The sequence below is a fragment of the Bacteroides cutis genome (assembly GCF_900241005.1).
GTDB lineage: Bacteria > Bacteroidota > Bacteroidia > Bacteroidales > Bacteroidaceae > Bacteroides > Bacteroides cutis.
Genome location: NZ_OEST01000004.1, coordinates 230,686 through 346,028, shown reverse-complemented (window position 1 = coordinate 346,028; position 115,343 = coordinate 230,686). Strand labels below are relative to the sequence as shown.

The 115,343-nt window shown below is 41.9% G+C and carries 83 protein-coding genes and 1 tRNA gene (2 of these 84 only partly in view); 37 read left to right on the top strand and 47 right to left on the bottom strand.

Annotation, left to right across the window (positions count from 1 at the left end; translation table 11 throughout):
* On the top strand, positions 1-718 hold the 3' portion of the coding sequence (locus tag C1A09_RS11020; RefSeq protein WP_101544039.1) for an outer membrane protein assembly factor BamD. The gene continues 113 nt to the left of window position 1, outside the view; only the last 718 of its 831 coding nucleotides appear in the window; its start codon lies beyond the left edge, outside the window; the stop codon is at positions 716-718.
* A 131-nt stretch (positions 719-849) separates the two neighbouring features.
* Here the strand turns inward: C1A09_RS11020 and C1A09_RS11015 are convergent, their stop codons facing one another.
* The gene (locus C1A09_RS11015) at positions 850-2,484 is read right to left on the bottom strand and encodes a M64 family metallopeptidase (RefSeq protein WP_101544257.1); all 1,635 of its coding nucleotides are present in this window, start codon (positions 2,482-2,484) and stop codon (positions 850-852) included.
* A gap of 198 nt (positions 2,485-2,682) precedes the next feature.
* Entirely contained in the window at positions 2,683-3,084 is a 402-nt protein-coding gene (locus C1A09_RS11010; protein WP_101544037.1) for a response regulator, read from the bottom strand.
* Between the two features lie 89 nt (positions 3,085-3,173).
* Here C1A09_RS11010 and C1A09_RS11005 point away from each other — a divergent pair, with 89 nt between their 5' ends.
* The 6 genes from C1A09_RS11005 (at position 3,174) to C1A09_RS10980 (ending at position 12,516) form a co-directional block, all read left to right on the top strand.
* Positions 3,174-4,808: an ABC-F family ATP-binding cassette domain-containing protein gene (locus C1A09_RS11005; RefSeq protein WP_101544034.1), complete on the top strand. Its 1,635-nt coding sequence runs from the start codon at positions 3,174-3,176 to the stop codon at positions 4,806-4,808.
* Between the two features lie 77 nt (positions 4,809-4,885).
* A complete protein-coding gene (locus C1A09_RS11000) occupies positions 4,886-6,265 on the top strand; it encodes an FAD-dependent oxidoreductase (RefSeq protein WP_101544032.1) in 1,380 nt (459 codons plus the stop codon).
* 62 nt (positions 6,266-6,327) lie between these two features.
* Positions 6,328-6,735 carry a DUF6769 family protein gene (locus C1A09_RS10995; protein WP_101544030.1) on the top strand — a complete coding sequence of 136 codons (408 nt, stop codon included), beginning with the start codon at positions 6,328-6,330 and terminating at the stop codon, positions 6,733-6,735.
* A 122-nt stretch (positions 6,736-6,857) separates the two neighbouring features.
* Entirely contained in the window at positions 6,858-8,075 is a 1,218-nt protein-coding gene (locus C1A09_RS10990) for an efflux RND transporter periplasmic adaptor subunit (RefSeq protein ID WP_101544028.1), read from the top strand.
* A 110-nt stretch (positions 8,076-8,185) separates the two neighbouring features.
* Positions 8,186-11,305 carry an efflux RND transporter permease subunit gene (locus C1A09_RS10985; RefSeq protein ID WP_101544025.1) on the top strand — a complete coding sequence of 1,040 codons (3,120 nt, stop codon included), beginning with the start codon at positions 8,186-8,188 and terminating at the stop codon, positions 11,303-11,305.
* 11 nt (positions 11,306-11,316) lie between these two features.
* Positions 11,317-12,516: a TolC family protein gene (locus tag C1A09_RS10980; RefSeq protein ID WP_101544254.1), complete on the top strand. Its 1,200-nt coding sequence runs from the start codon at positions 11,317-11,319 to the stop codon at positions 12,514-12,516.
* Between the two features lie 12 nt (positions 12,517-12,528).
* Here C1A09_RS10980 and C1A09_RS10975 read toward each other — a convergent pair whose 3' ends face one another.
* The gene (locus C1A09_RS10975; RefSeq protein WP_101544023.1) at positions 12,529-13,986 is read right to left on the bottom strand and encodes a methyltransferase RsmF C-terminal domain-like protein; all 1,458 of its coding nucleotides are present in this window, start codon (positions 13,984-13,986) and stop codon (positions 12,529-12,531) included.
* A 114-nt stretch (positions 13,987-14,100) separates the two neighbouring features.
* On the opposite strand from C1A09_RS10975, the gene C1A09_RS10970 reads away from it, so the two are divergent.
* The 6 genes from C1A09_RS10970 to C1A09_RS10945 all read left to right on the top strand — a co-directional run bounded on the left by C1A09_RS10970 (position 14,101) and on the right by C1A09_RS10945 (position 18,401).
* Positions 14,101-14,745 (top strand): DUF6249 domain-containing protein, encoded by a 645-nt coding sequence (locus C1A09_RS10970; protein ID WP_180949212.1) that lies wholly within the window; start codon positions 14,101-14,103, stop codon positions 14,743-14,745.
* Positions 14,742-15,287: an RNA polymerase sigma factor gene (locus C1A09_RS10965; RefSeq protein ID WP_101544019.1), complete on the top strand. Its 546-nt coding sequence runs from the start codon at positions 14,742-14,744 to the stop codon at positions 15,285-15,287. The genes C1A09_RS10970 and C1A09_RS10965 overlap by 4 nt, the downstream gene beginning before the upstream one ends.
* Positions 15,274-15,600 carry a DUF5056 domain-containing protein gene (locus tag C1A09_RS10960; protein WP_101544016.1) on the top strand — a complete coding sequence of 109 codons (327 nt, stop codon included), beginning with the start codon at positions 15,274-15,276 and terminating at the stop codon, positions 15,598-15,600. Before C1A09_RS10965 ends, C1A09_RS10960 begins: the two co-directional genes overlap by 14 nt.
* 187 nt (positions 15,601-15,787) lie before the next feature.
* Positions 15,788-16,996 (top strand): cardiolipin synthase, encoded by a 1,209-nt coding sequence (gene cls, locus C1A09_RS10955; RefSeq protein ID WP_255419791.1) that lies wholly within the window; start codon positions 15,788-15,790, stop codon positions 16,994-16,996.
* 95 nt (positions 16,997-17,091) lie between these two features.
* The gene (locus C1A09_RS10950; protein ID WP_101544012.1) at positions 17,092-17,886 is read left to right on the top strand and encodes a thymidylate synthase; all 795 of its coding nucleotides are present in this window, start codon (positions 17,092-17,094) and stop codon (positions 17,884-17,886) included.
* Between the two features lie 26 nt (positions 17,887-17,912).
* Positions 17,913-18,401: a dihydrofolate reductase gene (locus C1A09_RS10945; protein WP_101544009.1), complete on the top strand. Its 489-nt coding sequence runs from the start codon at positions 17,913-17,915 to the stop codon at positions 18,399-18,401.
* Between the two features lie 3 nt (positions 18,402-18,404).
* On the opposite strand, the gene C1A09_RS10940 is transcribed toward C1A09_RS10945, so the two are convergent.
* Positions 18,405-18,881: an Lrp/AsnC family transcriptional regulator gene (locus C1A09_RS10940; RefSeq protein ID WP_101544006.1), complete on the bottom strand. Its 477-nt coding sequence runs from the start codon at positions 18,879-18,881 to the stop codon at positions 18,405-18,407.
* Positions 18,882-19,023: 142 nt separating this feature from the next.
* Between C1A09_RS10940 and C1A09_RS10935 the strand changes: the two genes are divergently transcribed.
* Together C1A09_RS10935 and C1A09_RS10930 are read left to right on the top strand one after the other, a co-directional pair.
* On the top strand, positions 19,024-20,301 hold the full coding sequence (locus C1A09_RS10935; RefSeq protein WP_101544248.1) for an IgA Peptidase M64: 1,278 nt from the start codon (positions 19,024-19,026) through the stop codon (positions 20,299-20,301).
* Positions 20,302-20,352: 51 nt separating this feature from the next.
* The gene (locus C1A09_RS10930) at positions 20,353-20,886 is read left to right on the top strand and encodes a GNAT family N-acetyltransferase (RefSeq protein ID WP_101544004.1); all 534 of its coding nucleotides are present in this window, start codon (positions 20,353-20,355) and stop codon (positions 20,884-20,886) included.
* Positions 20,887-20,999: 113 nt separating this feature from the next.
* Here the strand turns inward: C1A09_RS10930 and C1A09_RS10925 are convergent, their stop codons facing one another.
* The 9 genes from C1A09_RS10925 to C1A09_RS10885 form a co-directional block, all read right to left on the bottom strand.
* Complete coding sequence (locus C1A09_RS10925) at positions 21,000-21,464, bottom strand: ExbD/TolR family protein (protein WP_005657168.1); 465 nt, start codon at positions 21,462-21,464, stop codon at positions 21,000-21,002.
* A complete protein-coding gene (locus C1A09_RS10920; protein WP_101544002.1) occupies positions 21,464-22,057 on the bottom strand; it encodes an ExbD/TolR family protein in 594 nt (197 codons plus the stop codon). The genes C1A09_RS10925 and C1A09_RS10920 overlap by 1 nt, the downstream gene beginning before the upstream one ends.
* A 35-nt stretch (positions 22,058-22,092) precedes the next feature.
* Positions 22,093-22,578, bottom strand: a complete 486-nt coding sequence (locus C1A09_RS10915; RefSeq protein WP_101544000.1) for a hypothetical protein — start codon at positions 22,576-22,578, stop codon at positions 22,093-22,095.
* A 5-nt stretch (positions 22,579-22,583) separates the two neighbouring features.
* Positions 22,584-23,393 (bottom strand): MotA/TolQ/ExbB proton channel family protein, encoded by an 810-nt coding sequence (locus C1A09_RS10910; RefSeq protein WP_101543998.1) that lies wholly within the window; start codon positions 23,391-23,393, stop codon positions 22,584-22,586.
* Positions 23,394-23,471: 78 nt separating this feature from the next.
* Positions 23,472-23,559 (bottom strand) — tRNA-Ser (locus tag C1A09_RS10905).
* Positions 23,560-23,721: 162 nt separating this feature from the next.
* Positions 23,722-24,501, bottom strand: a complete 780-nt coding sequence (locus tag C1A09_RS10900) for a TatD family hydrolase (RefSeq protein WP_101543996.1) — start codon at positions 24,499-24,501, stop codon at positions 23,722-23,724.
* The gene (locus C1A09_RS10895; RefSeq protein ID WP_101543995.1) at positions 24,498-25,211 is read right to left on the bottom strand and encodes a hypothetical protein; all 714 of its coding nucleotides are present in this window, start codon (positions 25,209-25,211) and stop codon (positions 24,498-24,500) included. The genes C1A09_RS10900 and C1A09_RS10895 overlap by 4 nt, the downstream gene beginning before the upstream one ends.
* Before the next feature lie 20 nt (positions 25,212-25,231).
* Entirely contained in the window at positions 25,232-26,206 is a 975-nt protein-coding gene (locus tag C1A09_RS10890; RefSeq protein ID WP_101543993.1) for a polyprenyl synthetase family protein, read from the bottom strand.
* Between the two features lie 78 nt (positions 26,207-26,284).
* Positions 26,285-26,971, bottom strand: coding sequence for an energy transducer TonB (locus C1A09_RS10885; protein ID WP_101543991.1), 687 nt, complete (start codon positions 26,969-26,971; stop codon positions 26,285-26,287).
* Between the two features lie 266 nt (positions 26,972-27,237).
* On the opposite strand from C1A09_RS10885, the gene cmk reads away from it, so the two are divergent.
* From cmk to pfkA, 3 genes are all read left to right on the top strand, one after another.
* Positions 27,238-27,927, top strand: a complete 690-nt coding sequence (gene cmk / locus C1A09_RS10880; protein ID WP_101543989.1) for a (d)CMP kinase — start codon at positions 27,238-27,240, stop codon at positions 27,925-27,927.
* A gap of 64 nt (positions 27,928-27,991) precedes the next feature.
* On the top strand, positions 27,992-28,855 hold the full coding sequence (locus C1A09_RS10875) for a 4-hydroxy-3-methylbut-2-enyl diphosphate reductase (protein ID WP_101543988.1): 864 nt from the start codon (positions 27,992-27,994) through the stop codon (positions 28,853-28,855).
* Positions 28,856-28,959: 104 nt separating this feature from the next.
* A complete protein-coding gene (pfkA, locus tag C1A09_RS10870) occupies positions 28,960-29,940 on the top strand; it encodes a 6-phosphofructokinase (protein WP_101543974.1) in 981 nt (326 codons plus the stop codon).
* Positions 29,941-30,021: 81 nt separating this feature from the next.
* Here pfkA and C1A09_RS10865 read toward each other — a convergent pair whose 3' ends face one another.
* The 6 genes from C1A09_RS10865 to C1A09_RS10840 form a co-directional block, all read right to left on the bottom strand.
* Positions 30,022-30,861 carry an SDR family oxidoreductase gene (locus tag C1A09_RS10865; protein WP_101543971.1) on the bottom strand — a complete coding sequence of 280 codons (840 nt, stop codon included), beginning with the start codon at positions 30,859-30,861 and terminating at the stop codon, positions 30,022-30,024.
* A 36-nt stretch (positions 30,862-30,897) separates the two neighbouring features.
* Positions 30,898-32,124, bottom strand: a complete 1,227-nt coding sequence (locus C1A09_RS10860) for an NADH:flavin oxidoreductase (RefSeq protein ID WP_101543969.1) — start codon at positions 32,122-32,124, stop codon at positions 30,898-30,900.
* Positions 32,125-32,137: 13 nt separating this feature from the next.
* Positions 32,138-32,908, bottom strand: coding sequence for a DUF1295 domain-containing protein (locus tag C1A09_RS10855; protein WP_101543967.1), 771 nt, complete (start codon positions 32,906-32,908; stop codon positions 32,138-32,140).
* 179 nt (positions 32,909-33,087) lie between these two features.
* A complete protein-coding gene (locus tag C1A09_RS10850; RefSeq protein ID WP_101543965.1) occupies positions 33,088-34,431 on the bottom strand; it encodes a citrate/2-methylcitrate synthase in 1,344 nt (447 codons plus the stop codon).
* Positions 34,432-34,467: 36 nt separating this feature from the next.
* Positions 34,468-35,625, bottom strand: a complete 1,158-nt coding sequence (gene icd / locus C1A09_RS10845) for an NADP-dependent isocitrate dehydrogenase (RefSeq protein WP_101543963.1) — start codon at positions 35,623-35,625, stop codon at positions 34,468-34,470.
* Between the two features lie 3 nt (positions 35,626-35,628).
* Positions 35,629-37,872 carry an aconitate hydratase gene (locus C1A09_RS10840; RefSeq protein WP_101543961.1) on the bottom strand — a complete coding sequence of 748 codons (2,244 nt, stop codon included), beginning with the start codon at positions 37,870-37,872 and terminating at the stop codon, positions 35,629-35,631.
* Between the two features lie 194 nt (positions 37,873-38,066).
* Between C1A09_RS10840 and C1A09_RS10835 the strand changes: the two genes are divergently transcribed.
* Positions 38,067-39,956: an AAA domain-containing protein gene (locus C1A09_RS10835; protein ID WP_233519892.1), complete on the top strand. Its 1,890-nt coding sequence runs from the start codon at positions 38,067-38,069 to the stop codon at positions 39,954-39,956.
* Between the two features lie 51 nt (positions 39,957-40,007).
* Here the strand turns inward: C1A09_RS10835 and ilvC are convergent, their stop codons facing one another.
* The 5 genes from ilvC to ilvD form a co-directional block, all read right to left on the bottom strand.
* Positions 40,008-41,051, bottom strand: coding sequence for a ketol-acid reductoisomerase (gene ilvC, locus C1A09_RS10830; protein WP_101543959.1), 1,044 nt, complete (start codon positions 41,049-41,051; stop codon positions 40,008-40,010).
* 51 nt (positions 41,052-41,102) lie between these two features.
* Entirely contained in the window at positions 41,103-41,852 is a 750-nt protein-coding gene (locus C1A09_RS10825; protein WP_101543958.1) for an acyl-[acyl-carrier-protein] thioesterase, read from the bottom strand.
* Complete coding sequence (ilvN, locus tag C1A09_RS10820; protein ID WP_101543955.1) at positions 41,852-42,412, bottom strand: acetolactate synthase small subunit; 561 nt, start codon at positions 42,410-42,412, stop codon at positions 41,852-41,854. The genes C1A09_RS10825 and ilvN overlap by 1 nt, the downstream gene beginning before the upstream one ends.
* A gap of 103 nt (positions 42,413-42,515) precedes the next feature.
* A complete protein-coding gene (gene ilvB / locus C1A09_RS10815) occupies positions 42,516-44,210 on the bottom strand; it encodes a biosynthetic-type acetolactate synthase large subunit (RefSeq protein WP_101543953.1) in 1,695 nt (564 codons plus the stop codon).
* A gap of 53 nt (positions 44,211-44,263) precedes the next feature.
* Positions 44,264-46,066, bottom strand: a complete 1,803-nt coding sequence (ilvD, locus tag C1A09_RS10810; protein ID WP_101543950.1) for a dihydroxy-acid dehydratase — start codon at positions 46,064-46,066, stop codon at positions 44,264-44,266.
* Positions 46,067-46,620: 554 nt separating this feature from the next.
* Here ilvD and C1A09_RS10805 point away from each other — a divergent pair.
* Positions 46,621-47,199 (top strand): FKBP-type peptidyl-prolyl cis-trans isomerase, encoded by a 579-nt coding sequence (locus C1A09_RS10805; protein ID WP_101544243.1) that lies wholly within the window; start codon positions 46,621-46,623, stop codon positions 47,197-47,199.
* A gap of 90 nt (positions 47,200-47,289) precedes the next feature.
* Here C1A09_RS10805 and C1A09_RS10800 read toward each other — a convergent pair whose 3' ends face one another.
* On the bottom strand, positions 47,290-48,573 hold the full coding sequence (locus C1A09_RS10800; RefSeq protein WP_101543947.1) for an L-cysteine desulfidase family protein: 1,284 nt from the start codon (positions 48,571-48,573) through the stop codon (positions 47,290-47,292).
* 154 nt (positions 48,574-48,727) lie between these two features.
* Between C1A09_RS10800 and C1A09_RS10795 the strand changes: the two genes are divergently transcribed.
* Together C1A09_RS10795 and C1A09_RS10790 are read left to right on the top strand one after the other, a co-directional pair.
* On the top strand, positions 48,728-49,831 hold the full coding sequence (locus C1A09_RS10795; protein ID WP_101543946.1) for a PCMD domain-containing protein: 1,104 nt from the start codon (positions 48,728-48,730) through the stop codon (positions 49,829-49,831).
* 2 nt (positions 49,832-49,833) lie between these two features.
* Complete coding sequence (locus C1A09_RS10790) at positions 49,834-50,616, top strand: porin family protein (protein ID WP_101543944.1); 783 nt, start codon at positions 49,834-49,836, stop codon at positions 50,614-50,616.
* A gap of 178 nt (positions 50,617-50,794) precedes the next feature.
* Here C1A09_RS10790 and C1A09_RS10785 read toward each other — a convergent pair whose 3' ends face one another.
* Complete coding sequence (locus tag C1A09_RS10785) at positions 50,795-52,675, bottom strand: PCMD domain-containing protein (RefSeq protein ID WP_101543941.1); 1,881 nt, start codon at positions 52,673-52,675, stop codon at positions 50,795-50,797.
* Between the two features lie 517 nt (positions 52,676-53,192).
* Between C1A09_RS10785 and aroC the strand changes: the two genes are divergently transcribed.
* The 3 genes from aroC to C1A09_RS10770 are packed head-to-tail and all read left to right on the top strand — an operon-like array spanning position 53,193 to position 56,202.
* Positions 53,193-54,269, top strand: coding sequence for a chorismate synthase (gene aroC, locus C1A09_RS10780; RefSeq protein ID WP_101543938.1), 1,077 nt, complete (start codon positions 53,193-53,195; stop codon positions 54,267-54,269).
* A gap of 4 nt (positions 54,270-54,273) precedes the next feature.
* Positions 54,274-55,626: a dipeptidase gene (locus tag C1A09_RS10775; protein ID WP_101543935.1), complete on the top strand. Its 1,353-nt coding sequence runs from the start codon at positions 54,274-54,276 to the stop codon at positions 55,624-55,626.
* A gap of 18 nt (positions 55,627-55,644) precedes the next feature.
* The gene (locus C1A09_RS10770; RefSeq protein ID WP_101543932.1) at positions 55,645-56,202 is read left to right on the top strand and encodes an NUDIX hydrolase; all 558 of its coding nucleotides are present in this window, start codon (positions 55,645-55,647) and stop codon (positions 56,200-56,202) included.
* Here C1A09_RS10770 and C1A09_RS10765 read toward each other — a convergent pair.
* Positions 56,181-58,361 (bottom strand): DNA topoisomerase 3, encoded by a 2,181-nt coding sequence (locus tag C1A09_RS10765; protein WP_101543929.1) that lies wholly within the window; start codon positions 58,359-58,361, stop codon positions 56,181-56,183. The genes C1A09_RS10770 and C1A09_RS10765 overlap by 22 nt on opposite strands.
* Before the next feature lie 160 nt (positions 58,362-58,521).
* Between C1A09_RS10765 and C1A09_RS10760 the strand changes: the two genes are divergently transcribed.
* From C1A09_RS10760 to C1A09_RS10740, 5 genes are all read left to right on the top strand, one after another.
* Positions 58,522-59,898 carry a sulfatase family protein gene (locus C1A09_RS10760; RefSeq protein ID WP_101544240.1) on the top strand — a complete coding sequence of 459 codons (1,377 nt, stop codon included), beginning with the start codon at positions 58,522-58,524 and terminating at the stop codon, positions 59,896-59,898.
* A gap of 276 nt (positions 59,899-60,174) precedes the next feature.
* Entirely contained in the window at positions 60,175-60,321 is a 147-nt protein-coding gene (locus C1A09_RS16350) for a hypothetical protein (RefSeq protein ID WP_158557825.1), read from the top strand.
* Between the two features lie 217 nt (positions 60,322-60,538).
* Entirely contained in the window at positions 60,539-60,868 is a 330-nt protein-coding gene (locus C1A09_RS10750) for a hypothetical protein (protein ID WP_245875010.1), read from the top strand.
* 57 nt (positions 60,869-60,925) lie between these two features.
* On the top strand, positions 60,926-64,966 hold the full coding sequence (locus tag C1A09_RS10745; protein WP_101543923.1) for a hybrid sensor histidine kinase/response regulator transcription factor: 4,041 nt from the start codon (positions 60,926-60,928) through the stop codon (positions 64,964-64,966).
* A gap of 172 nt (positions 64,967-65,138) precedes the next feature.
* Positions 65,139-67,592: a DUF4962 domain-containing protein gene (locus tag C1A09_RS10740; RefSeq protein WP_101543921.1), complete on the top strand. Its 2,454-nt coding sequence runs from the start codon at positions 65,139-65,141 to the stop codon at positions 67,590-67,592.
* Between the two features lie 72 nt (positions 67,593-67,664).
* Here C1A09_RS10740 and C1A09_RS10735 read toward each other — a convergent pair whose 3' ends face one another.
* Positions 67,665-68,546 carry a hypothetical protein gene (locus C1A09_RS10735; protein WP_101543918.1) on the bottom strand — a complete coding sequence of 294 codons (882 nt, stop codon included), beginning with the start codon at positions 68,544-68,546 and terminating at the stop codon, positions 67,665-67,667.
* A 133-nt stretch (positions 68,547-68,679) separates the two neighbouring features.
* A complete protein-coding gene (locus C1A09_RS10730; protein ID WP_101543916.1) occupies positions 68,680-71,262 on the bottom strand; it encodes a DUF4962 domain-containing protein in 2,583 nt (860 codons plus the stop codon).
* A gap of 327 nt (positions 71,263-71,589) precedes the next feature.
* On the opposite strand from C1A09_RS10730, the gene C1A09_RS10725 reads away from it, so the two are divergent.
* Together C1A09_RS10725 and C1A09_RS10720 are read left to right on the top strand one after the other, a co-directional pair.
* Entirely contained in the window at positions 71,590-74,067 is a 2,478-nt protein-coding gene (locus tag C1A09_RS10725; RefSeq protein WP_101543914.1) for a DUF4962 domain-containing protein, read from the top strand.
* A gap of 48 nt (positions 74,068-74,115) precedes the next feature.
* Positions 74,116-74,802: a DUF6250 domain-containing protein gene (locus C1A09_RS10720; protein WP_101543912.1), complete on the top strand. Its 687-nt coding sequence runs from the start codon at positions 74,116-74,118 to the stop codon at positions 74,800-74,802.
* Between the two features lie 358 nt (positions 74,803-75,160).
* On the opposite strand, the gene scpA is transcribed toward C1A09_RS10720, so the two are convergent.
* Together scpA and mutA are read right to left on the bottom strand one after the other, a co-directional pair.
* Complete coding sequence (scpA, locus tag C1A09_RS10715; protein ID WP_101543910.1) at positions 75,161-77,308, bottom strand: methylmalonyl-CoA mutase; 2,148 nt, start codon at positions 77,306-77,308, stop codon at positions 75,161-75,163.
* Between the two features lie 82 nt (positions 77,309-77,390).
* A complete protein-coding gene (gene mutA / locus C1A09_RS10710) occupies positions 77,391-79,289 on the bottom strand; it encodes a methylmalonyl-CoA mutase small subunit (protein ID WP_101543908.1) in 1,899 nt (632 codons plus the stop codon).
* A gap of 268 nt (positions 79,290-79,557) precedes the next feature.
* Here mutA and C1A09_RS10705 point away from each other — a divergent pair, with 268 nt between their 5' ends.
* Positions 79,558-81,222 carry a putative transporter gene (locus C1A09_RS10705; RefSeq protein ID WP_101543906.1) on the top strand — a complete coding sequence of 555 codons (1,665 nt, stop codon included), beginning with the start codon at positions 79,558-79,560 and terminating at the stop codon, positions 81,220-81,222.
* A 250-nt stretch (positions 81,223-81,472) separates the two neighbouring features.
* Here C1A09_RS10705 and C1A09_RS10700 read toward each other — a convergent pair whose 3' ends face one another.
* The 15 genes from C1A09_RS10700 to C1A09_RS10630 form a co-directional block, all read right to left on the bottom strand.
* The gene (locus C1A09_RS10700) at positions 81,473-81,721 is read right to left on the bottom strand and encodes a hypothetical protein (RefSeq protein WP_101543904.1); all 249 of its coding nucleotides are present in this window, start codon (positions 81,719-81,721) and stop codon (positions 81,473-81,475) included.
* A 190-nt stretch (positions 81,722-81,911) separates the two neighbouring features.
* A complete protein-coding gene (locus C1A09_RS10695; protein ID WP_101543901.1) occupies positions 81,912-82,541 on the bottom strand; it encodes a cytidylate kinase-like family protein in 630 nt (209 codons plus the stop codon).
* A 42-nt stretch (positions 82,542-82,583) separates the two neighbouring features.
* Positions 82,584-85,190, bottom strand: coding sequence for a DUF4962 domain-containing protein (locus C1A09_RS10690; RefSeq protein ID WP_101543899.1), 2,607 nt, complete (start codon positions 85,188-85,190; stop codon positions 82,584-82,586).
* A gap of 43 nt (positions 85,191-85,233) precedes the next feature.
* Positions 85,234-86,511 carry a sugar MFS transporter gene (locus C1A09_RS10685; RefSeq protein WP_101543897.1) on the bottom strand — a complete coding sequence of 426 codons (1,278 nt, stop codon included), beginning with the start codon at positions 86,509-86,511 and terminating at the stop codon, positions 85,234-85,236.
* A gap of 12 nt (positions 86,512-86,523) precedes the next feature.
* Positions 86,524-87,453, bottom strand: coding sequence for an ROK family protein (locus tag C1A09_RS10680; protein WP_101543896.1), 930 nt, complete (start codon positions 87,451-87,453; stop codon positions 86,524-86,526).
* Positions 87,454-87,477: 24 nt separating this feature from the next.
* Positions 87,478-89,106 carry a CehA/McbA family metallohydrolase domain-containing protein gene (locus C1A09_RS10675; RefSeq protein ID WP_180949211.1) on the bottom strand — a complete coding sequence of 543 codons (1,629 nt, stop codon included), beginning with the start codon at positions 89,104-89,106 and terminating at the stop codon, positions 87,478-87,480.
* Between the two features lie 13 nt (positions 89,107-89,119).
* On the bottom strand, positions 89,120-90,751 hold the full coding sequence (locus C1A09_RS10670) for a sulfatase family protein (RefSeq protein WP_101544235.1): 1,632 nt from the start codon (positions 90,749-90,751) through the stop codon (positions 89,120-89,122).
* A 15-nt stretch (positions 90,752-90,766) separates the two neighbouring features.
* Complete coding sequence (gene hepC, locus C1A09_RS10665; RefSeq protein WP_101543893.1) at positions 90,767-92,764, bottom strand: heparin-sulfate lyase HepC; 1,998 nt, start codon at positions 92,762-92,764, stop codon at positions 90,767-90,769.
* Positions 92,765-92,780: 16 nt separating this feature from the next.
* Complete coding sequence (locus tag C1A09_RS10660) at positions 92,781-94,070, bottom strand: DUF4995 domain-containing protein (protein WP_101543891.1); 1,290 nt, start codon at positions 94,068-94,070, stop codon at positions 92,781-92,783.
* A gap of 238 nt (positions 94,071-94,308) precedes the next feature.
* Positions 94,309-95,997: a RagB/SusD family nutrient uptake outer membrane protein gene (locus C1A09_RS10655; RefSeq protein ID WP_101543889.1), complete on the bottom strand. Its 1,689-nt coding sequence runs from the start codon at positions 95,995-95,997 to the stop codon at positions 94,309-94,311.
* Between the two features lie 23 nt (positions 95,998-96,020).
* Positions 96,021-99,233 (bottom strand): SusC/RagA family TonB-linked outer membrane protein, encoded by a 3,213-nt coding sequence (locus C1A09_RS10650; RefSeq protein WP_101543887.1) that lies wholly within the window; start codon positions 99,231-99,233, stop codon positions 96,021-96,023.
* Between the two features lie 371 nt (positions 99,234-99,604).
* Complete coding sequence (locus C1A09_RS10645) at positions 99,605-100,060, bottom strand: cupin domain-containing protein (protein ID WP_101543884.1); 456 nt, start codon at positions 100,058-100,060, stop codon at positions 99,605-99,607.
* Positions 100,061-100,074: 14 nt separating this feature from the next.
* Positions 100,075-101,214, bottom strand: a complete 1,140-nt coding sequence (locus C1A09_RS10640; RefSeq protein ID WP_101544232.1) for an aldose epimerase family protein — start codon at positions 101,212-101,214, stop codon at positions 100,075-100,077.
* Between the two features lie 13 nt (positions 101,215-101,227).
* The gene (locus C1A09_RS10635; RefSeq protein ID WP_101543882.1) at positions 101,228-105,274 is read right to left on the bottom strand and encodes a hybrid sensor histidine kinase/response regulator transcription factor; all 4,047 of its coding nucleotides are present in this window, start codon (positions 105,272-105,274) and stop codon (positions 101,228-101,230) included.
* 37 nt (positions 105,275-105,311) lie between these two features.
* On the bottom strand, positions 105,312-107,210 hold the full coding sequence (locus tag C1A09_RS10630; protein ID WP_101543880.1) for an ulvan lysase-like protein: 1,899 nt from the start codon (positions 107,208-107,210) through the stop codon (positions 105,312-105,314).
* A 243-nt stretch (positions 107,211-107,453) separates the two neighbouring features.
* On the opposite strand from C1A09_RS10630, the gene C1A09_RS10625 reads away from it, so the two are divergent.
* Positions 107,454-109,412: a sulfatase family protein gene (locus tag C1A09_RS10625; protein WP_101543878.1), complete on the top strand. Its 1,959-nt coding sequence runs from the start codon at positions 107,454-107,456 to the stop codon at positions 109,410-109,412.
* A gap of 145 nt (positions 109,413-109,557) precedes the next feature.
* Positions 109,558-110,715: a heparin lyase I family protein gene (locus C1A09_RS10620; protein ID WP_101543876.1), complete on the top strand. Its 1,158-nt coding sequence runs from the start codon at positions 109,558-109,560 to the stop codon at positions 110,713-110,715.
* On the opposite strand, the gene C1A09_RS10615 is transcribed toward C1A09_RS10620, so the two are convergent.
* Positions 110,712-112,061, bottom strand: coding sequence for an MATE family efflux transporter (locus C1A09_RS10615; protein WP_101544230.1), 1,350 nt, complete (start codon positions 112,059-112,061; stop codon positions 110,712-110,714). The genes C1A09_RS10620 and C1A09_RS10615 overlap by 4 nt on opposite strands.
* 464 nt (positions 112,062-112,525) lie before the next feature.
* On the opposite strand from C1A09_RS10615, the gene lysS reads away from it, so the two are divergent.
* Complete coding sequence (gene lysS / locus C1A09_RS10610; protein ID WP_101543873.1) at positions 112,526-114,256, top strand: lysine--tRNA ligase; 1,731 nt, start codon at positions 112,526-112,528, stop codon at positions 114,254-114,256.
* Between the two features lie 96 nt (positions 114,257-114,352).
* Positions 114,353-115,343 carry the 5' portion of an NAD(P)H-dependent glycerol-3-phosphate dehydrogenase gene (locus C1A09_RS10605; protein ID WP_101543870.1) on the top strand. Its footprint extends 5 nt past the window's final position, so only the first 991 of its 996 coding nucleotides appear in the window; its start codon is at positions 114,353-114,355; the stop codon falls past the right edge of the window.

The following is a 115,343-nucleotide window of genomic DNA, read 5'->3' as shown; positions in this document are numbered from 1 at the left end:
CGATTATAGTGAAGCAAAGATACAAATTGACAGTATAAAAATCCTTTATCCCAAAGCTTTCAAAACCCGCCATGAAGGGATAGGCCTTATGCAACAGGTAGAACTGAAAGAACAAGAGAATAGTTTGGTTTATCTTGACAGCATGCTCCGTGAAAAACAAAAGGAACTGGATGACATCAAAGATAACTTTATTTTCGAAAAAGATGTCGAATATCAGAAAGTAGGTAATTACCTACATCCTTCCCAAGTGATAGAGAAGAACCTACATCGTTCTTTCCTTCGTTTCCTAGTAGATGAAAATGGTAGGATGAGTATGACTTCTATTTATTGTGGTCCCCATAACATCCATCATGTGGCAGTAAAAGTAACTACCCCCGATGGCAGTTTTGCCGAAACACCTGCCTCTAAAGACAGTTATGAAACCACAGATCTCGGAGAAAAGATTGAAAAAGCCGATTACAAATTAGGCGAAGATGGCAATGTCATCGGGTTTATCTGTCTGAATAAAGATAAAAATATCCGAGTCAACTATTTGGGCGAACGTTCCTATGCCACTACCCTTACCCCTAACGACCGCAAAGCCGCTGCCGATGTTTACGAATTGGCAAAGATACTTTCTTCTATCACAGAAATAAAGAAGAATATAGACGAAGCTAACCTGAAGATTGAATTCGTAAAACGGAAAATGCAGGAAAGAGAGAATAAGAAAGAAAAATAGAAATATAAAACTACGGCTATATAACCCAAACGTCTTGCCACCATATTGGCACAACTTTGCCACCATATTGGCAAAGTTGTGCCAATATGGTGGCAAGATTGTGCCAATGCAGTGGCAATGCAAGTTTTCTTTTACTCAGAAAGTGCCCTACCAACAAAATACGGATGTGCAAACGGTTTATCCGGAATCAAAGTAGAGACGGAACGTGTCTGCGTCCTATGCTGCAAATCGTAAATAACGAATTCCTCATAAGTCGCTTCCTTTCCCATACCGACTTTCATGACTCTATCATATATAGATTTACGGGAGGGTGCATTAAAACCTTGGATATTGCTACGCATCATGCTTTCTTCGGTTGAACGATAAACACCTTTTATAAAGGTACATGCTCCCTCGAAGATACCCAAATTATCTGACACATAGCGTTCATCCGCCAGGAATTTACTCCAAAGTACCTCAGTACGATTCTCTGTAAAATCTACATTCTGTGCCCATCCTAAAACTTGTAATCGCTGGATATCCTTTACTTTATTTTCTGAAATCGCACCTTGTTCTTTATAGCCATATTCATCTTCCAGTTTAGCGAATCCATGCCCTACAGCTTCATGCACAAGTACTTGTCTGAACTTCTCACTCTCCAGATTTTCTATAACCGGGCAATAGGCTATCGCAAACTCAACCACTTTATTGGTGTTATCCACATATCCGAAATAAGTAGTACCAGCATAAACCAGAGTATTAAGAATGACAACGACCAAGGTTTCCTGTAAATCCACTCCTTCTACACATCGTGCATATTTCATTATTTTATGTTCATCACCATCATAAATTTCGGTAGTACCCCCACCTCTCAATTTACAACCAAAAGCGGTTTCATATCCGTTTCCAAAGTTATTATTCTTTGAAACTGCCGTTACGGTATATACATTGAAATAATCCCGGAGTGACCTGATCGGTTCTTCCGTAAAAATATTTTCAAGCGTCTTTTCCATAACCTTGCTATAGGTACCATCAGCAATCTCCTTATCAATAAAACCGTCCCCCATAAGGACAATAGGAATACCATTCCCTTTAGTAGCCGTCTGCAAAACACGGACTGTTTTATCAGCAGAATAATCGACAGATTGTTCCGAGGACACTCCCTTTTGGTTTATAGTGGCAATAGCTAATATTTTTTTACCCGCATCTGTCTCCTTTACAAAATAAATATAAGCAGTACGGGAAGCAACTTCCATATTCGGTAGAACTTTCAATCTTATCATCAATAAGGAAGCAGTACGGGTTTCTCCCCTTTGCACCAACCAATCGTCCCTCTTATTAGTATAAACCGCAAATTCATCTGCAGCTACATTCGTTGAAAAGCGAATGTCCAAAGCACCTCCCTCTGCCTCCAGATTATAAGTGCTTTGCTCAAGCGTTACGGCATTACTTTGTTGTAAAGTTATATTTTGGGTCAAACTTCCTGAAGTGAGAGTGATGGTTGCCGTACGAGGTTCAGTAGTAATGTTTTCGGTCTTGGCGGTGACTACTAAATCAAAAGTTCCACCTTCCCCCGCAGAAGGAGATATCGTAAACCAGTCTTCGGCAGAGTTTGCCTGCCACTCACGTGAACTCGTAAAATGAATGGTAGCTTGCGATTTTGCCTCATAAGCTATTGTTATATCTTTGGTAGTTTGTATTAAGAAGTTGGGTTCTATCTGATTATCGGAGCAAGACGCCATGAAAAACAAGCCTAAGAAAAACAAAAGGAAGGTGTTTGTCTTCATATCGAACAAAATATTATATTAGAAGGTATTACATTAAATAGTACAAAGATAAAACTAATAAAGCTCTATCCCCAAAATATATTCGATAAACTGATATAAGGACGGGCGAAGATAGCTTATCAATGCTTATATATAAACCAACGGGGCAGTTCTTCATATTGAGAGCCACCCCGTTGGCCTATTTCTACACGAAGTGAATTACCACTTTATTTCCGGCAAATATTTACTGAGACAATTACGTAAAGCACTTAGAGTGATAGGTTTCACCAGCACCTCCGAAGCACCGCATTGTATCGCATTTTCACGATCGGAAGCAAATGCGTATGCAGTCTGCATTATAATAGGAAGCTCCTTATCTTCTTCACGTATTATTAAAGTAGCGTCCAGACCATTCATTATAGGCATCTTTATATCCATAAGAATAGCAGCCGCTTTCTCACGATTTTCTCGAAACAGTTTTACCATATCTTCGCCATTCATAGCCCACAATATATCGCACCTCTTACCGATAATAGCTTTTATTAATTTAAAATTACTATCATCATCTTCCGCAACCAAAATGAGCGGACGGTAATCTTCTGATTGTTTTTCGATTTCCATGAGACTTATTTGTTATTGTTTGTACGAGACAAAGATATAAAAAATAATATTATTATATTATCTTTGCATCTTATTTTAAAATATATATAATGATTTCAGTAGACGGACTCGCCGTTGAATTTGGCGGCACCACCTTATTTAGTGATATATCCTTTGTTATCAACGAAAAAGACCGCATCGCCCTGATGGGGAAAAATGGTGCAGGAAAAAGTACTTTATTGAAAATTCTTGCAGGTGTAAGGCAACCCACCCGTGGTAAAATATCGGTTCCCAAAGAAAGTGTCATTGCTTACCTGCCACAACATCTAATGACAGAAGACGGACGAACTGTTTTTCAGGAAACTGCACAGGCCTTTGCCCACCTGCACGAAATGGAAGCAGAAATAAACCGCCTTAACAAAGAACTGGAAACTCGTACGGATTATGAGAGTGACAGTTACATGGAACTAATTGAAAATGTTTCGGCACTCAGTGAAAAATTCTATGCCATTGACTCCACCAACTATGAGGAAGATGTTGAAAAAGCATTACTCGGACTCGGGTTTAACCGTGAGGACTTTAATCGCCAGACCAGTGATTTCAGCGGTGGATGGCGCATGCGTATCGAGCTTGCCAAGTTGCTGCTACAGAAACCGGATGTCCTGTTGCTGGATGAACCGACCAACCATCTTGACATCGAATCTATCCAATGGCTGGAGGATTTCCTTATCAATAACGGAAAAGCAGTTATTGTCATCAGCCATGACCGCAAATTCGTAGACAATATTACAACCCGTACCATTGAAGTAACCATGGGACGGATTTATGACTACAAGGTAAACTACTCCAAATATCTGGAACTGCGTAAAGAACGGCGTGAACAACAAAAAAAAGCTTACGACGAACAACAAAAGTTCATTGCTGACACCAAAGAGTTCATTGAACGTTTCAAAGGTACTTACTCCAAAACCTTGCAGGTGCAAAGCCGCGTAAAAATGCTGGAGAAACTGGAACTGCTGGAGGTGGATGAGGAAGATACTTCGGCTTTACGTCTGAAATTTCCACCGTCACCACGTTCAGGCAACTATCCCGTTATCATGGATGGCGTCGGAAAAATGTATGGCGATCATGTTGTGTTCAAGAACGCTTCCCTAACCATAGAAAGGGGCGATAAAGTGGCTTTTGTAGGGAAAAACGGTGAGGGTAAATCGACTTTGGTAAAATGTATCATGAAAGAAATAGAACATGACGGGACGCTTACCATCGGGCATAACGTACAGATAGGTTATTTCGCCCAAAACCAGGCTTCACTATTGGACGAGAACCTTACTGTATTCCAAACGATTGATGACGTTGCCAAAGGAGAAATACGAAACAAGATACGCGATTTACTGGGCGCTTTCATGTTTGGCGGTCCCGAAGAATCCATGAAGAAAGTGAAAGTACTTTCGGGTGGAGAACGCACACGACTCGCCATGATAAAGTTGTTGTTGGAACCGGTAAACCTGCTGATTTTGGATGAACCCACCAATCACCTTGACATGAAGACCAAAGATATCCTGAAACAAGCGTTACTGGATTTTGACGGAACATTGATCGTAGTGAGCCATGACCGTGACTTTTTGGACGGATTGGTAACAAAGGTTTATGAATTCGGTAATAAACGAGTAACCGAACATCTGTGTGGAATCTATGAATTTCTCGAAAAGAAGAAAATGGATTCACTTAGAGAGTTAGAACGGTAAACGTTCATTAACTCTCCCTACGCAACAAATGTTTCATTCTCATTGTTTCATTTTCTAATCTTTTAATTATAAAGGAAATGAAACAATACGATGCAATTATCATAGGATTTGGCAAAGGCGGTAAACTGCTAGCTGCCGAACTCGCCGGACGCAATTGGAAAGTGGCCATCATTGAACGTTCTCCGAAAATGTACGGAGGAACCTGTGTAAATGTGGGGTGTATTCCTACCAAAACCCTGATACACGAAGCCAGGCATACCGAACGACTGTATCAGAACGACTTTGAAAATCAGTCCAAGCAATATAAACTTGCCGTAAGGCGAAAAGACAAACTCGTCTCTTATCTGCGTGAGATGAACTTCGTCAGTGTAAAGACCAATTCCAACATCACACTATACAATGGTACAGCTACTTTTGTATCGGACAATGTCGTGAAAATCGTTTCACCGCAAGAAAAAGAAATTCTGCTTAAAGGCAAGGAGATCTTTATCAATACAGGCTCTATTCCCATCCTGCCCGATGTCGGAGGAATCAACGAAAGCAAGCATATCTATACTAGCGAGACTTTACTACAGGAAAGTAAACTTCCGGCACGTCTTCTCATTCTGGGTGCAGGCGCCATCGGATTGGAGTTCGCTACGATATATGCAAGCTTCGGCAGTAAGGTGATATTATTGGAAGCCGGCAACCGCTTCATACCCAACACCGACCGGGACATTGCCGAATCCATGTTAGACTCCCTGAAACGAAAACATATTGAAGTACGCCTGAATGTACATTCCCAATCTGTTTTCGACACAGCAGACGGAATAACGTTGACCTATACAAACGGTTCTGATGGCACTCCCTACTTTGTGGAAGGGGACGCTTTGCTCCTTGCAACCGGACGAAGACCGAGGACAGACGAATTGGATCTTCACGCCGCCGGTATTCAGACCGACGCACGAGGAGCTATCATCGTGAATGAACAACTTCATACCACCTCTCCACATATATGGGCATTGGGTGACGTCAGGGGAGGAGCACTGTTCGACTATCTGTCTATTGATGATTATCGCATCATCAGTAACCAACTGTTCGGTGACAAAAAGCGACGTACTGATGACCGTTCACCGGTTCCTTTCGCCATTTTCACAGATCCTCCATTGGCACATGTAGGAATTACAGAAGAAGAGGCGGTTAAACACGGATATTCTATCCAAGTCTCTAGGTTACCAGCAGCGCTTATTCCACGTACACGCACGTTGCAAAGCATAGACGGTATGATGAAAGCCGTCATTGACACGCATACCGGGTGTATTTTAGGATGTACATTGTTGTGTGTGGATGCTCCGGAAGTCATCAATATGGTAACGATGGCTATGAAAACAGGGCAGTCTTACAGTTTTCTGCGTGACTTTATCTTTACGCATCCCAGTGTGAGCGAAGGATTAAACAGCTTATTCAAGGCTTTTTAGCATATTGCATTTGGTAATTAGCTTTATAACCTCTATCTTTGTCTCCCATCAAAGATAGAAGGATGAAAAAGAAACGGTACATTACTTATTTCCTGCTTTTCATCAGCATGATTATGCTGGCAGTACCGGTTATTCCTCATCATCACCACGACAACGGTATGATTTGTATGAAAAACGACATTCCTAGTGAGGGGTGTTGTCATCATCAGGGCTCTTGCAGTGAGCATTGTTGCTGTGATACAGGTTGTATGACGACTCATTTTTTCCAGCAAACTCCCAATTCGGACAATAGTGTTGCGCATCCCGACTTCGTATGGGTCACTACTTTATTTTTCGAACCTATCCTCAAACTACTTTCCTTACCTGAAGAAGCCGGGACAGGGTATAAATTTGTCTACATAGAGTCTCTTCACGGCACGTTTATTACACGTGCTTCGGGGCTTCGTGCACCTCCGTGTGTTCTTGCTTAACCACTGCCAGTGTATTGCCGAAAATCATTTTCTCAATCGGCATATAAAAACTATGCAACCGAGTTGTATACGTCATTCTCTAATTTTGCATTCAAATTGAAGTAAGAACAAAAACTATCAACATGAAAAGATATATCTTTTGGGGAGTCATAGGGTTATTCCTATTAGGCTCTTGTAACAATAAATCCGCAGACGGACATCAGCATACAACTGAAGAACACGATCATGCAGGACATGACCATGAAAGCGAAGGACATGACCACGAAAATGAAGGACATGAAAATCATGACCATAACAATGAAGCCATAGCCGGACATAGTGACGAAATAATTCTTCCACCCGCCAAAGCGCAAGCTGCCGGAGTGGAAACCAGCATTATTGAACCAGGCACTTTCCATCAAGTCATCAAGACCAGTGGACAGGTGTTGGTTGCACAAGGTGATGAAAGTGTTGCCGTAGCTACCGTAGCAGGTATCGTTTCTTTCAGTGGAAAAGTTATTGAAGGTATAAGTATAAATAAAGGTACGCCACTGATAATTCTATCTTCCAAGAATATGGCAGATGGTGATCCGGTACAAAAGGCACGTATCGCCTACGAAGTAGCTAAGAAGGAATACGAACGTATGAAAACACTTGTTCCTAATAAAATTGTATCGGAGAAAGATTTTGCCCAAGCCGAACAGGCTTACGAAAATGCCCGTATCAGCTATGAAGCTGTTGCTAAAAATCACTCCGCCAACGGACAGGTTATTCCCTCTCCTATCAGTGGTTATATAAAAAGCCTGTTGGTGAAAGAAGGAGATTATGTCACCGTAGGACAGCCGCTGGTCAGCATCACCCAAAATCGCAAATTGTTCCTCCGTGCCGATGTATCGGAAAAGTATTATCCTTCTTTACGTACAATCAGCTCCGCCAATTTCTGCACACCTTATAATAATAAAGTATATACTTTGAAAGGGCTGAACGGGCGACTGCTCTCATATGGAAAGACAACGGGTGATAATGGTTACTACATTCCCGTTACTTTTGAGTTCGACAACAAAGGAGACATTATTCCGGGCTCGTTTGTAGAAATATTTCTACTTTCTTCTCCAATGGAAAATGTAATTGCACTTCCCCATACAGCCCTAACTGAAGAACAAGGCAGTTTCTTCGTTTATCTACAATTGGATGAAGAGGGGTATAAAAAACAACTCGTCACTCTGGGTGCCGACAATGGAGAAAGCGTACAAATTCTTTCCGGTATAAAAGCCGGTGACAAAGTGGTTATTAAAGGAGCCTATCAAGTAAAACTGGCCGGAGCTACAAATGCAATACCGGCTCATAGTCATGAACACTAATTAATTAATGTGCTAATGTACCTATACTAATTTGTCTGTGGCAGATCAATAAACAATCAGTATAACCAATTAGTATATCTATACATTAGCATATCAGCACATTAATCATTATGTTAAACAAAATTATACATTTTTCCCTCCACAACCGCATTTTGGTGTTGGTAGCATCTGTGCTGTTGTTGATTGGTGGTACTTACACTGCCATACATACGGAAGTAGATGTGTTCCCCGATCTGAATGCTCCAACGGTAGTTATCATGACCGAGGCCAATGGTATGGCAGCCGAAGAGGTGGAACAACTGGTTACTTTCCCCGTAGAAACCGCTGTAAATGGCGCAACAGGTGTACGTCGTGTACGCTCCTCTTCAACAAACGGTTTTTCCGTAGTTTGGGTAGAATTTGATTGGGATACGGATATCTATCTGGCGCGCCAAATTGTCAGCGAAAAATTAGCAATTGTCAATGAAGCATTGCCTGCCAATGTGGGTAACCCTACGCTCGGGCCACAATCATCCATTCTAGGTGAAATGTTGATCATCGGGCTGACGGCAGATTCTACCTCTATGCTCGATTTACGTACTATTGCCGACTGGACAATTCGTCCGAGATTACTTTCTACTGGAGGAGTAGCACAAGTTTCTGTACTGGGTGGAGACATCAAAGAGTATCAGATACAACTTGACCCAGAACGAATGCGTCATTACGGTGTCAGCTTAACAGAAGTAATGAACGCCACCCGTGAAATGAATTTGAATGCTAATGGTGGGGTACTTTATGAATATGGGAACGAATATATTGTGCGTGGGGTACTCTCTACCGACCGTGTAGACCAACTTGCAAAAGCCGTTATAAAAGTGCAAGATAATACAACTTCCCAACTTCCAACGTACAATTCTCCTGTCCTGTTAGAAGATATTGCAGACGTACATATCGGTGCCAAGTTACCTAAACTTGGCACTGCCTCGGAACGCGGCAAGCCTGCTGTATTGATGACGGTGACCAAACAGCCAGCAACGAGTACATTGGAGTTGACTAACAAATTGGAGGCTTCATTGAAGGATTTGCAGAAAAACCTTCCGGCAGATGTAAAAGTATCTACCGATATCTTTCGCCAAAGTCGTTTTATAGAAAGTTCCATTGGTAATGTACAGAAATCCCTCTTTGAAGGTGGTATTTTTGTCGTTATCGTTCTGTTCCTGTTTCTCGCCAATGTACGGACAACTATTATATCACTAGTGACATTGCCCCTATCCTTGATAGCATCAATTCTAGCTCTTCACTATATGGGATTCACTATCAACACGATGAGTCTTGGAGGTATGGCAATCGCCATCGGTTCACTGGTAGACGACGCTATTGTGGATGTGGAAAACGTTTATAAACGATTACGAGAAAACCGATTGAAATCTGTCGAAGAACGATTGACTATACTCGATGTGGTATTTAACGCTTCCAAAGAAGTACGTATGCCTATTCTAAACTCTACACTGATTATCGTAGTAAGTTTTGTACCCCTGTTCTTCCTGAGTGGTATGGAAGGCCGAATGTTAGTACCGCTGGGAATTGCTTTCATCGTGGCATTGGCAGCTTCCACTATTGTGGCATTGACAGTTACGCCAGTACTTTGTTCCTATTTACTAGGCAAAGAAAAAATCAAAGAGAAGAAGAATTCCACAGGTGACTCCGCCGTAGCACATAAAATGAAAGAATGGTACTCTATTGCACTGACTTTCGTACTGGAACATAAAAAAAGTGTATTGGGAAGTACAATCGGCCTATTTATCGTGGCATTGATTTGTTTCTTTACATTAGGTCGTTCCTTCTTACCTCCTTTCAATGAGGGATCGTTCACCATCAACATTTCCTCTCTACCAGGCATCTCGTTAGAAGAAAGTGACAAGATGGGACATCGTGCCGAAGAATTGTTACTCTCTATCCCCGAGATACAAACTGTGGCCCGCAAAACGGGACGTGCCGAACTGGACGAACATGCCCTGGGCGTAAATGTCTCTGAAATTGAAGCGCCATTTGAGTTGAAAGACCGATCACGTAGTGAGCTCATTGCTGATGTACGTACCAAATTGGGGACTATTGTAGGCGCCAATGTGGAAATAGGGCAACCTATCAGCCATCGTATTGATGCCATGTTATCCGGGACAAAAGCTAATATTGCCATCAAACTGTTTGGAGACGATCTTAATCGGATGTTCTCTATAGGTAATCAGATAAAGGATGCCATTCAAGGTATTCCCGGTATTGCCGACTTAAATGTAGAACAACAAATCGAAAGACCGCAGCTCATCATTTCGCCCAAACGGGAAATACTTGCCAAATACGGTATTTCATTACCGGAGTTTTCAGAATTTGTCAATGTTTGTCTGGCAGGAGAGGCCATATCGCAGGTTTATGAAAAAGGAAAAAGCTTCGACCTTACCATACGTGTCAAGGATGATCTTCGCGATAAAATGGAGAAAATACGCAACATGATGATTGACACCAACGACGGACAAAAGGTTCCATTAAACTACGTAGCCGAAATTCGTTCGGCTATGGGTCCCAATACTATCAGCCGGGAAAATGTAAAACGTAAGATCGTTATCTCTGCCAATGTTGCCGACCGTGACTTGCGCAGTGTAGTAAATGACATACAAGACCAAATAGACCGGGAAATCAAACTGCCGGAAGGCTATCACATCGAATATGGTGGTCAGTTTGAAAGCGAACAGGCAGCAAGTCGTACGTTAGCATTGACTTCATTCATGTCTATCGTAGTTATCTTCCTGCTGCTCTACCATGAGTTCCGCAGTATGAAAGAGAGTGCAATCATTCTCATCAATCTACCTTTGGCACTGATTGGTGGTGTATTTGCCTTGCTCATTACAACAGGTGAAGTCAGTATTCCTGCCATCATTGGTTTTATCTCTCTGTTTGGTATCGCTACCCGAAACGGAATGTTGCTCATCAGCCATTATAACCATTTGCAGCAGGAAGAAGGCTATAATGTTTATGACAGTGTTATCCAGGGTTCACTGGATCGTCTGAACCCGATTTTAATGACGGCTCTTTCCAGTGCTCTTGCATTAATTCCGCTAGCTTTGAGTGGCGATCTGCCCGGTAATGAAATACAAAGTCCTATGGCAAAGGTTATTTTGGGTGGACTCTTAACATCCACGTTCTTGAACGGTTTCATTATTCCGATTGTCTATTTGATGATACATAAAAAGAAATGATAATTAAAACAATGAATAAACGAATACTTATATTTAGTGCCACTATTTTCACTTGTGCATGGATAAACGCACAAGAAAGTAGTATTAACGATGTGCTTCATCAGATTGAAGCAAACAACAAAGAGTTACAAGCCAATGCACAATTGATTTCTTCTCAGAAACTGGAGAATAAAACAGAGAATAACCTGCCCGACCCCACCCTCTCGTATGCCCATCTTTGGGATTCTAAGAACAGTGGTGAAACAGTAGGTGAATTGGTTGTTTCGCAGAGTTTCGACTTTCCTACGCTGTATGTAACACGTGGCAAGATGAACCGTCTCAAGACTGGATCTCTCGATGCACAATCAACCGCTTTCCGTCAACAGATACTGTTGCAAGCCAAAGAGATATGTCTTGATATCATTATGCTACAACGTCAACAGGCATTACTTGACAAGCGACTGAAAAATGCAGAGGACTTGTCCGCCATGTACGCCAAACGCCTGTCTACCGGAGATGCCAATACTCTTGAAAACAATAAAATCAATCTGGAACTACTGAATGTACGCACAGAATCGAGAATGAACCTCACAGCTTTGAATAATAAGTTGAAGGAGTTGACAGCCTTAAACGGAAACCAACCGCTCGGTGCCAATGTCGATGCTTTAAGGTTGACAGAATATCCGGTTGCCCCTCTCCCCAAAAACTTCAAGCAAGTATGCGATGAGTTATTGGCTGCAGACGCTTCACTGCAATCTCTTAACGGAGAAAGTGCTGTTGCCCGCAAACAGATTTCTGCCAGTAAACAAGGTTGGCTACCAAAACTGGAACTCGGTTACCGCCGCAACACCGAATCTGGCCATCCATTGAACGGTTTAGTGGTCGGTTTCTCTTTCCCTATATTCGAAAATAGGAATAAGGTTAAAATAGCCAAAGCTCAGGCCATGAATATCGATTATCAGAAAGAGAGTGCTGCCGTACTTGCCAACTCGACATTGTGGCAACTATATGAAGAGGCACAAAGTCTACATGCTTCCATAGAAGAATACGAACGTACTTTCCAACAACAGCAAGATCTTTCATTACTGAAACAAGCCCTTATAGGAGGACAAATCAGCATGATAGAGTATTTCGTCGAAGTGTCTGTGGTTTATCAAAGTAAGACAAACCTCTTACAACTGGAAAACCAATATCAAAAGGCGATGGCACGAATGTATAAGAGTAAGCTGTGAAATAGTGATTAATTAATCATTCATTATGATTTTCACCGTTTCCGGTAAATATCCACTACGAATTCTCCATTCTTGAGGATAAAGATTATTGGCACGATTACCAATATTCTTGACAAAACCGATGGGTATCTTCTTATAAGTAAGTAATACTATTCCACGTGAGGCTGTATCCGAAAGGACAACAGCCTCTTTACGTAAATAAGTAATAGCTTGTTCGTATGTAACTTCCTCACACGGAAAAGCATCCGGTCTCAAAGCCAGACTCACAGAAAGCGCATGATCCGGTATCCAATCTTTACCTTTGAGTTCTGCAAGCTTAACCCCTGCCTGTACAATACGTAGTGATGTTTGCAAGGTGGATAACTCCGTAAAATAGGTATTAGGAAAAGCACTAACAGAGTTTACATTCACCATAAATTCATAATTATCAGGCATAAATAACCATTTACGAAGTACCAAGAGTTGCTCCTTGGATATTCCTGGGGTTTTCACTCCTTTCCTCTGTGGTTTACGACCTTTTGAAGATACTAAAGTCTTTACGAATGCAGAATTTAAGTCTTCTATTGTAGAACTCGTATCCGATTTGCGAAGAACAGCCAGAAAGAAACCTTCGCCTTTCGTCATATACGGCAGAAAACGATAAACAGGAAAATTTTCATCCGGTAAAAGATTTCCCATGATGTTCCAATCTTCTGGGACAATAAGCGGAAGTATCTCTGCATCAAATTCATCACGTATCCAACGAATATTTTCTTCGTTTTCTTTCGTATTATATGTACAAGTACTATATATCAGAAGTCCTCCCGGTTTCAGACAAGGCCAAATATCTGAAATGATACGTCGCTGACGTTGCCAACAAACTTCTACATTCTCAGAGCTCCATTCACTCACGGCAACTGGATCTTTACGAAACATACCTTCACCAGAACAGGGTACATCCGTCAATATGACATCAAAAAAATCTTCCAATAATGAAAAATCAGCAGGATCATTATTAGTCACTATTACTCCGGGATACCCCCACTTCGCCAAGTTCTCTGCCAATATCTGCGAACGATTACGCATTACTTCGTTGGCTACGAGCAGACTCCCTTCAGGCAATATGCTACAAACATGCGTTGACTTACCCCCGGGAGCTGCACAAAGGTCAAGCATCACCACGGGATCTTCACCAACATATTGGTTCAAAGCCTGTTCCACAAACATAGACGAAGCCTCTTGTACATAATAGCACCCGGCATGAAACATAGGATCGAAGGTAAATGTCAATCGACCTTGAAGATAGAAACCGGACGTACACCAGGGAACACGGTTTAACTGATCATTAATAGCTTTTTCACTGTCAATTTTCAACTTATTCAACCGTATACTGACAGGCTGTTCCTGTCCCAAAACAGTTTCCAATTTGGCATAATCTTCATCGCCCAAAAGAGCACATGTATAGTCGGTAAAAGAAGTGGGTAGTTCCATTTTTTGCTATTTATTGGCACAAATATCAAAAAAATATCGTCACTTTGCAACTTTATTAAACCTTGAATACGTCTAACCCATACAGAAACAATAATAAAATAAACCTATATGATTATGAAACGTATCATTTTTGTATTAATGACTGCCATGTTACTCTGTACACTGGCACAAGGAAAAAACAGAATTATTACTGAAAACGATAGCCTGGGAAACAAAAAAAGAGTAATCGAACTATGTGATACCACTGTCAATGGAAAAGCAGTAACAGATACGCTCAGCGTAATGACTTATGAGAATAGTAGCAGTAGCAACAACGAATATGAGCACTATAGCCGTGCTTACCAATTCGGATGGGATTTGGGACAGGACACAAAAGAAGCCGTAATCGCCATTACAGCCATTGTCTTTATTTTTGGCTTTCCACTGATTATCGTATTTATCGTATTCTTCTTCCGTTATAAAAACCGTAAAGCCAAATATCGCCTAGCAGAACAGGCATTAGCCAACGGACAACAACTGCCAGAGAACTTCTTCAAGGGAGTAGAAACAACAGATATACGCAGTAAAGGTATCAATAATATTTTTGTAGGTATCGGCCTTTTCATCTTCCTTTGGGCCATCACTGGAGAATTTGGTATTGGCTGTATTGGTTTGCTCATTATGTTCACTGGATTTGGGCAAATAGTCATTTACTACACACAACAAAAAAGTCGAAAAGAAAAGGACTCTACACCTATAGAGAAAGATGAAAGGAGATGAGTCAACTCAATGACATATCGTTAGTCACACAGGTCGTGGTGTTCCATAACACCAGGGCCTTCGACCAGTTGGTCAGAAAATACCAATCGCCTGTACGACGTTTTTTCTTACATCTGACCTGTGGCGACAGCGAATTGAGCGATGACTTGGCACAAGATACATTTATCAAAGCCTACACCAATTTAGTCTCATTCAAAAACCTGTCTAGCTTTTCAACCTGGCTCTACCGTATTGCTTATAATGTATTTTATGATTATCTTCGCACTCAGAAGGAGACTGACGACCTGGATACTAACCGGGTAGACGCTCAATGCGGTACGCAGCAAAAGGACATAGGTCAGTATATGGATATTTATCGCGCACTGGCTATTCTAAAGGAAATGGAACGAACCTGTATCACCCTCTTTTACATGGAAGATCAAAGTATCGAGAAGATATCAGGTATCACCGGATGTCCGGTAGGAACGGTAAAAAGCCACCTCTCGCGGGCAAAAGAAAAAATGGCCAACTATTTAAAACAAAATGGTTATGATGGAAAATAATGATAAACTTATAGAACAATTCTTTGCCAAAAACCGACAAGAAATAGTAGATAATGGTTTTACCCGTAGTGTTATGCGTCGCTTGCCCGACCATACACACAGAATTTCACAAATATGGGTGACTTTTTGTTTCACACTAGCTTTGGTATTATTCCTCGTTTTAGACGGTATGCAACTGATATTAGACACTTTACGGGAAACATTCATTGCTGCAACAGAAAGTGGTGCCACACAACTTGATCCCAAATCTCTGTTGATTGCGGGAGCCGTACTACTTTATTTCATCTATCGCAAGATTTGTTCTCTTGCCTAACCTAACGCTCTTTATTTAAGAGATATTCAAATTTATATTCCAATAACTAATTAGCCTTTATCTCATTAAATGGAGGTAAAGGCTAATTTTTTCCAGACAAACAAGCATTTTTCATCGATATATTGTATATTTGCAAGCTCGTAAAACTAAAAAAGACAATAAAGTTTTGAGACAAGTACTATTCATCATATTATTCGTTTTTTCTTTCGGAAGTATCCGCGCCCAAGTTACAAGTGATTCACTCGTCATGCATTATATGCAGGATATAGGAATACCTTTGACCTATAATAATAAGGTTGAATTACTGATGACCGGTCGTGATAAGTTCGTTGATCTGTTTGAAACTATACGTCATGCCCGCCATCATATTCATCTGGAATATTTCAATTTCCGTAACGACTCTATTGCCAATGCATTGTTCGACCTGTTGGCTGAAAAGGTGAAGGAAGGTGTAACGGTACGTGCCATGTTTGATGCCTTTGGAAACTGGTCCAATAATCAACCTCTGAGAAACTATCATCTGAAATCCATACGGGACCGAGGTATAGAAATTGTGAAGTTTGACCCTATTACTTTTCCATATATTAATCATGCTATACACCGTGACCATCGTAAAATAGTTGTTATTGACGGGAAAATAGGTTATACAGGTGGAATGAATATCGCTGATTACTATATCAACGGTCTACCTAAGATAGGCAATTGGCACGATATCCACATGCACATCGAAGGGGATGCCGTACGATATTTACAAGGTATTTTCCTCACGATGTGGAATCGTGAAACGGGTCAGCATGTGGGTGGACCGGCTTATTTTCCCAATATACCTCAGTTTCCCGACAGTATAGCCGAAGAAATTGCGATCGTAGACCGTACTCCGCGTGAAACACCTCGTTCTATCAGCCATGCATACACCATCTCCATCGAAGCCGCACAAAAAAATATCCAAATAGTAAATCCATACTTTTTACCAACCAAGTCTATTCGCAAAGCTATTAAAAAGGCGCTGAAGAAAGGTACGGAAGTGGAAATTATGATACCTGCCGTGTCGGATATCCCCTTTACTCCTGAAGCTTCTTTTTATGCAGTACATAAATTGATGAAACGTGGAGCAAAAATTTATCTGTTCAACGGAGGTTTCCATCACTCTAAAGTAATGATGGTAGACAGTACTTTCTGCACTGTAGGTACAGCCAATCTAAACAGTCGGAGTTTACGGTATGATTACGAAACAAATGCTTTCATATTTGATCCGACCACTACTCATCAACTGAATAATATGTTTATGAATGATAAGCAGAATAGTACTCTCCTTACCCCTGAAGTCTGGAAAAAACGGTCGGCATGGAAGAAATTCGTTGGTTGGTTCGGTAATTTATTGACTCCTTTCCTCTAATTGGAGTTCTTCTTCTAATTTTTAATTTTTAATTTTTAATTTTTAATTTCCCTAGAAGTTGGCTACCTTTGGCGAAGCTTTTAATTTGTAATCTAATGAAACAATATTTAAATTTGCTCAATCGGGTGCTGACTGAAGGTACAGAGAAGAGTGATCGTACCGGAACCGGTACAATCAGTGTATTCGGCCATCAGATGAGGTTTAATATGGACGAGGGATTTCCTTGTCTTACTACCAAAAAACTTCACTTAAAATCCATCATCCATGAATTACTATGGTTTTTGCAAGGAGATACCAATGTTAAATATCTTCAAGATAATGGGGTACGCATCTGGAATGAATGGGCGGATGAGAATGGAGAGTTAGGGCATATTTATGGTTATCAATGGCGTTCTTGGCCTGATTATAAAGGGAATTCAATCGACCAAATCAGTGAAGCTGTTGAAACGATCAAGCATAATCCGGATTCGCGTCGTATCATCGTAAGTGCTTGGAATGTAGGAGACTTGAATAACATGAATTTGCCTCCGTGCCATGCTTTTTTTCAGTTTTATGTGGCAAACGGAAAGCTTAGTCTACAACTTTACCAACGTAGTGCTGATATATTTCTAGGGGTACCGTTCAATATTGCATCATATGCCCTGTTACTTCAAATGATGGCACAAGTGACAGGATTGAAAGCTGGAGATTTTATTCATACTTTAGGAGATGCACATATTTATTTAAATCACTTGGAACAAGTCAAACTTCAGTTGAGCCGTGCCCCTAGACCACTTCCTCAAATGAAAATCAATCCGGATATAAAAAACATCTTCGACTTTAAATATGACGACTTTGAACTAGTGAATTACGACCCATATCCTCACATAGCAGGAAAAGTATCAGTATAATTCAATTTAGACTATAAACAAATAGCATGATTAGTATTATTGCCGCAGTAGATAGAAATAGAGGTATCGGTTATCAAAACAAACTGTTATTCTGGCTCCCCAATGACTTGAAACGTTTCAAAGCCCTCACCACCGGAAATACCATTATCATGGGAAGAAAAACTTTCGAATCGTTGCCTAAAGGTGCTTTACCCAATCGACGGAATATAGTATTATCTTCTCATTCGGACATTTATTATCCTGGAGCTGAAGTATTTTCTTCTTTAAAAGAAGCCTTAAAGAGCTGTAAAGAAGATGAGCATATATATATTATAGGTGGAGCCAGTGTTTATCAGCAGGCACTTCCATTGGCTGATATGCTTTGCCTCACAGAAGTAGATGCAGAAGCTCCTCATGTAGACGCTTACTTTCCAGAAGTGAATTCCAAAATATGGCAAGAAAAAAGCAGAGAATTCCATCCGATAGATGACAAACATCCCTGCCCTTATGCATTTGTTGACTATTTTCGTCGATAAAAATTATTCATCATCTTCTCCCACTAATATAGGCATCTGGCGTTTAATGGCTTCGTGAAAAGAGATCAACGTCTCTGTACGTGACAATCCCAACGGTTGTAATTTATCATGGATAATACTCAACAAATGATGATTGTTTCGTGCATAAAGTTTGATGAACATATCATATTTACCGGTTGTAAAATGACATTCCACTATTTCGGGAATAGCTTCCAACGCTTTCGTCACAGCATCAAAAGTAGCAGGATCTTTTAAATAAATACCAATATAAGCACATGTTTCATATCCAATCTTTTCCGGGTCAAGAATATATTCCGAACCTTTTAATATTCCTAGATTGGTGAGTTTCTGGATACGTTGATGAATAGCCGCTCCAGAAACATTACAAGCTCTTGCCACTTCCAAAAAGGGAATTCGTGCATTATCAGCGATGAGTTTAAGTATCTGCTCGTCTAAAGTATCCAATTGATGATGTCCCATTTCAAATCTTATAGTTAATAAATGATGTATAAAAATCGTATTCCTGTACGACAATGTGCAAAGTTAGCCATTTTTTTACAGATAAAAATACGGTTTATAACTTTTCTTGCTAAATTTGTGAAAGATTAAATAACAAATGAATATGAAAAAATACACTCTGATTTTATTGTGTCTTTGGATAACAGTCTCAGGCTATGCGCAATTTTTTAATGACTACTTCTCGGGAAAAACTCTCCGCGTAGATTATATCTTTAATGGTAATTTCTCTAAACAGAATATTTGTTTGGACGGTTTGTCAGTTCTTCCATCATGGGCGGGAAGAAAACATCATCTGTCAGAGTTACCCCTACAAGGTAACGGGCAGATTACCGTGCGCGATATTGCCAGTAACAATATTATATACAAAACTTCATTTTCCTCTTTATTTCAAGAATGGTTAGAGACTGATGAAGCAAAGAAGGTTACGAAAGGATTTGAGAATACTTTCCTACTTCCCTTCCCTCTTAAACCTATAGAAGTAGAAATAACACTAATTGACCCTCACGGGAATGTATATGCCAGTATGAAACATACTGTTAATCCAAATGACATCCTGATACAGCGAAAAGGAAATACCCACATCACTCCCCACAAATATCTGTTACAAAACGGAAAACTGGATAAATGCATTGATGTAGCCATCCTTGCCGAAGGATATACATCTGATGAAATGGAAATATTTTATCAGGATGCAACAATAGCCTGTGAGAGTTTATTCTCTCATGAACCTTTCAAATCAATGAAAAAACGTTTCAACATCGTAGCAGTAGCCAGTTCTTCACAAGACAGCGGAGTAAGTGTACCACGACTTGGTGACTGGAAACACACAGCAGTTAGTTCACATTTCAGTACTTTTTATTCAGACCGGTATCTGACAACAACCCATGTAAAATCCATTCATGATGCATTGGCTGGAATACCTTACGAACATATTATCATCCTTGCCAATACAGAAGAGTATGGTGGTGGTGGTATTTATAACTCATACACTCTTACTACAGCCCATCATTCTAAATTCCGTCCGGTAGTTGTACATGAGTTCGGACACAGCTTTGGAGGACTTGCTGACGAATATTTCTATGATAATGATGTAATGACAGATACTTACCCGCTGGATGTTGAACCATGGGAACAAAATATAAGTACCCGTATAAATTTCACCTCCAAATGGGAAGATATGCTTGCTAAAGAAACACCCATACCTACACCAACAGAAGAGAGTAAGAAATATCCTGTAGGTGTATATGAAGGTGGTGGTTATTCAGCCAAAGGTATTTATCGCCCAGCTAATAATTGTCGTATGCGTACCAACGAATATCCCGCATTTTGTCCCGTATGTCAACGTGCCCTTCGACGGATTATCGAGTTTTATACAGAATAAAATAATAGTGTATCAGTATAAAATAATAATACTAACTAAAATAAATAATTTATGATTAAATTTCAACGTATCACCACCGCTGATATAAATTTGTATACCTATATGGAACAGTTGATAACCATTTCTTTCCCATCTGATGAATATCGTGCTTTAGATGAAATGAAAAAGTATACAGATACTAAACCGCATTTCTACAATAATATCATTTTTCATAATGAAATACCTATTGGTTTTATCACCTACTGGGATTTTGAAGAATTCTATTATGTAGAACATTTTGCTATTGATCCGTCACAACGAAACGGTGGATACGGAAAAAATGTACTACATCATTTATGTCAACTATTAAATCATCCTATTGTATTGGAAGTAGAAGTTCCCGAAGAAGAAATGGCAAAACGGCGCATCAACTTTTACAAACGTCATGGCTTTACACTATGGGAAAGACCCTATTTCCAACCACCTTATAAGCCCGGAGATAACTATCTCTCGATGTTATTAATGGCTTATGGAGAATTGGACAGTGAAAAAGATTTCAATACTATAAAAGAAAAACTTTACAAAGAAGTATATAATGTGAAGTAAAGATACAAGTAATACTCTAATAGTAGCACTTAATGATTTGACTATTGTCAATAAAACAATAAAGGCTACCTGTCTATTAACAGGTAGCCTTTATTATATAGTCAAACCAACTCTTACTGACGCGGTTGCGCAGAATAGTTAATCTTCAATGCATAAGCTTTACGAAGAGCCTCTTTGATATCTGTAACGATACCCATTTTCGTGTCTTGATCAACTTTCAAAGATACAGTCATTTGCGGCTGATCCTCTTCTTTCATACTGGCACGTTCACCAATAATGTAATCCTGGATTGCAGCAACTTCTGCATAGCTATCATTTAACTGGATACGACTTTCGTTACCTAATTTCTTACGGAATTCGGCAGTAGGCTTTCCTACATAGATAAACGTAACCAAAGACTTCTTTTCAAGTTTTTCCAACTCAGTAGCTTGCGGAACCTTAAACTCAACCTTTAATGTTACCTCACGCATGGTTGTTACAATCATGAAGAAGAACAACAAGGTGAAGATAAGGTCAGGCAGAGAAGAAGTGTTCAACGCCGGCATTTCTTTCTTACCAGTCTTATTAAATTTTCCCATTACTTCTTTTCTCCGTACTTTTTAGGTTCTGCCTCAGAAATCTTCTGAGGATAAATATCACGAATTGCTTTTTGTTGATCTTCGTTCAAATCAGCATAATTCTTTTGCCATTTTTCTTGAGCAAGCTCGTCACGCAACTCATTATAAGCTGCAACCAACTCATTCTGCACAGAAATATATGCTTTATAAGAAGAACCACGGTCACAACGCAAAGAAACTACATGCTTTTCCGTAATCATCATGTTGCCAAAGAAAGGAATATCTTTTGCATATTTCTCAGGCTTAGTTTCATCATTATACGGATTGGCAATAAATTCTTTTGCTTTTGCACGCAATTGATCTACACTGATATAATCGTTTCCACACATTAACTGGTCGTTCATATTCAGGAAAACTTGCAATACGTTGCGTTCTTTCAATTTTACATCGTCATTATCCTTTTGTTCTTGCTCCGGTGGTGGTGGCAAACGTCTTGCCAAACCACGGTCAGTATCCATAGACGTTGTAATCAAAAAGAAGATCAACAACAAGAAAGCAATATCTGCCGTAGAACTTGAGTTAATATCAGGAACTTTTCTTTTTCCTTTTGCCATTGTAATTACTCTTTTAACTGAGTTTCCTCAATTGGTTATGATAATTTCTTCTTAATACTACTAAAAATCATTGAAAGCACTGTTGCAGCCAACAAAATATAGATAGTATAAAGGAACATATCAGTAATCTTCAACCAGAAAGGAACATTATCTGAGCCTTCATATCCTGGGATGTTGAGAGGTTCACCACTACCCATTGCCCAAGCAATAATAACAACTACAGCTAAAATAATTACACCGATCAAAGATTTCAAAGCCTTTCCAGGATTATCCTTCAACGCTGTTCCAAATTGGAACAGAAAAGCAGCCAATGTAGCAATTACAGCCAAACCGAACAAACCATACATCAAGTAAATCAAGGCATCGGTCTGAGCAGGCTGCCACATTTCTGAGTCAACGCTCATCAGTACTGAATCGCCCTGAGCATCTCCACCAAAGTAGAACATACCCAGTACTACCAAGATGGCAGCAAACATTACGTACAGTACATAATATGATACTTTATATGATAACTTAGCCATTTCTATTATTTTTTGTATTTCAAGTTATATTTGATAACCATATCCAACAATGAGATAGAAGAATCTTCCATTTCACTAGTCAAAGCTTCAATCTTAGACAGAATGTAGTTATAGAATACCTGGAGGATCAAAGCAACAATCAAACCGAAAATAGTTGTAATCAAGGCAACCTTCATACCACCAGCAACAACCGTCGGAGAGATATCACCTACTTGTTGGATCTTATCAAATGCCTGCACCATACCGATTACAGTACCCAAGAACCCTAATGACGGAGCCATTGCGATAAACAGTGTGATCCAAGAACAACCTTTTTCCAAATAACCAGCTTGAACACCACCATAAGAAACAACAGACTTTTCTACGACATCAATACCTTGGTCAATTCTCATCAAACCTTGATAATAGATAGATGCAATAGGACCTCTTGTATTACGTGCGATGTCTTTAGCAGCTTCAACGTCACCTTTTTCCAAAGCAGCTTCGATAGCAGCCATAAATTTCTTAGTATTAATTTCAGCCAAGCTCAAATAAATGATACGTTCGATGCAGAATGCAAGGCCGATAACCAATGCAATAGCAACTAAACTCATGAAAGAAGCAGTACCTTCAATAAACTTTGTTTTAATTTCTTTGTGAATACCACCTTCTTCAACTTCTACAGCAGCAGGAGCTTCATCAGCAGGAGCTGCCTGAGCTGCAGGAGCAGCTTGTTCTGTTTGTTCAGCTGCAGGAGCATCTTGAGCCTGAGCAAGTTGAGTTGAGCCAAATGTTAAGACTCCCATCACAGCAACAATTGCAAATAACTTTTTCATTGTGTGTCTAATTTTTAAGATTAATTAATTAAATTACTTATTATATTTATTTGTTGTTTTTTCTTATTTCAATCCATGCGGAGAGACGGGGATTCGAACCCCGGATACCCTTTAGGAGTATACACGCTTTCCAGGCGTGCCTCTTCAACCACTCGAGCATCTCTCCAGTACACGCTTTCCCTGAAATCGGGTGCAAATTACAAAAAAAATGCGAACTGCAAGCGTTTTCAGCTACAAATGTATTCTTTTTTTTGTTCTTCCGTAGCATTCTCCAGTTTTTATCTTGAATAAAATCTCAAAATTAATAAACTTTAAAATCTTCAATACCTTATTTGAGCATTGCAAACACTTTTAATGCATTATTAGAAGTGATCCATCCTACTTCCTCAGGCACTTTATGATAGATTTCAGCAACTTTTATCAAAGTATCTTTCACGTTTGCGCTCTCATTTCGTTTACCCCTATTGGGAACAGGAGTCAGATAGGGAGAATCTGTTTCCAATACTACACGTTCCAAAGGAATACTTTGCAAAACTTCCGGTAAGGTTGACTTTTTAAAAGTCACCACTCCATTAATTCCGACATAAAAACCTGGAAAATCAAGAATACGTACAGCTTCTTCAATAGTTCCCGTAAAACTATGAAAAATTCCTCTTAAGGGAGTTGTTTTATAAGGCTCCAATACCCTATATATATAATCAAAGGCCTCCCGACAATGAATAACTATCGGCAAATCATACTTCAAAGCCCATTCAACCTGTTGTTCAAAAACAATCAATTGTTCTTCCAAAAAAGTTCGATCCCAATAAAGATCTATCCCAATTTCACCAATTGCCACATACTCATTTGGCATTGTTAAATATTCCGCCACAAAATCCAGCTCTTTCCTATAATCCGCATTTACCGAAGTAGGATGTAACCCTATCATAGGAAAACAATAACCTTTATACTCGGAACAAACGCGTAGCATAGATTCAATTGTGCTACTATCTATATTGGGCATAAATATATGGGTAACCCCTGCCACACGTGCACGTTTAATAACTTGTGGCAAATCCTCTGAAAATTCTTCCAAAAAAAGATGGGAATGTGAATCCACTAATCTCATACTTCAACTTCTTCTATCTGTTTCTCACCAGTACGATAATAGTATATCACCCCATAATCACGACATAAATCCAATCGCTTCTTATTCGGGAAAACGTCCTCAAATTTCTTTTCTACCTGATTCCATATGTTCAAAATCAGACTATCTGCATCAGCTCGCATCGACGAAAGAACTTCCAGGCTACGCGCTGTTGAAGCCTGCAAATTTTTCTGCCGTTCATAACTTTCCATGAAAATATCATAATGTACCCTCACTTTGGCAATAGTCGGATTATAAATAGGAATTCCCCCCTGAGAAATTCGCAGACTTTCACCGTTTATAATTTTCCGTCCCCATTCTGCAAGAGAAGTTTCAGTCGATAAATCAGGCACATTATTATTTTTTAAATCCAATCCGTAGTACTCCTTGTGAGAAGTACGCACTTCCGAACGAATAACAGCTAAATTCAGTACTTGTATAAAATGGGAAAGATACAACCGGGCAGTTTTCACATTAGCCTGGTGTTTCCGTCCGGCTTTTGATTGCCGTTCAAAACATTCGGCATAATAAGACTGTGCCGCTTCAAATTTAATCAGAAAATTACGGGCATCTGTCAGTGTTTTTAAAGATACAGCCAAATCATATACATTATATATATCACCTTTCACGACTACAGCTTTCAATGCACGTATTCTCGCTTGGTCTGTATTTGGTAATCTTCTATAAGGCATTTTTTAATAAGTTAGGAAGATCATACCTCACGGTACATCAATTTTTTCATCAATTCTTTAAATTCCTTTTTCTTTTCATCAGCGATTCTCACAGCAGCAAGACTTTCTATAGCCTTTACACAATATTCAGCCATCTTTTCTTCGCAGATTTTTTTCACCCCTATTTGATTATACAATTCCGTTACAGTAGCGACCTTCTCAGTAGCATCGAACGAAACAGTATTTATCCAATAATTCAATCGGTGCTTCTGTTCCTCGTCAGCATGTTCCAAGGCTTTAATCAACAAATAGGTCTTTTTATTACAAAGTATATCACCACCTATATTTTTTCCAAAAACAGCAGTATTTCCATACACATCTAATAAGTCGTCTTTCAGCTGAAAAGCAATTCCTAGATTTACGCCAAAGTCATACAAATTCTTAGCATCTTCAGAAGGAGCTCCTGCCAAAATTGCACCGATCTTCAAACTTGCAGCCAAAAGAACTGAAGTCTTCAAACGAATCATCTCAAGATACTCCTTATCCTCTACATCGTTCCGCTGTTCAAAATCCATATCTAGTTGCTGCCCCTCACAAATCTCCAATGCTGTCAAACTAAATAGATTGATTACCTCCTTCAAATATTCAACTGGGCATTGCGCCATAAATTGATATGCCAATACCAACATTGCATCTCCCGAAAGAATAGCACTATTGTCATTCCATATTTTATGTACCGTTGCCTTACCTCTCCGCTTATCAGCACGATCCATCAAATCATCATGTAACAATGTATAATTGTGGTAAACCTCAATCCCCGTTGCCGGTGAAAGAATACGAGTCACATCATCCTTATAAAGATTATAAGCCATCAACATCAATACCGGACGAATTCTTTTGCCGCCAATGGATAATACATAAGTAATCGGATCATACAATCCCTGTGGAGTACGTGTAAACTGCAAACCTGCAATATGAGTATTTATTTTCTCGAGAAGCTCGGAAGATGTAAACATAAGTTATAAAATTAGAGGAATAACAAGGAATGAAAAGAGGCTGCTTTTCAGCAGCCTCTCCACTTTATAGATATCTTATTACTGCAATCTAAACATTACAGGCACCGTATATTTAACACGTACGGGTTTACCGCGTTGCATACCTGGTTTCCACTTAGGCATTGCACTAATCACACGAATAGCTTCTTTATCCAAATAAGGATCAACACCTCTCAATACTTTAGCATCAACAATACTACCATCCTTGTTAACAACGAACTGTACAGTTACGCGACCTTGAGTTCCGTTTTCCTGAGCAATAGTAGGATATTTGATATTTTTACTCAAGTACTGCATCAAACCAGCCATACCTCCATTAGGAAATTCGGGCATATTTTCTACAACCTCGAAAATAGTTTGTTCTTCCGGTTCTTCTTCTTCAACAGCGACCGGGACATATTTAATTTCTACGGCCTGATTTGTTTCCTCAGAAGTGGCAATAGTAGTTTCTTCCACATCAGCATCATCATCTACGATTGTCAGAGTTTCAGCAATCGGAGGTGCTACAGGAGGCGGAGGAGTAGCCTGTTCAGGTTGTTCTGTAATAGGAATAATTTCCTCTTCAAATACGAGGTCACTGATTGCCTGACTCGTATCAATCTTGATGTCACGCTTAGTCCATTCGAACGCGATGAACATGAATGCCAGCACGATTACATAACCGACGAGCATCCAAGTTGACTTCTTGTTCTCCAAGTCTGCTTTAGGTGTCTTTTTAATTTCCATAATTTATAATATAATTTTAGTGTTTCTCATTGGGACAAATATAGCACTTTTCCCACGATTGTTTTTGCTTAGATGTGTTTTTTTACACAATAAGCAATACATTTTCGTTTTTTTAATTCTTCAAAAGCGTATACATGCTTTTATGCCACAAATGTAACGAGATATTTTAAAAATACCGTATCTTTGGCAAGAATTTTAAATGAATTATTGAAAAATCCTCTATAGAGAGAGCTAATTCATAAAATTAAAGTATAAAATCATTTCAAATGAAAAAGATAACAATTGCAATCGATGGTTTTTCCTCATGTGGGAAAAGTACTATGGCAAAAGACCTTGCACGTGAAATTGGATACATATATATAGATAGTGGTGCTATGTATCGTGCAGTTACCTTATATAGCATAGAAAATAGCATTTTCCAGAATGATAAAATTGATACAAAAAGACTAGAGAAACACATCAACGATATTCATATTTCTTTCCATCTGAATTCGGAGACAGGACGTCCAGACACCTATCTTAATGGAAAAAATGTAGAAAACAAAATTCGTACAATGGACGTTTCTTCTCATGTAAGTTCTATTGCCGCTTTGAGTTTTGTACGTGAAGCGATGGTAGCGCAACAACAGGAAATGGGTAAGGCCAAAGGCATCGTAATGGACGGCCGCGATATCGGTACTACTGTCTTCCCAGATGCAGAACTGAAAATCTTTGTAACTGCTTCTCCTGAAATACGTGCACAGCGCCGATATGATGAATTGAAGGCTAAAGGAGAAGATACTAGTTTTGATGAAATTCTGGAGAATGTAAAACAACGTGATTATATCGACCAAAATCGGAAAGTAAGTCCGCTCCGCAAAGCAGATGACGCACTGTTACTTGACAATAGCTATATGACTATTTCCCAACAAAAAGAATGGTTGTCAGAACAATTCAACAAAGTGTGTAAAGCATAATGCCGGAAAAAGCTATACCTAATTTGAGCTCTTATTTATTATCTATAAATCAACAACTAGAAAAATGATAAAAGTAGAAATAGATGAAGGTTCAGGCTTCTGTTTCGGAGTAGTCACTGCGATAAATAAAGCTGAAGAAGAACTGGCCAAAGATGGTACATTATATTGCTTGGGAGATATTGTACACAATAGCCGAGAGGTAGAACGTCTAAAAGAAATGGGGCTTATCACCATCAACCATGACGAATTCAATCATCTACATGATGTTAAAGTACTATTACGTGCTCATGGTGAACCACCTGAAACTTATGACATTGCCCGTCGTAATAACATTGAAATCATCGATGCAACTTGTCCTGTTGTACTCCGTCTGCAAAAAAAAATCAAACAGGAGTATACACAGGAAAGCAATGAAGATAAGCAAATCGTGATATATGGGAAAAACGGTCACGCTGAAGTACTAGGATTGGTAGGACAAACTACTGGTAAAGCGATAGTCATTGAAAAGCTAGAAGAAGCCAAGAAATTGGACTTCAGCAAAAGTATCCGTCTTTATTCACAAACGACTAAATCTCTGGAAGAATTTCAAAAAATCGTTGAATATATTAAAGAGCATATTTCACCGAATGTCACTTTTGAATATTACGACACAATCTGTCGGCAAGTAGCCAATCGCATTCCGAATATCCGCAAATTTGCTGCTTCGCACGACCTGATATTTTTCGTTAGTGGTAAAAAGAGTTCTAACGGGAAAATCCTGTTCCACGAATGCCAATCAGTCAATCCAAATTCTCATTTTATAGACAGTGCCGAAGAAATTGATAACAATCTGCTTATGGGAGCAGCTTCCATCGGCATATGTGGAGCAACCTCCACGCCCAAGTGGTTAATGGAGGAAATATTCAAGGCAATCAAATCACGCCTTTAAGCCAAAATGTCATCCTTTTGGAACAGCAAATTAACGTAATTTATTAGTCATGGCCTTAGCTTTTTGCTATCTTTGCGCCAATTATTAACATAAAAAAGATTGTTATGGGAACAGTTAAGTGCATCGGTATCTTGACATCCGGAGGTGATGCTCCGGGAATGAACGCTGCCATCCGCGCAGTGACGCGTGCAGCTATTTACAACGGACTACAAGTGAAAGGTATATATAGAGGTTACAAAGGTCTAGTGACCGGTGAAATTAAAGAATTTAAAAGCCAAAACGTAAGTAATATTATCCAATTAGGTGGTACTATTCTGAAAACAGCCCGCTGTAAAGAGTTTAAAACTCCCGAAGGTCGTCAGATAGCATACGATAATATGAAGAAAGAAGGAATAGATGCTCTAGTGGTCATTGGTGGTGACGGCTCTCTATCGGGTGCACGTATTTTTGCACAAGAATTTGATGTTCCTTGTATCGGTCTACCAGGAACTATCGACAACGATCTTTATGGTACAGATACTACAATAGGTTATGATACGGCATTAAATACAATTCTGGATGCCGTAGATAAAATCCGTGATACGGCAACCTCTCACGAACGTTTGTTTTTTGTGGAAGTAATGGGTCGTGATGCCGGATTCCTCGCTTTGAACGGTGCCATAGCTTCCGGCGCAGAGGCAGCTATCATTCCGGAATTTAGTACAGAAGTCGACCAATTGGAAGAATTCATTAAAAATGGTTTCCGCAAATCAAAGAACAGTAGTATAGTACTCGTTGCTGAAAGTGAACTGACAGGTGGTGCTATGCACTATGCAGAACGTGTAAAGAACGAATATCCTGAATATGATGTACGCGTAACCATCCTTGGTCACTTGCAACGTGGAGGAAGTCCTACTGCTCACGACCGAATTCTCGCCAGCCGTATGGGGGCTGCCGCTATTGATGCCATCATGGAAGGACAGCGCAATGTTATGATCGGTATTGAACATGACGAGGTTGTTTACGTTCCTTTTACCAAAGCAATCAAAAATGACAAGCCCATTAAGAAAGATTTAGTAAATGTATTGAGAGAACTCTCAATCTAATTCATATACTATACATTATACGGACCCGACAGATTATAACTACCATCATCTGTACCAGTCCGTATAATTATAATAAATTTCTTATAGCCATTTTTTTACTATCCTTTCGGTTTCATTCCACAACTGGCGCATTTGCACATGCTGCATATATTTTTCTGATATTTTTTTGGGATGACAACTCACATTTAGGGTTCCTGTCCGTTTCCCGGTCTCTTCATCCAGCAATAGACTGATAGCAGTTGCCGCCCCTTGTCTGGGAGTCCGTATAAAAGGACGGAAAAAAATATCAGTCAACGGGTCAAACCACATATGCATCGTTATGATGTTAGTGGAAACTATTCCCGGATCCGCAGCATTGACTATTATCCCCTTGTCTTTCACCCGATTTGCCAAATCAATAGTAAATAATGTCAAAGCCAGCTTCGTATTACTATAAATAGGTATACGCCAGAAACTACCTTTTTTCCCATGTAGAAAGAAATCGGGAAAGTCAATCTTACCAATAGCATAAGTACAGGAAACCATATTCACGATCCGACTCCCCTCACCCATCAACGGCAACAATTTACGAGTCAATAAATAAGGTCCTACATAGTTTACGCCTACTGTTTGTTCCAGTCCATCCTCAGTAATACGACGTTCTGTTTCCATAGTACCGGCATTATTCATCAGCAGACTCAACGGCTCTCTCCGTTCTAATATTTCATTTGCAAAAGAAGAAACGGAAGAAAGTGAAGCAAGATTTATCTCTTTTACCTCAATACACGAGTTTCCCGTTTCACGTATCAGTAATTGTCTCTTAGGTTCAGCTGCCTGCAAACTTCGGCAAGCCATAATGATCCGGTAACCAGCTATGGCCACGGCACGAGTAATTTCCATACCCATTCCTCCATCTGCTCCGGTTATAATCGCAAGTTTCACCTTTTTAATTGATAATTGATAATTAACAATGAGTTATCAGCCTTTCGCTTCTATTCTCTCTATTTCCTTCTTAAGACAGGCAGGAAGTTTCTCATTCAGATGTTGATGACAGGCCATCTCAATAGAATACATCCGTGCAATACAATAATTGCTGTGCCTGCAATTACAACGCGCATTTTCCTCTTCGCGCATACGATTGACAAATCCCGGTTCATTAAGCAACGCGCGCCCCATTTGTACTGCCTCAAAGCCGTCATCCAACACCTCATCTATCTTGTCACGGGATACCAGACCACCTACATAAATCAAAGGCATCTTCAACTCCGCACGGAACTTCAAGGCATCTTCCAAGAAATAAGCTTCCTTAAATGGCACGGCAGGTATCATCCATTTACCTACCATACGTACTCCATACTTCAACCACCAGCAAGTCATATAATGCGTCATACTACGAATAGGCATCTCCCCCCGCATCACATACATTGGTGCTTTACTGACAAAACCTCCACTCAATACCAGCGCATGAACACCCGATTGCTCCAGACGCTTTGCCACCTGCATAGTTTCATCAATTTCCATCCCTCCACGGAAACCATCACGCATATTCATCTTTACCAATATCGCCATGTCATTACCTGCAGCTTTCATCACCTCTTCCATCACCATATCCATGAAGCGCATGCGATTTTCCAATGAACCACCGAACTCATCTTTCCGATGATTGGTGGCAGGTGAAAGAAACTGGCTGATAAGATATCCATGTCCGGCATGAATTTCTACAGAATTAAAACCAGCTTCACGTGCCAGATTTACCGAACGACCATACGCACGCGCCATTTCAGGTAGTTCATCCGCACGTAGTCCACGCACAAACGTTGGAGAATAAAGATTGAAACCACCGCTAGCTCCCACCGGTGTACAACCACATATACTTTTGTGAGACATATTACCACAATGTCCCAACTGAATACCTGCTGCCGCTCCCTCCGCATGAATGGCATCAGTCAGCCTGCGAAGCCCAGGAACAATCTCAGGACGCATCCATAACTGACGATCAAAAGAAAGTCCACTTTGTGTAACAGCAGCATAGGCAACAGTAGTCATGCCAATACCACCTGCCGCCACCGAACGATGATAATTAAGCAACATATCAGACGGAACATTACCCGGGCACATACTCTCAAAGGCAGCCGAACGAATAGTACGATTACGCAAAGTCAATGGTCCGAAAGTAACAGGTGTAAATAACTTTGAGCTTTTCATTATTCCTTATTTTTTAATATATAAAGGGTATAATACGTTTTCTTTTCCCTACAGCCTCATTACCAAACTCTTCACGGTAATGTTTATAAATAGCATCAGCACGAGGTACCAAATTGGCGAATGTCCACCACACAAAAACCCATGCAGCCGGAGAAGCAACCAATATTGCAAACCCTATCCATTCTATCAACTCACCCAAATAATTGGCGGAAGTGACATATCGATAAAGTCCTTTACCCGGAAGGTAATGTTTTGTATCACCGGGTTTACGCAGATGACGTATCACATAATCGGAATGTAGATTTATTCCCATTCCTATAAAAAACAGCAAAAGCCCTCCAATAGCCCATGGAGAAAGGAAATAATACCAACCATCCCCATACAGTTTACTTATCGGGAAATAGAATATTCCACCAGCTTGCATAATCCCATTCAGAAGATTGAATACAATCCCCATCGCCATGATAGCAATCGGCATACGAGACTTTCCTTTTAATAGCAATGGAAAAATAAAAGAACGTTGAAAATAATGAAGCAGAAATAATAACAGGAAAATAAATTGTGGTATCGTCACCCCTATCCCGCTATATATCCAAAGAGCCGACATCACAAAAAAGACCGGAGCTTCCATCAATACCCAAGCCAATTTATTATTAATAGATGCTCCCCACGAAGCTGTTCGAAATATCCCATACCCCGCTTTTATAAAATAGAGTGCAATAAAGACAAAAAGAGCTATCACACTCATTACCCATAAAAAGGCCTGAAAATCTCCCCGGCTCATATTCTTTCATTTAAATACAGCAAATATAGAAAAAACTTACAATACTCAAATCGTTTTCCAAAGATTATTAAAACATTTTTCATCTTATCTGGGAAGAAAATATCCAAAGAAAAGGGATACTTCCGGTTTATTAAACCTGGTAGCATCCCCTATAAGCTCCATTATTTTACTTCAAACGACTAACGTTTGTTAATAGGTACATATATCGTATCTTCTAGTATATTCTTATAAGCCGGACGAATGATACGTTTACCTTCAAAATTCAGTTCTTCGTTACGATGGGCACACCAACCGACAATACGTGCCATGGCAAACAGTGGAGTAAATATTTCCTGTGGTAATCCAATCATCTCGTACACAAAACCCGAATAGAAATCAATATTACTTGAAACCGTTTTCCCGTTATTCTTGATACGGCCGAAAGTAGAGATAGCACGTTCTTCCAGTAACTCAAGGAATGCAAACTCTCGTTCTTTACCTTTTTCACGAGCCAAGTCACGAGCTAATTCTTTCAGCAGAACGGCACGCGGATCAGAAATAGTATACACTGCGTGACCGATACCATAAATCAATCCAGTCTTGTTGTAAACTTCTTTATTCAGCATACGGGTAAAGTAAGTATCAATTTCATCCACATTCGTCCAATCCTGAATATTCTCTTGTAAATGATGGAACATATCAGCTACCTGAATATTAGCACCACCATGAAGCGGACCTTTCAAAGAACCGATCCCTGCAGCAATGGCCGAATAGGTATCTGTCCCTGTAGAAGATGTGACACGTACGGTGAAAGTTGAATTATTACCGCCACCATGTTCAGCTTGAAGTACCAGTAGCAAATCGAGAGTACGAGCATCCAACTCTGTATAATCTTTTTTCAACATATATAGGAAGTTCTCGGCAATAGACAGTTTTTCCTGCGGATGACGGATATGCAAAGAACGACCATGAGTGGCATGGCGAAGCATGTTATAGGCATATGCAATAATAGTAGGGAACTGCGATATCAGTTCGATACTTTGTCGCATCAGATTATCACGGGAAGTATCATCAGCCTGCGGATCAAAACGATACATCTCTAGTACGCTACGTGCCAAGATATTCATAATATTGTTTCCTTCCAGCTCAATGATATTCATCTTTGTCTTTTGTTCCAACGGCATATTGTCGTTGATGAGTTCACAGAAAGAGTTCAACTCTTCCTTATCAGGTAACCTACCTGAAAGCAACAGATATGCCACTTCTTCAAAACCAAAACGTTTTTCTTTAATAACCGCATGTGCCAGATCTTCCAAATCATAACCACGATAAAACAGTTTTCCAGGAATAGGCTTCAAGCCTCCTCCGGGAATACGTTCGTATCCTACCACATTGCCAATCTTGGTCAGACCGACCAATACACCGGTTCCATCTTCGTTACGCAATCCACGTTTCACGTCAAACTTCTTGAACAGTTCGTTTTCAATTCGGGTGGCTTCTTTCAAGTCCTCCGAAAGTTTATAAATCAAATACTCCTTCTTCATGACATTATTCAGTTTTCATATATCGTAAATCATACATCATTCTTTCTCTCTTTCAATTCTTTCCACAACCTCCCGTGTAAAGTTCGACGTAGACATAGATACACCACCAGGCATGAAACGGGCAAGGTCGGCAGTGGCACGTCCTTCCATAAAACTCTTTTCCAAAGCCTTTTCTATCAGGGAGGCAGACTTTTTCCAACCAAAATATTCAAGCATCATCACGGCAGAAAGAATGATGGAACATGGATTTACAATATCTTTTCCCGCTATATCAGGAGCAGTACCATGAGTAGCTTCAAAGATAGCGTGTCCTGTTTTGTAGTTGATATTAGCCCCGGGAGCAATACCGATACCTCCTACCATAGCCGCCAATTGATCGGAAATGTAATCACCGTTCAAATTTAAGGTAGCGACAACGGAATATTTTTCGGGAACCAACAGCGTATTTTGCAGGAAAGCATCAGCAATACAATCTTTGATAAGCAAACGTCCCTCAGTTATCTCCTTACCGAACTCACGTTCTGCCAATTCATACCCCCACTTCTTGAAACCACCTTCGGTGAATTTCATAATGTTTCCCTTGTGTACCAACGTCACTGACGGCAGATGATTGTCGAGTGCGTACCGACATGCCGCACGTACCAGCCGTTCCGTCCCTTCTTTAGAAACAGGTTTCACACCGAATGAGGCTGTTTCGGGGAAACGTACTTTTGTCACTCCCATTTCATCATGCAAAAAATGGTAGAACTTCTCTGCTTCAGGCGTTCCGGCTTCCCACTCGATACCGGAATAGATATCTTCGGTGTTTTCACGAAATACGTACATATTCACTTTCTGTGGCTCCTTCACCGGAGAAATCACTCCTTTGTACCAACGTATGGGACGCAGGCAAACGTATAGATCTAGTGTCTGGCGTAACATTACGTTCAAAGAACGAATACCACCACCTACAGGAGTTGTCAACGGACCTTTGATACCCACTTTATATTTACGGAAAGCCTCCAACGTCTCGTCTGGCAACCACGTCCCCATTTCACGGAACGCACGTTCACCTGCCAAGACTTCTTTCCACTCGATACCACGTCCGTCACCATAAGCTCTCCTGATGGCGGCATTCACTATAGCTTGCATGGAAGGGGTTACCTCAGTTCCCACTCCATCGCCCATTATAAAAGGTACGGTTATTTTTTCCATTTTCTATCGTGCGTTTAATGCAGAACCGGCGCGGAACCAGTTTATCTGCTGTTCGTTATAAGTATGTTGTACCTCAAAATCCTCCTTAGTTCCGTCTTCATGGTAAAGAACAACTTTCAGATTACGTCCCGGAGCAAAATCCCTCAAACCAATAACGGAAAGTAAATCATGCTCCTGAATTTTATCGTAATCGGCTTTGTCAACAAAAGTCAGTGCCAACATACCTTGTTTCTTCAAGTTCGTTTCGTGGATGCGGGCAAAACTCTTTGCGAGAATAACGCGCACATTAAGGAAACGCGGCTCCATGGCAGCATGTTCACGGCTGGAACCTTCACCATAGTTTTCTTCGGCAACGACAATGGAGGGTATTCCTTCCGATTTATACAATTTAGCCGTACCCGAAACAGTTTCGTAAGCATTGGTAGAACGATTCCAAATCTTGTTGGTTTCACCATTGAAAGCATTGACAGCCCCCATCAACATATTATCGGAAATATTTTCCAAATGTCCACGAAACCGAAGCCACGGACCTGCCATTGATATATGATCGGTAGTACATTTGCCTTGTACTTTAATCAGTAAAGGCATATTCAGCAAGTCAGTACCGTCCCATGCAGGAAAAGAAGCCAACAATTGCAAACGCTGTGAATGCGGGTCTACCACAATATTTTTTCTTCCACTACTTGGTGCTATATATCCTTCGCTACCGGCTGCAAATCCTTGTGACGGCAGTTCTTCGCCAACTGGTTCAGAAAGTTTCACCCTCATACCGTCATTGTTTATCAGCATATCCTTCAACGGGTTGAAACACAAGTCACCGGCAATGGTCAATGCCATTGTCAGCTCCGGGGATGCAACAAAAGCATAGGTATTTGGATTACCGTCTGCCCGTTTGGCAAAATTACGATTGAAAGAGGTTACGATGGAATTCTTACGGGTAGGATTATCTGTTTCACGTTTCCACTGTCCGATGCAAGGTCCACAGGCATTTGCCATAATCGTTGCTCCTATTTTTTCGAAAACATCAATCATTCCATCACGTTCGGCCGTAGTACGAATTCGTTCAGAACCAGGATTGACAATCAAGGGAACAGCTACGTGCAAGCGTTTTTCCTGTACTTGGCGCGCCAAAGAAACGGCACGACTTAAATCCTGATAAGAAGAATTGGTGCAGGAACCTATCAGTCCGACTTCCACTTTACGAGGATAACCGTTTTTCAAGACCTTTTCTGCAAATTCAGAAACAGGAGTCGCCGCATCAGGGGTAAAAGGTCCATTGATATAGGGTTCTAAAGTAGAAAGATCGATATCAATTATACGATCGTAATACTTCTCAGGACAATCGGTCACTTCTTCATCTGCACAAAGGTCGACTGCTACAGAAGCAGCCAGTTCGGCTACTTCTTCACGTCCGGTAGCTTTCAGATAGGCCGCCATACGCTCGTCAAAAGGAAAGAGTGAAGTAGTAGCACCGACTTCAGCGCCCATATTGCATATCGTGGCCTTGCCAGTGGCAGATAATGAAGTTGTTCCGGAACCAAAATATTCAATAATGGCATTTGTTCCACCTTTTACCGTAAGGATACCTGCTAATTTCAAAATTACATCTTTCGGAGCTGCCCATCCGTTCAGTTTGCCGGTGAGACGTACACCTATCAGGTGAGGCATTTTCAGTTCCCATTCCATACCGGTCATTACATCCACGGCATCGGCACCTCCTACCCCAATGGCCACCATACCCAATCCACCAGCATTAGGAGTATGAGAGTCTGTACCAACCATCATACCACCCGGAAAAGCATAGTTTTCCAAAACAACCTGATGAATAATACCTGCACCGGGCTGCCAGAATCCAATACCATAGCATGAAGACACATCTCGAAGAAAGTTATACACTTCTTCATTGGTCTTTGTGGCTGTAGCTATATCTTCCCTGGCGCCTTTATAAGCTTGAATTAAATGGTCACAGTGTACAGTAGAAGGCACTGCAACTTCGTCGCGACCAGCATTCATAAACTGTAATAAAGCCATTTGTGCGGTTGCATCCTGCATTGCTACACGATCAGGACGGAAGGTAACATAATCTTCTCCACGCTTATAATTCTTTACTTCATCCGTATTATACAAATGAGCATACAAAATCTTCTCCGCCAGCGTCAACGGGCGTTTCAAAACAGCTCGGGCTTGTCTTATTTTCCCTGCATAAGCAGCATAAAACGCCTTTAGCATTGTCAAATCATACACCATAACCACTTGTTTTTAAATTTTCAATATTGTAAAGATTACAAATTAATATTATAAACAAATAAAAAGAGGTAAATGTTTAACAAAATAAAACTTTTCTTCTGTTGAAGAGAGAGAATGATTACCTTTGTAAGAAATTTAATGATAATTTAGGGGCATAGTACCCCAGCAAATTCCCATTTATAATATCTCAAGATATGACCAACAAAATACAGTCTCCCATCATACACCTCCAGCAGCACCAGTTCTTGCTACGTATGGAATACGAATACGAGAAAGAGGAGTTTAAACGGCAGACCGAAAATATGGGTGTTGCCCGGAAAGTGAAACGTGGACTTTGCTGGTATCCTATTTCTTCTGGACGAAGTTACTACAATTCACTCAATCAGTTGGTAATAGAAATTACACATTCGGAAGAGACTGACATAGAACACAATTTTGAATTCGGGCGTCCCGTCGTTTTTTTCCGTCAATCCGTCGACGGAAAAATCACCTATATGAATTTTATTGCTACTGTCAGTTATGCCGATGAAACTCGTATGGTAGTAGTAATGCCCAGTGCAGGATCCATCATGGAAGTGCAGCAAGCAGAGAATTTGGGTGTACAACTCTATTTTGACGAGACCTCCTATCATACCATGTTCGAAGCGTTGGAAGATGTGCTTCGCGCCAAAGGAAATCGATTGGCAGAATTACGGGATATTTTATTAGGAACATTGAAGGCCGGTTTCCGTGAACTCTATCCTGTACGCTTCCCATGGTTAAATTCAAATCAGGAAACAACAGTCAACAAAGTACTATGTGCCCGTGACGTAGCCGTCGTACACGGTCCTCCGGGAACCGGAAAAACTACCACCCTTGTAGAGGCCATTTACGAAACCTTACATCGAGAGCCACAAGTGATGGTCTGCGCTCAAAGTAATACTGCAGTCGATTGGATATCTGAGAAACTGATAGATAGAGGCGTTAATGTGCTACGTATAGGTAATCCTACACGCGTCAATGATAAAATGCTTTCATTCACTTACGAGCGGCGTTTTGAAAGTCATCCCCTCTACACAGAATTATGGAGTATCCGTAAAAGTTTGCGTGAAATGGGAGGACATGCCCGCCGAGGTAGTTATGAAGAACGGGAAGGAGTACGTAATCGGATGAGCCGCCTTCGCGACCGTGCTACGGCATTGGAAATTCAAATCAATGCTGATCTGTTTGACAGTGCCCATGTCATCGCCTCAACCCTTGTCAGTAGTAATCATCGCCTACTGAATGGACAACATTTCGGTACCTTGTTTATTGATGAAGCCGCTCAAGCTTTGGAAGCTGCCTGCTGGATAGCCATCCGTAAAGCCGACCGAGTAATATTGGCAGGAGATCATTGCCAACTTCCTCCTACTATAAAATGTTATGAAGCCGCCCGTAGTGGATTGGAACGTACATTAATGGAAAAAGTAGTTGCCAATAAACCTGCTGTCGTTTCTTTATTAAAAGTACAATATCGGATGCACGAAGACATCATGCGTTTCTCTTCCGACTGGTTCTACAATGGTGAACTCCAGGCTGCGCCAGAAATACGTCATCGGGGTATATTGGATTGGGATACGTCCATCAGTTGGATTGATACATCGGAGATGGATTTCAAAGAAGAGTTTGTTGGTGAAACGTTTGGACGTATCAACAAAGAAGAAGCCAAGTTGCTACTACAAGAATTGGAAACCTATATCAAGCGGATAGGTGGTGACCGTATTCTGGATGAACGAATTGATTTCGGAATAATCTCCCCCTATAAAGCACAGGTACAATATCTCCGGAATAAAATTAAAACAAGTTCTGCCCTCCGTCCTTACCGCAATCTATTCACCGTAAATACCGTCGATGGTTTTCAAGGACAAGAGCGTGATATTATTTTCATCAGTCTGGTAAGAGCAAACGAAGATGGCCAAATCGGATTTCTGAATGATCTGCGCCGAATGAATGTAGCTATAACAAGAGCACGAATGAAACTGGTGATATTAGGAGAAGCAACAACATTGAGCTATCATGTTTTTTATAAGAAATTGATAGAATATATAAAAAAAACTTCCCTATAATACTATTTACAGGGAAGTTTTTCTCATCTGTTCTATCCTATATAACAAGAATTAGTTATTTTCCGGACGGAGTTTACGAACGGTAACAGCAGTCTGCCACATCTCACTTTCGCGCAATGCTTTCAGTTCTTCGTTCAGTTTCTCACGATAATCAGGCTGAGAATTACTATCGATAGAAATCTGAGCTTCATTACCACTCTTCACACTTGCATACAATTTCTGAACAACCGGTTTGATAGCATCGTGGAACGGAGTCATCCAATCCAGAGCACCACGTTGAGCAGTAGTCGAACAGTTGGCATACATCCAGTCCATGCCATTCTTAGCAAACAAAGGCATCAAAGACTGAGTCAGTTCTTCAACTGTTTCATTGAATGCTTCAGAAGGGGTATGACCATTTTCACGCAGCACCTCATATTGAGCCAACAGTAATCCTTGAATGGCACCCATCAAAGAGCCACGTTCACCGGTAAGGTCAGAAGTAGCTTCACGAACGAAAGTTGTTTCAAACATATAACCAGAACCGATACCGATACCCAGTGCCAGAGTTCTGTCTAATGCCTTACCGGTAGCATCCTGATAGATTGCGTATGAAGAATTCAAGCCACGACCTTCAAGGAACATGGTGCGGAGAGAAGTGCCCGATCCTTTAGGAGCCACCATAATAACATCAATATCTTTTTGAGGAACAACACCTGTACGGTCACTCCAAGTAATAGCGAAACCATGCGAGAAGTAAAGAGCCTTTCCGGGAGTCAAATAAGGTTTGATAGTCGGCCATACAGACATTACAGCTGCATCAGACAACAAACACATAATAATAGTACCTTTCTGACAAGCTTCTTCAATACCGAACAGAGTTTCACCCGGTACCCATCCGTCAGCCACCGCTTTGTCAAAAGTTTTACCTTGACGCTGTCCAACAATTACATTGAAGCCATTGTCACGCAAATTGCAAGCCTGACCAGGCCCCTGCACACCGTAACCGATAACTGCGATTGTTTCATCTTTCAAAATCTCACGTGCTTTTTCCAAAGGAAATTCTTCGCGGGTTATTACATTTTCCATAACACCACCAAAATTCAATTGTGCCATTTTTTGTTTAATTTTTATTTGTGGCTTACGCCAACTGATTGATTAATATATTTATTTCTCTGTAAATATCACTTTCGAACGACATACCACCTCTCCGGCATTCTTTTTCACCTCTATTTCATACACACCGTTACCAACATCATCCTTATAGAAAGTGAGCACATCGCCATAGTAACTCTCTGCCACGTATGCCATCTCGAAACGGCGTATCCTGCTCTTTTTATAAAATTCTATCGGGAACAGGTCAAGGATATGCTCAATATAACGAATACTGTTTACATGCCCGTTGATATCGATATCACTATATTTAGCTTCCAAAATGGTAGAGGGTTCCGTAGCCGTCACCTTAATACGCGAAGGCTTTTCTATGGGGCAAGACTCGTCACAGACATAGTCTACGATACTACCACCATGTAGCGCCAGCAAATCGGCAGGTTTACGAGTATTCATACTGATCATTGCCCATACCGAGCGCGCATAACCAATCTTCTTACCATCCTTATCGATAATTGCAAAGTTACGATCCGTAAAAAGACGATATACATTCTCTACCCAAGTCTGAATGGAAAAGTCTTCATACTGATAAGGCATTTCATCCAATTCAATAGCCAGACGAGACAAAACCCACGTATAATTATCTTCATTCAACGTAGCGATACCAAAGCCACGGTCACTGGCATGAAATCCAGCACAATTCAACAAATGGTTACCAAGCACACCCATGGTCAAACGCCCGGTAAAATCCACATGAAACGGTTCCGCCACAAATTTATATGTACCTATTTTATTATTCTCACTCATTATTCTTGTTGTTCTTTACTTTGACGATATTTCGCTTCACGGTCTGCCAGATATTCATTTACCCGCTCAAAACAACTGGTTGTAATAGCTATCCGACCGGAACGCACAAATTGGAGCACACAATCCAAAGTTCTCAACTCTTCATATAAGTTGGTAATTTCCTCACTCATACCATTCTTTTCCACTATGGAAAACACGGAATTCACCTCTACAATCCGGGCATTATACTTGCGTATTACCTTAGAAACCTCCGGCTTTTCTTCAAGTGTAGGCGTAGTTATTTTATAAAGCGCAATTTCATGCTGATAGATTTCATCATCCGTAAAGTAGTGAGCCTGCAGTACATCTATCTTTTTACTGATTTGCTTTGTCACCTTTTCGATAGTATCTTTATCTGTCCACGCGGTAATGGTATATTTATGTACTCCTTTAATGGAAGATGCCGAAACATTCAAGCTTTCTATATTTATCTGGCGACGGGTGAATACAGCCGTCACTTGATTCAGCAAACCGGCGAAATTCTCCGAATGAACGATAATTGTATATAATGTTTTGTTCATTTCTCTAATTACTAATTACAAGTTACTAATTACAAGGCTGCTGTTTACGATTACAAACTTTCAAGTTCTCCAAAGTGTCACTTATCCGTAATTTGTAATTATCTCAGCACTCCAACAACATCTGATTAACCGAACCTCCCGGAGGAGTCATTGGCAACACATTACCTTCTTCTTCTACACAAGCCTCCAAAAGGAAAGGACCATCTGTTGCAATCATTTCATTAATAGCCTGTTCCAACTCTTCACGATTGAATACCCGGCGTGCCGGAATATCGTATGCAGATGCTATTTTCATATAATCAGGATTCTGCATCGGCGTAAACGAATAACGACGATTGAAGAACATGGCTTGCCACTGACGAACGTTACCCAAGAAGTTATTGTTCAGCAAAATCATCTTAACCGGAGCTTTTTGTTCCATCACCGTACCCAGTTCCTGTAAATTCATCTGTAAACCACCATCTCCCATAAATACACACACCATACGGTCGGGGCTTCCAAAAGTAGCACCGATAGCGGCAGGAAGGCCAAACCCCATAGTACCCAATCCGCCGGAAGTAACGATACTACGTTCCTTGCTATATTTAAAATAACGTGCAGACATCATCTGATTTTGACCGACATCAGTCACCAAGATAGCTTCATTATTTGTAGCCTCACTCACTGCACGTACCACTTCACCCATATTCAGCGCATCACCTACCGGATGGAGCTCCGGACGGATTACCTTCTCCTCCTCCACCTCCTCATATGGAATAAAGCTATCCAGCCATTCCTTATGTTCCGCAGGTTTCAAAAGCCTAGTAACAGCCGCCAAGGTTTCCTTACAGTCACCCAATACGGCAACATTTGTCTTTACATTCTTATCTATTTCCGCAGGATCGATATCAAAATGAATAACCTTTGCCTGTTTGGCATATGTATCCAGCTTACCTGTGACACGGTCATCAAAACGCATACCCACAGCTATCAGGACATCACACTTATTGGTATTAATATTCGGTCCCAAATTACCATGCATACCCAACATACCCTTATTTAATGGATGTTCCGTCGGCAATGCCGAAAGTCCCAACAAGGTACAACCGGCTGGCATTCCAGCTTTCTCAATAAAAGTACGAAGTTCTTGCTGCGCATTTCCCAACTCAACACCTTGTCCAACCAACACCAGCGGACGTTCGGCCGCATTAATCAATTCGGCAGCTTCCCGTATCGCTTCCGGTTCCATTTCTGGAACAGGCAGATAACTACGGACATAATCTACTTTTGTCGGTAGATACTCAGTTTTTTCTACCTGAGCATTCTTGGCAAAGTCCAATACAACCGGACCGGGACGACCGCTATTCGCGATATAAAATGCACGAGCCACCGCCCAAGCCACATCTTCGGCACGACGGATTTGATAACTCCACTTAGTAATAGGCTGTGTAATACCTACTAAATCCACCTCTTGAAAAGCATCCGTACCCAGAAAATTGGTTCCCACTTGACCGGCAATAACGACTATCGGAGTACTGTCAATCATGGCATCTGCAATACCTGTTACAGTATTAGTAGCGCCCGGGCCACTGGTAACCAAGCATACCCCCACTTCACCGGATACACGTGCAAAGCCCTGTGCGGCATGGGTAGCTCCCTGTTCATGGCGAACCAGAATATGATTTAAATTCTTTCTGTGATCATATAAAGCATCGAATACCGGCATAATACTACCACCCGGATAACCGAAAATGGTTTTTACTCCCTGATATTCCAAGGAGCGCATCAATGCCTCTGCGCCTGTTATTAAGTTTTCCATATCTATATTTACGATTTGACTATTTACGATTGAAACTCGTTTTTATATATTCATTAGTCAATCAACCTTACTGCCCCCTTATCTGCCGAACTCACCATGCTGGCGTATGCTTTCAGTGCTTTCGATACTTCCCGATCACGTGTTACCGGCGTCATAGGACGTGCAGCAAGTTCTTCATCCGTCAGTTTTACATTGATAGAACGGTTAGGTATATCGATTTCGATAATGTCACCATCCTGAATTTTACCAATATTCCCCCCGGCTGCCGCTTCAGGAGAAATATGTCCGATACTCAGACCGGAAGTACCACCACTGAAACGTCCATCAGTAATCAATGCACATTCCTTGCCTAAATGACGGGACTTGATATAAGAGGTAGGATAAAGCATTTCTTGCATGCCCGGACCACCTTTGGGTCCCTCATTGGTAATGACGACTACATCACCACTGACGACCTTTCCTCCCAATATCCCCTCACAAGCCGCTTCTTGCGAATCAAAGACTTTAGCCGGGCCGGTGAATTTCCAAATGTTTTCGTCCACACCTGCCGTCTTCACAACACAACCATCTTGAGCGATGTTACCTTTCAAAACGGCCAACCCGCCATCCTTACTGTATGCGTGTTCCAAATCGCGAATACAACCTTCGGCACGGTCAGTATCCAATTCCTTATAAACTGCATCTTGTGAACCCAGTTCCAGATTGAATTTTCCACCGGGTGCACTGGAGTATTTCCTAATCGCTTTTTTACAAACATTCGGACTGGTAATGCAATATTGATCAATCACCTCAGCCAACGTCATTCCATCTACGCGCCCTACGCTCGTATCTACCAAACCGGCTTTAGCCAGTTCCGCCATAATGGCAACGATACCCCCGGCACGATTCACATCCTGTACATGATATTTCTGGGTATTCGGCGCTACTTTGCACAAACAGGGAGTCTTGCGGGACAACTTGTCAATATCATCCATATTGAAATCTGCTTCGGCTTCATGAGCCACTGCCAATAGATGAAGTACCGTATTGGTAGAACCTCCCATGGCGATATCCAATGTCATGGCATTCAAGAAGGCCTGACGGGTAGCGATACTGCGGGGCAATACACTTTCGTCCCCCTCATCATAATATTTATAGGCATTTTCTACGATTAACTTAGCGGCATCCTTGAACAGTTTCTTACGATTTTCATGGGTAGCTACAATCGTACCGTTACCGGGCAAAGCCAACCCGATTGCCTCGTTCAGGCAGTTCATCGAATTAGCCGTAAACATACCGGAACAACATCCACAAGTAGGGCAAGCGTGTTGCTCAATCTTGGCAACCTCTTTATCGCTCACGCTTTCATCGGCCGATTTAATCATGGCGTCAATCAAATCCAGATGTCGCCCATTCCATTCACCGGCCTCCATCGGGCCACCGGAAACAAATACAGTAGGAATATTCAACCGCATGGCAGCCATCAGCATCCCCGGAGTAATCTTATCGCAGTTACTGATACAAACCATCGCATCCGCTTTATGCGCATTCACCATATATTCCACGCTATCTGCAATGATATCACGTGAAGGCAGCGAATACAACATGCCGTCATGTCCCATAGCGATACCGTCATCAATGGCAATGGTGTTGAATTCAGCGGCAAAGCATCCCAATTTTTCTATCTCCTCCTTTACAAACTGACCTATTTCATGCAGATGTACATGACCGGGAACAAATTGTGTAAACGAGTTAACTATTGCGATGATGGGTTTGCCCACCTGTTCTTTCTTCATACCATTGGCTGTCCACAATGCACGAGCCCCTGCCATACGGCGACCTTGTGTGCTGAACGAACTGCGTAACTGATGTTTCATCTTATCTATCTCCTTTTAATGAAAAAAGCCTCCCTCACAAGTGAGAAAGGCTTAATAAATATCTTATAACGTACATATACATACATAACCTCTCTCACGCTCTTGATGCCACGACCACGACGCGAATAATATGCAAGACTGCCAGGTTAATAGATGTATGTAAATTCATAACTTATAATATCTTTAAAATTCTTCGTTGTTATTCCGCTTAATTGTGCTGCAAAGGTAAATGCTTTTTTATAAACTCCAAACAAATTGAAGAAAAAAATAAGAAAAACATGAATAATCGTAAGGAAACAGAGTCTTTAAATCTTATTTTATCACCAATAGATCTATTTTCTGTGCTCAAATATAACTTACTTACATTTTTTATTATACACCCTCTGATTAACGACAAATTGCCCTTATCTTTGCTTGAAAGTAAAGATAAAGCTGTACTCCAACATAAAAAAATAAGCCCGCATATTTTATTCTGCATTCAAATTGCACTATCTTTGTCACTCCTTTCTATATTAAAAGGAAGAAGTTTGATAATTAATAAAGAACAAGAATTAATGGAAACAGTAGAAAACAAGTACATCACCGTAGCATATAAGCTGTACTCAATCGAAGACGGAGAAAGAGATTTTGAGGAAGAAGCATCCGCAGACCATCCCTTCCAGTTCATTTCCGGTTTGGGTTTAACTTTGGAAGCTTTCGAGAACCAAGTAAAAGATTTGAAGCCGGGTGATAAATTCGATTTCACAATTCCGGCTGACGAAGCATACGGAGCATACGATGACGAACACGTTATAGATCTCCCCAAAGACATTTTCGTTGTTGAAGGTAAATTCGATGACGAACGCGTAATTGAAGGAGCAGTTATTCCTTTGATGACCGCTGAAGGACAACGCATCAACGGAAGTGTAGTAGAAGTCAAGGAAGACGTAGTTGTAATGGACATGAATCATCCTTTAGCAGGTTGTGACCTGAACTTTACCGGTGAGGTCGTTGAAAGCCGTCCGGCTACCAACGAAGAACTGGCAGAAGTTGCCCGTATGATGAGTGGGGGTGGTTGTAGTTGCGGTTGTGATGACTGTGGCGGAGGATGTGGTGACCACGATCATGGATGTGGTGAAGGATGCTGCCATTAAGAAATTGAGAATTAAAAAATAAGAGCTGCGCAATGTTCGAATAATAATTAACTTAAACAGCGCAGCTCTTATTTTTTAATTCTCAATTTTCTAATTTTTCCCCGTCATTATTTCCAGCACCAGTCTATCAGTCTCATTCATTCCTTTTGAACCAATCTTGGTCAGATTACGAATGCTCTGGTCCACATCCTCATCAATGATACCTTCTACAGAAGTAACACAACGGTTCTCCATCGCCATAATAGCAGAAAGGACAGCAGTAGCCACCCCCGTAGTCACTTTCAAAGCACAACTCGGTTTGGCACCGTCACAAATCATTCCGGTAAGATTGGCAATCATATTCTGAACGGCAAAAGCCACTTGCTCATACGTACCGCCCATCAGCCAGGTAATACCACAACTGGAACCGGTGGCAGCTACCACACAACCACACAAAGCAGACAGACGTCCCAAACTTTGCTTGATATAAATTACCGTCAGATGACTCAACATCAACGCACGAATTAATTCTTCCTCTGATTTTTCATTTTCTTCAGCATAAACCAGTACTGGTAATGTAGCAGATATCCCCTGGTTACCACTTCCCGAATTACTCATAACGGGTATCATGGCACCTGCCATACGGGCATCACACGCTCCTGATGTATAAGACAAAATATGAGAGAACACACTGTCCCCCATCACTTTATGTTCATATGTGCCACGCAACATCTTTCCCAGCCCATGTCCAAAATCCCCTTCAAACGAACGTTCGGCAGCCGCTTTATTCAAACGGGCGGTCTCCAAAATAAAACTGATCTCCTCTAAAGGAGCCGTCATGGCAAAATCATAAACTTTACGCAAGTTTAAATCTACAGTCTGTTCCTCCTTTCCTCCGTTATTTGTATTTTGCTTATTCAACAGAATATCATTATTCCGGGCTATATATATAAAATTAGTATGTCCCCCGGCTATAATAGCGGTAGCTTTATCCTTTCCCGTCTCGCAACATACCTCAATATAAAGTTTCTCCTCGACATTCTCCTTTAAAGATATGTGTATACGCTTTTCATCCATAAAGCGCTTTCCCTCTTTTACCGCATCCGGCGTGCTGTCTCTCAATACTTCCAGTTGATACTCGGATTTACCGATCAACGCCCCCAAAGCCACTGCAATAGGCAACCCTATCATTCCCGTACCGGGTATCCCTACCCCCATAGCATTCTTCAGGATATTAGCACTCAGCAAAACATTTACCTTTTCCGGTTTCATACCCAATGTTTCAGCAGCTTTTGCCACACAAAGAGCCACCGCAATGGGCTCGGTACACCCGATTGCCGGAATAACCTCGCATTTTACCAACTCTATTATTCGCTTTCTTTCGGTTTCTGTCATCACTTCTTCAGGTTTTTATCATGCAAAAATAGCAAAAAGGATTGGAGAAATACTTTAATTACAAAAAAGAAACCTAACTTTGTCGGCAAAATTTCGTTTTCATAAAGTTGTAAAGACTTTAATTAGCAAACAGTTATTAACTAAACAGAAAAGTATGAGACTTAAAAATCTGATAGCCTATCTCTTTTTAGGCTTCGTAGCGGTATCATGTATTCAAGATGAAGCCCCAAATGCGGAAGCAGATATAGAAAGCTGTACAGTTCCGGGTGATGTGTTGAACCGTGACCCTATTGTTGGAAATGAGCAAATTGTTTTACCCTTAAAAAAAGGAGCGGATATTACAAAACTTGCTCCCGAATTTACGCTAACAGAAGGTGCAACCATCGAACCCGCAAGTGGAACTGTACGTGACTTTACCAACCCACAGAAATATACAGTTACTTCACAAGATAAAAACTGGAAGAAAGTATATGAAGTAAGCGCTATATTTTCCGGTATTCCAACTTCTTACCATTTTGAAGAGACAATTCCGTATAAAAATAAAAATGGAGAAACCATATACTACAACTTCAGGGAAACAGATGCTATAGGTAATTATCTGAATTGGACTAACGCCAACGAGGGTTTCGATTATACAGGTGTAAAGGCTGAACCGAATGATTATCCAACCAGTCCCGCTCCTAATGGAGTAAAAGGGAATTGCGTAAAACTAACAACAAAAAGTACAGGTGATTTAGGTGCTAAACTCAAAATGTACATTGCTGCCGGAAACTTATTTACCGGTAGTTTCAAGATTGTTATTCCAGAGGTAGTAAAAGCGACTAAATTTGGTGTTCCTTTCACTCATATTCCAACTTCACTCAAAGGTTACTATAAATATAAAGCCGGAACAGAATTCACTGTAGACGGAAAACCGGTTTCCGATAGAAAAGATATTTGCGACATTTACGGTGTATTCTATGAAACGGACGACTACGTAAAAACGCTGGATGGAACAAACATATTTACAAGCCCAAAAATCATTTCTATTGCACGTATCAACAATGCAAAAGAAACCGATCAATGGACAGAATTTAATATTCCATTCATCACACAACCAGGTAAGACTGTAGATCTTCAAAAGTTGGATGATGGAAAATATAATTTGGCTATTGTATTCTCCTCAAGTATAAAAGGAGATTTATTTGAAGGAGCAGTCGGTAGTACTTTATATATCGACGAAGTAGAATTGAGTTATACAGACAATGTAAACGGATAAATATGAAAAGATATATATTACTTTTTTGCTTGGCATTTATCGGCACAGTAGTAAAACTACAGGCACAAGAAGATCGCAATCATGGAATTATCTGGTCTGCCCTACATGGGTTGGAATATGAAGTCAGAGCAGGTATTAATGTAGGTGGCGCCACTCCCTTACCTTTACCTGAAGAAATCAGAGCTTTAACAGGATATAGCCCCAATGTCAATCTGGCACTTGAAGGACAAATTACAAAATGGCTCGGTAAACAAAAGAAATGGGGTATGATACTGGGGCTTCGACTTGAGAATAAAGGAATGGAAGCCAATGCACGTGTTAAAAATTATGGGATGGAAATCATTGGTGATGGTGGTGAACGACTTTCAGGAAATTGGACAGGAAAAGTAAAAACAAAATTCAGAGCTTCTTATTTTTCTATACCAGTATTGGCTGCTTACCAACTTAGCAAACGCGTAAAACTTAGTGCCGGTCCTTATATCTCATTTAAAACAAGCGGTGATTTCAATGGTTATGTTTCCGAAGGATATTTAAGAAAAGGTGACCCCACAGGAACCAAAGTTGAATTTAAAGATGAGAATACTGCTCCTTATGATTTCTCGGAAGATCTGCGTACATTCCAATGGGGTGTACAAGTAGGAGTTAATTGGAAAGCGTTCAAACGCCTTACTGTACATGGAGACATTGTTTGGGGATTGAATAACATCTTTAAGAAAGATTTCAAAACAATTTCATTCAATATGTATCCTATTTATCTGAATGCAGGGTTTGGATATGCATTCTAAATGTTTAGAATATTCTATCTGGATTTGATTAATAACGTAATAAAAAAAGTCCCGCTTATAATTAGTCGGGACTTTTTATTCCATAGATTATAAGTAATATCTACAATAATTCCCCTTACGCATGCAATTGAACCGCATCGCGTAAGGGAAATTTCTTAAATCATGTCTTGCAAGATATTTACTCTACAGCCAAATATTTCACATACAAGCTACTCAAATCAGCTCCCATAAATTGATCTCCCCATTTACTCGGAGTACAAACAATAGCCAATTTATATTTTTTAGAAGCATCATAAGAACCATTTCCAATTTCCTCAAACGGCACAGTCACTTCTACATAATCATTTTTAGCTGTTCCATCAGCCAATGCAGCTCTCAAAATAACTTTCTCGGATGTATTGATGTTAGTACCATCCAAAGTCTCGCTGTAATCACTTACTTCATATAGATAAGCAGCAATAGAGCACTCATCTACCTTACCTTCAACAACTTTGGCTACATTCTTTTTATTTTCTTCTACACTTTGATATACAGTTTCACCCGGAGTATATTTATACTTAAACTTAAAGTTTACAGGTTTCGCATTTTTATAAGGGACACCAAACTTGGTACTCTTCAGTGTATTCTTCGTATCTATTTCAAAGTCTCCTGAAAACAACGTCCCTGATGTTATGGCAGGTATCAGAGTAGGATTAGCCCCTGCCTTATTCAGAGTCTTAAAGGTGGTGATACGGGCAGAACCATCTTCAGCCTTAGTAACCGGAGCACCCGGAGCCGGCAAGTTAATTCCCATCCAAGGCAAAAGTTCGGCTGCCCCGTTTGACGAAGTCAATCCCTTCGGATTTCCATCTACCCATTCTTTCATATCAAAAGTAAAATTCACAAGCCAGCGCTCCACATAAATTGTATAGTCTTTCGAAACATTAGGGTCTTCCGCCAACATGTGATATTGAATGTAGTCATCCTTGCTCTTTAATACGGAGAAATCAATCGGTTTCTTACCATCCACCTGATCTTGAGACAAATATACATCTTCCTGACCGTCTCTATGTAACAAAATGTATCCTACGGTACCATTATCGCTAATCTTGTATTTAGGGGTCAAAAGTAAATCTTGATCGGGAGTGTCTCCCCAAACTTTTAACGTTAATGAACCTGACGCCGTCTCTTGCCCCATAATTACATTACTCGTAATAGTCATTTCTTCCATACTTACAGTCTGACTTTCAACTACATTTACCCCCTTGAAAGCGACCTTTACTTTCAACATACCCAACGCATCAATATCCAGTGCCAACGTCATATCGTCACCAATAATGGCACCTTTCAAATTAGCAGTCACTTCACCTATGGGGTCTTGTAATTTAATTTTTCTGCCTTTTGCTTCAAAACCATATACATCGCCTCTCTTCACTACAGGAATAGTATCTACATTGATATCACCCAACGCTATATCCTCAAAAGCAAAGTTTTTAATGTGCAATTTTACCATTGCAGTATCTCTCTTTTCCATTTTATAAGAATATGGTTTCTCAATATATACACGCTGCACCATGCTTACAGGATTAGGAATGTTGGAAACATCAATGTTCATATCACCTCTATATACCTTCTTATAAAAGGAAGTCACATTCACTATATCACCCTCAATCTCGGTCAAAGTAACATCAGCCGTCAATACTTTTTCATCAACCGTACCTTCAACCTTCACATTATATCCGGAAACATCATCTGACATCTCACCGGATAATTTACTAATATACATACTTCTGGTTTCTGCGGCAAAAGTTGCATTAGGAATTTTAAATTCTTCAACACCCGGAACAATATTACTCAGAATAATAGTTACTTTATCAGTACTTTCACCTTTAGCAAGTTCAATCTTAGCACCTTCAGTAGTTTCTGCTCCACTAACTGTCAGTTTCAAATCATCTCCTGAATATTCCGCTACAATATCTTCAACAGTAGGTGGAACTTCCGGTTTTTCATCATCGCTACAAGCAATGAACAGACTCATTGAACAGATCAATGCAAACAAATAAAACAATTTTTTTTTCATATAAATACTTGTTTAGTTAATAGAATACTCCTATATAAGAAGCAGTTTATTTTCTCTTTTTATACAAAGGCGCAAAGTAACACTTTTTACATAACCTTCACAAGGTCTTTTCTATAAAAAGGATGTTCTTTTTTTAATATCACAATAAATTCCCAGACTATATATCCTGAGTTACTATACAAACTAATTCTATTCATATCCAGCAAAAAGACACATAAGTTCAAGTAAAACCTACTTCAAGCCCTTCAAAAACTTTCGTTTTTACAATATAAACTATAAACAAAAGCTTCATTTACAATTTACTTAGCATGATGGGAAACTTTTTTCTTTCACAAGAAATATATTTTCCCTATAACTGACAGATATTTTTTATATCCCCCAAAAAGGAAAAAGAGAGATTTATTATCATTTTTGCAACGTTTTACAAAATTAATTGTTACCTTTAATGAGTCAAAAGCCTTTTATCCAGGTTATATTGGCACATTAACTTCATATATAAACCCTTAAAGCAATTGATATGTTCAACTCATTCGGCAATATTCTCCGCCTTACAAGTTTTGGAGAATCACACGGTAAAGGTATCGGAGGTGTAATAGATGGATTTCCGGCAGGTATTACCATTGATATGGATTTTGTACAAGCAGAACTCGATCGCCGTCGTCCCGGACAATCGCGTATCACTACCTCGCGTAAAGAATCTGACAAAGTAGAATTCCTTTCGGGTATATTCGAAGGGAAATCTACAGGTTGTCCCATTGGTTTCATCGTATGGAACGAAAACCAACACTCCAATGATTATAACAATTTGAAGGAAATTTATCGTCCCTCTCATGCCGACTATACTTATAAGGTGAAATACGGCATTCGCGATCATCGGGGAGGCGGACGTTCTTCTGCCCGTGAAACAATCTCTCGCGTGGTGGCAGGCGCATTGGCCAAAATTGCGTTAAAACAACTGGGCATACAAATCACCGCATATACGTCGCAGGTAGGCCCCATCAAATTAGAAAATAACTATACAGCGTATGATCTCGACTTAATTGAGACTAACCCGGTGCGTTGTCCCGACCCGGAAAAGGCAAAAGAAATGGAAGAACTCATCTTCAAGATAAAAGGGGAAGGCGATACTATCGGCGGTGTAGTGACATGTGTTGTCAAAGGATGCCCTATCGGTTTGGGACAACCGATTTACGGTAAACTTCAGTCCGCCCTTGCCGCCGGTATGCTCAGTATCAACGCAGCAAAAGCATTCGAATATGGCGAGGGGTTCAAAGGTCTGAAGATGAAAGGTTCGGAACAAAACGACGTATTCTATAATAATAACGGACGTATTGAAACACTTACCAACCATTCCGGAGGTATTCAAGGAGGCATCAGCAACGGACAGGACATTTATTTCCGCGTAGCCTTTAAACCGGTGGCAACGGTACTGATGGAACAACATACCGTGAATATGGATGGCATAGACACTACTCTCAAGGCACGCGGACGCCATGATCCATGCGTTTTACCCCGTGCTGTGCCTATTGTGGAAGCTATGACGGCGATGACGCTACTTGATTATTATTTGATAGACCGCACCACACAACTGTAACCTTATGGAAATAAAGAAATATATATCCGAGAACGAGCCTAAGATGCTGGAAGAGTTGTTCAGTCTTATCCGTATTCCCAGTATCAGTGCAAAACCCGAACATCATGACGATATGCTGGCATGCGCGGAACGTTGGGCGCAATTGTTGCTGGAAGCAGGAGCGGATGAGGCCCTCGTGATGCCGTCGGCAGGAAATCCGATCGTATTCGGACAAAAGATGATAGACCCGGAAGCTAAAACGGTATTGATATATGCACATTATGACGTAATGCCTGCCGAACCTTTGGAACTTTGGAAGAGTAACCCCTTTGAACCGGAGATACGCGACGGACATATCTGGGCACGCGGTGCAGATGATGACAAAGGACAATCGTTTATACAGGTAAAGGCTTTTGAGTATCTGGTAAAGAATAGCCTGCTGACTCACAATGTAAAATTCATATTTGAAGGAGAAGAAGAAATCGGTTCACCCAGTCTGGAAGGTTTCTGCAAAGAACATAAAGAGCTGCTGAAAGCAGACGTCATACTGGTTTCGGATACCAGTATGCTGGGCGCAGACCTGCCTTCACTGACCACCGGACTGCGGGGATTGGCCTATTGGGAAATAGAAGTTACCGGTCCGAACCGTGACCTGCACTCTGGACATTTCGGTGGTGCGGTGGCCAATCCGATCAATGTGCTTTGCCAAATGATAAGTAAAGTGACAGATGCCGATGGACGTATCACCGTTCCCGGTTTCTATGATGACGTGGAAGAGGTTCCGCAGGCAGAACGGGAAATGATTGCACACATCCCCTTCGACGAAGATAAATACAAAAAGGCAATCGGTGTGAAGTCTCTTTTTGGAGAAAAGGGATACAGTACGCTGGAGCGTAACAGTTGCCGTCCGTCTTTCGATGTTTGCGGCATCTGGGGCGGATATACGGGTGAAGGTTCAAAGACGGTACTCCCGTCAAAGGCATACGCCAAGGTATCGTGCCGGTTGGTTCCTCATCAGGATCATCACAAAATATCACAGTTATTTGCAGATTATATCATGAGTATTGCCCCTGATACCGTTCAGGTAAAAGTAACGCCGATGCACGGTGGGCAGGGATATGTATGTCCTATTACATTGCCCGCCTATCAGGCTGCCGAAAAGGGATTTACCAAAGCATTCGGAAAGAAACCGCTGGCGGTACGCCGTGGAGGAAGCATTCCCATCATCTCTACGTTTGAGCAAGTATTGGGTATCAAAACGGTATTGATGGGATTTGGACTGGAGTCAAACGCCATTCACTCGCCCAACGAAAATATTCCGTTGGATATTATGAGAAAAGGCATTGAAGCAGTTGTAGAGTTTCATCTGAATTACTAAAATGAAAGTTTCTTAAGTATGGAAGATCCCAATGAATCTTGGAAAGTGATTTCCAGTGAATATCTGCATAAAACACCGTGGCTCACGGTGCGCAAGGATCATGTAGTATTGCCGAACGGTAATCACATCCCTTCTTATTATATATTGGAGTATCCCGACTGGGTGAATACGATAGCCATCACACGGGAAGGCAAATTTGTCTTCATCCGCCAATACCGGCATGGTATCCGTGAAACGTCATACGAACTATGTGCGGGAGTCTGCGAAAAGGAAGATGCTTCTCCGTTAGTCTCCGCCCAACGGGAACTATTGGAAGAAACGGGCTACGGGAACGGAGAGTGGCAGGAATTTATGCAAATCTCTCCCAATCCGGGTACCCACACCAATATAACCCATTGTTTCCTGGCTACCGATGTGGAGAAAATTGCGGAGCAACACCTTGAAGATACGGAAAGCCTGACTGTACACCTGCTTACCCTCGCAGAAGTAAAGAAGTTATTACAGAATGGGGAAGTAAGGCAAGCGTTAATGGCGGCGCCACTTTGGAAATATATTTACTTAAATGCTTTACGGTAGGTACAACCGTTTTTCCATTCGGAACAACCGTAGGCTGTTTTACCTTTGATAATAGTACCTTTTCCACAGAGTGGGCAAGGCTGACCGACTAAAACATCTTGCAGAACAACAGATGGAGACGGCGTTTCGCTTTGCGTTTGCGCCGTTTTCTTTTCGGCAGTTGTTTTCCGAGGAGCTCTTTTCTTCGGTTCTTTTTTAGGTTTGTCGCCATCAGCAACCTTCACAGTAGTCGCCTTCGAGCCTTTTTCCGGGGCGGGCGCCTGTATGGTGATATGACGGTTGCTATTATCAGAGAGCACACTCATCACTACATCCGTAACCATCTGCTTCAGCTCTTCCAAGAATTGCCCGGCATTGTAAGTACATTTTTCTATCTCACGCAGTTTCTTTTCCCAGATACCCGTCAGTTCAGCGGACTTCAAGAGTTCTTCGTGGATAATTTGTACCAGTTCCACCCCCGTAGGAGTTGCTACCAAGTTCTTTTTCTCCTTACGGATATAGTTACGCTTGAACAGTGTTTCTATAATGGCGGCACGTGTGGAAGGGCGGCCGATGCCGTTCTCTTTCAGCGCGTCACGCAGTTCGTCGTTATCTACCAATTTACCTGCCGTTTCCATGGCACGCAGCAAAGTCGCCTCGGTATAAGGACGGGGCGGTTGCGTCCACTTTTCATACAAATCGGGAATATGCGGACCACTTTCGCCTACTACGAAAGCCGGAAGTACATTTTCTTCTTCTCCAATCTTTTCTTCTTTCTCTTCCTGAGATTGTGCCGACGGAGTGCCAAATACAACCCGCCACCCCGGGTCTAATATCTGCTTGCCGGTTACTTTAAATTCTATTCCTTCTACCTCACCCAATACGGTAGTCGTGGCAAACAGACAATCGGGATAGAATACGGCTATAAAACGACGGGCTATCAGGTCGAACACACGGCGTTCCATATCCGTCAAATTCTGCGGATGCTGTCCGGTGGGTATAATAGCGTGGTGATCGGTGACTTTGGAGTTATCGAAAACTTTCTTCGACTTGGGTAATGTAGTACCCGCTAATGAAGCCGTAAGAGTTTCATAATCGCGCAATCCTTTCAAGATGCCGGGACATTTGGGATAGATATCGTCACTCAGATAAGTGGTATCTACACGCGGATAAGTAGCCACCTTCTTTTCATATAATGACTGAATGGTTTTCAGCGTCTCGTCGGCAGAAAAGGCGAACTTCTTATTACATTCCACCTGCAAGGAAGTCAAGTCGAAAAGGCGAAGCGGAGCTTCCTTACCGTTTTTCTTGGTGACGTTGGTTATGGTAAAAGGGGAATTCTTGATTTGTTCGAGCAAAGACATCCCACGTTCTCTGTCCGCAATCGGTTCGATACCCCGGTTTTCCTCTTCCTTTTTGGCTTTGGCAGCAGAGGGACTCTCTTTTTGCTTCTCGGCTTCCAGTATCAGTTCTTCTTCGCTTTTCTTGAGAATGGCAGAAAAAGTAGTGTCGCGATAGACTGTTTTCAATTCCCAATATTGCTTGGGAACGAAGTTTTGTATTTCCAGTTGGCGATTTACGATGAGTGCCAATGTAGGTGTCTGTACACGCCCGATGGACAGTACCTGCCTGTTTTGCCCGTACTTCATTGTATAAAGACGGGTGGCATTCATTCCCAACAACCAGTCGCCGATGGCACGAGACAAACCCGCTTCATACAACGGTTGGAAATCGGAAGCGTCGCGCAACTTGGCAAATCCTTCCCGGATGGCTTCTTCCGTCAATGAAGAAATCCACAGACGTTTCACCGGGCAACGCGCCCCAGCTTTCTGCATCACCCAGCGTTGTATCAATTCCCCCTCTTGCCCGGCATCACCGCAGTTTATAATCATGTCGGCATGCCGCATGAGGTTCTCTATCACACTGAACTGACGCTCGTAAGTGGGATTACTGATGAGCTTAATGCCGAAACGAGGGGGGATCATAGGTAAACTCCCAAGACTCCACGACTTCCAGTTGGGTGTATATTCATGTGGTTCTTTGAGCGTACAAAGGTGACCGAATGTCCAGGTTACCTGGTATCCGTTTCCTTCGATGTATCCATCCTTCTTATCTCTCGCTCCAAGTACATCGGCTATATCACGCGCCACAGAGGGCTTTTCGGCAATACAAACTATCATTTGCTTTTTGTTGTTTTGAATGGCAAAGGTACAAAAAAGGGGGGAAAGGCAAGGAAACTTGTACAAAATTGACATTTAAATAAACATTTGGCATAGAGAAAACAGGGGAAAAGGAGTAATTTTGCCAAAGATGGAAAATGATAAATTTCAAACTAATAATATGGTAAAACAAATTTCAATGAAGCATTTGGCATGTTTTTCACTGCTATGCTCTTCTGCGGCCTCTGCCGCCGACCGTCCTAACATTATCTATATCTTCACCGACCAACACACAGCCAAAGCCATGAGTTGTGCAGGCAATCCGGATTTACACACCCCCAATCTTGACAAACTTGCCGCTGCCGGTGTGATGTTTACGAACGCTTATTGTACTTCCCCACTCAGTGGTCCTTCCCGTGGGGCAATGTTTACAGGGCATTATCCCAGTACTGCGGGGTTATCTGTAAACGGGGCAGCGATGCCTGATTCATTAAGGACACAAACACTGGGAACATTGGTAAAGAATGCCGGATACGAATGTGCCTACGGTGGCAAGTGGCATGTACCCGAACTCGATATTCCCGACAAACAATATGGTTTCGACAATATCTATAAACATAGTGATGACGGACTTGCCGAAGCTTGTGTAGAATTTCTTTCCCGCAAACACAACAAGCCTTTCTTCCTGGTGGCTTCTTACGACAATCCGCATAATGTCTGCGAATATGCACGCAGCCAAAATCTGCCTTATGGAAATATCGATACACCTGAAATACGTAATTGTCCGGGACTGCCCGCCAATTTTGCCAAGAACCCGTATGATGCCGATATCATTGAAAATGAAAGGGCCAATAATTTCAATGTCTATCCTACCGCTACTTTCACGCCGGAAGACTGGCGTATGTATCGCTACACTTACTACCGTCTGGTGGAAAAGGTGGACCGTGAAATAGGCAAGATTGTCGATGCCATTGACAAGAACAATCTTTGGAAAAATACGATTGTAATCTTTTCCAGTGATCACGGTGATGGTACCGGTGCCCACCGATGGAACCAGAAGTCGGCTTTGTATGAGGAAGTAATCAATATTCCTCTTATCATAACTTTACCCGGCAAGAAACATGCAGGCAAACAATTACCTCAACTTATCAGCAACGGGATTGATTTCTTCGCTACCATCTGCGACTGGGCAGGTGCCAAGATGCCACAAGGTGCTGTCGGCAAGTCTTTCCGTAAAGTTGTAGAAGAAGGAAATCCACAAAGTCCGCATCAGGACTATGTTATCACAGAGACCTGTTTCGATGGCAGCAAGACGAGAGGCTGGGCAGTACGTAGCGAACGATATAAATATGTCCTTTACGACAAAGGCAGACATCGTGAACAACTTTTCGACATGCAGAACGACCGGGGTGAAATGAGAAACCTCATGATGGAAAACGCTTACGAGGAAGTGGCACAAAAACATCGTGACATTCTGGAAAAATGGATGAATACTTATAAAATCCGGCCGACACGTCCGAAGTTACATGATGTTCCCGGAAAGATACTTCCCAAATAGTTAATTACTCAACAATGTATAAAGAAGAGAGATAACTTAACCAGTAATATTCTACTTTATCAATGACAGCCCAGGCAAATTCCCCCTACGAATGTCTGTAGCTGTCATTGTTGTTTATACCCACAAACTTCATACAGGATTGAAAGACAAAGATACAAAACTGAAAGTTAAATCTAACAGTACGGAATATCCCCAAAACACGATAGAAAGGAGAAAAGGACAAAAAAGTTTAATTTAGCAACAGGAAAAAGTTCAAAATAATACTATAAACTCCATATGAAAAACATTCGGAAGGAAGTTATCGGCGTCAACATCACTCTGAAAGGTAGCACCGATATCGGTATCATCACCAACATTGATGGGAAATACACCTTAATGATGTCCTTCCTGTATCCATGGGAGGGCACTCCGGTTTCCATATAGAGAAACGTCGGTTCCCATATAGAGAAACGCCCGTTCCCATGTAGAGAAACGGCAGTTCCCGCAAAAGGAAACGCGGGTTTCCATAGGGAGAAACAGCCGTTTCCTCCCATAGGAAACAAAATACTCCCGTTATATTATACAAAATCAAAGGCATTGGGCGCATCCACTTGGAAAGAAACCACGTATAAATAAACTTGACGGACAAGGCAGTCGATGGTTGAATGAAATATATTGTCACAAAAACAGGCTGGGACTATTCCGATCCCAAACATTCTACAATGCGGGATGCTTCGGCTACCGCTATCATGGCATCAGCTCTGATGGAGCTCAGTACTTAATCTGGCAAAAAACGGGAACACACAAGAACTTCATCCTGATGCATGCCACCGGAAACTTCCTTAGAAGCAGTGAGCTGGACGGATCACTCTCGTATGCCGACTATTATTTCATGGAAGGGTTACTGCGATACTTGAAGATTATCAACAAACAGAAGTTATACCAACTTCAATGTAAAGGAATAAATCTCCATTTTCATGCCATAACTTAATGATAAGTGGAGATTTATTCCCTATCTTTGTCCAACAACCACTATCAGTCATCAAATATGGTAAGATATCTTATATGCCTTATAGTAAACCTATTGTTATTACCTACTTATGCGCAGAGACCGGAACGTATCAGTTTCACCCACCTTGGCGTAAACGAAGGATTGTCACAAAACACAATATTCGACATCACCCAGGACAAACAGGGAAATATGTGGTTTGCTACTTACGACGGACTCAATAAATTTGATGGTTACGACTTCACTGTTTATCAACATGACGAGCAAAATCCACATAGTATAGGAAACGATGTTATCCGTACCTGTATCGTCGATTCACAAGGCAGATTATGGATAGGAACCGGAAAAGGCCTTTCTCTCTATGATACAGAAAAAGATCACTTCCATAATTTCTACTATCAGAAAGAAGGCAAAAAACTGCCGATATCCTCTATCGTAGAAATCAACGAAAAACGGTTGCTTCTTTTCTCGAGTAAAGAAGAAGGATTACTATTATTTGACACTGAGACACAACAATTCAACGATACTCCGCTACATGCTTCCCTCACATCTATCAAACCTTCAAGTATCAACAGGCAGGGAGACGACATTTATATAGGTAGCTTCAACGGCGCATTCGTCTATTCAATCTCACAGAAAACACTGATAAATATCATGCCTCAAATATTGGCAGGCAAACATATCCGTCCCATTTTAAAAGAGTCTCCTACCAAACTATGGGTGGGTACAGAAGGAGATGGCCTATTCCTTATTAACCCTCAGACTCATGATGTTGTCAATTTTTCCCATACTCCGGGAGAAAAAGGCGGTATCAGCTCAAACTATATCCGGGCACTTACCCTCGACTCTGAAAATAAACTGTGGGTAGGCACTATCAACTCACTGAATATTTATAATGAAAAAGATCATTCTTTTCAAAGTTATACCAGCGACTTATCGATAAGCGGTAGTTTGTCACAAACCTCTATACGGAATATCTTCATGGACTCACAGGGAGGTATGTGGTTGGGAACTTATTTCGGTGGCATAAATTATTATCATCCTTTAAAAAACCGTTTTCATAATATCCAATTCAAGACAAATGAGAATTCTTTAAACAATAGTATCGTAAACTGTATAACAGAAGAAAAAGGAAAAGGCATTTGGATAGGAACAAATAATGGTGGTTTAAATTATTATGATAAGTACACCAAATGTTTCACCTATTATACAATGAAAGACGGACTTGAATCCAATGATATCAAGGCACTCTATGTAGACGAAAAGAACAATTTAGTGTATATAGGTACACATACCGGCGGTCTTAGTATTCTACACCGCAATACAGGACGGATAGAAACACTGAATAACCGTGAAATTAAAAATATCTATGCCATTAAACCTACTCTGGACGGTGAACTGTGGTTAAGTGGTTTGAACATTCTATTGCGTTTCAATCCCCAAAACAAGATATTCACTCGTATTGAGAAGCAAGCAGACGGTCAGCCAATGACACCCGAACGAATTATGACGATATTGCGCGATAGTAAAAATCGTTTATGGTTGGGAGGTGAAAAAGGATTGGCTGTACATCAGGAAAAGAATAATGAATTGACAGCTTCTCCGGTATTACCCGCAAAATACTCCTTGAATAATAAATACGTTAACTGCATATATGAAGCGCACAATGGTATCTTCTGGATAGGAACACGTAGCGGACTTTACCGTTTTGATGAAGATAAGAAAGAAGTAAAACAATACACCACACGTCACGGACTCCCCAACAACGTGATACATGCCATTCTTGAGGACTCCTTCGGTAAACTTTGGATAAGTACCAACAAAGGACTCAGTTGCATGCAACCGGTAACGGAAAAATTCAGAAACTATATCGCTTCTGATGGCTTGCCAAGCAATCAGTTTATGGAAAATGCCGGTTACCAAACCAAAGACGGACAAATGTATTTCGGAGGTATCAACGGCATCACGACTTTCTATCCCGAACAGATGGTGGATAATCCATATATTCCACCGGTAATCATCACACATTTGCGGCTCTTCAACAAGACCGTTCAACCAGGTGACGAAACAGGAATACTGAAAAAAAACATCAGTGAAACGCACAGCATTACTTTGAGCGCCGGACAATCCATGTTCTCGCTGGACTTCGTAGTATCCAACTATATCTCAGGCGATCACAACACATTTGCATATATGCTGAAAGGCTATGACAAAGAATGGTACTACTCAAGTACGCTACGTACAGTATCCTACTCAAACCTCCCACAAGGTACTTATCTATTTTTGGTGAAAGCAGCCAACAGCGACGGCAAATGGAATGAAGTTCCTACCGAATTGGAAATCATTGTCCTACCCGTATGGTATAAAACATGGTGGGCAATCTTAGTGTTTACCATCGCATTCATTGCTATCACGATTTTCATCTTCCGTTACTTCTGGTTACGAAAAAGTATGGAAGCACAGTTACAAATGGAACGAGTGGACAAAGAACGGCTGAAAGAGGTGAACGAAATGAAGTTGCGTTTCTTCATTAACATTTCCCATGAACTACGAACCCCGCTGACTTTAATTCTAGCTCCTCTACAAGAGGTACTGGACAACGTTAGTGACCGCTGGATACACAAGCAACTGGAACACGTACAACGGAATACCACTCACCTGCTACATTTGGTAAATCAATTAATGGACTACCGACGTGCGGAGTTGGGAGTATTCGGACTTAAAGTAAAATCCAATTTCATCCACAAAGTCATTGAAAAAGATTTCTTATTCTACGACCGATTGGCCCAACGCAAAGGAATTACTTATAACTTTCATTCTAATGTAGAAGGAAGAAAAGTACTTTGCGATCCCAATTACTTGGAACTTATTGTGAATAATCTGCTTTCCAACGCCTTCAAATATACCGACGAGGGACAAAGTGTCACTGTCACTTTGAAAGAAGAGGATAATCAGTTAATACTCCAAGTAAAAGATACAGGTAACGGAATACCCATTGACAAGCAGGGAAAAATATTCGAACGTTTCTATCAAGTAGACAATGAGCATATCGGCAGTGGCATCGGTCTGTCGCTGGTACAACGTCTTGTAGAACTACATCATGGACATATCGAACTGGAAAGCCAAGAAGGTGCAGGAAGTACATTCACCATCTATCTGCCAACCAAAGAGTCTGCCTATAAACCCGAAGAAAGAGCTACAGAACAAGAGTTGAAAGAAGACCAACCTAACTACACAACTAATAATCAAGCTATGTATGTAGTCGATACGGAAATTGCTAAAGAAGAAGTTGAAACCACTGTGGACAATGAACATGAAAAAGAGCACATATTGATCGTAGAAGACAATACGGAAATCCGGCAATACCTGTGTGATGAACTCAGCAAAACCTACCACGTACTGAAAGCCGGGAATGGCGAGGAGGCATTCAGTATATTAAAAGAGCAAAAAATTGACCTGATACTAACCGATGTAATGATGCCCGTCATGAATGGTCTGCAATTATGCAAACAAATCAAGCAGAACCTGCGTACTTGTCATATTCCTGTTATCATCCTTTCTGCTAAGACCGAGATAAAGGAACAACTGGAAGGACTACAGGTAGGTGCAGATGACTACATTCCGAAACCATTCTCCATGGCGGTAATCACAGCAAAAATCAGAAACCTGTTCCGTACACGTTATCGTGCCATCGAACACTATTCCAAGTCACTGGATATCGAACCGAAAAAGATTGCGCTCAATTCCATGGATGAGGAACTACTTAAAAAAGCGGTAGAAATTATGGAGAAACATTTGGATGATGTAGAATTCTCCACTGATGAATTTGCCCGTGAAATGTGCATGAGCCGCTCCAATCTACACTTGAAATTGAAAGCTCTGACAGGAGAATCGACGAATGAATTTATCCGGAAGATGCGTTTTAACAAGGCAAGTAAACTACTGAAAGAGGGACGATACACCGTAGCGGAAATCAGTACAATGGTAGGATTTAATACACCTTCTTACTTCGCTACAAGTTTCAAAAAATACTTTGGCTGTTTACCATCAGAGTATACCAAAGGGAAAGAGATCAAGTAAATATACATAATTAAAACTATATTCAACAGAAGTGAAACAATGGTAAACTTGTTCCACTTTTTATTCAACATCAGCCTCTGTAAAAAAGGATTTTGTATCATTATCTTTACAGTAACTAAAACAGATACATCATACAAATCTAATAATTCATTAAACAAAAAGGCTGACATTTATGAATAAAACAACTTTTTTACTAGTAATTTTCACGCTCTCGTTTGTCTCCATCCATGCAAATGACCTAAAAAGCGTACATGAGTTTGTGCGTAAGACTCCCTTTCCGCAAGAAGAACATACCCTTTTCATCAATCCTACTCCTCTCATCGTACCCAAAAATATGAGAGAAGCTGACTTCTTACAATTCAACCTCTCGCCGAACAAAGACTTTACTGGTGAGGATACCATACTTTCCGAACCCTTAGCATGGTATATGTTCAATCCACATCGCAAACTAAAGCCCGGGGTGTGGTACTGGCGTTTCCGTTCAGTCAGCAATGACGGCACACAAATGGCATGGAGCAAGACTTATCAATTCACGGTAGATAAAAATACTCCTGTCTTCGTGACTCCTACGTTAGACAAGTTCATGAATAACATCCCTAAAACACACAACCGCATCTACTGCTTTCTACAAGACCAATTGCCAGAAGCACGCCGCCATTTTCGCCAACATCCCGAATATGATGAGGTAGTTGCCGAATCGCGCGATGCGTTGTCTATGGACTTCCGCAACGACACGAAAATTTACAGACAAGTCGGTCAACTGTACAAAAACACCGATAAACTACTCACAGCCTATCAGCTCTTCCAACGCGACCTCTATGCCGATAAGATGGTACAGAATGTGCGTTGTATCCTCAATGCCGATATGGATAAGAAGGTTCTCGCCAACGATTTCAATGCCGGAGACATGGCTTATGTCATGGCCTGTACTTACGAAACTTGCTATGAGCGCTTCACCCCCGACGAACGTCTGAAGATTGAGAAAATCATCCTATACATTCTCTACAAACACATGAACGGAATGATAGGCATACCGGAAAACTTTCTCTATGAAGAACACTTCTGGCAGTTCAGTATCCGCCATTTCCTTCAAGCCGCCATTGTTCTCTATGAGAAATATCCCCAAGCCAAGACCTACGTGAAATATTTCTATGAATTGTGGACTGCCCGTGCCCCGGCATCCGGTTTCAACCGTGATGGTAACTGGCACAATGGAACCTGTTACTTCAGCGCCAATGCCATTACACATTATTATGTACCTGCCCTTTTCTCATATATCACCGGATTTGACTTCTTCCAACACCCTTGGTATAAAAATGCCGGCATGGGATTACTTTACACTTGGCAACCAGGATCCATGAGCGCCGGTTTCGGTGACGGACACGAACAGACTAATCCTAAACCTTTACGCATACGTAGTGCATTTGCCGACCTTTTGGCTCGTATCACAGGTGACCCATATGCCGCCTGGTATTCTTCTGTAAACCAAGGGTATATTCGTGAGGACGAAACACGCCTTTACCGTATGGTACTAAACAAACCGCGCCCCCGGAACAGTGAACTACCCGCCGATGCTCCCAAAGCCATCTGGTTTAAAGATACCGGTGAATTGATTGCCAATTCCGACCTGAAAAATCTCAAGAATAATTTGTCACTGAGTTTCCGCTCCAGTACTTTCGGCTCCGGCAATCATACCCACTCCAATCAAAATGCTTTCAACCTGCATTATCGTGGCAAGGCGGTTTATCGTTCCATAGGCTTCTACTCCAATTATTCAGACAAGCACAACTTGCTGAATTATCGTAACACGCGTGGACACAACACACTGATGATAGATGGTATAGGCCAGGCATTCTCCCCCCAAGCTTACGGCAAAATCACCCATGCATTCAATGGTAAACATATTGCATACGCCTTGGGAGACGCTTCAAATGCCTATCGTGATACCAGTGATGTACATATGTGGCACAAAAAGATTTCACAGCAGGGGCTCTGTCAGTCGCGTGAAAATGGTTTTGGTGCCACTCCTTTAAAGAACTTCAAACGACACATCCTTTTCCTTTATCCCGATATCATAGTGATTTATGATGATCTGGAAGCCTCGAAAGCTGTAACATGGAACTGGCTGCTTCACAGTCCTGTGAAGTTCGATATCGATGGCAACAAACTTACCACCCTCAACCAGAAAGAGTATTTCTGTGCCGTAGCAGAGATTTTTAGTAACACACCCTGCACCATCGAACAGACAGATAAATATGTTGCAGATTTTGATACTACGCATGCCCAACGCGGTGAGGATTTCAGTAAAGAATGGTCACTTACCGCTAACTTTAAAAATACCAAAGCCAACCGTATTCTAACCATTATCCATGTACATAATGCAGACAAACATCCTATCAACATTGTACGTCTTGAAGGAAACAAATTCCAGATTGGCAGCTGGGTGGTCGAAGCAGAACTGAATGTCCGACATACCGCCCGGTTACAAATCAGCAATGAAAACAATGCCACTCTTTTCAGTTATGGAAGGAAAGAAATAGAAGCCGATGGAAAAAGATTTATCTGTCATGACAAAGAGACTCCCATACTATATGACCAATTTGAGGATAAATGGGAAATGAGATAAACTTTCATTTTATATATGAATCCCCTTACCCCACAAAGGAGTAGGGGGATTTAACTATTTTCCGGCGTTTAATCATCTCTCAATGAAATCCGGTTCGCCACTTATCTGTTTCACCAAAAGCTCCACTTTCTGTACTTCAACCTTAGGACCACATACCAGTAATGATACGCCTCCCTCAGCACCATCTACACCTCCTCTGGCAGTAACAAATACATCCACATCGGCAAACTCCTTTACAGCTTCTATCTCGGTGTAAATATTCCCCTCTGTCACATTCAACTTCACTGTATTATTCCGTTCGGCATGGCTACCGTTCGTTATCTTCTGAATATCGAAAAGGTCTTGCGTTGTACTCTTTTCCAAACCTACGGGACATATCCAGCGTCCTTGTCCTTTGTCAGTGTAACGACGCAAGCGAGCCACAGTACCTCCATCGGGCGCACCCGTACATACAGCAGCCTGACGTTTGGCATAGTTCACCATATTGGCGCCTTTGAATATAATGTCCTGGGGGGTCATCTTGGCAAGCGCATCCGCATAGCTCATTTCCATTATCTTTCCTTTGACCAGTATAATCTCGGAACAGCGTTTCATCCCTTTCTGAAAATCTTCTTTAGAACTGGGATAGATCCGCCCGGTAACAAAACTGCCACGTGGAGCATCAAACCCGGCAAGTTCTTCAGCAATATAGGTATTGGTAGTCCCCAAAGTAATGATAATCATTCCATTCTCCAAACGTTCACGTATATCCTTATTGGCAGCGATACCTTTGGCAATAAGGCGTTTGCCCTCACTCACAGTGAGACGAACAGTTGAAATATATTCATAATTTTTCTGCGAAAGAGTATCCATAGCCTCTTCTTCGCCCACTTGTTTCGCTCCTTTGTTCACCGGTATACAACCACCCATCAGTAGCAAAACAGTAACCAGGATTAAATACTTTGTTTTCATCATTTTTTATTAAATTAATATATAAATACTCATATCCAATTATCATCCCGAAGTATATTTTATACCTCAGACCCTTTTTCCACAAGAATGAGAATACTTCTTTATAAAGAAGAGAGCTCGAATTACTCCATGTTCCCTATATCTCCAATTCGGGTACTTGGTCTCTCAATCTCACCGTTCTCTTTCCGTCGGACACAACTGTTTCACCACCATCTTTATAAGTGATACTCGCTTCATTGCCCTTGCCCGTATTTCGCACCTCAAATGACGGAACACCTTGGATCGATACATTCGCTTGGATATTCCAATCATCCACCTGCCAACTGCCGTTCTTCAAAAGGCGGGGAGCGAATTCAGCTTCTTCGACGCCATCCTTGGCATGAGTATAGACAATGGTAGCAAAGCGATAGACTACCTGTTTGTCTGAAGTAGCCGTGAAGTGCCAGTGATTAGGATATTTCTTGAAGTTACCATCAGCATCGGCACGTAACCAATTCACCGGCTCCACGAAGAAACGGCTAGTGGTGTCGGTCTTCAGCTCGCCCGGTGCATAAATATAAGCATCGGACTGTCCGTGTTTACTGACTGCCCGCACATGTACATAGTCTTTTGCCTTATCCATTTCCATTGGATTGGTGATGGTGTGAAGCAAGTAACTCCAAGTCACAGGTTCGGAAGCTTCCAGTTCATCATATATGAAAGTATAACCGCTACTACCCAGAGTAATGATGTGACGTCGGAAAGTCTTCAATCCCGTTTCGTCCCATCCATTTTCGGGAGAATAATCCACATCATTCTGTTCACCGCGCTTCAGCCATAGGGGAGAGATAACCTTACCATAAGCATTAGACGCATCACCTAACACATAACTGATTTTATCGCTTACATAATAACGCGGTATCCAGCCATATCCCTCTGTTCCAATACGTTGTCCCATACCGTTCACCAATATACTGTTGTGGGCACGTGTGGCACGATGGCAATAAACGCTATGACGATCAACAAAGCTAATATGACGTCCGCTACTGTAAAAGAGAGGTTCTCCTGCCCAGAAGGTATTGAAAGCATTCTGGTTGGCGATGGCATGTGAAGTACTTCCATAAGGACTACTACGGAAACTGAACATGGCGCTGTTAGGAGTATTACTCAGGTCAGTAGAGAAAGAAGCTAACCCGGTTTGTGGAAATATACATCCCATAGGCATATCCTTCAGTCCCATACCGGAGGGTAGAGGCTTATGACACTGCATACGGAACCAAGCAAGTCCACCTGCCTTGGATATGCAATATTGTTGAAGTATTTCAGGCTGTTTAGCCCTGATGATACGTACGTAATCCGCTGCGTATGAGTTCCCCGTCAACTTTGCTATGGCATCGGCATAACTCACCCTAGGACCACTGGGTGTCAATACATTCTGGTGCGAACTACCGTTTCCCCCCGACTTGGAAAAAGGCGGTTGCTGATAGATAACGTAGTTAACGCTACCTTGATACCAAGGATCATCGAAGAAGTTAAAACCAGTGAGACGGGTATAGAGATAGGGTACTTCAACCAGCGTACGGATGTTGACATGAAAGTAAGAGTCTCCATTATGCCAGCCACCGTCCTTGTTCAATCCGGGGAAACGTGCCACCCACACATTATAACAATAATCTACCCATTCAGATGCTTCGGGCAGTTCACCATAAACACTGAAAGCAGCCATGGTAAATATACGTAAAGTCATCTGCCACACATGGTTGTCTGCGATATGATTTTCCAGGTTATTCTGATAGTGCTGATACATTTCACTACCATACTTCTGTATGCAGTTCAACAAATCACGGCGAAGCTTCTCATCCAGCCGATCATAGAAAACATCGTATGCCTGCGAAGCGATGGAGAGTAATGTAGCATCATTAAAGTCACCCACTACTTTTTCACTATCGCCCCAAGTAATGATTTTCATTACGCGTTTTATGGCTTCATCAGCATAATGCTCATCTTTAGTGAGTAGATAGGCACGGATCAAAATGTCAGTATTGGACTCTTCTGCGTCAATGATACGCCGACTCTCACGAGTGAGCATAGCCTCGCGCTGTTTCTCATTTTTCAATCCTTTTGCAAGATGAGTATTGATATCATCCACCGATTTCATGGGAACAACAAGTATTTTACAGGCACGACTCATAAAGGATTTACGGTCGTCAGTACCTTCACTACGTTTTCTGATACTCTCCCATTCATTCCTGTCAAGTACTACCCGGGGATGGTATTGTGGTATCTTGGCTTGCAGGATCTTTAATGACGGCGGACAAAACGTTTCAGGATTATCCTTCACCGTGAAACATAGAATTTCGCTCCAGTCCGTTTTTCCTTCAGTAATATAGCCATATTGCCAATACCATTTACCGGGGGTTAGGTTTTCGTCGGGATTGAAGAAAGGCCAACGTGTTTCTGTTTCGATGATATCACCAGCAAATGATGGAGATTTCGCATAACGTAATCTATAACGGATCCCCCCTTTTTCCCTATCAGATAAATCTTTAGGTAAAGGCCACTGAAAGGATACCTTACGGTCAGACACTATCGCATTGTTCAGCGGTAAAGAGGTTTTACGCATTTCGTGCATCAGGTTTTGTTCGGTCAACCGGATGGTCGCCTTCTCTTTGGTTTGTGCCGATGTATCCGGCATACTAATTACAAAGAGAAACATCATTAGAAATAAGATTTTGCTCATAAATGTATTTCTTAAATTAGAGAATAATAACTTTGTTTCCGTTTATACAAAAATACCCACTTTTATCCACCCCATTCATCGTCTATGTATTTTTTACTGAAGAAATCATTCACAAACCTATCAATATTGTATTATTCATTTTTAAAATGGTCTATATCCAGTCCTATAAAAGACTACTTCAACAATATTAAAAGTATATTCCACATGATTGAAAGTCTTTTGTAATCTACTGACAATGCTCCAAACATTCCTGTTACTGTTCTTCGACCGGATACGCTATTTTTGTTCCATCACTTTTTATATTGGAATTCTTTAAAATATAATAACATGAAACAACTGAGTGTATTCTTAATGGTCCTTTGCCTGACAGTAGCCGACATTTGCGCGGGAAACATTTCGCGTATCCACGAGAATGAACGTGAAACGCCATTTCCGCAAGAAGAACATACCTTGTACATCAACCCGTCCCCTCTACTTGTTCCACAAAGTATGAAGCAATCGGACTTCCTGCAATTCAACCTGTCTCGAAGCAAGGACTTCCCGGGCGGCAGTTCCATCCTGTCGGCTCCTGCCCCGTGGTGCATGTTCAATCCCCATCGGATATTGGAAAACGGAACTTGGTACTGGCGTGTACGTTCCGTCAGCAAGTCCGGTGAAGCGATGCCCTGGAGCGAAACCTACCGTTTCAATGTGACCGATACCATTCCCCAGTTTGTAACTCCTCCTTTCAGCGTTTTCCTGAATAATATACCCAAAGAATATCCCCGCATTTATTGCTTCCTCAATGGTAATCTTGAGAATGCCCGTAAGGAAGTACGACAGCATCCCGAGTTCGAGAATATGATAAATGACTCGCGTACCGCACTCAGTACGAACTATGCCAACGATACCAAACCCTATAGGCAAATCACCCGGATAAGCGAATATTGTGACAACCTGAATACAGCCTACCAAATGTTGCAATTGGATGTATATGCCAATAAAATGGTAGAAAACGTACGTTGCCTGTTGGCTGTAGAACCTGATACCAAAGTCATCAACAATGATTTCAATGCAGGTGAATTGATTTATACATTGGCCTGCACATACGAGAATTGCTATGACCGGTTTAAACCGGAAGAACGTAAACAGATAGAAAATATCATCATGAATGTGTTGGCACGATACTACCAAGGACGTATGTTGGGGCACGAGGAAACTCACCTCTTCGACAATCATTTCTGGCAGTTCGCTTTCCGCCACTTTATGCAGGCTGCCCTGGTGATGTATGACAAATATCCGCTTGCCAAAGAATATCTGGAATACAGTTATGAACTCTGGACCGCCCGTGCACCGGCTTCCGGCTTTAACCGTGACGGCATCTGGCACAACGGTACCAGCTATTTCAGTGCCAATGCCGTAACCCTGGCATACGTTCCCAGTTTGTTCAGCTATCTTACAAAGACCGATTTCATGCAACACCCTTGGTATAAAAATGTCGGTCTTGCCATGCTATACAGCTGGCAACCAGAATCACTCAGTGCCGGTTTTGGCGACGGACACGAAAAGAACAATGGCAAGCCTTTGCGCATCCGCAGTGCTTTTGCCGACTTTCTGGCACGTAACACGGGCGACCCGTATGCCACCTGGTATTCAAATATCAATGACCGTTACAAAACCGAAACAGAAACCCGCCTATATCGTATGGCGAGCGGGAAACAGCGTCCTCAATGTACAGAAGTACCCGACAGTCTGCCCAAAGCTGTATGGTTCAAAGATTGTGGCGAGATGATTGCCAATAGTAATTTAAAAGATTATAAACACAACATCAGTTTGAGTTTCCGTTCCAGCCCTTTCGGTTCGGGTAGCCATACGCACTCCAACCAGAATGCTTTCAACCTGCATTATGGAGGGAAAGCCATCTATCATGCAGTAGGACATTACATGAACTTCTCCGATCCGCACAATTTATTGTCTTATCGTAACACACGCGCCCACAACACATTGCTGATTGACGGCATAGGACAACCTTTCACAACGCGCGCCTACGGAAACATACTACGCATGTTCAACGGCGAACATATTTCATACGCCTTAGGAGACGCTTCCAATGCATATTGTGGCATCAGCGAGTACCCCATGTGGCAGAAGAATTTCGCTAATCATAACCTAAAACAATCGCGCGAGAATGGTTTCGGAGAAACTCCTCTAAGGAAATATCTCCGTCATATCTTCTTGTTACATCCCAATATCGTGGTTATCTATGACGAACTGGAAGCCGATAAGGCTGTCAATTGGGATTGGTTATTACACAGCCCCGTTAAGTTTGATATTGATGTATCAACCGCTACGCTGACTACTAAAGACAAAACCAACCGGTATAAGTCTGTTGCCCGTTTGTTCAGCGAACAAAAATGCATGATAACCCAAACGGATAAATTTGCGGCTCCCCCCAACCAAAAGAATGCCGTGCGTGGTGAAGACTTTACTGCTCCCTGGTCTTTAACCGCCAGTTTCGGTCCCGGAAAGAAAAACCGTATCCTGACTATCATACAAATAGAGGCCGATGGAAATAACGCTGTCGAGATATTCCACTCCGACGGGAACAATTTCCAATGTGGTGATTGGGCAATCAATGCCGAACTGGACACTAAACGCCCAGCAAGCCTATTTATTCACAACGACAAGTCGCAAGCCACTTTTAGCTATGGAAAAGCAAAGCCGGTCATCAACGGCAAAGTATATGAATGTAAAGACAAGTATGCATCCATCCTATACGACCGCTTCAATGACAAATGGGAAACAAAAGAGATGAAAGACAAGTAAAGAATGCTCCCAATACATATCGATTAAAAATTAGAATCAAACTACTTTATGACAAGCAACATCATACATCGTATTTTATCAGGAAGTATCTTTATATTATTTCCTTTCATAATACAGGCTCAGATCATTTTAAAGAACTGGACTATAGAAGACCATTCCGGAAAAATGCAGATACTCGTATCCAAGGATACCCTGGAGATAAGCACCCCCAAAGGCCTTACCATGTGGTATAACCAAAGGTTGACAGGCGACTATGAAATTAGTTATCATGTTAAAATGCCGATGCAGGGTAGCCAGTACGACCGTCTCAGCGACTTAAACTGTTTTTGGGGTGCCAACGACCCCGAAAATCCCGGTAACCTCTTTGCACGCAGCGGATGGAGAAATGGAATTTTCCAGCATTATAAAACACTGACTCTGTTCTATGTGGGCTATGGCGGAAATCACAACTCTACCACCCGCTTCCGCAGATACTTCGGCAGTACGGCTAAAACCGATGACACATTGTCACGGCCCGTCATCAAGGAGTACACAGACAAGGCACATCTGTTATTACCCGACCAATGGTATCATATCCAAATCCGCGTAGAAAAAGGAATTACCTCCTATCGTATTAATGGGGAAGAGCTGTTCCGGCTCTCTATAAAAGAACGTGAGGGAGATGGACATTTCGGATTGCGCCTTCTGGAAAACCATGTGTTGTTCGCAGGCTTTCAGATTAACAAAATTCACTAAAATATTTAATGGCATGAAAAGAAACTCCCCACGGCAAGAAATATTTTGACTATACCGAAATTATTATGCAGATTATTATTATCTGTAGGCAATGAAAAGATATTTGGATTTAAAGGACTAAGTTATCGCAAAGTAAAAGTTCAAGTTTCACATATAAACATAAAAAAAGGAGTACCGCCGTACTCCAACCTTTTGTTAACCTTAAATCTAATACTATGAAAAACACATTACAAAGATATAGACTTCTGTCATATCTGCAAAATATCCAAGAAAAAAAGCATGTTATATAACACAGATTAATAAAAAGGGACGGAATTGCAAAAGTATTCCGTCCCTTTTTAACATTTCACTTCATTGTTTATTCTTCATCCAACAGGATTTCAAGAATTTGGCAAGCAGCTTTCGCAACCGGAGTACCGGGTCCGAAGATAGCAGCCACACCGGCTTTATAAAGGAAGTCATAATCTTGTGCGGGAATTACACCACCGGCAATCACAACAATGTCCTCACGTCCCAACTTCTTGAGTTCTTCAATTATCTGCGGAACCAAAGTCTTATGTCCGGCAGCCAGTGAAGAAACACCCACTACATGAACATCGTTTTCTACCGCCTCACGAGCAGCCTCGGCAGGAGTCTGGAACAATGGTCCCATATCTACGTCGAAGCCACAGTCGGCATACCCGGTCGCTACAACTTTGGCGCCACGGTCGTGACCGTCCTGACCCATTTTGGCAACCATGATACGGGGCTGACGTCCCTCTTTCTTCGCAAACTTATCAGCGAGTTCACAAGCTCTGTGGAAATCGCTGTCGTTCTTACTTTCTGATGAATACACGCCTGATATAGTTCTAATTACAGCTTTATAACGTCCTACAACTTTTTCGCAAGCATACGAGATCTCTCCCAAAGTAGCGCGAACACGGGCAGCTTCCACTGCCAATTCCAACAAATTGCCTTCCTTCGTTTCTACACATTTGGTGATAGCTTCCAGTGCTTTCTGAACGGCAGCCTCGTCACGACCTTCTTTCAAAGTCTTCAAATTGGCAATCTGCTCTTGGCGAACAGCCGTATTATCAATTTCAAGAATATCAATCGGAGCCTCTTTTTCCAAACGATACTTGTTTACACCTACAATAGTCTGTGAGCCACTGTCGATACGAGCCTGCGTACGTGCGGCAGCCTCTTCGATACGCATCTTAGGAATACCGGTTTCGATAGCTTTAGCCATACCACCCAGTTTTTCTATTTCCTGAATAAGTTCCCAAGCCTTATGAGCAAGCTCGTTGGTAAGAGTTTCTACATAATAAGAACCACCCCATGGGTCAACGTTCTTGCAGATGTAAGTTTCTTCCTGGATATAAATCTGAGTATTACGCGCGATACGTGCAGAGAAGTCGGTCGGCAACGCAATAGCCTCGTCCAGCGCATTGGTATGCAACGACTGGGTATGGCCTAATGCCGCAGCCATAGCCTCAATACAAGTACGCCCCACATTATTGAACGGATCTTGTTCGGTCAGTGACCAACCGGAAGTCTGGGAGTGCGTACGCAATGCCAATGACTTCGGATTTTTCGGGTTGAACTGCTTCACAATCTTAGCCCACAACATACGTGCAGCACGCATCTTGGCTATTTCCATGAAGTGATTGGTACCGATAGCCCAGAAAAATGACAGACGCGGTGCAAAAGCATCGATATCTATCCCGGCGGCAACACCTGCACGGAGGTATTCCAAACCGTCGGCCAAGGTATAAGCCAACTCAATATCTGCCGTGGCACCTGCTTCTTGCATATGGTAGCCCGAAATAGAAATAGAGTTGAACTTAGGCATCTTCTGGGAAGTATACTCAAAGATATCAGAGATAATCTTCATTGAGAATGCAGGCGGATAAATATACGTATTACGCACCATGAATTCCTTCAAGATATCATTCTGGATAGTACCTGCCATCTCCTCCAGTTTGGCACCTTGCTCCAGACCGGCATTGATATAGAAAGCCATAATCGGGAGCACCGCACCGTTCATTGTCATGGATACGGACATCTTGTTCAAAGGAATACCGTCGAAAAGCACTTTCATGTTCTCCAACGAACAGATCGATACACCGGCTTTACCTACATCGCCCACTACACGTTCGTGATCGGGGTCGTAGCCACGGTGAGTAGCCAAGTCGAATGCCACCGACAAGCCTTTCTGTCCGGAAGCCAAGTTACGGCGATAGAAAGCATTGGATTCTTCAGCGGTAGAGAAACCGGCATATTGACGGATTGTCCAAGGACGCAAAGTGTACATCACAGAATAAGGGCCACGCAGATAAGGAGGAATACCGGCAGCATAGTCAAGGTGTTCCATTCCCTCAAGGTCTTCTTTTGTATAAACAGGCTTCACTTCGATGTGTTCCGGAGTTTTCCAGTCGGCTTTCACACCGTTAGCCTTCTGCCACTCAGCACCATTAGCAGGTTTGAATGCAGCATATATATCTAAATTTTTAAAATCTTTTCTCATCTTAGTTTACGATTTATTCCCTACGGTCATGACCATCTATCTTTCACACATAGGTACGTTGATGATTTACGATTGAAGCTACTTACTTCAAAAGTTTAGCGTTGAATTCTTTTAATGTCTCCAATACATTTACCCGTACATGGATAAAATTCTCGATTCCGGCAGCTTTCAATTCATCCATGCAGGCAGGAGCACCGGCAACAATGAACATGGCACGGCCATTCAGAGCCTTGAAAGCAGGAACAGCATATTCAGCATATTCATCATCACTCGAGCACAATACCACAATATCAGCCTTGGCAGCCATCGCGGCCTCTACTCCCTCTTCTACTGTAGAGAAACCGAGGTTATCAATCACCTCATAGCCTGCACAGGCCAGGAAGTTACAAGAATACTGTGCACGCGCCTGACGCATAGCCAGATTACCGATTGTCAGCATAAATGCCTTCGGACGTTTACCCGAAGCCTCCGTTTCGAGACGCAACGCTTCAAACTCACTGGCGGCACGGTCAAAGCTCAATGTCGGGACATCTTTTTCGCAAGCATCATGTCCACCACAGCAGCAAGTGGCCGCAACCGGTTTCTTATCACCGGCCATCTCATTGAAGTTCGGGAACTGGTTGGTGCCCAGCAACACTTCCTTACGTTTGGCAACAGCTGCATGACGAGCTGCATTACTTTCGTTCACGGCAGCCTGAACCTTGCCATTCTTTACGCAAGCATAGAAGCCACCCTCTTCCTCTACACCGAGGAATAATTCCCAAGCCTGTTTAGCGATGGATACAGTCAGGTTCTCAATATAGTAAGAACCGGCAGCCGGGTCAATCACCTTGTCGAAGTGAGACTCTTCCTTCAACAGCAATTGCTGGTTACGGGCCAATCTTTCAGAAAAATCATCAGGCGCAGCGTAAGTTTTGTCAAACGGAACAACCGTCATGGAGTCAACGCCTGCCAGAGCGGCACTCATGGCTTCAGTCTGAGTACGCAGCAAATTCACGTGCGCATCAAACAGGGTCAGGTTGAACGTAGAAGTCTCCGCATGTATTCTCATCTTGGCAGCACAACGGCACTCGTTGTTGGCACCCTTATTTTCACAATCGCGCAAACATTCGGGATTGTATGAAGCTACAATATTTGCCCACAACATACGCGCAGCGCGGAACTTGGCTATTTCAAGGAAATAATTGGAGCTGATGCCGAAATTAAATTTAATTTTTTTAGCCACCATGGCAGCAGGAAGTCCGGCATCAGTCAACTGATTCATATATTCATTACCCCAAGCCAACGCATAACCCAACTCCTGAAAAATATACGAACCGGCATTATTCAGCGTCAGAGCATTCACATTCAGCACACGGTATTTGGGAAGAACAGCGGTAGCTTCAATCAAAGCCTTGGCAGTAGCCACCATATCCCCTTTCTCCTTACCCTTAGCCAACATCTTGTTGAAGTAATCGTAGTTGATGGATCCCTGCAACTTGGTGAGGTCATAGTCTTTCTTCTGGAAATAAGCCACAAGAAGTCCGGCCAATTCCACTACATGTCCTTGGCAAGTAGAGAAGTTCAGTTCAACACATTCGGCACAGATATCTTTCAACAATGTTTCAATGTACTCCGCACTCAGTTCTTTAGCCTTTACGTGGAAAGAAAGCGAATCGACCCCCTTGTTCAGGATATCCAACGCCTTGGCATTAGCTTCCTTAGGGCATCCCACCTTAATTTCCTGACGAACCAACCATTCATTGTTGTTTTTCTTGGTACCCCTAAGGTAAGGGAATTCACCGGGAAGCGCATCGGTCGTTTTAAGTCCTTCAAGATCTTCCATCCGGTAGAAAGGTTTCACCTTAAATCCTTCGTTCGTCTTCCAAACGAGCTTCTTCTCAAAGTCTGCGCCTTTCAAGTCTGCGGTAACTTTTTCCATCCACTTCTCGGTGGAAACGGGTGAAAAGTCTGAGAAGAGTTTTTCTTTACTGTCTGCCATAGTTTATTTAAAATTATAAATAGATGAATAGTATTTCATAATGTCATCAAGAGACTTGCAAATATACTGAAATACTTAAAACAAAAAGTTTTTTTAGTGAAAATTGCACTTGCCCGTGACTCCGTGATTATTCAGAAGCGGAACATTTCATTATCATGTATTTATTTTTGCAAAGCCTGTATAGCAAAAAGTAGCATAAACCCTTTGCCACCTCCCCTTTATTAAGTAATTTTGCGCAAAATTTAAGAACGACATATAATAAGGTACTATGAACTGGTTAGAAAGTTTGCTATGGGACCCCACATCTGTCGCCCACATTGTCTGTCTGTATGCATTCGTCATCTCTGTGGGTGTGTTGTTGGGTAAGATTAAGATTTTCGGGGTATCGCTGGGAGTTACGTTTGTGCTCTTTGCCGGTATCCTAATGGGACATTTCGGTTTCACGGGAGAAACACATATTCTGCACTTCATCCGCGAATTTGGTTTGATTTTATTTGTATTCTGTATCGGTCTGCAAGTCGGCCCGTCATTTTTCTCTTCTTTCAAGAAAGGGGGCATGACGTTGAATATGCTTGCGGTAGGCATCGTAGTGTTGAATATAGCTGTGGCGCTGGGTATCTATTTCATTGCCAACGGCAGACTGGAACTGCCGATGACAATCGGTATCCTTTATGGTGCCGTCACCAATACTCCGGGTCTCGGTGCTGCCCAGGAAGCCCTGAATCAGCTTAACTATACCGGAGATCCCATTGCGTTGGGTTACGCCTGCGCTTATCCACTCGGTGTTGTCGGCATCATCGGTTCCATTATCGCCATCCGCTATATCTTCCGCATCAACTTCGCTAAAGAAGAGGAAGATCTCAACAAGCAGGACAATGACATGAAGCACAAGCCGCACATGCTGCACCTTGAAGTGCGCAACGAATCCATCGACGGCAAGAAACTTCTCCAGATAAAAGACTTTCTGGGTCGTCCTTTCGTATGTTCCCGTATCCGCCACAACGGTCACGTAAGCATACCCAACCAAGATACCGTTTTCCATATCGGCGACCAGCTTTTCATCGTTTGTTCCGAAGAAGATGCCGAAGCCGTAACCGCTTTCATCGGTAAAGAGATCCAAGTGGACTGGGAAAAGCAAGACACCCCGATGGTATCGCGCCGCATCCTGGTCACCAAGACAGATATCAACGGCAAGAAACTGGGTAGCATGCACTTCCGCAGCCTTTACGGAGTAAACGTAACCCGCATCAACCGTTCAGGTATGGATTTGTTCGCCGACCCCAACCTCGTTCTCCAAGTAGGCGACCGTGTAATGGTAGTAGGTCAGCAAGATGCTGTGGAGCGTGTGGCAAGCGTACTGGGTAACCAATTGAAGCGTCTGGACACTCCGAACATCGTGACCATCTTCGTAGGTATCTTCCTCGGAATTCTTTTAGGCAGCCTTCCCTTCGCCTTCCCCGGCATGCCGACCCCTGTAAAACTAGGTTTGGCAGGTGGTCCGTTGGTAGTAGCCATCCTGATAGGACGTTTCGGACATAAACTACATCTGGTCACCTATACCACCATGAGTGCCAACCTGATGTTGCGCGAAATCGGTATCGTACTCTTCCTTGCCAGTGTTGGCATCGAAGCGGGCGAACACTTCGTTCAGACGGTAGTAGACGGAGACGGTCTGTTATACGTCGGCTACGGTTTCCTGATTACTGTCATCCCTCTGCTTATTATCGGTATCATCGCCCGTCTCTATTGCAAAGTCAACTATTTCACCCTTATGGGTTTGATAGCCGGTAGTAATACCGATCCCCCCGCATTGGCATACTCCAACCAAGTATCAGGCAACGACGCTCCGTCGGTAGGTTATTCTACAGTGTATCCTCTGACGATGTTCCTGCGTATCCTGACGGGACAGATGATATTGCTGACGATGATGTAAGGTGAAATTTTAAACAAGATAAAAGATGCAAGAGGACTTTGGAAACAGAGTCCTCTTTTTTGCATATATAAAATCCCATTGTGAATTCCAAGAGAGAAATCATTTAAATATAAAATCGAGAAATACTTGCATTCAACAGAACAATAAAGAGATCTATAGAAAAAAGCAGCCGGAACAAATTCCTCAAGAACCGTTCCGGCTGCCGCCTAAAACAAAGTAACCGCTGTTACCTGTCGTTTATTCCTTTATCTCATTCCGTGCAAGAGCATTTCTCCTCATGGGCATCCTCCCTATGCATATCTTTCCTCATGCGCACCACCGTGGGCGCTCCCAGTTCCTCCCTCTCCACCACTTCGAGCCATCCACTTTGTTCCAGTTCAAAGAGAGCGGGATATACCCGCAGCTTATCGGCACCGGAGTATTGCATAATATCATCTACAGAAACGGTAGAACCGGAAAAACCGTTGATATAATCAACGTTTAAAAAACGATATAGCATATTGGATATCAAAATATTATATTCCTTCTACATTTTTCAGCCTCTCTTAAAAAAGCTAATCAATAGGTTCCTTTTTATCAACTAACAAAGCAATTGGAAAGAATGATAATAATAGGTACTAAACAAAAAAGAGCTGAATAAAATTCAGCTCTAAAAAATCCATATCTCTGCAACGAAAATACTAAAGAAGTTACAAATCCAATTTTCTTTTTACAAATTCTTCAATATATCCTACCGTTCCACCAATCCCCAGCGCAGACGAATCTACACACAGATGATAGGTTGCGGCGGCTCCCCATGTTTTGAAACTATAATAATTATAGTATTCCGAGCGTTTTTTATCTGCCTTGCGAATCATTTCTTCCGCCGTACTTTCTGAAACAGAATGCAAACGGCACAAACGAATTATACGGTCTTCAGTGGTGGAAGAAATAAATACATTGACACAACGTGGATGATCCCTCAAAATATAATCGGCGCAACGACCTACAAACAGGCAAGACTTTTCGGCAGCCAACCGGCGTATCACATCGCTCTGCACTTTAAACAATGCATCGTTGCTAAGACAATTCGTTGCCGGCATGGCTCCATCACTGATAAACGGAAATCTCATACCAAACAGACCGCCTATAATTCCTTGTGAAGCCTTTTCATCGGCCTTCTCAAAGAACTCACGACAAAGGCCGCTCTCTTCTGAAGCAAGGTTGATTAACTCCTTATCATAAAAGTCTATACCCAGACGGGCAGCAAGCTTCTCACCTATTTCACGTCCGCCACTTCCTAACTGACGGCCTATATTTACTACGAATTTACTATCCATACGCTCGTTTATCTATCTGTTAGTGGATAGCAAATATAAATATTATATCTCAAAGCTTGGTAAGAAGTCAACCAATTTCTTTTCTACTTTTTTCCCATTCACATGATCTATTATAGTCGTGACGCCTTTATTGGTATCATAGTTAAAGTCCAGTGAAACATTTTTATGGTCATTCCGTATACGCAGATAAGGTGTACTATCTCCTGCCAGATTGCACTCTATCACCCAACCGTCTGCAAGAATAGAGTTTCCGTCACGCGTCACGATGATATCGGGACGATTATTTCCATGTACATCTATCACGTTCAGGAAACATGTCCGTGTACAGGGGGTAGTAGTTGCCGTGAAATGATAATGATTATCCATGGATTTACCCAGACGGTTCTTCCAATCTACAGCGGCCACAAAGAAAGTATCCGTCTGTGCATAAGTCATCTCCTGAGAAGAGAACAGATGAGCCACTGATATGCCATCGGCTTTGTTTTTACCCAAAATACGAAGTCCTCCTTCTTCTCCGGTAATTTCCATAGGAAGTTCCACCGTATGCAATAAGTAATTCCACTTTACAGGTTCTTTAGCGGCCAATTCATCATAAACGACAAAAAGACCGGAACGTCCCAACTGGACGATGTGGCGACGGAAGAAGTCCAATTTATTTTCGTCCCAGCCCATCTCCGGTGTATATCGGGTACCGGACAAGCGTCCACGTTCCAGCCACAAAGGAGAAACCACTTCTCCGTATGCGTTAGAAGCATCCCCTACTACATAAGAGAGTTCCTCGCCTTCATAATAACGAGGGATCCATCCGTAACCTTCCGTACCTATTTTTTGTCCCATACCATTGACCAAGATAGAATTGTGAGCACGCGTATTTCTATAGGCGTACATACAATGGTCGTCGGTAAATCCGGTACGGTGCCCGCTACTATAGAAAATAGCCTTGCCGCCATAAAAAGTGTTGAAAGCATTTTGATTGGCCAAAGCATGGGAAGTGGATCCGTATGCACTGCTACGGAAAGACAACATCGCGTTATCGGCATGATGGCCGATATCGGTATTCATCAGAGCCGTACCCGTTTCATTGAACACTTTACATCCGGGAAGGTCGGACAGATGAACCGTATAAGCAGGACGTTTTTTCCGGGTGGTGCAACGATACCAGGCTAAATCCGCCGGTTTTATCTCAAAAGCTCTTGAGAAGGCATCGGGATCTTCCTGTAAGATTTCGTACACATAAGCTGCCGCCCACGGATTGTTACATTCACGGGCAATGGCGTCGGCATATCCCACACGGCCTCCATTGGGAGAGAGCTGCTTTTCGTGAGAGTTTCCATGCCCACCCGATTTGGAAAACGGGGGTTGTTGATAAATGACATACAAAGCATTGTTATTGTACCATGGGTCCGCAAAAAAATCGAAACCGGATATGCGTGAGAAAAAGGCGGGTACTTCTATCAACGTACGGATATTCACGTGAAAATATGCATCACCGTTGTGCCATGCACCATCCTTATTCAGCCCCGGCAGGCGCGAAATCCATTCATTATAACAATAATCGGTCCACGTAGATGCTTCGGGCAGTTCACCGACAGTAGCGAAAGCAGCCATTGTGAGGATGCGGAAAGTCATCTGCCAGACATGATTGTCCGCGATACGGTTTTCCAGATGGTTGACGTACTCATTAAAGAACTTATCGCCGATGTTGCGGATATTTTCCTGCAAAAGTAGTTTTTCTTTGGGGGTGAGCAGATTGTAATAGCCATCGTATGCGGAAGTGCTCATAGACAACAAAGTGGACAGGTTGAAGTCTCCGGCAAAATATTTACTTTTTTGCCAGGAAAGAATTTCACTCAGGCGCTTGATACCTTCTTTGTAATACTTCTCGTCTTTGGTCAGAAGATATGCACGGACCAGAGCTTCTACGTTGGCTTCTTCGCGGTCCACAATTTTGCGGCTTTCACGAATAAGGGCAGACTTACGCTGAACGATGTTAGTCAGGGTGACAACAGTAGTAGTATCAATCTCTTCCTGAAGATGCTTCAAGGGATGGGCTATACAATGGGAAGCTTTGGCTATGTAAGCTTTCGCTTCGGGATTGTTCTTGTTTCGTGCTATGATACCATCCCAATCATCGGCATCAAGAAGTACGCGCGGATGGCGGGGAGAATATATGGAGAGAACTTTATCCAAAGCAGGCGGATTAAATTCCGTAGTATTCTCATCTATCTCAAACTGATAGACGGGTGACCATTCTTCCGTCCCCGCAGGAGTGACGTATGCATGTTGCCAATACCACCTTCCCTGAGCCAAAGTTTGGAAGGGATTGAAGAAAGCCCAGGCACGCTCTCCTGTGATGACATCTTTACTGAAATTCTTATCTTGTGAAATACGGATACGATAAAGCACTTTGGGCTTTTCATCCACTTTGCCGGGAACACCATCCAGAACAGCGCCCAAATGGGGAAACTTATCCGGCCACATGAAACGTGGCGGGTTCATTGCAACACGTGCGCCATCCATGGGAGAAGGAGTCTCACGGACTTCGTGCATCAAAGTCTCATTGGTAACCTTGATTATTGCGGGTTGCTCCGAACTACCACAAGCCCAAAGCAAACAGATTACAGGAAGACAGAATAATAGCTTTTTCATAAGTATATTGTAATTTATACTATAATCAGACAGTGGTGACTACTTATTTTCGGAAAGTAAACAGTTCTTTCAGGCTAACCGTTTTATTGTTTACCAAAGGATGTGCCCAAAAGCCGATAAACGTAATATATCCCATAAATACCAATACCAGCAACATACCTACACGCAATGAAGTGGCATCCGAAAGCAGACTGATGAATAAAGGGCCACAAGCTCCACCCACGATTGCCGAGCAAAGAACTCCGGCAAAGGAACCATGATTTTGAGTCACCGTATTCAGAGCCAAGGAGAATACGATGGAATACATCATAGAAATACAGAAACCGATTGCGGGGAAAGCCCATATCGCTATTTCAGCGGTACCGAAAAGTGCCAGGAGAAGCAATATCATGGAGAGTATTCCTGAAATCTGCAATAAGCGCTTACTATCTATCAGTTTCAGCAAGAACATGCCAAAGAGACAACCGATGGTCATAGCCCCCCAGAAGTAGCTGATGCTTTGTGCACCGACAGTTTTAGGATCGATGCCATGATATTGTTCGAGGAAAGTACTCATAAAGATGGAAACACCTTGCTCCGTACTGACGTAGCAGAAAATACCCAGAAAGAAAAGCCATACATATTTCTGCCTGAACAGGGTTTTATAAGAAGAGGAAGAACCGCTGCGTTCATCTTCTTTCAACTCGATGCGCGGGAAACGAACCAACGCCACAACTACCAGCATGATGAGCAACAGCAACGTGAATACCCAATAAAGGGAAACCCACGGAAGAGTGGCCGGAGTGACCTTTGCCAGAATATCGAGCAACAGATTTTGTCCCGATTCATAAACTCCCGGTGCCAGTGCACGTATCAACCAAGTATAGACCAAAGGACTGACAAAAGACGCTACCCCGAACATAAACTGGGCCAACTCGGCTATAAACGCATAGTTTTCCTCGCCACCGACAGCACGTTGCAAGGGATTGAGCACTGTCTGCAACATCGCCATTCCCAGACCGATGATGAAAGAAGACAGTAGTAACATGAGATAGAACGGGAAGCAGGCAAACAGAATAGTACCGATGAAAGGCATGAGGAAGCCAGTGAACAAAACCGATTTCTCTCCGTATTTATCTATCAGAATTCCTGCCGGTATGGACATGATGGCATACGCCAGAAAGAATGAAGTCGGGATAAATCCGGCCATTGCCAGGTCTTTCAGCTCAAAATTATGGATGATATCAGGGATGAGCGGTCCCAAAATATTAGTAATAAATGAAATAGTAAACCAGAACATCATTATCAATGCCAGCATACCCCATTTCTTGTTATTTTTCATTGTATTTTTAGTTTATAAAATTAACGATGCCGCCCCGATAAAACCGGCCTTGTTCCCTAATTCGGCTGTCACGATTTCGGTGTTCAAAGCACAATCCGGTATGGTATTTTCTTTGACAACCTGCCTTATTTTCTCCAAATAGAAGGTACCCGATTCAGCAACTCCTCCACCGACTACTATCTTTTGCGGACTAAAGATGTTGATAAACCCGGCAATACCTCTTCCCAGGTAGTAGAAATGCTCGTTCATGCAATCTACAGCCAAAGGGAAAGCCTCGTGATACAAACGGACAATCAGTTCACCGTCTATTTCCACATCGAACTTTAATCCACGTTCGGTTGCCAATGCGGTGAAACGTCTTACCAAAGCTGCAGTCGAAGCATAATGTTCCAAACACCCTACTGCTCCACAAGCACATCGCTCACCATTTGCAATCAAAGGGACATGCCCCAGTTCCGTGCCACGATTGGCATATCCGTTGAAAAGTTTTCCATCAATAATTACGGCACCGCCGATACCGGTACCCACAGTGAGGAAGACGACGTGCGTACAACCTCTTCCAGCACCATATTTCGTCTCTCCCAACCCCATCAGGTTGGCATCATTCCCTACAATGACCGGCAAGCCCGTTTGTTCTTCGAGTAAAGAGGCAACGTCAATATTCTCCCAACCCACTATATTCTCGGCACCACCCAGTACAACGCGGTTTGTTTCGTCCACAATACCCGGCGTACCGAGCCCGATGCCTTTTATCGCCCAATCTCGTTTTCCAGCCTCATCCTTTACAATGGTAGCTGCCTTCACCAGTTGCCTTATCACTTCCGCCGACGAGACAGAAGCAAAAGAGGGTAATCTCCCCTCAAAGGAAGAAAACCCCGCTTTATCTACCAAAGCATATTTTATGGATGTACCGCCAAGATCAATACCTATAGCATATTCCATAGTACAATGTATTTATGAAGCATATTATACTCTCTCTACCCATATAGGAGAACTCCATGCCCATTGCTGGTCGCGCTGACGAACTCTGACGTAGTAATAATCGGTATCTCTTTCGGGTTCTTTGTCTTCCAGATAATGTTCAACCGTGAAGCAACTTTCGGGCATGGCACGGTTAAAGAGAATAGCTTCACTGAGCCATCCTATCATGAAATGAGAACGTGACCCTTCCAACAGTTCGCCCAAAGAGTGCTCAAACCTCTTACCGTTGAACTCTGCCGTAATCACGCCGTCCTTGGGCATGGTAACATCCAGGATAACAGCTTGCATGGCAGGCGTAGTGGTATTCGGGTTCTTGGAACTGTACATATCCAATTCTGTCTCTTTACCGCTTACGGATAAGATACGATTGACCTTCGTTTCAAATTCACTTTCTCCAGGCTGGGGAGAAGTGAAGGCGGCTCCGCGGAAACAGGGTATCACCTCATTGATTTGCCCTTTATCAATAGACAGTTTACCTTGCCAATGTACATACTTTTCTTCACGGTTCCAACCAAATTCCACTTTCACTTTACAACGTACCGTGTCTCCTTCGGGAGTCTCGGGCAACAAAGGACCGCTTAAACGGGCAATGCACTTACGGTTCTTGACGATGTCGATATAGTCGATACAACTATTTCCTTCAACGTTGAGATAAATACGGCGGCTGTTCCCACGTACCACATCGCCGGGGAAAGCGTCGTTCAAACGGAAGTCAATGTTAATCTTGTCACCAGTGGCACAACATACGTGACGGTTCTTCATAGCGTCCCATATCTTATCGCGCGTCAAAGATTCTGCCAGGATACCGATACGCCCGTCACCATAGCTGCCCGGATATCCGGCATGCTGGTCGGTAGAACCCATGATACCGAATTTCTTCCCTTGTTCTAAACCACACTGAATGGTTCCTTCCCATTGACGGGGACCCATATCATGCAAATAATTATAATCACCTTGGTCGCTCTCTGCAAGCCCATGTCGGGAATACATCTCAACAAAGGGGGTTTGTTCTCCTTCCGTAAAGAAATTCCAGTTATATCCACGGTAACCCGTCTGGTATCCCATGTGGTGCGGAGTAATGAAAACTTTATGCCCACGCGCCTTCTGCTTCCAGTCTTCAATGGAAGTACATTCCACCAGAGGAGCATCCAAATCATAATTCAGCGCTACATGGTCGCCATGCTCCATACTATGAGCTTCATAACCGATAAAGGTAAGAAATTCTCCTTCCTTGTTGTATTCATTGGTCATTGCCACATACTTCTCGTATCCACCTTCACGCAGACGTTTGAAGGCTCCGGTATGATATTCAATCACCCACTTCAACCGCGGGTCATCCGCTCCCGGAATATCGGGCCACATGGCATGTGGAGTTACGGAAACAAAGTCGAGCTGCGCCTTGGCCGCTTCAAAAGCAGAACGCATGTCACCATGTCCGTAGGTTATGTTACAGTGGTTGTGCAGGTCTCCCCAGAAATATTTCAGATTACTGGCCGACGGCATCACTTTTTTACCGGAAGCATTTCCCATCTGGCATGCAGACAACAAGCTACCGGAAGCAGCCAGTCCTAAAAAAGACCAGCCTGTGTTTTTTAAAAAACTTCTTCTATCCATAGTATTTTCAAGATTATCTATTTTTCATAAAACGCCTATCACCTTTAAACAATTCTTTCACTTTCTCGTCAGGGTCATCGTCTTTATATTCTTTCTGTGTCTCCTTTAAAAGTGACATCAACTCGGCTTGTTTATCGGCATATTCAGCTTTTCCAAATACATTGTTCAATTCACCGGGATCGTTCTTCATATCGTACATTTCCCATTCATCCACATCATTATAGAAGTGGATTAGTTTGAAATCTGCCGTACGAATGCCGTAATGCCTCTTCACCGAATGTTCAGCCGGATACTCATAATAATGGTAATAAGCAGCCTTACGCCAATTTTCGGGTACTTTTCCGGCATTGGTCAAAATCGGCTTCAAGGATTTACCTTGCATCCCCAAGTTGCCCTCTGCATCTGTAGAGTTCAACTCTACGCCCGCAAAGTCGAGGATTGTAGGAGCAAAGTCCACGTTCATGGCAATGGCACTTGAAGTAGTTCCCGCCTTTATCGCCTTGGGATAACGGATAATCAACGGCATGCGCTGACATTCCTCATACATAAAGCGTTTATCGAACCATCCATGTTCGCCCAGGAAGAAACCTTGGTCGGAAGTATAAATGATAATTGTATTATCCAATTCTCCCGTTTTCTCCAGATAATTAAGCAGGCGGCCGATGTTCTCATCTACTGCTACGACGGTAGCTAAATAATCACGCATATATTGTTGGTATTTCCAACTAATCAGCTCTTTACCTTTCAGATCACCTTTACGATACTCGGAGATACGCTGGGCATATACAGAATCCCATTTTTCCTGCACATCGGCAGGCATACGTCTATAAACCTGCGATAGACGGTTGGTGGTATCTTTCAACAGCTCTTCACGAGTCATCAGTTTCAGGTCCCAATCGTTGGTCAAAGTATGTTCAATGGACATATCCTGTTCCTTGGCAGCCGAGCCTCTACCCTCGTAATTGTCGAAAAGAGTGGCCGGCTCGGGGAAAACCGTATTATTGAACATTCCCAGATGGCGGGGAGCCGGCATCCAGTTACGATGAGGAGCTTTCTGATGATACATCATGCAGAAAGGTTTATCCTTATCCCTATGTTCCAGATATTCAATGGCTTTATCGGTAATGATATCTGTTGCATAACCTTTCTCCACTACCTGTTTTCCGTTCTCATTGAAATCGGGGTCATAATAGTCTCCCTGTTCGTGCTGACCGGTCAGGATACACCAGTAATCAAAGCCTTGAGGTTCTGTTATCAGATGCCATTTACCGATGATGGAGGTCTGGTAACCGGCTGACTGCAACAGTTTTGGGAACGTTTGCTGACTGCCGTCGAAAGTACTGGCATTGTCTGTAAATCCATTAATATGGCTGAACTTCCCTGTCAGAATACAAGCTCTTGACGGACCGGATAATGCATTGACAGCATAACAATTATCCATACGGATACCTTCGTTGGCTATTCTGTCCATGTTTGGGGTCTGCAGCAAACGACCGCCGTAACAAGACATTGCCTGAGTAGTATGGTCATCCGTCATCATAAAGATGATATTCGGACGTTTTACCTCTTCCTTGGCCTTACCCGAACTACAGGCTGACACGCTGATGGCGGTAAGAGGTAAAAATAAATATGACAATCGATTCATAATCATAAATTTTTCTTATAAATGAAACTCCAATTGGCGTTTCTTGCCGTTAACGGATACCTCTACTTTCACAGCCTTCTCATCGAAAGTCTTATTCAAGAACTTAGCTTTGAATGTGGGTAAGAGAGACGAGTCTTTCGTTGGATAAATAACGGTTATGTAACGTACAGGCTCCGAACTGTTCTTATTCACATCAAATGAAACGGAAGTGCGAGGCACACGTTGGCGGTAGGCGATGGAACGCCATCCTTCTTTTTGCCGTGCAGAAATTTTCTTCTCAGAGAAACATTGCAGCTTTACATTGCTCGCACCTTCGTAGGAAGAAGTCAGGATATTGTTTTTCCCGTCTACATTGACAGTACCTTCACATAAATTATAGTTCAGATTGACAGTACCCTTGGCATCACCTACGGCTTCGTCGACAATGACAAAATAGGATTGGTCTACAAAAAAGACAGAACGTCTATGTTTCAGCCCGGCATAATGTGGATTTTCCGTTACCAAAATCTGCACATCACCTTCGGGTTTCCAAAGCTTGGTGACAGACTCGGTAGTTTGCAAATCCTTCTCGTCCAGTGTCAAGGTGTTGTGAACGGCAGTACTACGGAACCAGTTACGTAGTTTCATCACTTCACTGTCACCGGCATATACGTAAGAGCCACTATCCGGAAACAGGTTACGTCCATTGAACCACAATTCAAATGTTCCGTTATCGGGTTGACAATGCCATTCGCCTTTAGGACCGGCTTTCACTACCATCACCGTGGCATCTTGTTTCCATCCGTTTCTGAAAGTGAAGAAACCGGACTTCAAGGCACCATGAGAAAGATAAGGTAACGGAGTACCTTCACGACCTTCTGTCGCATAATAACGTATCCACTCGCAATCAGGGAAAATCAAAAGCCATTCTTTATAATTCTGGATTTCGGCGGAACGGTCACCCAACTTGGCGTCACTGAAACAAGGATTACTGTAATCGGGGAAACAGATACCAGAGTAGAACTCAATCATCTTTTTTATCGTATTGATATACTCAGCGGGGAACTCTTGGCGAAAACCGTTGACATCTGCCATACGCAGAGCTTTACAGAAAATATTGATAGCAGCCAAATGATAATGGGGATCGAGTTCATACTGACCACCATCGGGATAGACCTGTTTTTTTACTTCACGATTCAGAATGCCGATTCCACTCTCTCTCCATCCCGCAGCTTCTTTAAATTCCGGAAAGAACGCACCGGCATATACCATACGTTGCGCTTCAAAGAGTAAATGATTTCCCTGATCTGAATAGTTTGCCAGGATATGCAATGCATGGCGATGATAATTAACCAGAAATTCAGTCAGGAACTCCGGAGTAAAGGCTTGTGCCTTAATAAACAAAAGGAACTGTGAGGTCTGGTCTTGCAAACGGTTGCTCACCTCCAACGGGCGCCACGCAAAACGTACATTTTCAGCATTACCTTTTACTTCACCGGCACTTACAAGTTCATATTCTTCTTTCTCTACTTGTGTCAAAGGGTTCTTCTTAACCCAGTCTATATATTGTAATACCCATTCTTTTGCATACTTTTCGTCGCCCGAGAGCCTATATGCTTTTCCCATCGGAGTAAACCACTTATGGCGATGCAACTGCCAACGAAGTTCATTATCTCGAACCGGCCAATATTGCCAATTGATATCTTTTCCATAATTGAAAGATGGCTGATAGCCATAGTGTACAAAAAACGTATGCTCCAAGGCATCATCCGCCCACTTCTGTTCGGTTTTGGAGATTTTGAGGTTCTTCAAGTCCAGATCGGGATGTACAATTCCCGTACGGTTCCGGTAATAGTCCAGCAAAGCCTGAGCCGCTTCATTCCATTGCTGTTGGCCACAGGCTGCTTTCACCTTCTCCAAGCCCGGATAATCCAGGTTCAACAGGTCGAAAGCTTCTTTCCTGAGTTGCTGCGCTTCTGTACATACGGCAATCATCAGGAACATGATACCCAAAATATACTTTATCGTTTTCATGGTATATAAATTTAGATTAGAGAGATTTATAATCAAGACCTTTTACCTGCATATAACGGACTAACGCCTCCAGATAATAATAATCAGCATAATTAATAGGAGTATCAATCTCAGAGCCATTAGGCAGTGATCCGGTAGAGTGCATCAGGATAAATCCCTGGTTACTACCGGATTTAGCCAGATACGCATCGGAAGAAAGGCTCTTGAGAAGTTTCTCGGCATAGTCCAAATAAACTTGTCCGTCTTCTACCAACGTGCTGAGTTCTATCAATGCAGAAGCTGTGATAGAAGCGGCAGAAGCATCCCGAGGTGTCTGGGGCGTGTCCGGTGCATCATAATCCCACAAAGGAACGGCATCTTCGGTTTTTACACGTGTCATAATCAGATTGGCAATGTCCTTAGCTTGTTGTAAGAAAACTTCATCTTTTGATTCACGGTAACAAGAAGTATATCCGTATACTCCCCAAGCCTGGCCACGTGCCCATGAAGAATCGTCATTCTTTCCCTGATGTGTGCATTTCAGTTCTACGGTTCCGTCATTGTTGTAACTTACCACATGATAAGAAGAATGGTCTTCTCTGAAATGGTTCTTCAGAGTAGTATCGGCATGTTTCAATGCGATTTCTTTATACTCAGGATTGTTTGTGAGGTTACTAACGTAGAACAACAAATCTAAGTTCATCATATTGTCTATGATTACCGGGAAGTTCCATTTTCCAAAATCCCAGGAACGGATGCAACCAATCTGCGGGTCAAAACGCTCACACAAATTATCGGCTGTTTGTATCAATGCCTGACGAACGCTGTCTGCCGGACACAACCGATAGGCGTTGCCATAACTGCAATTCATCATAAAGCCAATGTCATGCGTACCTTTGTACTCTCTCACCGGATAAAGATAGTTTGTAAACTTAATAGCGTCTTTTTTCAAATCCTCATCACCCGTTATCTGGTAAGCATACCACAGGTTACCGGGGAAAAATCCACTGGTCCAATCATAGACGGAGGAACAATAACGGCGGGTACCTATTACATCCTTCACTGGTTTCACCCGCAAAGAGTCCTTAAAAGTTGCAGGATCTCTTTGCAACTGGCTGCAAAGAAAGTCCATATCATACCCTGTCCAAATGGAGCGAGGCAATAAAAGAGAATCACCTACATCAGTTACCGTTCCCTTCAGTTGTTCTGCCGATACATCTATCGCATTTTTCAACCAAGTATAATCTTCCTTAGACTGGGTAGAAGTACAACTATAGAAACTCTGCAACGTAGTAATTGCGCAACAAAACAATAAAATTTTCTTCATATCAATACATTTGTTTCTTGTAATACATGTTTATCTGCAAATCTACAGAGAAGCCCTGTCTTTCATTGACAATAATATCCAAAAAATCTCACAAAAACAGTGGAATAATATCACTTCTGTTGAATTTTACATAACATTCATCCAATTTCAATAAAATATTCCTTCTATAAAAGAGAAAGAGAGGAAGTAAATATTACCTCATTACCTCCTCTCCATCAAAATTACTTTTTACTCAGGACTATTCATATCCCGGATTATTTTTGCCTTCCAAAAGTGGATTACTTTGTAACTCTGACAATGGAATAGGGAATAGTTCGTGTTTACCCGTTTCAAAATTCTTATAAGCAGGATAAGGCTGGTTTGCTACTTTATTCACACTGGTGGCGTTTCCCATCAACACCAATGCCTCTTTCAAAATACCCCAACGAAGAAGGTCATACTTACGCTGCCCTTCGAAAGCCAGTTCAAAAGCACGTTCCCAATATAAAGCAGTACGGAATTTACCGGCCTCATCTGCATCCGAGATAAATGGAAGATCCAATACTTTCGGGGCCTTCATCAGACTGGCATAATTGGCAGAAGTAATGGGGGTAGCATTCGCACGAGTACGTACACTATTTAATAACTTCCAAGCTTCAGGAGTATTATCGGTTTCATTATAAGCTTCGGCAGCCATCAAAACAACATCAGCATAACGCAACGCACAGAAATTAACATCGGTATTATTAGGATTTTTAAAACCTAACGGCATCCATTCACGACGCCATTTACCTGGATACCAATCCTTGCCATTCTTATTTTGAGTCAATACGTGACTGTAAGAATTAGCATTCCACTTATATTGATAGGTACAAACCATCACATCTCTACGGACATCTTTATCTTCAAAGAAATTTTTCCACTCAGGTACCACACGGAAAAAAGCGTTAGCACGTCCCATATAGCTTCCTGTTTCTGTAGACTTAATACCCGGGGCAGCTACCAACGGTCCATTATAAGTACCCCATGTACCACCACCCTCATTGTTGCCATCAGGTGTAAAAAATGCTATCTCAAACAAACTCTCCTGATTGTTCAGCGTACCTTTAGAGAAACCTTTGAAAAGCTCCAAATATCCATCTTTATAGAAATCATGGTATTTCTTGGCTTGAAAAGCTTCCCATTCATCAATAACCGCTTCAAAATACTCTTTACGTTTTGCATCATCCGGACGGGTCAATTTACCATCCATCTGCAAACTATAACCGGCACGTTGTAAATAAACACGCATCAACAATGCACGGGCAGCTCCTTGAGATGCTCTTTCGGGAGAAGAAGAACCGTCGGCCCATTCCAGGTTATTCTTTGCAAAGTTTAAATCATTGATAATTTCGTCATAGATAACTTCACGGCTTACACGAGGCTGAAAAGCGTCTTCACGACCAGAAGTGTAAGTTGTCTTATATGGAACGTCTCCCCAATACTTAACAAGGTCAAACGCAAGGAAAGCACGCAGAAAATGCGCTTCGGCTACCATAGCAACCAGTTTCTTATTGTCTTTGTATCCTGCCATGTTTTCAATGCCATGTATGGCATAGCTGGCCCTGTCGATACCTTGATACTTGAGTTCCCATAAAGATTGTATCCATGTATTGGTATTCTTCACCATATAATGAGCTATATCGCGGCGTGTATTGTCTGTTCCGGTACCATTAATATAATATGTATCATCCGAAGCCGGCATTGCCATTTCATCTTGTCCATAATGTGCCGGTTTGGCAAATGAATTATAAATGCCATAGATAGCCATTTGCGCATTTCCCTCGGAAGTGAAGAAGTCTTCTTCCTTGTAAGAAGAATCAGGCTTTTCCGTCAACAAATCATCACAGGAAACAAATCCTAAAACGAACAAAGCGCTCAATATATATATAAATTTATATTTTCTCATTGCTGTATAATTTTAAATTGGAATTAGAATGTCAAGTTAATACCGAATACATAAGAGTGACTGCGAGGATAAGCGCCGAAGTCAACACCCGGAGTCAAACTGTTACCCATAGTAGATACTTCAGGATCATAACCGGAGTATTTTGTCCATGTCCAAAGATTGTTTGCCGTAGCATACAGACGTAATGAATTAATTCCTGCTTTGGTGAGCCACTTGCGCGGGAATGTGTATCCTAATGTTATATTGCTCAACTTCAGGTATGAACCATCTTCTACAGCCCATGAATGGATGTAAGTATCACCAATCTCCATATCATAATATGCAGCTACGGATTTACCTCTGTTCAATGCAGCCAATTCAGTAGGATCAGTAACGACTTGTCCTTGTGAATTAACGGTCATCCAGCGTTTATCACTTCCGCAAACTGCCAATACATTCTGATTTTTAGAACCACTCTTGGTATTGGTCAATTTTGTGGCATTAAATACATCGTTACCATAACTATAAGTAAGGAATATACTTAAATCAAAGTTTTTGTAATTGAATGTATTATTGATACCGCCATAGAACTTAGGATTAGCATTACCAATAACCTTTTTATCATCTTCCGTGATAAGTGGAGTACCATCCTTGTCTACTACTGCATTTCCATCAAGATTTGCAAATTTCCACATACCGGGTTTTACAGCCGAACGGTTGCCACTGTAGGGAACACCTTTCTTAAGTAAATAGGTATTGGTTGCTGCATCAAAATCAAAATCTTCTACCTGGTATAAACCCTGAGTAACATAACCATACATCTGTCCCATAGATTGCCCTACAGCTACAATATGTGTATTTTGATTATATCCGAAACTGGCCTCCCATAACTGTACAGACTCACCGGTCAGCTCTTTTACTGTATTCTTATTGTGTGAGAAAGTTACATTTGTATTCCATGTAAAATCTTTTGTCTGAATGTTTACAGAGTTGATTGACAAATCAATACCTACGTTTTCTGTAGCACCTGCATTCACAACCATGCTCTTATGACCGGATGAGTATGGTAACTTGGCATTCAACAGAAGATTACTGCTTCGGTTAATATAGAACTCGGGAGAGATTGTTAAACGTTGGTTGAAGAAACCCAAGTCAAGGCCCATATTGAATGTCTTATTGGCTTCCCATTTCAAATTAGGATTGGGGATCTGGCTAAATGCATAACCAGGAGTTGTACTATCACCGTTTGGAGCCGTTACGGAAGACAAAATTGCCAGACTGTTGTAGCTACCGATACGATTATTACCAGCCATACCATAGCCTATACGGAATTTCAGATCGGAGAAAATATTTAAATTCTTAATAAATTCTTCTTCTCCAATACGCCATGCAGCAGAGACGGCAGGGAAATACCCCCATTTATTATTCTTACCAAACTTAGAAGAACCATCGGCACGGAATGAAGCCGTAAACAAATACTTGTCAGCAAAACCATAATTAACACGTCCAAAGAAAGAAAGGAGTTTATCATCATAATTTTGACTGGATGTCGGAGTCCCCGGTAAACCTAAAGACAAATCTCCCAAACCAATTTCATCATTGGGGAAATTAGTAGCCGAAGCTTTGAAAGCACGTGTCCAACGATTGACAAATTCCTGTCCTGCCATCACCGTTAAATTGTGCTTGGCTTTTTCCAAATTATAGCTCAATACATTTGAAATTTGGAAACTACCACCTTCTGTATTCTGGATACTACCATTAATATTAGTACGTTTGGCTGTAATAGATTTATCGCCATAGAAAATTTCATTACGACGAGTATAATAATTCATACCGGTACTGTTACGGAAACTCAAACCTTTAAGTATTTTATAATTAAACCCTCCATTTGCCTGGAATGTACGATACTCTTTATTGTTTGTCTCTTCTGCGGCGGACAATAAAGGATTTTGCATAACGTTACCAGAATCATCAGCCAAAAGCGGGTCTTCATCTGATTCAACAAGAGTACGATCATCTCCCGTGATACCGATAGTAGGACGATATTGCAAAATATGCTGTAACTTATTGAAACGGTCGCCATTCTCTGAAGTACCCATACCAAATACTTTTCTTTGGTCGAAAGTAATGCGAGCATTGATAGAGAGACGCTCATTGGTATCATGACTCAAACTCATGGAGATGTTGTGCTTGTTATTACCACTGTATACCATGGCACCTTCATCTTTAAAATAAGAGTAAGCAGCGTTATATTTCAGTTTATCGGTACCACCAGCCACACTGACACGATAATTTTGTGTAAGTGCCGTACGTCCCAAAGCTTCTTCTTGCCAATCAATGCCGGCACGATTAGCATAATTGGCAGCAATATCGCCAAACTTACCATAACGTTCCTCAAACTTGGCTATATCTTTTTCCAGATCTTGAGAAAGCCCTACAGTACGTTCATAGTCCAGTAATACAAATTCTTGTGGAGAAAGTACATCCAGTTTTCTGGCAATCTTCTTAAACCCTACATAACTATCAAACGAAACAGTCATCTTTTGTCCCTTTTTGGCACCACTCTTTGTAGTAATAACAACAACCCCGTTTGCACCACGTGCACCATAGATTGCGGTAGAAGATGCATCCTTCAAGATATCGATTGTCTCAATCTCAGCAGGGTCAAGACTACTCATACCGTCTTCACTGGGAAATCCATCAATGATGTAAAGAGGTTCATTACTTTGAGTAATGGAGATACCACCACGTACACGAATAGAAATGGATGAACCCGGAGCACCTTCACTCTGAGTAACCTGTACGCCAGCAACACGTCCGGCCAATGCTTGCGAAATATCAGAAGTCGGAACTTTCAGCAATTCATCACTTTTGACCGACACAACGGAACCTGTCAAATCTTTACGGGAAACTGTACCGTAACCGATAACAACTACTTCATCCAATACTTTGGCATCAACCTGCAACGTTACATTAACAACTTTCTGACCATTGACCTTCACCTCTTTAGTAGTCATTCCCACATACGAGAACACCAATACATCTTTAGAAGCGTCATTCACTTTTAAAGTATAGTTACCTTCTATATCGGTTACCGTTCCAACACCGGCGGCACCTTTAACAGTAACGCTACCTCCAATTACCTCATATCCTTCGCTGTCAACGACCTTACCGGTAACAGTCTGACTTTGCGCGTATGTGACCATACTTACAAGAGCAAAGAAAAAGATCAAAAACAATTCTTTTAAACTGTGCATAATAATTAAATCTAAGTTAACATTAATATAGTTTTATCTCGACCACAAATGTATCACCGACAATCAACACAATATGAAAATATTGTTTTAATTCCCCCTACTTTTCCTCAGCTCTCATGCAAATATTGTTTATGCGACCCTAATTTCGTGTAAAAGTCACAACAAACACTTTTAAAAGGCGGTTTTAGACACTTCAGAGACCTATTCAACCAATAAAACATATCTCGGAAAGTATCATTTTTCAAACAAAAAAATAGGATGATAATAAAGGAATATCGGATATCCAAACATTCCTCATTATCACCCTAAGAAACAAATGACTTATATTATTTTACGTATTCAATTTCTATCAATATTCGGTTGTATCAATTCTATTTCAGAAAATCGGCACGCATCGGAGCAAAACAGTCGATAAGAACACCCGGTTCCAAGCAAACACAACCATGCAAAACGTCCGGTTCCATGTAAATGCCATCACCAGCCTCAACTATTTTTTTCTCTCCCCCTACCGTAAATTCAAACTTACCGCTCGCAACGTATGTAGTTTGTGTATGATAATGTTTATGAGGAGTTCCAATAGCCCCTTTCTCAAATTTAACCTTCACTAACATCACTTGGCCGTCATAACCCATAATTTGCCTGGTAACACCTTCACCAGCAGGTTCCCATGTTTTATCTTTTTCATAGATAAAAGTAGTACTTCTTGTTTTTTTAACTGGTTCATCAGGAGTGACATTACTCGTAACCTGCGATGCATATAAAGTAGTTATCATAAGGAGTGACATTCCACATATACATACACACTTCTTCCATACATTCATTTCCATAATCAAATAAGTTTTTAGTCGTTTAAATTATATTGTTCTGATAATGTTGCAAATTTATAAATAGTAATCTGTTTATAAGTCTTTCCGGGCAATAAAACTGTAGAGGGGAACTGCTGTTTATTGGGAGAATCAGGGAAATGCTGCATTTCAAGACAAAATCCATAATATTTTCCATATATTTTATTTCCATGTCCAGTAAGATAGTCCATATTTGAATTCGGGATGTAGAACTGCATCCCGGGTTCTGTAGTATAGGCTTCCAATACCCTACCCGACTCAGGGTCAATCACCGTTGCCACCAATTCCAAGGAATCAAGTGACTTATCAAGTTTATAATTCACATCATATCCCTTTCCCGACTGTTTTACCCTATTTTCAACATTTCGTAGCGAAGTAAAGTCATATTCTGTTCCGGCAATCGGCATGAACTCTCCTGTCGGAATGCCATCAGTATCTACCGGAGTGATAAAATCCGCCTTTATCTTATAAAGATGATTGAGTACAGCTCCTCTACAACCGGTCAAATTAAAATAGCTATGGTTGGTAAGATTGACAACCGTAGGTTTATCCGTAGAAGCCGTATAATCAAGAATAATTTCATTTTGATTGGTCAGCTTATATGCCACTAAAAGATTTAACACTCCGGGAAAACCTCCTTCCAAATCAGCACTTTGATACTTAAAAATAACAGCAGCCGTATCTTTTACTGTATAAAAAGTATCTATCTCAAATACCTGACGATTAAATCCTTGCGTTCCTCCGTGAATGGAGTGTTCCTTATTGTTCTTCTCCAAATGATAAGTCTGATTATTCAGGTGAAATTCCGCATTGCTTATTCGATTGGCATATCTTCCGATTGTAGCACCGAATTTAGGGTGTTTACCTAAATAATTTCTCAGACTATCAAATCCTAAAACTACCGGTTCGAAATGTCCGTCTTTATCAGGGGCAGAAACATAAGTCAATGAAGCAGCATAATTAGTTACTTTAACAACCATACCATTTGCATTCGTTAGCTTGAACAGTTCGATGATTTTATCTCCATCTTGGATGTTTTTTTCTTTAGATACAGAGAGCCCTGCTATCAGGGGTTGCATACACGAAACAAATAAAAACAGAACTGTTGTTAAAAGTAAAATGATACGTGTTTTCATGCGAAAATAAATATTATTTCTTTCCATACTCTGTGGGTAGGCAACCCATATACTTTTTAAAACGTGCCGCAAAATAAGAAGGGGTATTATAGCCTACCATAAAGCTGATTTCGGAAACCGTATACTTCCCTTCCTTCAGCAATTGACAAGCCCGGTTGAAGCGTATTTTATGGATGAAATCAATAGCCGACTTACCGGTAATCGCTTTCAATTTCAGATGGAGACTAGAACGGCTCATATTCATTTCACGCGCAAACAACTCTGTAGAAAATTCCACATTATCCATATTTTTTTCAACAACCGCTATGGCTTTCCGTAATAATTCCTCATCCATCGTATTATTGGTAAGTTTCTCCGGTTCGACTTCCGTCATATTAGAATAACGTTCAAATATCCGATAACGTGTACGTAACATATTCAATATCTTAGCTTTCAACACAGTCATCGAGAATGGTTTGGAAATATAATCATCAGCACCGACCTGTAATCCTTCCAATTGATACTTCATATCTGCTTTAGCAGACAACATATAAACAGGAATATGACATGTGCGCAGATTTTGTTTCACCCACTTACATAATTTGACACCATCCATCACAGGCATCATCACATCTGTAACAATCAAATCCACATCTTCATCTTTCAAGAGATCTAATGCCTTTTGTCCATTCTCTGTTTCTAACATGTTAAACTGATCGGACAAACCATTTACCAGATATTGCCGCAATTCTTCATTATCCTCCACAATCAGAATGGTTCCACGTTTACTACCTTCTTCAACGGTTTCATCAATATCCAACTCTTTCTTTTCTTCATCGCCGATATAGATATCATGCGCATTAGTGGAATACACACGTTGCTCTTCCACATCTCCTTCTCTACTAAGCAGTTCCTCCTGTGTATAAACCGATTTATCCTGAGGTAAATAAACGGTGAAGGTGGAACCCTTGCCCACTTCACTTTGCAATGTAATCCGTCCATGATGAAGTTCTACTAAGCGTTGTACCAAAGACAAACCTATTCCACTCCCTTCACGTCCATTTTCTACCTGATAGAAACGTTCAAAAATCTTCTCCTGCTTTTCTTTGGGAATGCCTATACCCGTATCTGCTACCTGTAACACAAGTTGGTTTTCTTCTTTATAAAGTTTTACCGTAATACTTTCACCCACTTCTGTATATTTAAAAGCATTTGAAAGTAAGTTATTCACTATCAAATCCAAATAGTTTTCATCAAACAATACATTTTCATCCTGCAATTCCGTGTAAAAATTATAATCTATATCTTTCCGCTTTGACAGATTGTCATAGTTCATAAAGCAATTCATCACCCTTTTATAAGCATTGGCACATACCGGTCTAAGTTCAAAAATGCCCAATTCCGCACGTCGATAGTCCATCAACTGATTGACTAAGTGTAACAAACGATTTGTATTTCGTTGGATATAAAGTAGCTGTTCATGTTCCCAATGCCCTTTAATACGACCAAGCAGTTCCTGTAAAGGTGCAACAATCAACGTCAGCGGAGTTCGTAACTCATGCGATATATTAACATAAAAACGAATTCTCATCTGGCTGATTTCTTCTTGTTTCTCTTTATCCATCCGTTCCATAGCTATCTCAGCCTGCATACTCTTACGTAACCAGAAAAAACGTACAACACCAAATATCAATAGAGCAGCAGATAAGGCAAACAAAGTTATAGCCCACCACGTACGATACCAAACAGGTAGAATACGGATATGAAGAGTAGTAGGTTCTTCATTCCATTTTCCATCATTATTTGCCGCTTTTATATAAAAGGTATAATCTCCTGCCGGTAGATTGGAATATGAAACCGGGCTTATGTCACTTTGTTTGTACCACACATCATTATATCCATCCAGTTTATAAGCAAAGGTATTATGCCTACCTGCAATATAATTAGACACAACAAACGATATAGCAAAAGAATTTTGGGAAGATGTCAACGTAATATGGTCTACATATTCAACACTTTCTTTCAGGATACCGGTCTCATCATCGGGCAGTACTTCTTTATTAAAGACAAACAACTTATTGATAACAGGTTTGGGAGCGTAAGGATTGTCAATCAAGGTCTCGGGACGGAAAGAAGTAATGCCATTGACACCACCAAACAACATATAACCATTATCTTTACGACAATAAGAACCTGCATTGAACTGATTACTCTGCAAACCATCCAAAATCGTAAAATTACGGAATTTTCCATTTTCGGGGTTCAAACAACTCAGTCCCAAGTTTGTACTTATCCACAACCTGCCGTAAGCGTCTTCCAGAATTCCATAAATAACATTACTCGGTAAACCATTGTTTGTGGTATATTGCTGCAACTCTCCGCTCCTTTCCTTCAAAGCAAAAAGTCCGTTGCGAGTTCCAACCCATATAGTTCCTGATGAAGATTCGTAAAAACAATTCACAAAAGCCTGCCTCAAAACCGAAATGATATTATATTCTTTGTTAGCCAACAAAGAACCACCAACTTGATTATAGACAGAAATCCCCCTTTCTCCTCCTATCCAAATACGTTTCTTCGAATCACGGAATAGAAGACGATTGTATTGTTGGAGTTTCTCTCCATTCTTATCTTTATCTATAATTGTAAAATTTTGCTTATTTATATCAAAGTGTAACAAATATTCCAATGAAGCCACCCAAAGTCCTCCATTTTCATCCGAAAGGATAGAATAAATGTTATTACTCGGTATATTACTGTTTCTCCGATTATAATATTCAACGTATCCCGACTTTCTGTGCAATACCATCATTCCTCCTGCATGTGCTCCTACATATACCTTATCATGCGCTTCATCTACATATACAGTTTTAATGTCCTTAAAAGGAGTATCCATCATCATCGGAGTGGAATTAAACAAATAATTCTTATACTGCTTCGAAACATTATCATAATAGTTCAGTCCTCCGTCACTTGTCCCAATCCACAAATTATGTTCGTTATCCTCTACAATGCAACTGACCACATTATCACTCAGGGAGTTTAAAAAAGGTACATGCTTGATACGTTGAAAACGGTTACACAAAGGATGATAATAATTCAAACCACCCCAGTAAGTACCCAACCACATGCCTCCCTGCGAGTCTTTGAATATACAGCGCACGGAATTCTGTGACAAACTACCTTCCTGTATTTCAGAATTTCTTATAGACGTAAAGCGATCAGTTCCTTCTTTATAAATATTCAGGCCGCTATAAGTTCCTACCCACAAACGGTTTTCCGTATCCAGTTCCAGTGACCGCACATAGTTTGAGTTCAGGCCGGATTTTCCATCTTCATACCGATAATTTTTTAGTTCTTTAGAATTGGTATCATACAAATACAAGCCATTTCCTTCCGTTGCCATCCATATTCTGCTGAACATCTGGCACAAAATAGAATGTACCCTTATCCCTTCGGGCATACTTACCAACTTTTTCAATGTATTCCCTGTGAGAGAGTAAGTATACACTCCATCTTCAGCACCGATATAAACACAATCACCCTGACGTACTAAAGCAGTAGGTTTTAACAAATGTAACGAAGAGGATAACGTATCACTCAGAAAACATTCTCTTTCCACATCAAAAATCAAAATGCCCTCCATTGTACCCAGCATTAACAAATCCTGTTTTATTGGAACAATACTGGTAATAGCCACGTTCTGTCCATTTTTTTTATAGTAATAGTTAGAAAAAGCATCTTTACGACGATTATAAAGAGACAAACCTTCGCGTGTTCCTACCCAAATCCGGTCAACATCATCGACTGCAATACAACGTGAGATATCACTGGCAATGCTATTGGAATTCATATACTGATGACGATAGACCGTAAAGTTATAACCATCATACTTATTCAGCCCATCATACGTAGCAAACCATAAATTTCCTTCTTTATCTTGATTAATTGCAAATATAGTACTATGCGATAATCCTTCCTCCAGACCAATATGAGTAAAATGGATATCTTCCGAAGTATTAGCATTTAACATCATAGGAAATAATCCAACTAATAGTACTAACAAAAATTGAAATATTTTCATAATCGTAATCTATTATGAAGCAAATAAACAAAATATATTAATAGAAATAGATATTTATCAGAACTTTCTTATCTTCACTATCGGGGAGAATACGTAAAGGTACAAAAGAAAAACCGGGAACGGGATTAAATATACGCCCATCATCATCGGTTGGTCCTACTTCAACAGTTCCCGCTTCACATTTTACATTCAGCACACCATTATTTCTATTAATACGCATCGCCTTTGAGCTTATCTCTACTGTTTCAACTGGCGATGCTATAATTGGCAATACCAAATAAGCCCTATCAGGACAATGTCGCACACAGATTCGAACCCCTTGTTCCGAATAGACATAATTCACCACTACAGGTACTTCTCCTCCTGATGGAGATTTTTGACTAATATCCACCAAATGAGTATTCACTTGAAAACAATAATTATTCTTATCTATATGGCAAACAATGTCCGTGTTTAAATCATCCAGATTAGTATATACATTTCCATCCTCAATCAACTCTATACGAGGAGTACCTCCCATCAGATATTTCCGAGTACTACCCTGCATATTAGGAGCCTCTATCAACTGATATTTATTCATTGTCGCAGCAAAGACAGGACCTGCCTCCGCATGCCATAACAAGGCAAGAGCTCCCCCTATGGGATGTGTTCCTTTCGTCTTATATTCAGCATCATATCCGGTAAACGTGGCACGCCAAGATCCCTGTGCGATCAACCATGTACGGATATCCTGAAAACACTTTACCCCATAAGGTACATCACGAGGAAGTTCTTTGGAAGTAACCATATCCACCGGAGCCTGTTCCAGAAAAGACGCCAAAGCTTTGGCATGTCCGAAAGTATGGTGTATACAGGGCGGAATACCTGAAACACGATAGTGCATGCCACCATAAAGTAATCCATCGTAAGTGGCTTTCTTCAATAATCCGATATTCCGGCGGATAGCCTCCACGTATTCAGGATGATGAGTAGCCAGCGAATAATACCCTCCCATAAAACCATCGCTTGTACGCCCACCCCAATAAGTCCATTTAAAACTACGGGTTCCCCAGCTATTATCCCAAGCGCCATCAGGTAACATAAATTCCAGATGAGTACTCATGGAGCGTTCAATAAGCGACAGCAATTCGGTATCTTTTGCCATCTTGGCATAATACGCCATGTTGGGCAAGGTTTCCTCCACGTTATAAAGCAAATCTACAGGCAGGCAACCATTCTTCGTTTTAGTCCGTACATTAGGACCTTCACCGAAAACAAAGTATTCATGTTCCGTGAAATAACCTTTCAAATCAGTGGCAATCTCCCGGGCTTGTGCCTTGAAACCGGAACGATTGCACATTTCTCCAATGGCATACAATGCATAAGTGGCGGAAGCGGAATAGTTCACATTCATATTCCTCATTCCCTCCCGTTTGCGGCTGTAGATAAAAGGATTATTCATGATAAACTCACCGGCCTCCGCCAACCGCTGTTTCCAATGATTCCGGGTAGAGTCATCCAGTAAATGCCCATGATAATGCAAAGCTTCATAGAGGGCGATAGCTGCGAATACGGTCGTACCGTTCCAGTCCGAAACATGTACATCATTCATCCAAGAACCATCTGGGTAATGTACATTTTCCATCCACGCCATCAGACTTTTAGCAGCATGTAAATATTTATCATTACCCGTTTTGTCCGCCAAATACATCAGAGGAAGTACAGCATCGCCAATGCGCCCATGTATACGAGCACATGCCGGACACAAAATACCTCCATCCAATGCAGAGTGTAAATTTACGCACTGATAAGTCAACAGCGTATCTATCCACTCAGTCAATAGTTTCTCAGCTTCACCACGCAGAGAATTATCCAATGATTGATTGTTTATGTCCTGTATCTGGGCAGGCAAGGATATAGCATATAACAGTAATATTACGAAGAACGTGGTTTTCATTTTTTCTATGTTAGATTTCAAATCAAAAATACGCCTTTATCCCCATATTATCGCCCTATTTTATTTATATCCTGCGTACTTATGTCTACGTGAGACCCTAATATTGTTCAATCCTTACTAATTTTGTCGAAACATTACCTCCGAAAACAATATTGGTAGACTTTTGAACATAAAAAAGCAAATATTCGGCACAAACACCCTATTTTAGCAAAAGAAAATAATCATACATTAACATTTAATATTATGAAACACTTACCATTACTAGTATGTACTGCCACTTGCGGATTTTACTCCGCACAAGCAGCAACTACAGACAAAAAAGATGAAAAGCCCAACATTCTCTGGCTAACCTTTGAAGACACCAGTGCGTACGAATTCGGTTGTTACGGTAACAAAGACGTACATACTCCCAATACCGACAGTCTGGCAACTCAAGGTATACAGTTTATGAATGCATGGTCTGTAGCCCCGCAAAGTTCGGCAGCCCGTTCTTCTCTCATCACCGGATGCTATTCCACTACCTATGGAATGGATATCCATCCTGTGCCCTACGATACTCCTGCCGACATCTTCTTTCCACAGAAGTTACGCGAAGCTGGTTATTATTGCACAAACAACAGCAAGACACATTATAACTCCACCACCGATAATAAAATCTGCTGGGACGAATGTACGCCTAAAGCTTCTTATAACAGCCCTAAACGTGGCAAAACCCAACCTTTTTTTGCCGTATTCAATACCGTGACCTCACACATGGGACGTATCCGCACCTTCCACACCGACGGACGCAGAGACTATACCAAAGAAGGTATTTATCCTGAATTGCTCACGCTACCTTCTTATGTTCCCGACCTGCCCGAAGTACGTTCCGACTATGCCGGTCATTTGGAAGCCGTACAAGATGTAGATACCTGGTTGGGGTTCTATCTAAAAGATTTGAAGGACAAAGGACTAGATGACAATACTATTATATTTTTCTTCAGTGATCACGGCGGTTGTGTGCCACGCGGTAAAGGCTATTTGTACGAAAGCGGCTTGAATGTTCCCCTCATAGTCTACTTCCCTCCCAAATGGCGACATCTAACAGACAGGACCTCCGGTAAAGATTTCAACTTAGTCAATTTTACCGATTTAGGTCCAACCGTACTCAGCCTTGCAGGAATAAAACCTCCTAAACATATGCAAGGTAAAGCGCTTTTCGGCCAATTCGCAAACAAAGAAAAACGCAAAATGCAGTTTGCATTAGCCGCCAACCAACTGCACCACTTTATGCCTGTACGTGCCGTCACCGACGGACACTTCAAGTACATCCGCAGTTACATCCCTTATCGCCAGTTTGCCTTGCGCAACTATTACCAATGGGGTATGCCCTCTAATAAAGCATGGGACAAACTCGTATTGGAAGGCCACAACACCAATCCCGACTGGGAATTGACATTCAAAGCGCATCCGGCAGAAATGCTGTTCGACCTCGAAAAAGACCCAGGTGAACTATACGATCTATCCACCTCTCCCGAACACGCAGATATATTGGTAAAGATGCGCAAAGGTTTGTCAGACCATATACGTTCCACCCAAGACCTAGGTTTCTTCCTTCCGAATTCCCGCACAGGGCATATCCTTTATGAAACTGTACGCAAAGAGAAATATCCGTTGGAAGAACTATATACACTTGTAGAAACTGCAGGAACAGCAACCCCTGCCGTCCTCCCGATATTGGAGAAAGCCATTACCAGCCCTCATCCCGATATGAGATTTTGGGGAGTAGCAGGTTATGCCCAACTTGCCAGAGAAAAGCAAATTACCACTTGTCCGCAAGCTCTGTTAGCGCTTCTTTATGATAACAATCCTTACATCGCTTCCGAAGCAGCATATGCCGTTTCTTATCTAAATAAAATGCAGGAAGGTATTTCCCGCCTGATTACTCCCGTAAAGGAAGAAGACAGGAAAATAGGGTATTCTCTATTGGAATGTCTATCTTTAGATCCTGCCATGCGTGATTATATCCGTCCGTTCTTACCTCAACTGAAAGAAGCCGCAGAAACCTTGCCACGTATTCAGAATGAAGACGCCGGCCTTATGGCACGTGGTATCCTCGTAAATATAGGGGAACTGGACATTAAAAACCTGCATGGGCCCGAAGCTTATGAAAAAGGCTTGAAACTAAATTACGGACGTAGACCGATGGTACCGTTACCTTAGTGAACACAAAAATTTCATGCACCTAAAAAAGGGAGAATAAGGCTGTTTGTTCGTATATTCATAGTTCCCATTTAACAGATGTCTCCATACTCCGGTCCTGATTAACGATTTATTAATTGATAACAATACATAAATATCAAAAAGAATGAAAGCAACAATATTAATCACCTTTTGCCTCTTGCCTGCAACAGTTACATGTCACGCTCAATCCGGCAAATCAGTTCCCCTGACGGCACGCGTCAACGTTCAAGCCGACTCGGCGCGTACAAATCAAATTATCGATGGCCGTTGGGTAGCAGTCGGCACAAATAAGCCGCATACTCTCCAATTGGATTATACCCGTTTGTTTCAGGGTAAACCATCCTATCGTTTTGAGTTGAAAGAGGAAGACAACACCTTGGAAGGCTACGCTAAGGGAGAGACCAAAGGGCGTGCCGAACTCTGTTACTGTTACGCCACAGCAAATGATTTCCGTGACCATCAGGCAGACGAATATCCCAACGCCCAAAAAACGAAGACCGTATACCATTACGGGAAAGGCAGTTGCCCACAAGGTTCATCCATGAGCTACACTTTCTCAGTTTACATACCTCGTACATTAGACAAAGATGTATCCACCATCTTCGCCCAATGGCACGGCATGCCAAGCCGTACATTGGTTTCCGACCCGTCGGGCAAGGTAATGCGACTGAGCGTAAAAGAATTCCTCAAACTGGAGAAACGAATGATTTTCAAGAAGAATATCGCACACGAGAAGATAATCAAAGTCAACGCGAAAGGTGATACTTTGTACAAAGCGGGGAAACCGAATGGCTGGCTGGTGGAACAAGGCGGATATCCTCCGCTCGCTTTCGGCTTCTCACAAGGATACTTTTACATCAAAGCCAACTCGGACCGGAAATGGTTGAGTGACAAGACCGACCGTTGCAATGCCAATCCTGGCAATACGGCCATCATGCAATCTGTCAGTTCACGATATAAAGTTTCCACAATTGCCTATAAGATGCCTTTCGAAAGTTTTCCTAAGGATTGCTGGATAACTTTTGAGGTGAATATTAACTGGACAAGCTATGGCAAAGAAGCGGAAACAATCCTCAAACCGGGTCGTCTGGATGTTACCATGACTTATCCCGAAAAAGGTAAAGAAACCAAGAAACACATCGTCGACAACGAAGAAATACTGATAGGCCGTAATGACGAAGAAGGTTATTATTTTAAATTCGGCATATACCGTGTAGGAAATAGCACAATCCCGGTTTGCTACAACCTGGCAGGCTATGAGGAACATGCACTTTCCAACTAAGCCTTCTCTCTGAACATACGGAACTGCCAAATCAGCATCGCCGCAGCTATCAGACTCGCGATAAGGTCGGACACCGGCATACTGTACCACACCCCCGCCGTACCATAAAAGCGAGGAAGAATGAGCAGACAAGGAAGCAATATCATCATCTGGCGGGTAAGGGAAAGAAAGATCGCCTTACCCGCCATTCCTATACTTTGGAAGAAATTCGCCGTCACCATCTGGAAACCGATAATCGGGAAAAACATCACTACAATCCGCAATCCCCTTGCCGAAATATCAACCAGTTCCCGGTCTGACGTAAAAATGCCCACCACCAAATCCGGCATCAGCATCCCCACGAAAAAACCGAATGTAGTCACCCCCGTAGCATAGATTATCGTTAGTTTCAACACCCGATTCACGCGGTCATACCGCTTCGCCCCGAAATTATATCCGGCGATAGGTTGCATCCCTTGATTCAACCCCATCACAATCATCACGACGATAAACACCAGCCGGTTCACGATACCGAAAGCCCCGATAGCCAAGTCTCCGCCATATTCTTTCAATCCCTGGTTAATGAGGATAACGATAAAACATGCTGCCAGGTTCATCAGGAAAGGAGACATGCCTATGGCGAGCGTATCGGATACGATCTTGCGTCTCAGGCGGAAGATACCGCGATGGAAATGCAGCAGTTCGTCCTTGTTGCCGAACAACTTAAGCTGCCAAAGCAACGAGACGATTTGCGCTACAATGGTAGCAATCGCCGCCCCACGAATGCCCCAGCCCAAACCGTATATAAACAAGGGATCCAACAATGTATTGATAACCACGGTAGCTATCGTGGCATACATAGCCTCCTGCGGATGCCCCGAGGAACGCAGCACGGCATTCAGTCCTAAATACAGATGCGTCACGACATTCCCCAGGAGGATAATCTGCATATAGTCCCGGGCATAGCCTATCGTCTGGTCGCTACCGCCGAAAAAGTAGAGAATAGGGTCAAGGAAAGCCATCACCACAACCGTGAAGGCAACGCCTAAAAGAATATTCAGGACAACGACATTGCCCAATACCCGCTGCGCCGTGTCATAATCCTTCTGTCCCAGCTTCACCGAAATCAACGTGGAAGCACCCACGCCCACCAGCGACCCGAAAGCGGCGGCAAGGTTCATCAACGGAAAAGTCAACGCCAATCCGGAGATTGCCATTGTTCCCACACCATGACCGATGAAGATACTATCCACCATATTATATAAGGAAGAAGCCGTCATGGCGATAATTGCCGGTATGGCATATTGCATCAACAGCTTACCTATACTTTCCGTACCCAACGCTGTGGGCGTCTTTTGTCCTGTCATACTAATACCTTTATGCTTTAAGAGGGTGCAAAAGTACTCAAATTCCGGAAGGCAAGCAAGCAAATCCTCGAACATTGACTTTAAACTCCCTACAAACATGACAAAGGAATGTTTCATCTTACCGGTAAAGAGCTATAAACCTTGATTTAATCTTCATCTCGCGTGCCGAGATATACATCTCAGCACGCGAGATAGCCATCCGAGCAGCCAAGATGTATATCTTAGCAGCTAAGATGAAGTTTATCCTTTACTTTAGACAGCTTTATAGTAAGGATTGGATAAGTTTAAGCCTTACATAAGACAGCCTCATTACCAATACCTGCGCCGTCAACAACTATCCCCCAGCGAACTGCCACTGACTACAATGCCACAAACCGCTTTGTTCGCTTTATTTAAGCAAAAGGTTCGCATTTCTGAAAAATGTTTCGTATTTTTGTACCCAAATTGAGTTGAATAATAACGATATGAACGTTTTAGAACTAAGTGAACAGGAAATCATTCGCCGTAACAGCATGAATGAACTTCGCGCGATGGGTATCGAACCTTATCCCGCAGCAGAGTATGTAACCAACGCTTTCTCTACCGATATTAAAGCCGAATTCAAAGACGACGCAGAACCGCGCCAAGTGTCCGTAGCCGGACGTATGATGAGCCGCCGTGTCATGGGTAAAGCATCTTTTATCGAATTACAGGACTCCAAAGGACGTATCCAGGTATATATCACCCGTGATGATATCTGTCCGGACGAAAACAAAGAAATGTACAACACTGTGTTCAAACGTTTGCTAGACCTGGGCGACTTCATCGGCATCGAGGGTTTTGTATTCCGTACCCAGATGGGCGAAATCAGTATCCACGCCAAGAAGTTGACCGTACTCTCCAAGAGTATCAAGCCGTTGCCTATTGTAAAATACAAGGATGGTGTGGCTTACGACTCCTTTGAAGACCCCGAGCTACGTTATCGCCAACGCTATGTAGACCTCATTGTGAACGAAGGTGTAAAAGACACCTTCCTAAAGCGTGCCACCGTCATCAAGACTATGCGTGCCGTACTGGACGAGGCCGGATATACCGAAGTAGAAACTCCTATCCTGCAATCCATCCCCGGTGGAGCGAGCGCACGTCCGTTCATCACCCATCACAACTCGCTGGATATAGATCTCTACCTGCGTATCGCTACGGAGCTTTATCTGAAACGATTGATTGTAGGCGGCTTCGAAGGTGTATATGAAATCGGAAAGAACTTCCGCAACGAGGGAATGGACAAGAACCATAACCCCGAATTTACTTGTATGGAGCTCTACGTACAATATAAAGATTACAATTGGATGATGAGTTTCACCGAAAAATTGCTGGAGCGTATCTGTATCGCCGTAAATGGTTGTACGGAAACCACCATCGACGGAAAAACAATCAGTTTCAAAGCTCCTTATCGCCGTTTGCCCATTCTGGAAGCCATTCAGGAAAAGACGGGTTACGACCTCAATGGTAAGGACGAAGACGAAATACGCCAGATATGCCGTGAGCTGAAAATGGAGATTGATGATACTATGGGTAAGGGTAAGTTGATTGACGAAATTTTCGGTGAATTCTGCGAAGGTACGTTCATACAACCGACTTTCATCACCGACTATCCTGTAGAAATGAGTCCGCTGACCAAGATGCACCGCAGTAAACCGGGACTGACCGAACGTTTCGAACTGATGGTGAACGGTAAAGAATTGGCAAATGCCTATAGCGAGTTGAACGATCCCATCGACCAGGAAGAGCGTTTCAAAGATCAGTTGAAACTGAGCGAAAAGGGAGATGATGAAGCAATGTTCATCGACCAGGACTTCCTGAAAGCACTGCAATATGGTATGCCTCCTACATCCGGTATCGGTATCGGTATCGACCGTTTGACAATGTTGATGACCGGACAGTCATTCATCCAGGAAGTGTTGTTCTTCCCCCAAATGCGTCCCGAGAAAGTAGTTCCGAAAGATGCGCCTGCCAAGTTTATGGAATTGGGCATTCCCGAAGAATGGGTAGCCGTTATTCAGAAAGCGGGATATAATCTCGTCGGCGACATGAAAGATGTGAACCCGCAGAAATTGCATATGGACATCTGTGGTATCAACAAAAAGTATAAACTGGAGTTGGCAAACCCGACCGTGAATGAAGTTGCTGACTGGGTCAGCAAAATCAAGAATTAAAGAATTAAAAATTAAATAAGTAAGATTAAAGATTGAAAGAGGGAGAGGTGCTCCTTTCCCTCTTTTAATTTTTAATTTTTAATTATTAATTTCGATATGAAACTACCCGGTAAGATAGCCATCATGGGCGGAGGAAGTTGGGCAACAGCCATTGCCAAAATGGTGTTGGCACAACAAGACACCATAAACTGGTATATGCGACGCGATGACCGCATTGCCGATTTCAAACGCCTTGGGCACAATCCTGCCTACCTGACGGGCGTAAAATTTGATACGAAGCGCATCAACTTCAATTCCAACATCAATGATGTGGTGAAAGAATCGGATACGCTTATCTTCGTCACTCCCTCTCCCTATCTGAAATCCCACTTGAAGAAACTCAAAACAAAGATTAAGGATAAGTTCATCATCACCGCCATCAAGGGTATCGTTCCCGATGACAATGTGATTGTCTCGGAATACTTCAGGAAAGAATATGGCGTACCTTCCGAAAATATAGCCGTACTGGCAGGTCCTTGCCATGCAGAGGAAGTGGCGTTGGAACGCCTTTCTTACTTGACAATCGCTTGTCCGGATACCGATAAAGCCTGTACCTTTGCCCGTCGTCTGGCAAGTTCGTTCATCAAGACATCCGTCAGCAATGATGTTGCCGGTATAGAATATGGTTCTGTGTTGAAAAATGTATATGCCATTGCAGCCGGCATTTGCAGCGGTCTGAAATATGGTGATAACTTTCAGGCTGTATTGATGTCTAACGCTATACAGGAAATGAACCGCTTTCTTCAAACAGTGCATCCGTTGAACCGAAACATCAACGATTCTGTTTATCTAGGTGACATGCTGGTAACAGGATATTCCAATTTTAGCCGTAACCGTACGTTCGGTACGATGATCGGTAAAGGTTACTCTGTGAAAAGCGCGCAGATTGAAATGGAAATGATAGCGGAAGGTTACTATGGTACGAAATGTATCAAGGAAATCAACAAGCACCATCATGTCAATATGCCGATACTGGATGCTGTATACAATATATTGTATGAACGCATCTCACCAATGATTGAGATTAAGTTACTGACCGACTCGTTCC

Excerpts from the sequence above, each read along its gene's own strand:
- C1A09_RS11015 (WP_101544257.1), bottom strand. The coding sequence starts at position 2,484 with ATGAAGACAAACACCTTCCTTTTGTTTTTCTTAGGCTTGTTTTTCATG.
- C1A09_RS11010 (WP_101544037.1), bottom strand. The coding sequence starts at position 3,084 with ATGGAAATCGAAAAACAATCAGAAGATTACCGTCCGCTCATTTTGGTT.
- C1A09_RS11005 (WP_101544034.1), top strand. The coding sequence starts at position 3,174 with ATGATTTCAGTAGACGGACTCGCCGTTGAATTTGGCGGCACCACCTTA.
- C1A09_RS11000 (WP_101544032.1), top strand. The coding sequence starts at position 4,886 with ATGAAACAATACGATGCAATTATCATAGGATTTGGCAAAGGCGGTAAA.
- C1A09_RS10995 (WP_101544030.1), top strand. The coding sequence starts at position 6,328 with ATGAAAAAGAAACGGTACATTACTTATTTCCTGCTTTTCATCAGCATG.
- C1A09_RS10990 (WP_101544028.1), top strand. The coding sequence starts at position 6,858 with ATGAAAAGATATATCTTTTGGGGAGTCATAGGGTTATTCCTATTAGGC.
- C1A09_RS10985 (WP_101544025.1), top strand. The coding sequence starts at position 8,186 with ATGTTAAACAAAATTATACATTTTTCCCTCCACAACCGCATTTTGGTG.
- C1A09_RS10980 (WP_101544254.1), top strand. The coding sequence starts at position 11,317 with ATGAATAAACGAATACTTATATTTAGTGCCACTATTTTCACTTGTGCA.
- C1A09_RS10975 (WP_101544023.1), bottom strand. The coding sequence starts at position 13,986 with ATGGAACTACCCACTTCTTTTACCGACTATACATGTGCTCTTTTGGGC.
- C1A09_RS10970 (WP_180949212.1), top strand. The coding sequence starts at position 14,101 with ATGAAACGTATCATTTTTGTATTAATGACTGCCATGTTACTCTGTACA.
- C1A09_RS10965 (WP_101544019.1), top strand. The coding sequence starts at position 14,742 with ATGAGTCAACTCAATGACATATCGTTAGTCACACAGGTCGTGGTGTTC.
- C1A09_RS10960 (WP_101544016.1), top strand. The coding sequence starts at position 15,274 with ATGATGGAAAATAATGATAAACTTATAGAACAATTCTTTGCCAAAAAC.
- C1A09_RS10950 (WP_101544012.1), top strand. The coding sequence starts at position 17,092 with ATGAAACAATATTTAAATTTGCTCAATCGGGTGCTGACTGAAGGTACA.
- C1A09_RS10945 (WP_101544009.1), top strand. The coding sequence starts at position 17,913 with ATGATTAGTATTATTGCCGCAGTAGATAGAAATAGAGGTATCGGTTAT.
- C1A09_RS10940 (WP_101544006.1), bottom strand. The coding sequence starts at position 18,881 with ATGGGACATCATCAATTGGATACTTTAGACGAGCAGATACTTAAACTC.
- C1A09_RS10935 (WP_101544248.1), top strand. The coding sequence starts at position 19,024 with ATGAAAAAATACACTCTGATTTTATTGTGTCTTTGGATAACAGTCTCA.
- C1A09_RS10930 (WP_101544004.1), top strand. The coding sequence starts at position 20,353 with ATGATTAAATTTCAACGTATCACCACCGCTGATATAAATTTGTATACC.
- C1A09_RS10925 (WP_005657168.1), bottom strand. The coding sequence starts at position 21,464 with ATGGGAAAATTTAATAAGACTGGTAAGAAAGAAATGCCGGCGTTGAAC.
- C1A09_RS10920 (WP_101544002.1), bottom strand. The coding sequence starts at position 22,057 with ATGGCAAAAGGAAAAAGAAAAGTTCCTGATATTAACTCAAGTTCTACG.
- C1A09_RS10915 (WP_101544000.1), bottom strand. The coding sequence starts at position 22,578 with ATGGCTAAGTTATCATATAAAGTATCATATTATGTACTGTACGTAATG.
- C1A09_RS10910 (WP_101543998.1), bottom strand. The coding sequence starts at position 23,393 with ATGAAAAAGTTATTTGCAATTGTTGCTGTGATGGGAGTCTTAACATTT.
- C1A09_RS10900 (WP_101543996.1), bottom strand. The coding sequence starts at position 24,501 with ATGAGATTAGTGGATTCACATTCCCATCTTTTTTTGGAAGAATTTTCA.
- C1A09_RS10895 (WP_101543995.1), bottom strand. The coding sequence starts at position 25,211 with ATGCCTTATAGAAGATTACCAAATACAGACCAAGCGAGAATACGTGCA.
- C1A09_RS10890 (WP_101543993.1), bottom strand. The coding sequence starts at position 26,206 with ATGTTTACATCTTCCGAGCTTCTCGAGAAAATAAATACTCATATTGCA.
- C1A09_RS10885 (WP_101543991.1), bottom strand. The coding sequence starts at position 26,971 with ATGGAAATTAAAAAGACACCTAAAGCAGACTTGGAGAACAAGAAGTCA.
- cmk (WP_101543989.1), top strand. The coding sequence starts at position 27,238 with ATGAAAAAGATAACAATTGCAATCGATGGTTTTTCCTCATGTGGGAAA.
- C1A09_RS10875 (WP_101543988.1), top strand. The coding sequence starts at position 27,992 with ATGATAAAAGTAGAAATAGATGAAGGTTCAGGCTTCTGTTTCGGAGTA.
- pfkA (WP_101543974.1), top strand. The coding sequence starts at position 28,960 with ATGGGAACAGTTAAGTGCATCGGTATCTTGACATCCGGAGGTGATGCT.
- C1A09_RS10860 (WP_101543969.1), bottom strand. The coding sequence starts at position 32,124 with ATGAAAAGCTCAAAGTTATTTACACCTGTTACTTTCGGACCATTGACT.
- C1A09_RS10855 (WP_101543967.1), bottom strand. The coding sequence starts at position 32,908 with ATGAGCCGGGGAGATTTTCAGGCCTTTTTATGGGTAATGAGTGTGATA.
- C1A09_RS10850 (WP_101543965.1), bottom strand. The coding sequence starts at position 34,431 with ATGAAGAAGGAGTATTTGATTTATAAACTTTCGGAGGACTTGAAAGAA.
- icd (WP_101543963.1), bottom strand. The coding sequence starts at position 35,625 with ATGGAAAAAATAACCGTACCTTTTATAATGGGCGATGGAGTGGGAACT.
- C1A09_RS10840 (WP_101543961.1), bottom strand. The coding sequence starts at position 37,872 with ATGGTGTATGATTTGACAATGCTAAAGGCGTTTTATGCTGCTTATGCA.
- C1A09_RS10835 (WP_233519892.1), top strand. The coding sequence starts at position 38,067 with ATGACCAACAAAATACAGTCTCCCATCATACACCTCCAGCAGCACCAG.
- ilvC (WP_101543959.1), bottom strand. The coding sequence starts at position 41,051 with ATGGCACAATTGAATTTTGGTGGTGTTATGGAAAATGTAATAACCCGC.
- C1A09_RS10825 (WP_101543958.1), bottom strand. The coding sequence starts at position 41,852 with ATGAGTGAGAATAATAAAATAGGTACATATAAATTTGTGGCGGAACCG.
- ilvN (WP_101543955.1), bottom strand. The coding sequence starts at position 42,412 with ATGAACAAAACATTATATACAATTATCGTTCATTCGGAGAATTTCGCC.
- ilvB (WP_101543953.1), bottom strand. The coding sequence starts at position 44,210 with ATGGAAAACTTAATAACAGGCGCAGAGGCATTGATGCGCTCCTTGGAA.
- ilvD (WP_101543950.1), bottom strand. The coding sequence starts at position 46,066 with ATGAAACATCAGTTACGCAGTTCGTTCAGCACACAAGGTCGCCGTATG.
- C1A09_RS10805 (WP_101544243.1), top strand. The coding sequence starts at position 46,621 with ATGGAAACAGTAGAAAACAAGTACATCACCGTAGCATATAAGCTGTAC.
- C1A09_RS10800 (WP_101543947.1), bottom strand. The coding sequence starts at position 48,573 with ATGACAGAAACCGAAAGAAAGCGAATAATAGAGTTGGTAAAATGCGAG.
- C1A09_RS10795 (WP_101543946.1), top strand. The coding sequence starts at position 48,728 with ATGAGACTTAAAAATCTGATAGCCTATCTCTTTTTAGGCTTCGTAGCG.
- C1A09_RS10790 (WP_101543944.1), top strand. The coding sequence starts at position 49,834 with ATGAAAAGATATATATTACTTTTTTGCTTGGCATTTATCGGCACAGTA.
- C1A09_RS10785 (WP_101543941.1), bottom strand. The coding sequence starts at position 52,675 with ATGAAAAAAAAATTGTTTTATTTGTTTGCATTGATCTGTTCAATGAGT.
- aroC (WP_101543938.1), top strand. The coding sequence starts at position 53,193 with ATGTTCAACTCATTCGGCAATATTCTCCGCCTTACAAGTTTTGGAGAA.
- C1A09_RS10775 (WP_101543935.1), top strand. The coding sequence starts at position 54,274 with ATGGAAATAAAGAAATATATATCCGAGAACGAGCCTAAGATGCTGGAA.
- C1A09_RS10770 (WP_101543932.1), top strand. The coding sequence starts at position 55,645 with ATGGAAGATCCCAATGAATCTTGGAAAGTGATTTCCAGTGAATATCTG.
- C1A09_RS10765 (WP_101543929.1), bottom strand. The coding sequence starts at position 58,361 with ATGATAGTTTGTATTGCCGAAAAGCCCTCTGTGGCGCGTGATATAGCC.
- C1A09_RS10760 (WP_101544240.1), top strand. The coding sequence starts at position 58,522 with ATGGTAAAACAAATTTCAATGAAGCATTTGGCATGTTTTTCACTGCTA.
- C1A09_RS16350 (WP_158557825.1), top strand. The coding sequence starts at position 60,175 with ATGAAAAACATTCGGAAGGAAGTTATCGGCGTCAACATCACTCTGAAA.
- C1A09_RS10745 (WP_101543923.1), top strand. The coding sequence starts at position 60,926 with ATGGTAAGATATCTTATATGCCTTATAGTAAACCTATTGTTATTACCT.
- C1A09_RS10740 (WP_101543921.1), top strand. The coding sequence starts at position 65,139 with ATGAATAAAACAACTTTTTTACTAGTAATTTTCACGCTCTCGTTTGTC.
- C1A09_RS10735 (WP_101543918.1), bottom strand. The coding sequence starts at position 68,546 with ATGATGAAAACAAAGTATTTAATCCTGGTTACTGTTTTGCTACTGATG.
- C1A09_RS10730 (WP_101543916.1), bottom strand. The coding sequence starts at position 71,262 with ATGAGCAAAATCTTATTTCTAATGATGTTTCTCTTTGTAATTAGTATG.
- C1A09_RS10725 (WP_101543914.1), top strand. The coding sequence starts at position 71,590 with ATGAAACAACTGAGTGTATTCTTAATGGTCCTTTGCCTGACAGTAGCC.
- C1A09_RS10720 (WP_101543912.1), top strand. The coding sequence starts at position 74,116 with ATGACAAGCAACATCATACATCGTATTTTATCAGGAAGTATCTTTATA.
- scpA (WP_101543910.1), bottom strand. The coding sequence starts at position 77,308 with ATGAGAAAAGATTTTAAAAATTTAGATATATATGCTGCATTCAAACCT.
- mutA (WP_101543908.1), bottom strand. The coding sequence starts at position 79,289 with ATGGCAGACAGTAAAGAAAAACTCTTCTCAGACTTTTCACCCGTTTCC.
- C1A09_RS10705 (WP_101543906.1), top strand. The coding sequence starts at position 79,558 with ATGAACTGGTTAGAAAGTTTGCTATGGGACCCCACATCTGTCGCCCAC.
- C1A09_RS10700 (WP_101543904.1), bottom strand. The coding sequence starts at position 81,721 with ATGCTATATCGTTTTTTAAACGTTGATTATATCAACGGTTTTTCCGGT.
- C1A09_RS10695 (WP_101543901.1), bottom strand. The coding sequence starts at position 82,541 with ATGGATAGTAAATTCGTAGTAAATATAGGCCGTCAGTTAGGAAGTGGC.
- C1A09_RS10690 (WP_101543899.1), bottom strand. The coding sequence starts at position 85,190 with ATGAAAAAGCTATTATTCTGTCTTCCTGTAATCTGTTTGCTTTGGGCT.
- C1A09_RS10685 (WP_101543897.1), bottom strand. The coding sequence starts at position 86,511 with ATGAAAAATAACAAGAAATGGGGTATGCTGGCATTGATAATGATGTTC.
- C1A09_RS10680 (WP_101543896.1), bottom strand. The coding sequence starts at position 87,453 with ATGGAATATGCTATAGGTATTGATCTTGGCGGTACATCCATAAAATAT.
- C1A09_RS10675 (WP_180949211.1), bottom strand. The coding sequence starts at position 89,106 with ATGGATAGAAGAAGTTTTTTAAAAAACACAGGCTGGTCTTTTTTAGGA.
- C1A09_RS10670 (WP_101544235.1), bottom strand. The coding sequence starts at position 90,751 with ATGAATCGATTGTCATATTTATTTTTACCTCTTACCGCCATCAGCGTG.
- hepC (WP_101543893.1), bottom strand. The coding sequence starts at position 92,764 with ATGAAAACGATAAAGTATATTTTGGGTATCATGTTCCTGATGATTGCC.
- C1A09_RS10660 (WP_101543891.1), bottom strand. The coding sequence starts at position 94,070 with ATGAAGAAAATTTTATTGTTTTGTTGCGCAATTACTACGTTGCAGAGT.
- C1A09_RS10655 (WP_101543889.1), bottom strand. The coding sequence starts at position 95,997 with ATGAGAAAATATAAATTTATATATATATTGAGCGCTTTGTTCGTTTTA.
- C1A09_RS10650 (WP_101543887.1), bottom strand. The coding sequence starts at position 99,233 with ATGCACAGTTTAAAAGAATTGTTTTTGATCTTTTTCTTTGCTCTTGTA.
- C1A09_RS10645 (WP_101543884.1), bottom strand. The coding sequence starts at position 100,060 with ATGGAAATGAATGTATGGAAGAAGTGTGTATGTATATGTGGAATGTCA.
- C1A09_RS10640 (WP_101544232.1), bottom strand. The coding sequence starts at position 101,214 with ATGAAAACACGTATCATTTTACTTTTAACAACAGTTCTGTTTTTATTT.
- C1A09_RS10635 (WP_101543882.1), bottom strand. The coding sequence starts at position 105,274 with ATGAAAATATTTCAATTTTTGTTAGTACTATTAGTTGGATTATTTCCT.
- C1A09_RS10630 (WP_101543880.1), bottom strand. The coding sequence starts at position 107,210 with ATGAAAACCACGTTCTTCGTAATATTACTGTTATATGCTATATCCTTG.
- C1A09_RS10625 (WP_101543878.1), top strand. The coding sequence starts at position 107,454 with ATGAAACACTTACCATTACTAGTATGTACTGCCACTTGCGGATTTTAC.
- C1A09_RS10620 (WP_101543876.1), top strand. The coding sequence starts at position 109,558 with ATGAAAGCAACAATATTAATCACCTTTTGCCTCTTGCCTGCAACAGTT.
- C1A09_RS10615 (WP_101544230.1), bottom strand. The coding sequence starts at position 112,061 with ATGACAGGACAAAAGACGCCCACAGCGTTGGGTACGGAAAGTATAGGT.
- lysS (WP_101543873.1), top strand. The coding sequence starts at position 112,526 with ATGAACGTTTTAGAACTAAGTGAACAGGAAATCATTCGCCGTAACAGC.